This window comes from Luethyella okanaganae, from assembly GCF_042660285.1.
In the GTDB taxonomy this organism is placed as follows: domain Bacteria; phylum Actinomycetota; class Actinomycetes; order Actinomycetales; family Microbacteriaceae; genus Luethyella; species Luethyella okanaganae.
Genome location: NZ_JBHSTP010000002.1, coordinates 339,480 through 454,822, shown reverse-complemented (window position 1 = coordinate 454,822; position 115,343 = coordinate 339,480). Strand labels below are relative to the sequence as shown.

General features: G+C 67.2%; 99 protein-coding genes, 3 tRNA genes and 1 pseudogene (1 of these 103 only partly in view). 47 read left to right on the top strand and 56 right to left on the bottom strand.

The genetic code is table 11. The annotated features are described in order from the left end of the window. Positions 1–69: 69 nt before the first annotated feature. The 3 genes from ACFQB0_RS09780 to ACFQB0_RS09770 all read left to right on the top strand — a co-directional run bounded on the left by ACFQB0_RS09780 (position 70) and on the right by ACFQB0_RS09770 (position 2,342). Entirely contained in the window at positions 70–702 is a 633-nt protein-coding gene (locus tag ACFQB0_RS09780) for a polysaccharide deacetylase family protein (protein ID WP_386730752.1), read from the top strand. 55 nt (positions 703–757) lie between these two features. Then, the gene (locus ACFQB0_RS09775; RefSeq protein ID WP_386730749.1) at positions 758–1,171 is read left to right on the top strand and encodes an NUDIX hydrolase; all 414 of its coding nucleotides are present in this window, start codon (positions 758–760) and stop codon (positions 1,169–1,171) included. 97 nt (positions 1,172–1,268) lie between these two features. Next, the gene (locus ACFQB0_RS09770; protein WP_386730747.1) at positions 1,269–2,342 is read left to right on the top strand and encodes a hypothetical protein; all 1,074 of its coding nucleotides are present in this window, start codon (positions 1,269–1,271) and stop codon (positions 2,340–2,342) included. Between the two features lie 117 nt (positions 2,343–2,459). Here the strand turns inward: ACFQB0_RS09770 and ACFQB0_RS09765 are convergent, their stop codons facing one another. The 7 genes from ACFQB0_RS09765 to ACFQB0_RS09735 all read right to left on the bottom strand — a co-directional run bounded on the left by ACFQB0_RS09765 (position 2,460) and on the right by ACFQB0_RS09735 (position 9,908). Beyond that, positions 2,460–3,368 carry a serine hydrolase gene (locus ACFQB0_RS09765; protein ID WP_386730746.1) on the bottom strand — a complete coding sequence of 303 codons (909 nt, stop codon included), beginning with the start codon at positions 3,366–3,368 and terminating at the stop codon, positions 2,460–2,462. A 184-nt stretch (positions 3,369–3,552) separates the two neighbouring features. Then, positions 3,553–5,535: a M13 family metallopeptidase gene (locus tag ACFQB0_RS09760; protein ID WP_386730743.1), complete on the bottom strand. Its 1,983-nt coding sequence runs from the start codon at positions 5,533–5,535 to the stop codon at positions 3,553–3,555. A gap of 9 nt (positions 5,536–5,544) precedes the next feature. Next, positions 5,545–5,790: a hypothetical protein gene (locus tag ACFQB0_RS09755; protein WP_386730742.1), complete on the bottom strand. Its 246-nt coding sequence runs from the start codon at positions 5,788–5,790 to the stop codon at positions 5,545–5,547. After that, positions 5,763–5,966 carry a hypothetical protein gene (locus tag ACFQB0_RS09750; protein ID WP_386730739.1) on the bottom strand — a complete coding sequence of 68 codons (204 nt, stop codon included), beginning with the start codon at positions 5,964–5,966 and terminating at the stop codon, positions 5,763–5,765. Before ACFQB0_RS09750 ends, ACFQB0_RS09755 begins: the two co-directional genes overlap by 28 nt. A 60-nt stretch (positions 5,967–6,026) precedes the next feature. Continuing rightward, positions 6,027–7,679 carry an ABC transporter permease gene (locus ACFQB0_RS09745; RefSeq protein ID WP_386730736.1) on the bottom strand — a complete coding sequence of 551 codons (1,653 nt, stop codon included), beginning with the start codon at positions 7,677–7,679 and terminating at the stop codon, positions 6,027–6,029. After that, positions 7,676–8,638 carry an ABC transporter ATP-binding protein gene (locus tag ACFQB0_RS09740; protein WP_386730734.1) on the bottom strand — a complete coding sequence of 321 codons (963 nt, stop codon included), beginning with the start codon at positions 8,636–8,638 and terminating at the stop codon, positions 7,676–7,678. The genes ACFQB0_RS09745 and ACFQB0_RS09740 overlap by 4 nt, the downstream gene beginning before the upstream one ends. A gap of 133 nt (positions 8,639–8,771) precedes the next feature. Next, complete coding sequence (locus ACFQB0_RS09735; RefSeq protein WP_386730733.1) at positions 8,772–9,908, bottom strand: serine hydrolase domain-containing protein; 1,137 nt, start codon at positions 9,906–9,908, stop codon at positions 8,772–8,774. Between the two features lie 277 nt (positions 9,909–10,185). Here ACFQB0_RS09735 and ACFQB0_RS09730 point away from each other — a divergent pair, with 277 nt between their 5' ends. Next, positions 10,186–11,499 (top strand): MATE family efflux transporter, encoded by a 1,314-nt coding sequence (locus ACFQB0_RS09730; protein ID WP_386730731.1) that lies wholly within the window; start codon positions 10,186–10,188, stop codon positions 11,497–11,499. Between the two features lie 30 nt (positions 11,500–11,529). On the opposite strand, the gene ACFQB0_RS09725 is transcribed toward ACFQB0_RS09730, so the two are convergent. After that, entirely contained in the window at positions 11,530–12,585 is a 1,056-nt protein-coding gene (locus ACFQB0_RS09725) for a LacI family DNA-binding transcriptional regulator (protein ID WP_386730729.1), read from the bottom strand. Positions 12,586–12,764: 179 nt separating this feature from the next. Between ACFQB0_RS09725 and ACFQB0_RS09720 the strand changes: the two genes are divergently transcribed. The 4 genes from ACFQB0_RS09720 (at position 12,765) to ACFQB0_RS09705 (ending at position 16,094) form a co-directional block, all read left to right on the top strand. Continuing rightward, positions 12,765–14,090 (top strand): MFS transporter, encoded by a 1,326-nt coding sequence (locus ACFQB0_RS09720; protein WP_386730727.1) that lies wholly within the window; start codon positions 12,765–12,767, stop codon positions 14,088–14,090. A gap of 35 nt (positions 14,091–14,125) precedes the next feature. After that, entirely contained in the window at positions 14,126–14,821 is a 696-nt protein-coding gene (gene nucS / locus ACFQB0_RS09715; RefSeq protein WP_386730725.1) for an endonuclease NucS, read from the top strand. Between the two features lie 91 nt (positions 14,822–14,912). Beyond that, positions 14,913–15,590, top strand: a complete 678-nt coding sequence (locus ACFQB0_RS09710; RefSeq protein WP_386730724.1) for an HAD hydrolase-like protein — start codon at positions 14,913–14,915, stop codon at positions 15,588–15,590. A gap of 117 nt (positions 15,591–15,707) precedes the next feature. Further along, on the top strand, positions 15,708–16,094 hold the full coding sequence (locus ACFQB0_RS09705) for a DUF1304 domain-containing protein (protein ID WP_386730723.1): 387 nt from the start codon (positions 15,708–15,710) through the stop codon (positions 16,092–16,094). Positions 16,095–16,237: 143 nt separating this feature from the next. Here the strand turns inward: ACFQB0_RS09705 and ACFQB0_RS09700 are convergent, their stop codons facing one another. The 4 genes from ACFQB0_RS09700 to ACFQB0_RS09685 all read right to left on the bottom strand — a co-directional run bounded on the left by ACFQB0_RS09700 (position 16,238) and on the right by ACFQB0_RS09685 (position 19,902). Next, positions 16,238–16,624 carry a hypothetical protein gene (locus ACFQB0_RS09700; RefSeq protein WP_386730721.1) on the bottom strand — a complete coding sequence of 129 codons (387 nt, stop codon included), beginning with the start codon at positions 16,622–16,624 and terminating at the stop codon, positions 16,238–16,240. Positions 16,625–16,848: 224 nt separating this feature from the next. Further along, positions 16,849–17,844 (bottom strand): LacI family DNA-binding transcriptional regulator, encoded by a 996-nt coding sequence (locus ACFQB0_RS09695; RefSeq protein ID WP_386730719.1) that lies wholly within the window; start codon positions 17,842–17,844, stop codon positions 16,849–16,851. Between the two features lie 67 nt (positions 17,845–17,911). After that, positions 17,912–19,066, bottom strand: a complete 1,155-nt coding sequence (locus ACFQB0_RS09690) for a Gfo/Idh/MocA family protein (RefSeq protein WP_386730717.1) — start codon at positions 19,064–19,066, stop codon at positions 17,912–17,914. Then, positions 19,063–19,902, bottom strand: a complete 840-nt coding sequence (locus ACFQB0_RS09685; RefSeq protein ID WP_386730714.1) for a class I fructose-bisphosphate aldolase — start codon at positions 19,900–19,902, stop codon at positions 19,063–19,065. The genes ACFQB0_RS09690 and ACFQB0_RS09685 overlap by 4 nt, the downstream gene beginning before the upstream one ends. A gap of 190 nt (positions 19,903–20,092) precedes the next feature. On the opposite strand from ACFQB0_RS09685, the gene ACFQB0_RS09680 reads away from it, so the two are divergent. From ACFQB0_RS09680 to ACFQB0_RS09660, 5 genes are all read left to right on the top strand, one after another. After that, a complete protein-coding gene (locus ACFQB0_RS09680) occupies positions 20,093–21,157 on the top strand; it encodes an aldose 1-epimerase family protein (protein WP_386730713.1) in 1,065 nt (354 codons plus the stop codon). 214 nt (positions 21,158–21,371) lie between these two features. Next, positions 21,372–22,388: a hypothetical protein gene (locus ACFQB0_RS09675; RefSeq protein ID WP_386730710.1), complete on the top strand. Its 1,017-nt coding sequence runs from the start codon at positions 21,372–21,374 to the stop codon at positions 22,386–22,388. Continuing rightward, complete coding sequence (locus tag ACFQB0_RS09670) at positions 22,385–23,803, top strand: FGGY family carbohydrate kinase (RefSeq protein ID WP_386730707.1); 1,419 nt, start codon at positions 22,385–22,387, stop codon at positions 23,801–23,803. Before ACFQB0_RS09675 ends, ACFQB0_RS09670 begins: the two co-directional genes overlap by 4 nt. A 78-nt stretch (positions 23,804–23,881) precedes the next feature. Next, complete coding sequence (locus ACFQB0_RS09665; RefSeq protein WP_386730704.1) at positions 23,882–24,010, top strand: hypothetical protein; 129 nt, start codon at positions 23,882–23,884, stop codon at positions 24,008–24,010. Next, entirely contained in the window at positions 24,007–25,002 is a 996-nt protein-coding gene (locus ACFQB0_RS09660) for a 1-phosphofructokinase family hexose kinase (protein WP_386730703.1), read from the top strand. The genes ACFQB0_RS09665 and ACFQB0_RS09660 overlap by 4 nt, the downstream gene beginning before the upstream one ends. 87 nt (positions 25,003–25,089) lie before the next feature. Here the strand turns inward: ACFQB0_RS09660 and ACFQB0_RS09655 are convergent, their stop codons facing one another. Next, complete coding sequence (locus ACFQB0_RS09655) at positions 25,090–26,304, bottom strand: HAD-IA family hydrolase (protein ID WP_386730700.1); 1,215 nt, start codon at positions 26,302–26,304, stop codon at positions 25,090–25,092. Positions 26,305–26,388: 84 nt separating this feature from the next. Here ACFQB0_RS09655 and ACFQB0_RS09650 point away from each other — a divergent pair, with 84 nt between their 5' ends. The 3 genes from ACFQB0_RS09650 (at position 26,389) to ACFQB0_RS09640 (ending at position 29,917) form a co-directional block, all read left to right on the top strand. Next, positions 26,389–27,840 (top strand): FGGY family carbohydrate kinase, encoded by a 1,452-nt coding sequence (locus ACFQB0_RS09650; RefSeq protein WP_386730697.1) that lies wholly within the window; start codon positions 26,389–26,391, stop codon positions 27,838–27,840. 55 nt (positions 27,841–27,895) lie between these two features. Further along, positions 27,896–28,789, top strand: a complete 894-nt coding sequence (locus ACFQB0_RS09645; protein ID WP_386730694.1) for a hypothetical protein — start codon at positions 27,896–27,898, stop codon at positions 28,787–28,789. A 138-nt stretch (positions 28,790–28,927) separates the two neighbouring features. Continuing rightward, positions 28,928–29,917 (top strand): LacI family DNA-binding transcriptional regulator, encoded by a 990-nt coding sequence (locus ACFQB0_RS09640; protein ID WP_386730691.1) that lies wholly within the window; start codon positions 28,928–28,930, stop codon positions 29,915–29,917. 39 nt (positions 29,918–29,956) lie between these two features. Here ACFQB0_RS09640 and ACFQB0_RS09635 read toward each other — a convergent pair whose 3' ends face one another. The 5 genes from ACFQB0_RS09635 to ACFQB0_RS09615 all read right to left on the bottom strand — a co-directional run bounded on the left by ACFQB0_RS09635 (position 29,957) and on the right by ACFQB0_RS09615 (position 35,117). Continuing rightward, on the bottom strand, positions 29,957–31,432 hold the full coding sequence (locus tag ACFQB0_RS09635; protein ID WP_386730688.1) for a mannitol dehydrogenase family protein: 1,476 nt from the start codon (positions 31,430–31,432) through the stop codon (positions 29,957–29,959). An 80-nt stretch (positions 31,433–31,512) separates the two neighbouring features. Next, positions 31,513–32,505, bottom strand: coding sequence for an ABC transporter substrate-binding protein (locus ACFQB0_RS09630; protein ID WP_386730685.1), 993 nt, complete (start codon positions 32,503–32,505; stop codon positions 31,513–31,515). Between the two features lie 52 nt (positions 32,506–32,557). Then, entirely contained in the window at positions 32,558–33,640 is a 1,083-nt protein-coding gene (locus tag ACFQB0_RS09625; protein ID WP_386730683.1) for an ABC transporter permease, read from the bottom strand. Further along, a complete protein-coding gene (locus ACFQB0_RS09620) occupies positions 33,637–34,410 on the bottom strand; it encodes an ATP-binding cassette domain-containing protein (RefSeq protein WP_386730681.1) in 774 nt (257 codons plus the stop codon). The genes ACFQB0_RS09625 and ACFQB0_RS09620 overlap by 4 nt, the downstream gene beginning before the upstream one ends. Further along, the gene (locus ACFQB0_RS09615) at positions 34,407–35,117 is read right to left on the bottom strand and encodes a nucleoside/nucleotide kinase family protein (RefSeq protein ID WP_386730678.1); all 711 of its coding nucleotides are present in this window, start codon (positions 35,115–35,117) and stop codon (positions 34,407–34,409) included. The genes ACFQB0_RS09620 and ACFQB0_RS09615 overlap by 4 nt, the downstream gene beginning before the upstream one ends. A gap of 254 nt (positions 35,118–35,371) precedes the next feature. Between ACFQB0_RS09615 and ACFQB0_RS09610 the strand changes: the two genes are divergently transcribed. Next, a complete protein-coding gene (locus ACFQB0_RS09610) occupies positions 35,372–36,100 on the top strand; it encodes an SDR family oxidoreductase (RefSeq protein ID WP_386730676.1) in 729 nt (242 codons plus the stop codon). 305 nt (positions 36,101–36,405) lie between these two features. Here ACFQB0_RS09610 and ACFQB0_RS09605 read toward each other — a convergent pair whose 3' ends face one another. Next, the gene (locus tag ACFQB0_RS09605) at positions 36,406–39,075 is read right to left on the bottom strand and encodes an ATP-dependent DNA ligase (RefSeq protein ID WP_386730673.1); all 2,670 of its coding nucleotides are present in this window, start codon (positions 39,073–39,075) and stop codon (positions 36,406–36,408) included. 389 nt (positions 39,076–39,464) lie between these two features. On the opposite strand from ACFQB0_RS09605, the gene ACFQB0_RS09600 reads away from it, so the two are divergent. The 4 genes from ACFQB0_RS09600 to ACFQB0_RS09585 are packed head-to-tail and all read left to right on the top strand — an operon-like array spanning position 39,465 to position 43,464. Then, complete coding sequence (locus ACFQB0_RS09600; RefSeq protein WP_386730670.1) at positions 39,465–40,499, top strand: ABC transporter substrate-binding protein; 1,035 nt, start codon at positions 39,465–39,467, stop codon at positions 40,497–40,499. A gap of 42 nt (positions 40,500–40,541) precedes the next feature. Then, positions 40,542–41,399, top strand: coding sequence for an ABC transporter permease (locus tag ACFQB0_RS09595; protein WP_386730667.1), 858 nt, complete (start codon positions 40,542–40,544; stop codon positions 41,397–41,399). Then, positions 41,396–42,151, top strand: a complete 756-nt coding sequence (locus tag ACFQB0_RS09590; protein WP_386730664.1) for an ABC transporter ATP-binding protein — start codon at positions 41,396–41,398, stop codon at positions 42,149–42,151. Before ACFQB0_RS09595 ends, ACFQB0_RS09590 begins: the two co-directional genes overlap by 4 nt. Beyond that, positions 42,148–43,464: a hypothetical protein gene (locus ACFQB0_RS09585; RefSeq protein ID WP_386730661.1), complete on the top strand. Its 1,317-nt coding sequence runs from the start codon at positions 42,148–42,150 to the stop codon at positions 43,462–43,464. Before ACFQB0_RS09590 ends, ACFQB0_RS09585 begins: the two co-directional genes overlap by 4 nt. 72 nt (positions 43,465–43,536) lie before the next feature. On the opposite strand, the gene ACFQB0_RS09580 is transcribed toward ACFQB0_RS09585, so the two are convergent. From ACFQB0_RS09580 to ACFQB0_RS09560, 5 genes are read right to left on the bottom strand one after another with little or no spacing between them, the layout of a single operon-like run. Beyond that, positions 43,537–44,397: an IclR family transcriptional regulator gene (locus ACFQB0_RS09580; protein WP_386730658.1), complete on the bottom strand. Its 861-nt coding sequence runs from the start codon at positions 44,395–44,397 to the stop codon at positions 43,537–43,539. 40 nt (positions 44,398–44,437) lie between these two features. Next, the gene (locus ACFQB0_RS09575) at positions 44,438–45,661 is read right to left on the bottom strand and encodes an alpha-hydroxy acid oxidase (protein WP_386730656.1); all 1,224 of its coding nucleotides are present in this window, start codon (positions 45,659–45,661) and stop codon (positions 44,438–44,440) included. Between the two features lie 4 nt (positions 45,662–45,665). Further along, positions 45,666–46,991 (bottom strand): histidinol dehydrogenase, encoded by a 1,326-nt coding sequence (hisD, locus tag ACFQB0_RS09570; RefSeq protein ID WP_386730653.1) that lies wholly within the window; start codon positions 46,989–46,991, stop codon positions 45,666–45,668. Positions 46,992–47,014: 23 nt separating this feature from the next. Continuing rightward, a complete protein-coding gene (locus tag ACFQB0_RS09565; RefSeq protein ID WP_386730650.1) occupies positions 47,015–47,737 on the bottom strand; it encodes an SDR family NAD(P)-dependent oxidoreductase in 723 nt (240 codons plus the stop codon). After that, positions 47,734–48,705, bottom strand: a complete 972-nt coding sequence (locus ACFQB0_RS09560; RefSeq protein WP_386730647.1) for a zinc-dependent alcohol dehydrogenase — start codon at positions 48,703–48,705, stop codon at positions 47,734–47,736. Before ACFQB0_RS09560 ends, ACFQB0_RS09565 begins: the two co-directional genes overlap by 4 nt. A 227-nt stretch (positions 48,706–48,932) precedes the next feature. Here ACFQB0_RS09560 and hutH point away from each other — a divergent pair, with 227 nt between their 5' ends. Both hutH and ACFQB0_RS09550 read left to right on the top strand, forming a co-directional pair. After that, the gene (hutH, locus tag ACFQB0_RS09555; RefSeq protein WP_386730644.1) at positions 48,933–50,471 is read left to right on the top strand and encodes a histidine ammonia-lyase; all 1,539 of its coding nucleotides are present in this window, start codon (positions 48,933–48,935) and stop codon (positions 50,469–50,471) included. A gap of 9 nt (positions 50,472–50,480) precedes the next feature. Then, positions 50,481–51,569 (top strand): aminotransferase class I/II-fold pyridoxal phosphate-dependent enzyme, encoded by a 1,089-nt coding sequence (locus tag ACFQB0_RS09550; protein ID WP_386730642.1) that lies wholly within the window; start codon positions 50,481–50,483, stop codon positions 51,567–51,569. A 52-nt stretch (positions 51,570–51,621) separates the two neighbouring features. Here the strand turns inward: ACFQB0_RS09550 and ACFQB0_RS09545 are convergent. Then, positions 51,622–51,795 (bottom strand): annotated as a pseudogene (locus ACFQB0_RS09545) (HutD family protein); the annotation flags it as partial. Between the two features lie 125 nt (positions 51,796–51,920). On the opposite strand from ACFQB0_RS09545, the gene hutU reads away from it, so the two are divergent. The 5 genes from hutU to ku all read left to right on the top strand — a co-directional run bounded on the left by hutU (position 51,921) and on the right by ku (position 58,408). Beyond that, positions 51,921–53,585: a urocanate hydratase gene (gene hutU / locus ACFQB0_RS09540; RefSeq protein WP_386730638.1), complete on the top strand. Its 1,665-nt coding sequence runs from the start codon at positions 51,921–51,923 to the stop codon at positions 53,583–53,585. Position 53,586: 1 nt separating this feature from the next. Further along, complete coding sequence (locus ACFQB0_RS09535) at positions 53,587–54,813, top strand: allantoate amidohydrolase (RefSeq protein WP_386730636.1); 1,227 nt, start codon at positions 53,587–53,589, stop codon at positions 54,811–54,813. Continuing rightward, entirely contained in the window at positions 54,810–56,000 is a 1,191-nt protein-coding gene (locus tag ACFQB0_RS09530; protein ID WP_386730633.1) for a formimidoylglutamate deiminase, read from the top strand. Before ACFQB0_RS09535 ends, ACFQB0_RS09530 begins: the two co-directional genes overlap by 4 nt. Further along, positions 55,997–57,157: an imidazolonepropionase gene (gene hutI / locus ACFQB0_RS09525; RefSeq protein ID WP_386730631.1), complete on the top strand. Its 1,161-nt coding sequence runs from the start codon at positions 55,997–55,999 to the stop codon at positions 57,155–57,157. The genes ACFQB0_RS09530 and hutI overlap by 4 nt, the downstream gene beginning before the upstream one ends. Positions 57,158–57,586: 429 nt before the next feature. Further along, positions 57,587–58,408: a non-homologous end joining protein Ku gene (gene ku, locus ACFQB0_RS09520; protein WP_386730628.1), complete on the top strand. Its 822-nt coding sequence runs from the start codon at positions 57,587–57,589 to the stop codon at positions 58,406–58,408. Positions 58,409–58,796: 388 nt separating this feature from the next. On the opposite strand, the gene ACFQB0_RS09515 is transcribed toward ku, so the two are convergent. The 8 genes from ACFQB0_RS09515 to ACFQB0_RS09480 form a co-directional block, all read right to left on the bottom strand. After that, complete coding sequence (locus tag ACFQB0_RS09515; protein ID WP_386730625.1) at positions 58,797–59,405, bottom strand: DUF2510 domain-containing protein; 609 nt, start codon at positions 59,403–59,405, stop codon at positions 58,797–58,799. A gap of 115 nt (positions 59,406–59,520) precedes the next feature. Then, the gene (locus ACFQB0_RS09510) at positions 59,521–60,678 is read right to left on the bottom strand and encodes a hypothetical protein (RefSeq protein ID WP_386730622.1); all 1,158 of its coding nucleotides are present in this window, start codon (positions 60,676–60,678) and stop codon (positions 59,521–59,523) included. Between the two features lie 182 nt (positions 60,679–60,860). Next, positions 60,861–61,646, bottom strand: a complete 786-nt coding sequence (locus ACFQB0_RS09505) for a sulfite exporter TauE/SafE family protein (RefSeq protein WP_386730620.1) — start codon at positions 61,644–61,646, stop codon at positions 60,861–60,863. Between the two features lie 593 nt (positions 61,647–62,239). After that, positions 62,240–62,743: a hypothetical protein gene (locus ACFQB0_RS09500; protein ID WP_386730617.1), complete on the bottom strand. Its 504-nt coding sequence runs from the start codon at positions 62,741–62,743 to the stop codon at positions 62,240–62,242. Further along, on the bottom strand, positions 62,740–63,774 hold the full coding sequence (locus tag ACFQB0_RS09495) for a hypothetical protein (RefSeq protein WP_386730614.1): 1,035 nt from the start codon (positions 63,772–63,774) through the stop codon (positions 62,740–62,742). Before ACFQB0_RS09495 ends, ACFQB0_RS09500 begins: the two co-directional genes overlap by 4 nt. Continuing rightward, positions 63,774–64,277: an RNA polymerase sigma factor gene (locus ACFQB0_RS09490; protein WP_386730611.1), complete on the bottom strand. Its 504-nt coding sequence runs from the start codon at positions 64,275–64,277 to the stop codon at positions 63,774–63,776. Before ACFQB0_RS09490 ends, ACFQB0_RS09495 begins: the two co-directional genes overlap by 1 nt. 243 nt (positions 64,278–64,520) lie before the next feature. After that, positions 64,521–66,578, bottom strand: coding sequence for an ABC transporter ATP-binding protein (locus ACFQB0_RS09485; RefSeq protein ID WP_386730607.1), 2,058 nt, complete (start codon positions 66,576–66,578; stop codon positions 64,521–64,523). Further along, a complete protein-coding gene (locus ACFQB0_RS09480) occupies positions 66,578–68,314 on the bottom strand; it encodes an ABC transporter ATP-binding protein (RefSeq protein ID WP_386730604.1) in 1,737 nt (578 codons plus the stop codon). The genes ACFQB0_RS09485 and ACFQB0_RS09480 overlap by 1 nt, the downstream gene beginning before the upstream one ends. A 377-nt stretch (positions 68,315–68,691) precedes the next feature. On the opposite strand from ACFQB0_RS09480, the gene ACFQB0_RS09475 reads away from it, so the two are divergent. From ACFQB0_RS09475 to ACFQB0_RS09465, 3 genes are all read left to right on the top strand, one after another. After that, positions 68,692–69,510, top strand: a complete 819-nt coding sequence (locus ACFQB0_RS09475; protein WP_386730602.1) for a MerR family DNA-binding transcriptional regulator — start codon at positions 68,692–68,694, stop codon at positions 69,508–69,510. Between the two features lie 211 nt (positions 69,511–69,721). Further along, entirely contained in the window at positions 69,722–70,210 is a 489-nt protein-coding gene (locus ACFQB0_RS09470) for a hypothetical protein (RefSeq protein WP_386730600.1), read from the top strand. Between the two features lie 85 nt (positions 70,211–70,295). After that, positions 70,296–70,898: a DUF305 domain-containing protein gene (locus ACFQB0_RS09465; RefSeq protein WP_386730598.1), complete on the top strand. Its 603-nt coding sequence runs from the start codon at positions 70,296–70,298 to the stop codon at positions 70,896–70,898. Positions 70,899–71,318: 420 nt separating this feature from the next. Here ACFQB0_RS09465 and ACFQB0_RS09460 read toward each other — a convergent pair whose 3' ends face one another. Further along, entirely contained in the window at positions 71,319–72,461 is a 1,143-nt protein-coding gene (locus ACFQB0_RS09460) for a glycerate kinase (protein WP_386730595.1), read from the bottom strand. Between the two features lie 563 nt (positions 72,462–73,024). On the opposite strand from ACFQB0_RS09460, the gene ACFQB0_RS09455 reads away from it, so the two are divergent. From ACFQB0_RS09455 to ACFQB0_RS09445, 3 genes are all read left to right on the top strand, one after another. Beyond that, the gene (locus ACFQB0_RS09455) at positions 73,025–74,212 is read left to right on the top strand and encodes a sensor histidine kinase (RefSeq protein WP_386730593.1); all 1,188 of its coding nucleotides are present in this window, start codon (positions 73,025–73,027) and stop codon (positions 74,210–74,212) included. Positions 74,213–74,223: 11 nt separating this feature from the next. Next, positions 74,224–74,817 carry a response regulator transcription factor gene (locus ACFQB0_RS09450; RefSeq protein WP_386730590.1) on the top strand — a complete coding sequence of 198 codons (594 nt, stop codon included), beginning with the start codon at positions 74,224–74,226 and terminating at the stop codon, positions 74,815–74,817. Between the two features lie 537 nt (positions 74,818–75,354). Further along, on the top strand, positions 75,355–76,842 hold the full coding sequence (locus ACFQB0_RS09445; RefSeq protein WP_386730588.1) for an Ig-like domain-containing protein: 1,488 nt from the start codon (positions 75,355–75,357) through the stop codon (positions 76,840–76,842). 314 nt (positions 76,843–77,156) lie between these two features. Here the strand turns inward: ACFQB0_RS09445 and ACFQB0_RS09440 are convergent, their stop codons facing one another. Beyond that, positions 77,157–83,156, bottom strand: a complete 6,000-nt coding sequence (locus tag ACFQB0_RS09440) for a GH92 family glycosyl hydrolase (RefSeq protein ID WP_386730585.1) — start codon at positions 83,154–83,156, stop codon at positions 77,157–77,159. A gap of 209 nt (positions 83,157–83,365) precedes the next feature. Between ACFQB0_RS09440 and ACFQB0_RS09435 the strand changes: the two genes are divergently transcribed. Then, entirely contained in the window at positions 83,366–84,373 is a 1,008-nt protein-coding gene (locus tag ACFQB0_RS09435; RefSeq protein ID WP_386730583.1) for a LacI family DNA-binding transcriptional regulator, read from the top strand. A gap of 423 nt (positions 84,374–84,796) precedes the next feature. On the opposite strand, the gene ACFQB0_RS09430 is transcribed toward ACFQB0_RS09435, so the two are convergent. After that, positions 84,797–85,561 (bottom strand): DNA alkylation repair protein, encoded by a 765-nt coding sequence (locus ACFQB0_RS09430; RefSeq protein WP_386730581.1) that lies wholly within the window; start codon positions 85,559–85,561, stop codon positions 84,797–84,799. Next, entirely contained in the window at positions 85,554–86,033 is a 480-nt protein-coding gene (locus ACFQB0_RS09425) for a MarR family winged helix-turn-helix transcriptional regulator (RefSeq protein WP_386730578.1), read from the bottom strand. Before ACFQB0_RS09425 ends, ACFQB0_RS09430 begins: the two co-directional genes overlap by 8 nt. Positions 86,034–86,431: 398 nt before the next feature. On the opposite strand from ACFQB0_RS09425, the gene ACFQB0_RS09420 reads away from it, so the two are divergent. After that, entirely contained in the window at positions 86,432–86,890 is a 459-nt protein-coding gene (locus ACFQB0_RS09420; RefSeq protein ID WP_386730575.1) for a hypothetical protein, read from the top strand. A 280-nt stretch (positions 86,891–87,170) separates the two neighbouring features. Here ACFQB0_RS09420 and ACFQB0_RS09415 read toward each other — a convergent pair whose 3' ends face one another. Both ACFQB0_RS09415 and ACFQB0_RS09410 read right to left on the bottom strand, forming a co-directional pair. Then, positions 87,171–87,368, bottom strand: coding sequence for a hypothetical protein (locus ACFQB0_RS09415; protein WP_386730574.1), 198 nt, complete (start codon positions 87,366–87,368; stop codon positions 87,171–87,173). A 110-nt stretch (positions 87,369–87,478) separates the two neighbouring features. After that, positions 87,479–87,955 carry an HXXEE domain-containing protein gene (locus ACFQB0_RS09410; protein ID WP_386730572.1) on the bottom strand — a complete coding sequence of 159 codons (477 nt, stop codon included), beginning with the start codon at positions 87,953–87,955 and terminating at the stop codon, positions 87,479–87,481. 559 nt (positions 87,956–88,514) lie between these two features. Here ACFQB0_RS09410 and ACFQB0_RS09405 point away from each other — a divergent pair. Continuing rightward, complete coding sequence (locus tag ACFQB0_RS09405) at positions 88,515–88,955, top strand: hypothetical protein (RefSeq protein ID WP_386730569.1); 441 nt, start codon at positions 88,515–88,517, stop codon at positions 88,953–88,955. Between the two features lie 55 nt (positions 88,956–89,010). Then, entirely contained in the window at positions 89,011–89,421 is a 411-nt protein-coding gene (locus ACFQB0_RS09400) for a hypothetical protein (RefSeq protein ID WP_386730566.1), read from the top strand. 252 nt (positions 89,422–89,673) lie between these two features. On the opposite strand, the gene ACFQB0_RS09395 is transcribed toward ACFQB0_RS09400, so the two are convergent. Next, positions 89,674–89,757: transfer RNA gene (locus tag ACFQB0_RS09395), tRNA-Leu, on the bottom strand. A 205-nt stretch (positions 89,758–89,962) separates the two neighbouring features. Here ACFQB0_RS09395 and ACFQB0_RS09390 point away from each other — a divergent pair. The 7 genes from ACFQB0_RS09390 (at position 89,963) to pknB (ending at position 98,777) form a co-directional block, all read left to right on the top strand. Continuing rightward, positions 89,963–90,712: an FhaA domain-containing protein gene (locus ACFQB0_RS09390; RefSeq protein ID WP_386730563.1), complete on the top strand. Its 750-nt coding sequence runs from the start codon at positions 89,963–89,965 to the stop codon at positions 90,710–90,712. Beyond that, positions 90,709–91,242: an FHA domain-containing protein FhaB/FipA gene (locus ACFQB0_RS09385; RefSeq protein WP_386730560.1), complete on the top strand. Its 534-nt coding sequence runs from the start codon at positions 90,709–90,711 to the stop codon at positions 91,240–91,242. The genes ACFQB0_RS09390 and ACFQB0_RS09385 overlap by 4 nt, the downstream gene beginning before the upstream one ends. A gap of 4 nt (positions 91,243–91,246) precedes the next feature. After that, positions 91,247–92,476: a PP2C family protein-serine/threonine phosphatase gene (locus tag ACFQB0_RS09380; protein ID WP_386730557.1), complete on the top strand. Its 1,230-nt coding sequence runs from the start codon at positions 91,247–91,249 to the stop codon at positions 92,474–92,476. 13 nt (positions 92,477–92,489) lie between these two features. Then, the gene (locus ACFQB0_RS09375; protein ID WP_386731529.1) at positions 92,490–93,878 is read left to right on the top strand and encodes an FtsW/RodA/SpoVE family cell cycle protein; all 1,389 of its coding nucleotides are present in this window, start codon (positions 92,490–92,492) and stop codon (positions 93,876–93,878) included. Beyond that, positions 93,878–95,332 (top strand): peptidoglycan D,D-transpeptidase FtsI family protein, encoded by a 1,455-nt coding sequence (locus ACFQB0_RS09370; protein ID WP_386730555.1) that lies wholly within the window; start codon positions 93,878–93,880, stop codon positions 95,330–95,332. Before ACFQB0_RS09375 ends, ACFQB0_RS09370 begins: the two co-directional genes overlap by 1 nt. Next, entirely contained in the window at positions 95,329–97,014 is a 1,686-nt protein-coding gene (locus tag ACFQB0_RS09365; RefSeq protein WP_386730552.1) for a protein kinase domain-containing protein, read from the top strand. Before ACFQB0_RS09370 ends, ACFQB0_RS09365 begins: the two co-directional genes overlap by 4 nt. 65 nt (positions 97,015–97,079) lie before the next feature. Next, complete coding sequence (gene pknB, locus ACFQB0_RS09360; RefSeq protein WP_386730549.1) at positions 97,080–98,777, top strand: Stk1 family PASTA domain-containing Ser/Thr kinase; 1,698 nt, start codon at positions 97,080–97,082, stop codon at positions 98,775–98,777. Positions 98,778–99,037: 260 nt separating this feature from the next. Here the strand turns inward: pknB and ACFQB0_RS09355 are convergent, their stop codons facing one another. The 3 genes from ACFQB0_RS09355 to ACFQB0_RS09345 are packed head-to-tail and all read right to left on the bottom strand — an operon-like array spanning position 99,038 to position 100,699. Then, complete coding sequence (locus tag ACFQB0_RS09355) at positions 99,038–99,676, bottom strand: anthranilate synthase component II (protein WP_386730546.1); 639 nt, start codon at positions 99,674–99,676, stop codon at positions 99,038–99,040. After that, positions 99,673–99,831, bottom strand: a complete 159-nt coding sequence (locus ACFQB0_RS09350) for a hypothetical protein (RefSeq protein ID WP_386730544.1) — start codon at positions 99,829–99,831, stop codon at positions 99,673–99,675. The genes ACFQB0_RS09355 and ACFQB0_RS09350 overlap by 4 nt, the downstream gene beginning before the upstream one ends. Position 99,832: 1 nt before the next feature. Beyond that, a complete protein-coding gene (locus tag ACFQB0_RS09345) occupies positions 99,833–100,699 on the bottom strand; it encodes a class E sortase (protein ID WP_386730542.1) in 867 nt (288 codons plus the stop codon). Positions 100,700–100,833: 134 nt separating this feature from the next. On the opposite strand from ACFQB0_RS09345, the gene ACFQB0_RS09340 reads away from it, so the two are divergent. Further along, complete coding sequence (locus tag ACFQB0_RS09340; protein ID WP_386730540.1) at positions 100,834–101,076, top strand: cell division protein CrgA; 243 nt, start codon at positions 100,834–100,836, stop codon at positions 101,074–101,076. 399 nt (positions 101,077–101,475) lie between these two features. On the opposite strand, the gene ACFQB0_RS09335 is transcribed toward ACFQB0_RS09340, so the two are convergent. After that, positions 101,476–102,315 carry a rhomboid family intramembrane serine protease gene (locus ACFQB0_RS09335; protein WP_386730537.1) on the bottom strand — a complete coding sequence of 280 codons (840 nt, stop codon included), beginning with the start codon at positions 102,313–102,315 and terminating at the stop codon, positions 101,476–101,478. Between the two features lie 9 nt (positions 102,316–102,324). After that, positions 102,325–102,864, bottom strand: coding sequence for a peptidylprolyl isomerase (locus ACFQB0_RS09330; RefSeq protein ID WP_386730534.1), 540 nt, complete (start codon positions 102,862–102,864; stop codon positions 102,325–102,327). Positions 102,865–102,999: 135 nt separating this feature from the next. Between ACFQB0_RS09330 and ACFQB0_RS09325 the strand changes: the two genes are divergently transcribed. Then, entirely contained in the window at positions 103,000–103,518 is a 519-nt protein-coding gene (locus ACFQB0_RS09325) for a hypothetical protein (protein ID WP_386730532.1), read from the top strand. Positions 103,519–103,685: 167 nt separating this feature from the next. Here ACFQB0_RS09325 and ACFQB0_RS09320 read toward each other — a convergent pair whose 3' ends face one another. The 11 genes from ACFQB0_RS09320 to dnaA all read right to left on the bottom strand — a co-directional run. After that, positions 103,686–104,129 carry an NUDIX hydrolase gene (locus tag ACFQB0_RS09320; RefSeq protein WP_386730529.1) on the bottom strand — a complete coding sequence of 148 codons (444 nt, stop codon included), beginning with the start codon at positions 104,127–104,129 and terminating at the stop codon, positions 103,686–103,688. Between the two features lie 142 nt (positions 104,130–104,271). Beyond that, a tRNA-Ala gene (locus tag ACFQB0_RS09315) sits at positions 104,272–104,344 on the bottom strand. A gap of 79 nt (positions 104,345–104,423) precedes the next feature. Then, positions 104,424–104,497: transfer RNA gene (locus tag ACFQB0_RS09310), tRNA-Ile, on the bottom strand. 62 nt (positions 104,498–104,559) lie between these two features. After that, a complete protein-coding gene (locus ACFQB0_RS09305; RefSeq protein WP_386730526.1) occupies positions 104,560–104,964 on the bottom strand; it encodes a DUF3566 domain-containing protein in 405 nt (134 codons plus the stop codon). After that, positions 104,957–107,536, bottom strand: coding sequence for a DNA gyrase subunit A (gene gyrA / locus ACFQB0_RS09300; RefSeq protein WP_386730523.1), 2,580 nt, complete (start codon positions 107,534–107,536; stop codon positions 104,957–104,959). Before gyrA ends, ACFQB0_RS09305 begins: the two co-directional genes overlap by 8 nt. Before the next feature lie 119 nt (positions 107,537–107,655). Next, positions 107,656–109,635 carry a DNA topoisomerase (ATP-hydrolyzing) subunit B gene (gene gyrB / locus ACFQB0_RS09295; protein WP_386730521.1) on the bottom strand — a complete coding sequence of 660 codons (1,980 nt, stop codon included), beginning with the start codon at positions 109,633–109,635 and terminating at the stop codon, positions 107,656–107,658. A 121-nt stretch (positions 109,636–109,756) separates the two neighbouring features. Continuing rightward, the gene (locus ACFQB0_RS09290) at positions 109,757–110,116 is read right to left on the bottom strand and encodes a DUF721 domain-containing protein (protein WP_386730518.1); all 360 of its coding nucleotides are present in this window, start codon (positions 110,114–110,116) and stop codon (positions 109,757–109,759) included. A gap of 160 nt (positions 110,117–110,276) precedes the next feature. After that, positions 110,277–111,590, bottom strand: coding sequence for a DNA replication/repair protein RecF (gene recF, locus ACFQB0_RS09285; RefSeq protein WP_386730516.1), 1,314 nt, complete (start codon positions 111,588–111,590; stop codon positions 110,277–110,279). Then, on the bottom strand, positions 111,587–112,474 hold the full coding sequence (gene gnd / locus ACFQB0_RS09280; RefSeq protein WP_386730513.1) for a phosphogluconate dehydrogenase (NAD(+)-dependent, decarboxylating): 888 nt from the start codon (positions 112,472–112,474) through the stop codon (positions 111,587–111,589). The genes recF and gnd overlap by 4 nt, the downstream gene beginning before the upstream one ends. Positions 112,475–112,505: 31 nt before the next feature. Then, a complete protein-coding gene (gene dnaN / locus ACFQB0_RS09275) occupies positions 112,506–113,654 on the bottom strand; it encodes a DNA polymerase III subunit beta (RefSeq protein ID WP_386730511.1) in 1,149 nt (382 codons plus the stop codon). 495 nt (positions 113,655–114,149) lie between these two features. After that, positions 114,150–115,343 carry the 3' portion of a chromosomal replication initiator protein DnaA gene (dnaA, locus tag ACFQB0_RS09270; protein ID WP_386730508.1) on the bottom strand. The gene runs 225 nt beyond the window's last position, so 1,194 of the gene's 1,419 nt are visible here — the last part of the coding sequence; the start codon falls outside the window, past its right edge; it ends in the stop codon at positions 114,150–114,152.

The following is a 115,343-nucleotide window of genomic DNA, read 5'->3' as shown; positions in this document are numbered from 1 at the left end:
CCACGATCTGTTCCCACCTCTGCGGCGACCCCGCGCGCGATCCGACCACCCGCCCCGCGCCTCGACAGAGTGCCCGTTCCACCCGGAGCCCTCACCGGGCTCCCCGGTGAAGGCTCCCTGCTCGCTTGGACGGTCGACGACGGCACGAGCCCGGAGGTCTTAGCAGCCTACGCCCGGTTCGCACATGAGACGGGAACACGACTGACCTTCTTCGTCAACGGGATCTACGACGCATGGGACGGGAACGTCGAGGTGCTGCGTCCGCTCGTCGACTCCGGTCAGCTGCAACTCGGCAATCACACCTGGTCGCACGCCGACCTCACTTCGCTCTCGGACTCCGAGGTCGTGCACGAGCTGCAACGCAACCATGACTTCATCCAGAACCTCTGGGGTGTCGACGCCCGGCCGTTCTTCCGCCCGCCGTTCGGCTACCACGACGACAGGATCGACCACCTCGCCGCCGATATCGGCTATACGGTCCCGACCCTCTGGCACGGCTCGCTCTCCGACTCCGGCCTCATCACGGAACAGCAGATCGTCGACTTCGCCACCGAGTGGTTTCTCCCGCAACACATCGTGATCGGCCACCTCAACTTCGACCCTGTCACGAGGGTCTTCCCGCAGTTGATGCAGATCGTTCGCCAGCGAGGTCTGCAGACGGTCACTCTCAACGACGTGTTCACGAGCCAAGCCCACCCCTGAACCCCGGGAAGTCGCGCGGCAGGCGGCCGACTCCCGTGTGCGCTTGAATGGACGAGTGACTCCCACCGTCCTCCCCGACATTCCCGTCGCCGCCGTCGCCATCATCCGCGAGCGCCGCGTGCTCATGGTCACCGCTCGGGGGCGCGATGTCATCTTCATGCCGGGAGGCAAGATCGACTCCGGCGAGACGGCGAGGGAGGCCGCACTGCGGGAGGCCGGCGAGGAGATCGCCGTCGTCCTCCGGCCGGAGAGCATGCGCGAGCTCTTCACTGTCGCCGTCCAGGCGCACGGAGAGCCGGAAGGACGCCTGGTGCGCATGATCGTGTTCGCCGGGGAGACCGACGACGAGCCCGCGCCGTCTGCGGAGGTGAGCGAGCTGCACTGGGTGACATCGGCCGATGCCCGCCGATGCCCGCCCGCTGGCGCCGAGGTGCTGCGCCGGCTCGACGAGCTCGACCTCATCGACTGAGCGCCGCGCCGACACGGCGACGCTTGAGCTGCGCCGGCCTGTCTGCCGAGAGCGAAAGCACTTCGCATGCGGCATCCGCGCTCTCTAGCGTTGAGCCATGACCAAGAACGCGGCGATCATCGGCGGCACGGGGCAGATCGGCGTCGCGACCGCTCAGAGACTCGCCCGCGACGGCTGGCGAGTCGAACTGCTGCATCGCGGAGAGCGCACGATCGACCCGCGGGTCTTCGAGTTCGACGGCACGACGACCCGGGTCACGACCCACCGCATCGACCGTTCCGACACCGACGCGCTGCTCGAGGCGACACGCGGACGCGATCTCGTGCTCGACACGATCGCCTACTCCCCCGTCGACGCCGATCAACTGCGACTGCTCGGCGGAGAGGTGGGCTCGCTCGTCGTCATCTCCACGGCCTCGGTCTACCGCGGCAAGAACGGCGGCTACCTCGACAAGGCGACCGGCCCCGAGAACTTTCCCGACTACCCAGTCCCGCTGCGCGAGGACTCGCCCCTCGTCGACAACGACGAGCAGAGCTACTCACCGCTCAAGGCCGCGGTCGAGCGGCGCCTGCTCGACGATGCGGCACTGCCGGTGAGCATCCTGCGGCCTGGCGCGATCCACGGTGCGCACAGCCCGATGCTGCGGGAGTGGTTCTTCGTCAAGCGTGCGCTCGACGAGCGACCGGCCACCCTGCTCGCCTACGACGGCGAGAGTCGTTTCAGCACCTCGGCAACGGCCAACATCGCCGAGCTCGTCGCGCTGTGCGCCGAGAGCCCCGGACGACGCGTGCTCAACGCGGTCGACGACGAGAGTCTCACCGTCGCCGAGATGGGTCGTATCGTCTACGAGGTGCTCGGCCATGACGGCGAGGTGCGCGGCATCGCCGGGCCGCCGACGGATGCCGGAGTCGGGGCGAGCCCGTGGGCGCTCACGCACCCCATCGTCATGAGCATGGAGCGAGCTCGAACCGAGCTCGGCTACCGGCCCGTCGTGAGCTACACCGAGAGCGTCGAGGGCGACATCCGCTGGGCGCTGGATGCCGTCGCCGCGGCGGAGTCGGCCGGTCGCACGTGGCGCGAGGCCTTTCCGGCCCTCGTGGCGCGCTATGGCGCGAACGAGTGGTTCCCGTACGACGCAGAGGACGCCTATCTCGCACGCCTCGCGCACTAGCCGCCGGGTTGCTCCCGCCGTCCTCCTCCTCCGCCGCCACCCGCGCCCTAGCCGCACGCCAGTGCACCTCACTGCCCTCCCTGCCCTCCCCGCGACGCATTCGGGTCGAGAGTCGGGTCAGTGCACGTACTCCAGCAGGTCGAGGCCGACCTGGCGCATGCCGTCGAGCACGGCGAGCCGCGCGGAGAGCCGCGTGTCGGCGAAGTACGTCGAAACGGCGTAGGTCACTCCGGCACGCGGCCCGCGCAGAACTCCTACTTCGCTGCGCACGCCGCCGTCCGTGCCCGTCTTGTTGACAATCAGGACGCCGTGGTCTGCCTGACGATGAGCGAGCGGGTCGAGACCGAATGCGCTCGCGACCATCGACATGTCCGAGTTGAGCGAGAGCCAGCCGACCACCCGCTGCGACACCTCGGGTGAGACGATCTCGCCGCGCGCGAGCGATGCGAAGAGCCAGGTGAGCTCGTTGGCGGAACCGATGGACAGTTGGGGGGCATCGTCGGGTCCGCGATGATCGCGCACGAGGTCGAGCAGCGCGGTGCGCTTGAGCCCGAGCGATTCTGTGCGGGCACGTACGGCTTCGAGGCCGACGGCCCGGATGAGCACATTGGTGGCGAGGCTGTCGCTCGTCGCTCCGATGAGCGCCGCAAGATCCGCGACCGGGAGCGACGGCGCCTGCAGGTGCTGCCAGATGCCCGAGTCGCCGACGGCATCGCCGACGGCGCGATCGAGGATGGCGTAGCCGTCGAACTCCGGGTCGCCGAGACGTGCAGCGATCTCGACGAGCAGGAGCACTTTACCGATGCTCGCGGTGGGCATGACGACATGGTCGTCAACGGAGAACAGCACCCTTCCTGTCGCAAGATCGGTTGCGCGCGCCGACACCTGCACCCCATTGACGGCGAGGTGCCCGAGCGCCGCGAAGCCACGACCGAAGTTCTCGTTGGACTCTCCTCCGAGATGCTTGCCGCGCCGCTCGGCGGCATGCCGAGCGCGCCGCTCTGACTCCTGGGTAGGGACCGTCACCGGGCGTTCCTTATGCTCGAAAAAACAGTGCACCGCATCCCCATCGCGATGCACCTTCACCGCATTCGGCCTCGGGTTCTGCCGAACGAGATGAATGGGATGACCGCAGCATAGCCCGAGTTGCTGAGTGCGCGAAACGGGCCGGAACCGGAGCCGCTCGGGATGCGGCCCCGCCACCGCCCGCTCACCAGATGGTGACGCGCTCCGACGGCTCGAGCCAGAGCTCGTCGCTTTCCACGACCCCGAAGGCATGATAGAACTCGTCGATGTTGCGCACGATCTGATTGCAGCGGAACTCGTTCGGAGAGTGAGGATCGATTGCGAGCAGGCGGATGACCTCCTCGTCGCGAGCCTTGAGCTGCCAGGCCTGCGCCCAGGAGAGGAAGAATCGCTCCGAACCGCTCAGTCCGTCGATCACGGGCGGTTCGGCCCCGTCGAGCGAGATCAGATAAGCCCTCCAAGCGATCGCGAGCCCACCGAGATCGCCGATGTTCTCGCCGATCGTGAGCGCACCGTTGACGTTGTGCCCGGGGGCCTGGGCGGGCGCGAGCGCATCGTACTGAGCGATGAGCGAGCTCGTGCGTTCCTCGAACGCAGCCCGGTCCGACTCCGTCCACCAATCGGTGAGGCGCCCGTCGCCGTCGTACTTGGAGCCCTGATCGTCGAAGCCGTGGCCGATCTCGTGGCCGATGACGGCGCCGATCGCGCCGTAGTTGGCCGCGGCATCCCGCTCGGCCGTGAAGAAGGGAAACTGCAGGATAGCCGCCGGGAAGACGATTTCGTTGAACCCGGGGTTGTAGTAGGCGTTGATCGTCTGCGGGGTCATGAACCACTCATCGCGGTCGAGTGGCTTGCCGATCTTGCCGAGCTCGCGGTTGAACTCGAACTCGGCCGTTGCGCGCACGTTCGCCACGAGATCACCGGCGTCGATCGCGAGTGCCGAGTAGTCCCGCCACGTCACCGGATAGCCGATCTTGGGAGTGAAGCTGTCGAGCTTGTCGAGTGCGCGCTCGCGAGTCTCCGGCCCCATCCAGGCGAGACCGGCGATCGATTGCCGGTACGCCTCGACGAGATTGTCGACGAGCACGTCCATCGCCTCCTTCGCCGCGGCCGGGAAGTGCCGCTCGACGTAGATGCGGCCGACGGCCTCACCCATGGAGCCCTCGACGAGGGAGACTCCACGCTTCCAGCGGCCGCGCATCTGCGGGGTGCCCGTGAGTGTGCGACCGTAGAAGTCGAAGTTGGCTTCGACGAACTCGCTTGAGAGGTAGGCGGCGTTCGAACGGATGATCTGCCAGGCGAGCCAGTCCCTCCAGGCGTCGATGCGGTCGTCCGTGAGGAGGGTGCCGAGCCCGGCGAGGAACTCGGGCTGACGCACGACGAGTTCGGCGAAAGCCCTGTCTGGCGCACCGAGCGCGTCGAGCCAGAGATCAAGATCGGCTCCGGATGCCGGCTCCGAGGTCGCGACGAGGGTGACGACATCCGCCCAGCTGCGCAGATTGTAGGTCTTCTCGCTGTCGCGCGACGCGACGTTGTCCCAGTGGTGCGAAGCGATCACCGCCTCGAGGTCGAAGACGCGCGCCGCGCGCGCCGCCGGCTCTGAGAGGCCGGCAAGGGCGAACATGCGCTCCAGGTGTGCGAGATAGGCGGTGCGGACGTCGGCGAACTTCGCCTCGCGAAAGTAGCTCTCGTCTGGCAGACCGATGCCGCCCTGCTCGAAGAACACGAGGTAGCGCTCAGGGTCGCCAGGATCGTTGTCGACGAAAAGCTGCGCGAAACCGCTCACGCCCGCGCGTTCGAGATCACCGAGAGCACTCAGCAGGTCGGCCGCGGAATGCACCGTCTCGGCGAGCGCGAGCTGACCCGCGATCGGCGTCGCACCGAGCTGCTCGATGCGCTCCTCGTCGAGGAAGCTGGTATAGAGGTCGCCGACCTTGCGAGCCTCAGAACCCGGTTCGGCACTCTGCGACTCGACGATGATGTCGCGCACAGCCTCTTCAGCCTCCTCGTGCAGAAGGTAGAACGATCCGTAGCGGGCCTTGTCCGCCGGGATCTCGGTGCGCGCGATCCACTTGCTGTTGACATGCCGGAAGAGGTCGTCTTGTGGCCGGATGCTGTCATTGAGTTCGTCGATCGTGATGCCGGAGGCGAGCGAAGCGTCAGTCATCACCCCAGCCTATTCGTCGTGGGCGCCGGGACTCCTCCGTATTTCCTGGGTCGTCTCCCTCGCCGCGATCCGCCAGCCCAAAGCCACGACGCCGCTCTCGGCGAGCTGGGCCAGCGCGACATAGGCCGTGTCCTTGCCGACGGACGCCGCATACCACGGGCCATCCGGGAGTTCGTAGCGATCCCGCCGCGAACCCGGCTGCGCGATCCTGCGCACGATGCCCAGGTTCAGCGGGTGGCGGACCGCACCGGACACACCGCCGCCGCGCTCACGCCGAGCCGCTCGGCGATCTGCTGCGCCTCGAGCCCGCCGCGCTCGGTCGCCATGAGGCACAGGAGCGCCCGCGCGGGCATGCGGGGGAATCCGGCCGCGGTGAGCACGGCAGCAGTCTGCTCGACGAAGTTCTCGACGGCTTTCTCATCACGTGCCATAGCTCGATCCTCACAGTTCGCGCGAGACCGCGATCGGCTGGGCCTTCCGGCTTGTGCGTCTCATGCTCCGAGTGCCACGTCGCGGCGACGCACGAGCACCGTCGCGAGTCCGGCCGCGACGATCGCGACGGCGAGCATCACCCACGCAGGGGCCCAGTCGACGTCGGCGGCGGTGACGACGGGGGTGTGACTGAACGGCGAGGCATCCCTGGCCCAGCCCGGAAGCCCGAGGAAGCCGCCGAACTGGCCGATGAAGATCGCGGCGAGCAGGATCGCCCAGCCGAGCCCGATCGTGAACCTCGGCAGCAGCGCGAACGCCAGGGCTACCGCGGCAAGCAGCGCGGCGGCTGCGGGGAGCTGCGCGAGCCCGGCCTGCACGACCACGGCGGCCCGGTCCCAGGAGTCCTCCGAGCGCTGGAGACCGATGACGGCACCGAGGACGGCGACTCCCACCACCAGCACGATTGACACGACGCCGATCAGGACGTAGCCCAGAAACCAGCGCACGCGGGAGAGCGGCGCGGCCAGCAGGATCTCCGCAGCGCCACCGGCCTCGTCCTGCCTCGCACGCAGCACGGCCTGCACGGAGGCGACCGCGGCAAGCGCGCCGACGAGGCTGAACATAGCAACCGTGAAGAGATCGATGATCGATCCGTGGGCATTCGGCCCCGCCAGAGCGGAGAGAGTGTTGCCGACCGTGTTCTCGATCCCGGCGGCGCCCTCGGCACCCGCTTGGACGAACTGCACCATCGTCTCACCGAGACTGCCGATGAGGAGCCCGAACAGCCCACCTGCCACCATCCAGCCCGCGATCGGGTTGCGCAGCAGCCGGGCGGTGAGACCGATCGGACCGCTCAGGGTGCGGTGAGCGGTGAGCCGGCCAAGCCGTTCGGGGATGATGCTCGAGTCGATGTCGCGATGCGATTGCAGTAGCGCCGAGGCGCCGAACAGTGCGGCACCGAGCGCCAGTGAAGCCGCCACAGGCCACACGGTGGGATTCGAGAACGGTGCGACGAGCTGACCCCAGCCGATGGGTGAGAGCCAGCTCGGCCATCCTGCCGTCATGCTCAAGCCGTCGGCGTGCACCGTACCGCTGGCGTCACCCGCCGCCCTGAGGGCGTAGGCGAGCGCAACGAGCGCTGCGGCGAGGCCGTTGGCACCGCGCGAGGTGCGCATGATCTGCGCGCATAGCAGCCCGACTCCGAGGAAAACGATGCCGACGGCGGCGAGCGCCACGCCCGCAAGCCAGGAGTTCGCGGGGCCCGCACCGCCCAGCTGATAGCCCAGCGCCGAGATCGCCCCGACGACGAGGTTGAGGGTGACGCCCTCGATCGTCGTCGCGAGAAGCGGCACGATCCGCCCGGCCCGTGTCGCTCCGACGAGCTCGGCCCGGCCGCTCTCCTCCTCGGCACGTGAGTGCCGCACCGCGAGAAAGGTGCTCATGAGGCCGACCATCACGCCCAGGAACGCGAACAACAGGAAGTATTGGAACGCGTCGGCCTCGACGCCCTGCGGCGTGCCGCGGAGCATGAGAACGCTCGGCGTCTGTATGACGATGGCGACCACCCCCGCGCGCTCGTTCGGGGTGCCGTAGGTGCCCTCGACCGCGGCGTTGCCGATGAGGGCGAACACGGCGAACAGTGCGATCCAGGCGATCAGCTGGATCCTGTCCCGGCGAAAACGCAGCCACACGAGTAGAACGAGGATGTTCATCGCCGTGCCCGCTCCCTAGAGGAGGAGGCCGAAGAAGAAGAGGCCGAGTCGTCCGCGATGTCGTCGTGGTAGTGGCGCATGAAGAGCTCTTCGAGCGACGGGGGGTTGACGGTGAGGCCGCCGACCCGCAACTGCGCGAGCACCGAGAGGATGCTCGGCAGGTCGTCGCTGGCGGCAGTGAAGCGCACGCGCGCACCGTCGACGACGAGGTCGTGCGTGCCGGGGATCATCGTCAGCTGCTGCGGAGTCGCATCCGCGCTCGCGAACGCGATCTCGGTGCGGGTGAGGTGCCGGAGCTCTGCGAGCGTGCCGGTCTCGACGGTCTTGCCTGCGCGGATGATGCTCACCCGGTCGCACAGGTGCTCGACCTCGGAGAGGATGTGGCTCGAGAGCAGCACGGTCGTGCCGTCGGCGAGCGCTGCGGCGATCTCGCGGCGGAAGACCGCCTCCATGAGCGGATCGAGACCCGAGGTGGGCTCGTCGAGGATGTAGAGCTCGGCAGGCGTCGCGAGCGCTGCGATCAGGGCGACTTTCTGACGATTGCCCTTCGAATAGGTGCGTCCCTTCTTCGAGGGATCGAACTGGAAGGCCTCGACCAGGTGCGCCCGCCTGGCGGCGTATGCGCCTGTGTCGTGCGCTCCACCGCGCAGGCGGGTGAGCAGGTCGATCGCCTCACCGCCCGAGAGGTTCGGCCAGAGGCTCACGTCACCCGGCACATAGGCGATACGCCGATGCAGCTCGACCGCATCCGCCCAGGGGTCGCGGCCGAAGACGGATACCGTACCGCCTGACGACCGCATGAGCCCGAGCAGCACACGGATGGTGGTGGACTTGCCCGCGCCGTTCGGGCCGAGGAAGCCATGGACCTCGCCAGCGGCGACACTGAGGTCGAGGCCGTCGAGGGCGCGGACCCGCCCGAAGCGCTTGCGCAGTCCGCGAGTCTCGATGACGATGTTCATGAGCGCGAGACTACGCTCGTTTCACATTTGTGTGAAACCTCCTGACGAATTCCTCACGCGCCCTCTCCGCGTGCACACGAGCCCCCAGGAACCACCCAGAGCAGCGAGACTCCCAACACCCGATTCACCGACGTCAGCCGGCCGCGTCGACGGCAGCCGACAGCCGGCGGAACATCGCAGCGGGAACGTCGTGATCCGGCGGGGAGGCGTTCAGCATGATCGCGATGACCTGGCCGGTCCCTGGGTTGCGCATCACGAGCGCGGAGAACCCGAGCCCGTAGCCCGTGTGCCCCCACCATCCGTCGATCTCGCCGATGCCGAGGCCATAGGCGTCGTACACCGGACTGTTCGGGTCGTCACGCGGGTCGCTCGGGTTCGCCGTGCGCTCAGCCTGCACCGCGGGGGTCAACAGGGTGCCGGTGCCGAGTTCGGAGCCCCACGCCGCGAGGTCGGCGAGCGTGCCGGTGAGCCCACCGGCGGCACCGAACATCTCGAACATGCCCGGCGGTGCCGCCTCGATCTGCCCGTCGCCGACGAGGTAGCCCGCCGCCGCGGGCGTCGGCATCGTCCCGGCGCCCGGATAGACGACCGTCGAGAGTCCGAGCGGCTTCGTGACGTGCTCGGCGACGTAGCCTGCCCAGTCGTCCATCCCACTCACGGTGCGCAACATCTCGCCGAGCAGGATCGTGTTGGTGTTGGAATACTCGTAGCGCTCGCCCGGCGCGAAGTTCGGCGGCAGCTCGAAAGAGTAGGCGAGCAGTTCGGCACTGGTCAACGATCGCGTCGGATCGGCGCCGAAGGCCGCTTGGAACGCGGGAGCCGCGGAGTAGTTGACGAGGCCGGATCGCATGCCGGCGAGCTGCCGGATTGTGATCGTCTCGCCATTCGGAACCCCCGGGACATACTCCGAGATCGCGTCGTCGAGCGCGATACGCCCGGCGGCGACGTTCTCGAGCACCGCGCTCACGATGAACGACTTCGTGATCGACCGGTAGGCGAAGCGATCCTCCGGCGTGACCGGCGCGTTCGTGGTCGTATCGGCGACCCCCGTGAACGAGAGCCATGGCGCCGCTGCACCCGTGTCGACGCTCACCGCGGCGCCGGGGATCCCATTCGCCTCGAGCGCATCATCGACGATCCCCTGCAACTCGGCCGCAAGCGCGGTCGTGGCCGACGGGGCGGCTCCTCCCAACTCGGACGAGCCGCAGCCGGCGAGCGCGGCGGTGAGAGCGACGACGACGGATGCGGCGACAGTCCGTGTAAGTCTCATGCGCCCAGTCTGACACGTTAACGGAGGCTTCACTCCGATCGCCTCGAGAGAAATGCTGAGTCGCCGCCCGCCCGTGAACCGTCCCGCCTCTCGAGGCTCGAGGCTCGAGGCTCGAGGCTCGAGGGAGGGGATCCGCCGATCCCGACACGCCCGCGACCCCGTCGTCCCCTCGAAGGTCCGAGCGAACGTTCGAGAGAGTGAGGAACGACCGACAGAAGCCCCCGATGTCATCGACCGCTTCTAAACTCGGTGCATCACGTTCTTCAGCCGACGACCCGTGGATCACGAGATCCGGCGTCTCGCCGTGCCCGCGCTCGGGGCGCTGATCGCCGAACCCCTTTTCCTGCTCGCCGACTCGGCAATGATCGGCCACCTGGGCGAGATCCCGCTCGCCGGTCTCGGCATCGCGAGCGCTGTGCTGCAGACGATCATCGGCCTCATGGTCTTTCTCGCCTATAGCACGACCCCCGCCGTCGCACGCAGACTCGGCGCCGGCGACGAGCGGGATGCGGTCACGGCGGGGATCGACGGGCTCTGGCTCGCGCTCGGAATCGGCATCGCGCTCGCTGGCGCCGGCTGGCTCTCCGCCCCCGTGCTCGCGGGCGCCTTCGGGGCCGATGCGCACGTCACGACACAGGCATCGCTCTACCTCTCCCTCTCGATGCTCGGGCTACCGGCCATGTTGCTCGTCTTCGCGGCGACCGGTCTGCTGCGGGGGCTGCAGGACACCCGCACTCCGCTCCTCGTCGCCGGAATCGGCTTTGCCGCGAACATCCTGCTCAACCTCTTCTTCATCTACGGGCTCGGGCTCGGCATCGCCGGCTCGGCGATCGGCACCGTTGTGGCCCAGTGGGGCATGGTGGGCGTCTACCTCGCGGTCGTGGCGCGACACGCACGCCGCGTCGGCGCACAGCTGCGTCCGCACCGCGACGGCATGCTGGGCGGGGCGGCATCCGGTGGCTGGCTGTTGCTGCGCACCCTGAGTCTGCGTGCCGCGATGCTGCTCGCCGTCTACGTGGCGACGGGATTCGGCTCGGCCTCGCTCGCGGCTTTCCAGGTGGCCATGACCTTGTTCGCCACACTCGCCTTCGCGCTCGACGCGCTCGCCATCGCGGCGCAGGCGCTCGTCGGTCGCAGCCTCGGCGCCAGCGATGTGGCCATGGTGCGCTCGGTGCTCGTGCGATGCCTGCAGTGGGGCGTCGGCGGCGGCGCGGCGCTGGGACTGCTCACGATCATGCTGAGCCCGGTGCTCGGCACTCTGTTCACGAGTTCGGCGGAGGTCGCCGCGCTGCTGCCGCCGACCCTCGTCGTGCTGGGCGTCTCCGTGCCGCTGGGTGGATTCGTGTTCGTGCTCGACGGCGTGCTGATCGGCGCAGGCGACGCACGCTACCTCGCGGTGACCGGGCTCGCGAACCTCGCGGTCTTCGTTCCGCTCGCCACGGCGGTCGGCACCTGGGCGTCGCACGATGCGGCCGGGCTGGCCTGGCTCATGGCCTCGTTCGCGCTCGGCTACCTCGCGGCCCGCGCGACGACCCTGGGGTTGCGCGCCCGTGGACGGGCCTGGATGGTCACGGGAGCCCCCGCACGCTGAGGCGGCTGTCAGATTCGCCGCCGGCCTCACTCACCTGCGTGGCGGGGCGGTGGTGTTGCCGAGGTGGAACACGCTCATGAAGGTGACCGACTCCGGTCGCTCGCCATCGAGCATTCGCACGATCGCCTCGCCCGCTGCACGACCCTTCGCCGTCGCCGGCTGCACGAGGGTGGTCAGGTCGTAGGGAGCGAGGCCATCGACACGCACCCCGTCGAAGCCGAGGACGCTGAGGTCGGCGGGCACGGCGAGGCCGAGCTCCTCGGCGGCGCGGATGACCCCTGCCGCGAGCAGGTCGCTCTGGGCGATGATCGCGGTGGGGCGCCCGGCTAGATCCGCGAGCAGTTCGCGACCGGCGATGAGCCCCTCTTCGATGTAGCTCGCCGAGGCCACGACCCCGGTGGCGAGCGGGAACACGTCGCGCGTCCCTGCGATCCGGTCCGTCGTGGTCGCCGAGGTGCTCGCCGCCTCCCGTTCCGGGGTGAGCCGGCCGCGCATGCGCGTGGCATCCGTCGGAAGCGTCACGAGCGCGACATCCGTGTGACCGAGCGCTCGCAGGTGCTGCGCTCCGAGTCGAGTCGCGTCGCGATTGTCGAGGGAGATCTCGGTGACGCCCTCGCCCGGATCGCCCTCGATCGCCACCATCGGGATGCCGCGCTGCCGCAGCACGGCCACCGAGTCGCCGAGTCGCGGGCTGCAACCGATGAGCACGACGGCATCGAGGGGGGTGCTCGCGATGCTCACGGCACCGCCCCCGGTGTCGGTGAGCAGCAGAAGCCCGGCACCGAGCGGCCCGATGGCCTCGGCGAGACCGTCGAGCATGGCGATCTTGATCGGATCGCGGAACGCCTCGCGGACACGCTCCTCGACGACGACGCCCACGATGCCGGAGCGTCCACGACGCAGTGAGCGGGCGCGGGGGTCCGGACCGCCATAGTCGAGCTCGCGGGCGGCAGCGAGCACGCGTTCACGGGTCGTCTCAGAGACCGGTCCCGATCCGCTGAAGGCCAGAGAGGCCGTCGACGCCGAGACTCCCGCGCGCGCGGCGACGTCTGCGAGCGTGGGGCGCGTCGGGATGTCCGCGTCCATCGGGGTCCTTCCTCTCGGAGGGCGGATGCCCTCGGCGACCGCCGCGGGCTTGACCGCATCAGGCTTTCTCGATAGCTTAGTCGAATCGATTCGATCGAATCGATTCGATGGTTCTCGGCTTCGGCACGAGCACCCACCGTCCGCATTCGCCCCAGCACAGAGACCCGCAGGACCGGCACATGTCAGAGACGACCCCTTCCCCCGATGCAAGGGCGGAGCAGGCGACGGAGACCGAGAGCGACGCAGCGACGCCCGCCTCCGACTCGGCGCAGGCGCAGGCGCAGGCACCGGCACCGGCACCGGCACGACCGCGCCGCGAGCTTCTCGCCTGGCGCAACGCCGTTTTCGTCATCTTCTTGCTCAGCGGCCTGAGCATCGCCAGCTGGGTCGCCCGGGTGCCCACCGTACGCGACGATCTCGGGCTCGAGCTCGATGCCGTCGGCTACGTGATCTTCGGAATCTCGGCGGGCTCGATCATCGGCCTCGTCTGCTCGGCCCTGCTGCTCGCGCGCCTCGGCGCTCGGCACGGCATGGTGCTCTCGCTCAGTCTCGTCGCGGCCGGTCTGGTGCTCGTCGGCGTTGGCACGACGCTCGTCCCCTCTGCCCCCCTCGTCTTCTTCGGGCTGGCGGTCTTCGGCTTCGGCAACGGCTCTGTCGACGTCATGATGAACGTCGAGGGCGCGGCATCCGAGAAGGAGATCCGCAAGACCCTGATGCCGCTCATGCACGCCTTCTTCAGCTTCGGAACCGTCGTCGGCGCCGGGCTGGGTGCGCTGGCCTCCGCACTCGAGGTGCCGGTCTTCTGGCACCTCAGCATCATCGCCGCCCTCATCGTCGCCGTCGCCGTCGTGGCGGTGCGCTTCGTGCCGCTCCGCGAGGAGCTCGGCGACGACACCCATGGCGCCGAGTCGCACAAGCCGTGGCGAACCCGGCTGCGCGAGAACCTCGCCGTGTGGGGCGACGTCCGCCTGCTGCTCATCGGCGTCATCATGCTCGGGATGTCGTTCGCCGAGGGAAGCGCGAACGACTGGCTCGCCCTCGCCGTCGTCGACGGTCACGGCATGGACAACACGAGCGGCGCACTCATCTTCGGCGTCTTCGTGACCTCGATGGCGATCGGCCGCATCATCGGCGGCCCTGTCCTCGACCGCTTCGGCCGCGTACCCGTGCTCCGCGTCTGCGCGACGATCGGAGTGCTGGGGCTGCTGCTCTTCATCCTCGGCTCCGCTTCGTGGATGCTCGTGCTCGGAACCGTGCTCTGGGGCCTCGGATGCGCCCTCGGCTTTCCCGTCGGCATGTCGGCGGCGGCCGACGACCCTCGGCGTGCCGCCGCCAGGGTGAGTGCCGTCGCGGTCATCGGCTACTGCGCGTTTCTGGTCGGCCCACCACTGCTCGGCGTGCTCGGCCACGCCTTCGGCATCCTCAACGCCCTGCTCGTGCTGCTCGCGCTCATGGTGCTCGCGGGGCTCTGTGCCCCGGCCGCCCGCGAACGCCGCGCCGCCTGAGGCGCGTCCCCCGCGCGACACCATAAACTCATACGGTGCGTCTGGTCATTGCGAACTGCTCCGTCGACTATGCGGGGCGCCTGAGCGCCCACCTTCCGCTCGCCACCCGACTGCTCATGGTCAAGGCCGATGGCAGCCTGCTCGTGCACTCCGACGGCGGCAGCTACAAACCACTCAACTGGATGAGTCCGCCGTGCACGCTGAGCGCTGCTGCGCCCGACGTCGAACAGGCGGATGCCGGCGTCAGGGAGGTATGGACGGTCACCCATGCCAAGACGGCCGACAAGCTCGTCGTGAGCATCCACGAGATCGTCCACGACTCCGCACACGAGCTGGGCATCGATCCCGGACTGCAGAAGGACGGCGTCGAAGCCCACCTGCAGAAGCTCCTCGCCGAGCAGATCGGGTTGCTGGGCGACGGCCACACACTCGTGCGGCGGGAATACATGACCGCGATCGGCCCCGTCGACATCCTGGCTCGGGACGCCTCGGGGGGCGCAGTGGCCGTCGAGCTCAAGCGCCGCGGCGACATCGACGGCGTCGAGCAGCTCACCCGCTACCTCGAGCTCATGAACCGCGATCCGCACCTCGCACCCGTGCGGGGGGTGTTCGCTGCTCAGGAGATCAAGCCCCAGGCGAGGACGCTGGCAGAGGACCGCGGCATCCGCTGTCTCGTGCTCGACTACGATTCCATGCGCGGCCTCGACGACCACCATCATCGACTGTTCTGAACGCACCCGGCGGTGCCGTCGGCTGCGCCCGCGGCCCGCGCCGAAGCGAACGAACTACGCATCCCCCGACAAAGAACCTAGGATGGCTTCGGTGAGCAACCCGACCCTGACGACTGCAACGCACACCTGGTCCGCGATCCTGTTCGATCTGGACGGCACGATCACGGACTCCGCGCCCAGCATCACCGCGGCTCTCGCCAAGACCTTCGAAGCCCTCGGCTTGCCCGTTCCGAGCCAAGCCGAGCTCGTGAGCTACGTCGGGCCGCCGTTGCTCGAGGCCTTCAAGGTTCACGCCGGCATGAACGACGAACAGGCGTGGAAAGCCCTGACGGTCTATCGCGAGCACTATGACAACGGCGCCCTCGACACGGCCGTGTACCCGGGAGTCGCCGGCCTGCTTGAGCGCATCCACGACGCCGGCATCCCCCTCGCGCTCGCGACGAGCAAACCGGAGAGCATGGCGCTGCGTATTCTGGAGCACTTCGCTCTCACGCCGCTCTTCGACGTGATCTGCGGTGCGACCGAAGACGAGACACGCAGCGCGAAGTCCGACATCGTCGCGGAGGCGCTCCGCCGCCTCCAGGCTCTCGGCGTGGACACCTCGCAGTCCGTGATGGTGGGCGACCGCGGCTACGACGCGCTCGGAGCGGCCGCCAACGGCGTTCCGACCATCCTCGTGGAGTGGGGCTATGGTTCGCCCGCCGAAGCGGCCGAAGCCATCGCGACCGTCTACTCCTCCGATCAGCTCGCCAAGAAGCTGCTCGGCTGATCGGTGGCCGTCGGCGACGATCCGTTGTTCCTGTTCCGGTGACGACCCTATAGTGGACCGATCGGTTCACGCTCCTCTCGGAGCGGCGATGATCCTCACGACGTCAGGAGAACACCCATGCTCGTAACGAGCCTCGCCTTCGTCGGCCTCGCCGCCATCGTCCACGTCTACATCTTCGTCCTGGAGTCGCTGCGCTGGACCGCCTCCTCGACGCGCAAGACCTTCGGGACGACCGTCGAGCAGGCCGAGACGACCAAGTCCCTCGCCTTCAACCAGGGCTTCTACAACCTTTTCCTGGCGATCGTCGCGGCCGCGGGAATCATCGCCGTCGGCTGCAACCAGCTCGCCGTCGGCGCCGCCCTCGTCATCGCTGCCGCCGGCTCCATGGTGCTCGCCGGCCTCGTACTCGTGGTCTCGGACCACACGAAGCTCCGCGCGGCGCTCGTGCAGCTGACGGCTCCAGCCATCGGGCTGATCCTCCTGGCGTTCGCCCTCGCCGGCTGAGTGGATCGGCTTTTCCTCCGTCACTCCGCCGGAGCGTAGAGCGACGCATTCGCCGCCACCGCGATGCGACCAGCCACACGCGGCGGGCAGCCGCGTGGCAGGACCGGCTTGACGAAGTCTCGGCCAGACGCAGACAGCCGGTCTCAGTATCCGCTCGTCTTCGGGGTCACCGTCACGGTGAACATCACCGAGGCCTCACTCGACGAATTGGTGAGGAAGACCTCGGTGCTGCCTTTCTGAAGCGCGTGCAGGCCGGGGTTGAACTGGGCGCTACCGTCATCCCTGCCAGGAAGGAACTCGACGATCGACGGATCGGCGATCTTCGCATTCCAATCGGTGAAGGTCTTGTCATCGCCTGTGAGGTCGACGCTTCCGCCGACCGAGACCTCGACGGTCGTGCCGTCGATACTCATGAGATTGACGATCACGGGCGGCACCACCTGGTTGTTCGCACCGCACGCGCAGACACCGACAGCGACCGCGACCGCGACGACGACCGCTGTCAGCAGGCGACGGATGCCGTGAGTCATGAAGTTACCCCCTACGTCTTCCGGCATGCGCAGCGCAGTGCCGACGCGCTCACCGTAGCATCCGTGCCGTTGGGAGTGAAGACCCCATCCCGTCGGGAGTGAAGACCCCGTCCGGGAGCTCGGCGTCCATCCTGCTGAGTGTCCAGGACCCCCCGCTCGCGAGCTTCACCGTCTCGCCGACAGATCGAACGACGCACTCTGCGACTGCTCCGGTGTGAGCCTGGTCAGTCGCGTCCGCCGCGGCTGACCAGCCTCGTCGGCAGCAGCCGGGTCGACGTCGTGCCGGGCTGTCCCGCGATGCGATCGAACAGCGTCATGGCGGCCAGCGTGCCCAGCGCGGCGGCGTCGTAGTCGACGATCCGGATGCGGCGGGGCAGCACACGGGACAACTCGAAGTCGTCGAAGCCGGCGACCGCCACATCCGCACCATACGGCAGAATCGCCTCCAGGGCGCCGATGGTGGAGCGGTTGTTCGCGCAGAACACGGCGGTCGGAGCGCGCTCCGCGTCCAGCAGCCGTTCCATCGCCGCGCATGCGGCCTGCGGTGTGTGAAGCCCAGAGACGATGAGCGCGGGATCGGGGATGCGCCCGGCGGCGGCGAATGCCTCGAGCGCTCCGGCCTGCCGCTCCTCCATCGTGAAGATGTCGGTGGCATCCAGCAGCAGGGCGATCCGTTCGTGTCCGGCCGCGAGCAGTTCGGCAACCGCCGCGCGCGCGCCGCCCCGGTTGTCGATGAGCACCGAGTCCGCCGCGATTCCGTGACCGGGGCGATCGAGGAACACCACGGGGGTGCCGCTGTCGACCTCGTGTGCGAGATAGCTCTGGTCGGAGGCGGCCGGCACCAGGATGAGCCCGCCGACCCGGCGCTGGCACAGGTCGAGCGCCAGCGATCGCTCGGCCGCGGGGTCCTCTTCGCTGGATGCCATGATCACCTGCATCCCGCGGCCGACCGCCACCGTGGAGACCGCTGCAGCGACTGACATGTAGAACGTGTTCGTCAGGTCCGCCGAGACGAAGCCGATGGTGTCACGGCTGCCCGAGCGCAGGCTCGCGGCGATCGCGTTGCGATGGTAGCCGAGGCGGGCGATCGCGGCGCGCACGCGCTTTGTCATCGCGGGGTCGACGTTGGGCTCCGCATTGATGACGCGTGACACCGTCTTCAGGCTCACGCCCGCGTCGGCTGCGACATCGACCATCGTCGGCCGGCCGCTCTTGCGCATCCGAACTCCCTCCGCCTGCGGTCGCTCAATCAATCGGGAATGCCGCACGTCGCGCTCTGGCGCGAGGTCAGGAAGCCGGGGTGGTCAGCACGCCGTCTTCGTGAGAGGCGATCGCCGCCGCGAAGATGCGGTGGGTGAGCGCCGCCTCGTCGGGACGCACCGTGCCGAAGCGCTCGCCAAGCCGGCCCGCCCGCTCGGCGAGGAAGGCCGCCCACATCTGCAGGATCGCGTCGGAGAAACCGGATTCGAAGTTCGGACCGGTCACGGTCGGCCATACCGACTGACTGCCCGCATCCACCCGCTGCCAGCTCTGCTCGCGGCCGATGCCGGGAACGTCCACGATCGCGAACACCTCGACCGACTTCGGGTTCTTCGTGCTGAAGCGCACGCCGCCTGACATGCCGATCGCCTCGAACTCCCACGTGTTCTTCTCGCCCGGCGCAATGCGCTTGGTCTCGGTGGTGAGCACGAACGGCTCGCCGTCGTGGGTCGCCCAACTGTGGATGACCGCGTTGTCCCAGGTGTCGCACGGCAGCGGGGTGCCGTCAGGACCCGGGCGCTCGGTCACGATGTCCTGGAGGAGGCCGAGCAGACGCTCGGGAGTCCAACCGAGCCGCAGCGGCACGTGCCAGGTGTGCATTCCAAGGTCGTTGAGCACGCCAGCCTCGCCGCAGAACTGCTTCTGCCGCTTCCAGTTGAGCGGCTTGGTCACATCGAGGTCACCGGAGTGCAGGAAGGCGCACTTCGCTTCGACGACGCGGCCGAGCGCACCGGAGCGCACGTAGTCGATCGCCCACTGCGCACCCGGGAAGAACGGCATCTCGCTCGAGACGCGCACGAAAGCGCCCTCGGTCTGCGCAATGGCTGCGACGACCGCATCCGCAGCGTTCCGGTCGATGCCGAACGGCTTTTCCGCCAGCAACGCCTTGCCCGCACGGATCGTGTCGATGTAGAGCTGCTCATGCAGGTCGTGACGCACCGCGATATAGACGACGTCGATGTCTGGATCGGCGAGCAGTTCGGTGTAGTCGGTCGTGGTCAGTCGCACCGAGTCGATCCGGTCGAACCATTCCAGCGCTGCCGGGTTGATGTCGCACACCGCGACCAGCTGCGGATCGGCGGGGTGGTCGATGAGAGCGGGCCAGCGGCGGATCGCGGCCGCGATCTCTCGGCCCATGAGGCCGCCGCCGATGATGCCGACGTTGACGCGCTGCGCGGTCATCGGGTTCCTCCGATCAACGCGACGGCGTCGTCGACGCTCGCGCCCTCATGCACGACGGCCATGAGCGCTGCGATGATTCCGGCGGGGTTCGGATGCTGGATGACGTTGCGCCCGTACACGATGCCGCTGGCACCCTGGGCGAGGACGGCCTGCGTGCGCTCGAGGAGCGTGCGGTCGTCGACGCGTCCGCCGCCGCGCACGAGCACGGGGGTGTCGGCTGCAGCCTGGACGACGAGGTGGTAGTCGGCGATGTCGTCGGTGGGGTCGGCCTTGATGAGGTCGGCGCCCAGCTCGCGCGCCTGACGAACGAGCGTGACGATCTTGTTCGTGTCGCCGTCGACGCCGTACCCGCCGGAACCCGGCTTGGTCTGCATCACGAGCGGCTCGATCATGAGCGGCATGCCAAAGCGCTCGGCGTCACTGCGCAAGGCGAGGATCGAGCGGATGCACTGCTCGCGCACCTCTGGGTGGCCGGGCAGGTCGAGCAGGTTGACGCAGACCGCGACCGCGTCGAGGCGCACGGCGATCTCGATCGCGTCGGGCACATGGATGCTGTGCAGCGGCGATTCCAGCGGATCGTTGTAGACGTTCGCGATGTCGGTGCGTAGCACCAGGCCCGGCTTCTTCTTGCCAGGGACGGACTGCAGCAGCGGCGCCTGACCGAGGGTCAGCTGGATCGCGTCGGGACCGGCGTCCACGAGGGTCGAGACCGTCTGGGCCATGTCCTCGATTCCGGTGATGAACGAGTGCTCATGGAAGGCGCCGTGGTCGACGGCGACGTCCAGGGCGCGACCGGACTGGGCGTTGAAGAGGCGGTTGAGGCGATACTTCGACATGGAGTGCGTTCCGATAGCTCGTGATGACGGCGCAGCTCTGCACCCGCAGACAGTATGCGGATGTCGAGACAACGTTGTCAACTCCCGATCGAGGGATGCGTCGATGGCGGCGGGACGCGTCGCCGACGCTGCTACGGTGATGCTGCGTACGTGAGAAGAGAGCGTCCGCGACGAGAGGGGGACTGCGCTCATGACGGAGCTGCTTTACGGCCGGCCGATCGACGAGGCCATGGCGCGCATGGGCGCACCTGCGCAGGCCGTCGCGATCGAGTCGTCGGTCCGCACGGATGGGCCGGATGCCGGCGCTCGGCGCCTGCGCATCGTCAACGGCGAGCTCGAGATCGATGTGTTGCCCGACCGCGGTCTCGACCTCGGACAGGTGCGGATCGCGGGGATCCCGCTCGCGTGGATCTCACCGGTCGGCTTTCCCCGGCTGCACTCGGGTGACGTCGACGGGCGCGGCTGGCTCCGCGCGTTCGGTGGTGGGCTGCTGACAACCTGTGGCCTGCTGAACGTCGGGCCACCCGCGGTCGACGACGGCGAGCAGCATCCTATGCACGGTCGCTATTCCGGCATCTCGGCGCAGGTGACGCGCACCGAGGTGACTGCGGGCGAGATCGTCGTCGAGGGCATCGTCCATGAGGCGACCGTGCTCGGCTCCCACCTCGAGCTGCGGCGGCGCATCAGCACCCCGCTCGGCGCAAGGCGTCTGCGCGTGGCCGACACGATCGTCAACCGGGGGGCCTCGCCGGTCGAGCCCATGGTGCTCTACCACCTGAACTTCGGCTGGCCGCTCGTCGACGCCGGCACCCAGCTGCGCAGCCCCGCCGCCGCGGTGCGCCCTCGCGACGAGACCGCGGCAGGGGGCCTCGCATCCTGGGAGACCTTCTCCGAGGCCGCGATCCCCTATCCTGAACAGGTCTTCGCGCACGATCTGCCCCCGGCTGGGCTCGTCGAGGTCGCGATCGAGAGTCCGAGCGGACTGCGCGTGCGCGTCGGGTTCGACGCCGCCGTGCTGCGGGGGCTGTTCCAGTGGCGAGTGGCCGAGCCGGGCCACTACGTGCTCGGCGTGGAACCCGCGACCGTGCCGACCATCCATGGCCGTGCGAGTGCTCGCGGCGCCGGGCTGCTGCGCGCGCTCGCGCCGGGTGCGCGACTCGAGACGGGTGTCGATCTCGTGATCGACCTTCCCGCGCACGACGCCTCGCCCGAGGCCGGAAGCCCGGAGGCCGGGCGGTCGATCGCACAGGCTTGACAACGTTGTCTCAGAGGCCCAGGATGTCTCCATCGGCTCCACCGGGGGCCGAGTCTCCACGAGATGACACCGATGTCGAGGTAGCGATGACGCCAGGCGAGCGAACGACCGCAACGGTCGGTATCGATGGCGCGTCGCCCCGGGCCGCCGCGCGGGCCGGAGACCCCCGAACCGGACTCCAGCGATGAGGCCGGTCCTTCTCCCCCCTCACCCGGTGCAGCACTTCTACCTCGGAGGCGACCGTATCGCCGCGCTGCGCGGGATCGTGCCCGAAACCGATCGTCAGCCCGAGGAGTGGCTCGCCGCGACGGTGTCCCGGTTCGGCGACCCCGTCACCGGTCTCGCCGTCACGGCCGACGGTGCCTTCCTGCGCGACCTGGTCGCCGCCGACCCGAGAGCCTGGGTCGGGCCGGAGCAGGGGCTGGATGCCGCCGATGTCGGCATCCTCGTCAAGCTCCTCGACGCTCGCCAGCGACTCCCCGTCCACGTGCATCCCGGACGGGACTTCGCCGCGCACCACCTCGATCGCCTCTACGGCAAGACCGAGGCGTGGTACGTGCTGGACGCCGAACCCGGCTGCGCGGTCCACGTCGGCTGGAACCAGCGGATCGATCGCGACGAGCTGGACCGTCGGCGCGACACGCAGGACGGCGAGTGGATGCTCGACCACATGAACCGCATCGTGGTGCGCGAGGGCATGAGCGTGCTCGTTCCGGCTGGCACGGTCCATGCGATCGACGGCGGGATCTTCGTCGTCGAGGTGCAGGAGCCCACCGACTTCTCGATCCTGCTGGAGTGGTCGGTGACCACCTCGACCAGGGAGGAATCGCACCTCGACCTCGGCTTCGAGACGGTCATGCCCGCGGTCTCGACCGCGCAGACCACGGCGGAGGAGCTGGCCGGCCTGGTCGGCACGGCCGGCACGCGTGCGGCGGGGGCCCGGTTCCGGTCGCTGCTTCCCGCGGCCGCGGATCCCTACTTCCTGCTCTCCGACGCCGCCGCGGGCGGAGAGACGACCGAGGAACGAGCGGCCGGGTTCGCGGTCGTGCTCGTCACCGACGGCGAGGGTGCGCTCGCTTCGGACAGCGACCGGATCGAGGTGAGCCGCGGCGACGCGATCGCCGTCCCGCACGCGTTCGGGGCCTGGCGCGCCGTCGGAGACGCGAGCGTGATCGTCGGCGCCCCCGGGCGTGGCTGGCCGAGCACCCTCCACGCGGGAGGCGTGCGATGACCGAATACGTCGTGGGCATCGACGTCGGCAGCACGAGCATCAAGCTGCTCGCAGCGACGCCGGAAGGGAGGGAAGAACTCGTCGTCAGTCGCCGCTCGCCGTGGACGAACCTCGACCACGGGCGCGCCGAGATGCCCGCCGAGCGAGTGGTCGCAGTCGTGCGCGAGCTCGCGCACGAGGCGGATGGGATCCTGTCGCGCAGGGGCGCCTACCGCGTCGCCGCTCTCGGCGTTTCGGGCATGGCCGAGGCGGGTGTGGTGCTCGACGGAGCAGACCGGCCAGCGGCCCCCATCATGGCCTGGTTCGATCCCCGCGGCGGACAGCAGATCGTCCGCACGCCAAAGGCCTTCCGCGCGGAGTTCCTGGGCCGAACCGGATTGCCGATCGGGCCTCTCGCGACGATCTCCAAGCTGCTGTATCTGCAGGACACAGGCGTCGCGCTGAGCGACAAGACCTTCCTCAACGTTCCGGAGTACGTCGTGCGGACTCTGGGCGGTCCACGCGTGGCGGAATACTCGCTCGTGTCCCGCACAGGGCTGATCGACCAGGACGACAGCGAGCCGTGGGCGGCCGCCCTCGACGTGCTCGGCGTCGGCGCGGACATCCTCGCGGAGCGCGTCGGTGCGGGCGCCGCGCTCGAGGCGCTCACCGACGAGGGGATGCCGCAGGCCTTCCACGGCGCGATCCTCACGGTCGCCGGCCACGACCATCTCGTCTCGGCGGTCGCCTCCGGCGCGACCCACAGCGGTCAGCTCTACGATTCCATGGGAACCGCCGAGGCTCTCGTGCGCGTGCTGGACGCGACCCTGCCCTTCGACGCCCGCGAGCGGCTCGCGCTCGCCGGCATCAACACCGTGCGCCACGTTCTCCCGGGAAAATACGTGCTGCTGGCCGGCACGAAGTCCGGTCTGCTGATGAGGCGGGTGCTCCAGTTGCTCGGCATCGCCGACGCGCGGGGGCGCGCCGAGATCGACGCGCAGGTCATGGCGCTCCCGGCGGGCGGAGCTCTCGTGGACGGAGCACTGGCGGTGTCGGGCGCCCGCAACGACGACGGCGTGCTGAAGATCGTCGCAGACAGCGACGGCCTGACGCCGGCGGAACTGTTCGTCGCGGCCCTCCTGCACGGCAACGACATGTGCACCGAGCTCATGGAGGTCATGGATCGCGAAGTGGCGGCGCCGACCTCGACCCTTCTCACCGGCGGCTGGTCGAGCATGGCGAGCGTCGTTCGCGCGCGCGAGCTGATCCTGCCGGAGATCACCGTATCCACCCACGGCGAGGGAACCGCCTACGGCGCGGCGCTCTTCGCCGCCTTCGCTGCCGCGGTCGGTCGCGCGGGCACCTTCGAGGACTTCGCCGTGTCGTTCCTCGCCGGGCACGACCGCAACAGTGATTCCACGATGGAAGGGAGCTGACATGCCAACGCCTGTTCTGGAGGCAACCATGCGACCGACGAACGGCTCGTCGCGATCACGCTCGGCCTGCCTTCCGTGATGCACGACGGAGCACTCCTGGGCTGGGCCGAGAATATCGCCAGCGCCGCCGAGGTCACAGCCCACTCCCACGTCGCCGACGGTTGGCCGAGAGCCGAGCTCGGTGTCATCGTCGAGGGGGCGCTGTGAACAACTCGGCGCCCGTCGTCACCCTCACACCTGCCGGCGCGATCGACGCGACCTACCATGTTTCCCGTCTCGAGCTCGGCGGGTTCGTGCGGGCCGCCGACTACGAGCGCGAGGTGAGCGGCAAGGGCGTGAACGTATCGGCCGCCCTCGCCCATGCCGGCCGCGAGAGTGCCGCGGTGGTCGTGCTCGGTGACGACGACGTCGCGTTCGCGCGGCACTGCGCGCACGCTGCGCTTCTGCGCATCGTCACCGTGCCCGGCGCGACACGCGTGAACACATCGATCATCGACGCGGGGGGTGCAACGACCAAGGTCAACGCCCCGGCGCCGCCGCTGGCGCGAGACGCGTGGGAGCGGGCCGTGTCCGCGACCCTCGACGAGCTGGACCGGCGCCGTGCCGGGTGGCTCGTGATCTCGGGCACCATCCCACCGCTCGAGGATCAGTCCGTTCCCGCAGACCTCGGCGAGCTGCTGCGCGAAGTCGCGGCGCGTGGCATCCGGATCGCGATTGACACGAGCGGCGAGGCGCTCGCGCGGGCAGCCGCGAACCCACGGGCGATCGCTCTGCTGAAGCCGAACACCCACGAACTGGCGGATCTGGCCGGACGGGAGCTGCGCACGATCGGCGATGTCGCAGCGGCGTCCGGCGAACTCGTCGCCCGCGGCGTCGGAGCTGTGTACACGAGCATGGGTGCAGACGGCGTGCTCGTCGTGGCTCCGGGAGTCACCGTGCACGCGCAGGCGCGCGCCGTACGCGTCGCGAACACCGCCGGGGCGGGCGATGCCTCGCTCGCCGGCTACCTCGTGGGCTTCGGCCTCGCAGACACGCCGGACAGGTACGCGACAGCGGCAGCGGCAGCGGCGTCGTGGGGAGCGCACGCCGTGGCGCAGACCTCGACGATCCTCCCGCACCTCGACGCGCTGCCGCTCGCGACCATCGTGCTCGACCCGGATCCGTCGATCCCGCTGACCGAGCCGGCGGTGACGTCATGAGCGTGCCGGTCGGGCACGCCCCCGATGCGGTGGCGCCACGGATGCGCCGTACCTGCACGTCCTGGAGCTGCTGGAGCGCGCCACCCGCTAGCCGAGCGGTTGCAGGCGCAGTCCGCCGGGCGCGTCGATGATCCTCACCCGGTCGAGTCCGTCGACGATGAGGTCGCCGTCCAGCTCGTCGGCGGCGGCCGTGCCCATGACGGCGAGCACGGAACATCCCGCCGCGCGCGCCGCCGCGATGCCCGCCGCGGCATCCTCGACCACGAGGCACCGCGCCGGGTCGACGCCGAGCCTGCGTGCGGCGGTGAGGAACGGTTCGGGGTCGGGTTTTCCGTGGGTCACGTCATCCGCCGTGACCAGCACCTCGGGGCGCTCGAATCCCGCGGCGGCGAGCCGGGCGGTCGCGATCGGCACCGATCCAGACGTCACGATCGCGCGCCGGGCGGACGGGACCGTGTCGAAGAACGCGCGGGCGCCGCGCACGGGCCGTAGGCCCACCGCATCCATCACCTCGAGCTCCGTGATGTGCACAAGCCCTTCGTCGTGCAGATCCGCGGGCAGCAGCCGCGAGATCAACGTGCGCGCGGGCTGGCCATGGTTCTCATGGAGCGTCTGCATCGGGAGGTCGTAGCGCTCGGCGAAGCGCCACCACGACCGAATGACCGACGCGGTCGAGTCCACGAGCGTCCCGTCGAGGTCGAACAGCACAGCCTCGAAGTCCCGCTCGAAGAGCACGGAGTCCATGACGAGGGGATGCCGGAGGCCGAGTTCGGGCAGCAGGCGCCCCAGCTGCTGCTCGGTCGACAGTTCGGCGTCGACGAAGATAACAGGCACAGTCGGTGCGGGGAAGTCGCCCTCTGGACGGTGCGCGTCTCGGAGCTCGCCCCGCGCCGCGCGCCGCTGCGCGAGCAATCCCGCGCCGCCGGTCAGGTGGACCATACGCAGCTCTGCGGGCGCAACGGCAGCACGCAGCGTCCGCCATTCGTCGCCCCCGGCAAGCTCGGCGGTGAAGGGAGCCACGAGCACGACCGCACGCGCGGTCGCGACCGCGTCTGCGGCGACCGCGCGCAGCGCCGCGTACCGGCCGGCGCGGATCTCGGCGGCGTGCGGCGAGGACAGCCAGTGGCCGCCCGGTGTTTCCGGCGGCAGTGCGTCGAGGAGGGGATTGGTCACCGAGTCGAGGTCGACGAGGGGGGCGCCCAGTCGCATCGCGAGCGCACGGCCGAGCGTCGTCTTGCCGCTGCCGGCAACTCCGGAGATGGCGATGGCGAGCGGATCCGGCATTTGACACGAGGAGTGCATGCCTCCACGATAGACGTATCAAGTCACCGGTGTCATGCTTGATTTTCCGGGATACGAAGAGAGTGCCGAAACGAGAGGAGCTCCGTGGTGGTCGACACGGTACACACCTCGGCGCGTGAGGTGAGCGATGGCATCGCCTCCGCCGCCGCGAGCGACCTCCTGTTCGCCGGCATCGACCTCGGAAGCACCGGCATCAAGATGCTCGTGGTGGACGCAGCGGGAGTCGAGATCGCGGGCGTGGAAGTGCCGACGCCGTGGCGCGTCGGCGAGGGCAGGACGACGGAGATGGACGCGGGCACACTGCTGTCCGCGCTGCGCTCGCTTCTGTCGAAGACCGCGACCGAGCTTCCCGCCGAGGCGCGTCTCGCCGCGATCGGCATCGCCGGCATGGGCGAGACCGGAATGCTCATCGACACCGACGGGGCCGCCGTCACCCCGGGTTTCGCGTGGTTCGACCCGCGTGGTGCCGAGCAGATCGTCGCTTTTCCCGCGTCAGTGCGCGAAGAGTTCGCGGGCCGCACAGGGCTCCCTCTCGGGGCGCAGGTCACCGTGGCCAAACTCGCCTACCTGCGCGATCGGGGCCTCGAGCTTCGCGGGCTGCGGTGGCTGAACCTACCCGAGTTCGTCGCGGCGGCCCTCGGAGGTGACATAGCGCTGGAGTATTCCCTCGCCTCCCGCACCGGACTGATCGACCAGGACTCGGGGGTCGCGTGGACCCGGATGCTCGACGCTCTCGACCTGGGGCCGGAGTTCCTCCCGCCGCTGCGCAGTGGCGGCGCGTCCTGGGGGCGCGTGTCAGATGCGTTCGGCACGCCGTTCGCGGGCGCGGAGCTCACCGTCGCCGGGCACGACCACCTCGTCGCCGCGGAGGCGAGCGGCACGCTCGACGCCGACGGCTACCACGTGTCGATGGGAACCGCCGAGGTGCTGCTGCGGGTGCTCGATGCGCCCCTGGGGTTCGCGGCTCGCCAGCGGCTCGCGCACGCGCTCATCAACGAGGTCCGCCATATCGTGCCAGGAAAGCACGTCCTCGTCGCCGGGGTCAAGACGGGGCTGCTGCTGCGCCGTGCCCTGACTGCCGCCGGCATCAGCGACCGCGTCGGACGCGACGCGCTGGATGCGGACGTGATGGCATTGCCCTACGAAGGAGCGCTGCCGGCCGGCACCATCGAGGTGTCAGGCGCCCGCAACGACGACGGGGTCATGCGTCTTGTCCTGCACGCCGACGGGGCGACCCCCCAGGAGATCTTCGGCGCGATCCTCCGGCACAGCAACGACGAGATCGGCCTGCTCATCGAGGCGATGGATCGGGAGTTGCCTCCTGCGACGCACGCGACGCTCACGGGCGGTTGGACGAGCATGGCCTCCGTCCAGCGTGCCCGCGCCCGGGTGCTGCCGGAGCTGTCCGTCTCGTCACGAGAGCAAGACACCGCCTTCGGCGCCGCGCTGATCGCCGCCCGGCTCGTCGGCGCCTCGATCGCGGGAGACCACGGCGTTGGCACCCACCGCGAGGACGCCCGCATCCCGACCACATGACCGCTAGCGACCCTTCTTGCCCACCGAACTTTCACACTCACAGAGGAGAACAATCATGAACGCACTGAACACGCTCGAGCGCCGCGCGCTCCAGTCGATCTCGACGCCGAAGGGCAACATGCTCATCGTCGCCGCCGACCAGCGCAACGGCATGAAGGCCGTCATCAAGGATGCGCCGAACGGCTCGGACGCCATCACGCGGGAGGAGCTCGCCGAGGTCAAGGCGGACCTCGTCCGATACCTGGCGAACCACGCGCCGGCGATCCTGCTCGACCCCGAGGTCGCGCTGCCTGCGATCGTCGACGACGGTGTGCTGGCACGCGACACGGCCCTCGTGGTCGGTCTCGACGCGTCGGGTTTCGAGACCGTCGATGGATTGCGCTACACGCGCTACGTGTCGGGCGTGACCCCGCGCACGGTGCGCGAGCTCGGCGGCGACGTCGCGAAGATGCTGTTCTACACGCGTCCCGACAAGCAGGACGAGTCCTCGCGCGTCGCGCAGGAGATCCGCGACCTCGTCGCGAGCTGCGAGGCGGAGGGACTGCTGCTGATCGTCGAACTGCTCACGTATCAGCTCGAGGGAGAGAGCGACGAGGAGTACGCGGCGGCCTTCCCCGCCCTCGTCGCAGACGGTGCGGCGCTCGCCGTCGCATGCGGCTCGAAGATCCTCAAGCTCCAGTACCCCGGCTCCGCCGAGGCCAGCGCAGCCGTCACCGAGGCCGCCACAGGCGTGCCGTGGGCGGTGCTGTCGGCCGGTGTCGACCACGAGACCTTCATCGGGCAGGTGTCGACGGCGATCGCGAACGGCGCCGCAGGCGCGATGGCGGGGCGCTCCCTATGGAAGGACAGCCTGTCTGCCGATCCGGCGCTGCGCGAGGAGCTGCTGACGAGCCGCGCGCTGCCACGTCTGCGCGAGCTCGCCGACGCCGTGGACGGTCGCCGGGACTGAGCACTTCGAGGTGCCAAGGCCGGCGCACGGCATCGGCTCACGGCATCGGCATACGGCCTCGGCATACGGCATCGGCGCCGGGTACCCGGTATCGTGACTGGACCCCCTATCAACCCCCCGCCGCTGAGGAAGTGGACCATGACGACCATGCGCGATGTCGCCGCGCGCGCAGGCGTGAGCACGAAGACCGTCTCCCGTGTCTTCAACGACGACCCTCACGTGCTGCCAGAGACCCGTGCCGGGGTCGAGAAGGCCATGCGCGAACTCAACTACGTGCCGAACGTGCTCGCGACGACCTTCCGGGCCGGCCGGGCCTCGGTGATCGGCGTCGCCGTCCCCGACATCGTTGACCCCTTCTTCGCCGCGATCGCCCGCGCCATCGAGGACACCGCACGCGAACGCGGGATCTCGACACTGGTCACAAGCCTCGGCGAGGATCCAGACGGCGAGCGCCCGGCGCTCGAGTCGATGCTCGGTCGAAAGCTGTCCGGGCTCGTCGTGGCGCCGGTCGGAACCGATCACTCCTGGTTGCGGCGATGGCAAGAGCACACACCGATCGTGTTCGTCGACCGGGCGCCGTTCAACCTCGAGACGGACACCTTCACCGAGAACGACGAAGCGGGAGCGTACCTCGCGACGAGCCACCTGATGGGGAGGGGTCATCGTCGGATCGCCTACATCGGCGATGTCGTCCACCTCTCCACCGAGGCCAAGCGGCTCGAAGGATGGCGCCGGGCACTACGGGAGCATGGCATCGAACCAGACGAGGAGCTCGTCGCCGTGTACGTGTCGGACCGGGAGGCCGCCGCGGCCGCGATCGCCCGGCTGCTGGCGCTTCCCGACCCACCGACGGCGATCTTCTCCGCCAACGCCCGCTGCTCGATGGCGCTCGCCTACGTTCTGCGGGAGAACCCGATCCCGATGGTCGGTTTCGGCGATTTTCCGATGGCGGACACCCTGGCCCCCTCGGTCACGGTCATCGACCAGAGTCCGCGGCGCCTGGGGATGCTGGCAGCCGAGCGCGTGTTCGCGCGGCTGGAGCATCCCACGCAGCAACTCGAGGCGATCAGCGTTCTGGACGTGGCGCTCGTCGAACGGGAGTCCTGCCGCATCGATGCCCGCATGTGATCCGGGCCGGGGCCGGTCGGAGCGAGCCCCGCGACCGACTCAGCCGGTGACCAGCGCGCGGATCGCTTCGCGCACGCCGAGCCGGGCGAGCTGCCCGCGCGCCCGGATGAACTCCGTGCGCAGAACGTCATCGCGACCCAGTTCGCCGAAGACGGGCACGTAGTCGAGGAAGCTCCCCGGTGTCTCCCGCTCGGCGGCGACCGCAGATCGCAGATCCCGGATCCTGCGGTCGACGATGGGCGTCGCAATGCCGTCCTCCGCATATCCCTCGAGGAACACGCTCCATGCGGCCAGAACGAGCGCAGCGCGCGCGATACGCCCCCCGCCCTGGAGTTGCTCGCGAACGACCGGAAGGAGGAACTTCGGGATGCGGTCGGATCCATCCACGACCTGCCGAGCGAGAGTATCGAGGATCGCCTCGCTGCCGAAGCGGGCGATCAGTTGGTCGCAGTAGGCGGGCAGATCGATGCCCGGCACCGGACGCAGCGTCGGGATGGCCTCCTCGCGCATGTAGCCGAGCAAGAACGACACGAACAGAGGGTCCGTGCACACCTCGTGCACGTACCTCGCCCCGGAGAGGATGCCGAGGTAGCTCATCGCCTGATGGGACGCATTGAGCAGACGCAGCTTCATCAGCTCATACGGTTCCACATCCGCCACGATCTGCACGCCGACCCGCTCGAGAGGCGGACGCCCCGCGGTGAACGCGTCCTCCAGGATCCACTGCTCGTACGACTCGGAGCGCACCGGCCAACGATCTTCGACCCCGAACTCGGCGCTGATGCTCTCACGAGTCTCGTCGGTGGTGACCGGAGTGATGCGGTCGACCATGGAGTTCGGGAACGCGACGTGCTCGGCGATCCAGGCGGCGAGGTCGGGATCTGCGCGCCCGGCGAAGCCGAGAACGGCGGCGCGAGCGACGCGGCCATTGCCCTGGATGTTGTCGCATGACATGACGGTGAACGGTGCGTGGCCGGCGTCGCGGCGACGGCGGAGGGCCGCGACGAGAAATCCGAGCACGCTGCGAGGGCCGTCCTCGCCACCGACGAGGTCGGCGAGCGTGCGCTCATCCTGGGGATCGAAGGCGCCGGTCGCGTCGTCGACGCCGTACCCGCCTTCCGTGATGGTGAGCGAGACGATGCGTGTCTCGGGATCGGCGAGCTTAGCGAGCACGGCCGCCGGGTCGTCGGGGGCGTAGAGGTATTCCACGAGGGATCCGATGACACGAGCCGCGCTCGTGCCGTCTGGAGAGGTCGTGACGAGGGTGTAGAGCCCGTTCTGCGCACGCAGCACGTCGCGCATGGCGAGGTCGAACGGCATGACCCCGACGCCACAGATGCCCCACTCGGTGGAACCGGCGTTCAGAACCCGATCGACGTACATCGCCTCGTGGGCGCGATGGAATCCGCCCACGCCGAAGTGGACGATCCCGGCACGGACGCTGGCAGGATCGTAGCCGGGAACGGCGATCGCGCTGGCCAGTCGAGTGAGGGCATCCGATGTGAGCGTGACCATGTCGTCTCCTCTCGTCCTGAGATGGTTTTCGCGGGCGCCCCCCTTGTGGTGGGCGCCCGCGGTGGTGGGTCGGGTTGTGGCTACTTGCAGGTGGATTGGTAGATGGCTTTGGCGCCTTCTCCGTCGACGTTGTCCGCGGTGATGATGGTGAATCCGGTCTGGATCTTCTCCTCGGTTGGTTCGCCCTTGAGTGCGGCGAGAACCTGGGCGACGCCGTCTTTGCCGATTGTGGCCGGCTCCTGGGCGACGAGGGCTTGCACGATGCCGTCTTTGAGGGCCTTGACCTGGGCGGGGCCGGCGTCGAATCCGACGATGGTGACCTTGCCTTGTCGGCCGGCTTGTTGCACGCCGGTGGCCGAGCCTTCCGCAGCGAACAGGTTCGCGGCGAAGATCCCGACGATGTCGGGGTCTTTCTGTAGTGCGGCGGTCACGATCTCGGCTGCGGTGGAGGGTTCGTTGTGGCTGTACTGCACGCCTAGCGAAGTGAAGCTCGGGTTGTTCTTCACGGCTGCTTCGAAACCGGCCGCGCGTGCGTCAGTGGTCGACACGCCCGGGTCGGTGGACACGACCAGCACCTTCCCGCCTTCGGGGTGGGCTGCCTTGATCGCGTCGAACGCTGCGGCTCCGCCGCCCTCATTGTCGCTGGAGATCTGCGACACCGCCATCGAGGGGTTGTCCAGGGTGGTGTCCACCAGCACGACCTTGATGCCTGCGTCTGCCGCGGCCTGGATCGGGGCCTGCATCGCTGACACGTCGGTCGGTGCGATCAGCAGTGCGTCCGGTTTGGACGCGACGATCGCGTCCACGATCGGTTTCTGCAGTGTCGGATCGAATTTCGCCGGGCCCTGCACCGTGACCGTCGCGCCCGCGTCGGCCGCTGCCGCCTCGATACCGCACTGCATCGAGATGTAGAACTCATCCCCTGCCACGCCCTGCACGAACGCGATGCTGTATCCGCCGCTGCCGCCGCCGGTCGTGTTCCCGGAGCCGCTGCCGCCGGAGCACCCGGCGAGCATGAGCGTCGCAGTCGCGCCGAACGCCGCGAACCCGATGGCCTTCTTACTCCACTTCATGATGATCAACCGTTCTCTCTTGATTGGGATGGTGATGTGTGCCGGGCGGTGGTCAACCGCGTCGGCCTCCACTGACGAACTTGCGCCAGAGGCCTTGGGAGTTGCCGCGCATCGCCGCCGAGCGGCGCACCTGATCGACATACACGGCGGTGATCAGCACGGCACCGACGGCGACCTGCTGCCAGAAAGGCTGCACGCCCGTGATGACGAAACCGTTCTGCAGCACGGCCGGGATGAACAGGCCAACCACGGTGCCCACGATCGTGCCGACGCCACCAAACAGCGACGTGCCGCCGATGACGACCGCCGCGATCACGTTCAGGTTCGTCTGCGACTGCCCCGCGATCGCCGTCGTGCTGAACTGCGACAACGACAGGATGCCCGCCAAACCCGCCAGCGCCCCCGAGAGCGCGTAGATCTTGATGAGCTGCCCGTCCACCTTCACGCCAACGCGTCGCGTTGCGATCTCGCTCGAGCCGACGGCGAGCGTATACAGCCCGAAGCGGGTGAAGTGCAGCACGATCGCGCCGATGACGATCACGACGAGAGCGATGACCGAGATCGTGGGGATGGTGCCGAACACGTTGCCATAGCCGATCGAGGTGGTCAGCACCGACGGCACCTCACGGATATCGATACCGCCCGTGAGGATCTGTGCGAGGCCGAGAGCCATGCCCAACGACCCGAGCGTCACGATCAGGGGCGGGATCTTCGCCTTCGCGATCAGCACACCATTGACGACGCCCCAGGCAAGGCCCGAGACGATCGAGACGAGGATGCCGATCGTCGCGACACCCCACCCCTCGCCCCCGAGCGCGCGCATCGTTATCGCCGCGACGACTCCGGAGAACACCAGCACCGACCCGACCGACAGATCGATTCCCGCCGTGATGATGACATACGTCATACCGACCGCGAGGACACCCAGGATAGAAGCGTTCTGAATGATCAAACGAAAGTTCGACCACTGCGCGAACGTATCCGGAGCGATCGCGCTGAAGATCCCGACGATGACAAGCAATACCAGGAAAATCTGAAACGCCTGGGCACGCACCACACGACCCACGAAACTCGTTCGCGGCTCATCGATCGTCCCGATCGCGACGGTCTCGGTGACCGGTGACTTGACAATCACAGTCTTCCCTCCTTTGTGACAGCGCCAGTCATCAAACCCACAAGCTCCTCCATCGATGTGTCCGCCGTCCGGATATTCGCCACCCGGGTTCCCAATCGCAGCACCTGGATCCGATCCGACACCTCGATCACGTGCGGCATCGAGTGACTGATGAACACCACCGCGATCCCCTTGTCCCGCACCCGCCGAATCGTCTCGAGCACGTTCTTGGTCTGACGCACCCCCAACGCCGCCGTCGGCTCATCCAAGAACACCACCCGACTCGCCCAATGCACCGCCCGCGCGATCGCGATCGCCTGACGCTGTCCCCCCGACATCTCCCCCACCGGAGACGCCAACGACCGCACCGTCGCCCCCAACTCGTCGAACGCCCGCCGAGACTGCGCCTGCATCTCTCTCGTCCTCATGAACCCCAACGCGCCCGCCAGCCCACCTCGACGAATCTCCCGACCCAGATACATGTTCTGCACCGGATCCAAATGCGGCGCCAGCGCCAGATCCTGATACACCGTCTCGATCCCCAAGGCGCTCGCCGCAGACGGACTCGCCATGTCCACCACGGCACCATCGAACCGGACCACCCCGGAGTCCACCGCGAGATTCCCCGACAACGCCTTCACCAGGGTCGACTTTCCCGCACCGTTGTCTCCGATCAACGCCGTCACCTCACCCGGGAACACCTCGAAATCCGCGTCATTCAACGCGCGAACGTGCCCGAACTGCCGAGACAAACCCCGAGCCTCTAAAACGGGAACCTGGGCGGTGGTCATGAGAGAGCTCCTTCATCTGAGGTGAAACGGCCCGTCGGCTTCGACGGGCCGAGGATGGTCGTGACGCGAACGACCAGGGCCGCGCGATCCCTCGCGGTCTCGACGACGCGCGCGTTCGGTTCGTCGACGGTGCGCACCCACGTCACGGCCGCATCGGCCGTGTGCCCGTATGACCGACGGCGGGCGACGAGTCTCGTCTCGCGCAGCTCGGAAGCGACGTCGAGGTGCCAGCTCTCGTCGAGGTGGGCGGCGACACCCTCCCAGCCGTATCCGTCATGCAGCAGATAGTTGCCCTCGGTGATGACCAGGGGCACGGCCGCCGACACCGGGACGGCCGAGCCGATCGACTCCTCGAGTCCGCGGTCGAAGCGCGGCGCGTAGATCGTCCCAGAGGTCTGGGCCCGCAGCCGGGCCAGGAGCGCGACATAGCCATCGACGTCGAACGTGTCTGGAGCGCCTTTGCGGTCGCGACGCCCAAGGCGCTCGAGCTCGGCGTTGGCGAGATGGAAGCCGTCCATGCCCACCAGTACCGCCTGAGCGCCGAGAGCGCCGAGCAGTGCCTCGCACAGTGTCGACTTGCCCGCACCGGGAGTGCCCGTGATGCCCAGGATGCGGCGTCCCCCGGTGGTCGCCAGCTTCTGTACGCGTGCGACGAGCTGGGCTACGCTCTCGTCCACGGTCGGCGGCGTCACACGGGTCGAGGTCATCACGGCATCGGTGCCTTTCTCGTCGTCGGTTGCGGCGTCGCATCCAGCGCTGCATCGTCGAAGCAGATCGGCAGCTGCGGAACAATCGCCGATTGTGAGCAAGTTACGCTGTATATGTCACCGGTGTCAAGACGAATTTCGTCGGAGATGACACCGGTGACAAGATTGTGACCTACGTTTACCATTGTTGCGCGGCGCGTGCGGCAGCGCAACGAAACCACCCACTCCCTCGGAGTCGAACAGAGAGCGAACCCATGAACGATCTCCACGACCGTACGATTCTGGTCACCGGCGCCGGTGGCGGCATCGGCAGCGCCACCGTCCGTCATCTCGTGGCTGCGGGCGCCGACGTGCTGGCGGCCGGGCGCACCGCCGAAAGCGTGGAGGCGATCGTCGCAGAGACCGGCGCGCTGCCCGTGATCTTCGACCTCGAGTCTGAGAACAGCGTTCGCGAGGCCATCGAAGGACTCGACCTCTACGGCGTCGTCAACTGCGGCGGATGGGGTGGCGAGATCGCCACGCCGATGGACACCGACATCGCGGTGTTCGACAAGGTCATCAGTGTCAACGCCCGCGGGTCGCTGCTCGTGACGAAGTATGCGGCGCGTGAGATGATCCGCCTCGGCAATGGCGGCGCGATCGTGAACGTCTCGAGCCAGGCCAGCCTCGTCGCCCTGGCTGGTCACATCTCCTACGGGTCGTCGAAGGCGGCGCTCGACAACATCACGCGCGTCTCAGCGCTTGAGCTCGGCCCCTACGGGATCCGCGTCAACAGCGTCAACCCGACAGTCGTGATGACGCCGATGTCGGCGTGGTACTGGGGTCGCCCAGAGATCGAGGGCCCGTTCCTCGACGCGATGCCCCTGCACCGCTGGGCGACCGAGGACGACATCGCCGCGCCGATCGTGTTCCTGCTCGGCGACGGCGCCGCGATGATCTCCGGCGTCTCGCTGCCGATCGACGGCGGCTACACGAGTCGCTGAACCCTTCACTTCACGTCAGGAGTCGTGCGTTGCGGGCCAGACGATCATGCGCGGGCTCAGGCACGCATCGACGCGGCGCCTACGGTCACACCATCATCGGCTCTGCGACCAACGCCGGCTCTGCGCGTCAGTCTCGACTCGTTCCTGCGCATCGGAGATGCGGATGTGTCGGCGACCGCGCGGACAGGCCCGGCCGCGCGCGGCGATAGCCTCGATCCCTGCCACGCGCGGGTCACGGAACCAGTCGTTCCGGCAGGTGGAGCCGTCATGCTGAAACGATCGGGAACGCTCAACGCTCACCGCTTTCAAGACCCGATGATCTCGGGTTCGACCTCGTCCGGGTTCTTGTCGGGGCGCAGCCCCCGCCAGCTCGGCTGCCGAAGGATCCCCGACGTGGTCCACTCGGCGAACTCCACCTCGCCGACGAGCACGGGTCTCACCCAACGGGCATCGGCCGCCTCCAGCGCAGGCACGTCGGTGAACGGACTCGTCGCGCGGGCGATGCGGCCGAGTTCCGTGGCGAGCCGGGTGAGCTCTGCGTCGCTGAAGCCCGTACCGACGCGTCCGACGTAGCGCAGGCCGGACGCGTCGGGCAGGCCGAGCAGCAAGGAGGCGAAGGTGTCGGATCGGCGGCCTGCACCCGGACGCCATCCGCCGACGACGACCTCCTGAGTGGGGTGGTGCTTGAGCTTGATCCACGCGGAGCCACGTTTGCCCTGCTCGTAGCGCGAACCGCGGTCTTTCGCGACGACGCCCTCGAGGCCGAGCTCCCGACTGCTGCGGATAGCCGCGTCGATGCTGCCCTCGAAGGCCGGCGGCACCACGATGCGTCGCTCCGGGCCTTCGCGCACGAGCGAGGAGAGCACCGTTCGACGGTCGTCATAGGGTCGCTCGAGAAGAGGCTCGCCGTTCACGTCGAGCACGTCGAAGCAGAAGAGCTCGACGGGAACACGACGGGCCGCGGCCGCGATCTCGGCGGTGTTCGTGAGGTTCATCCGTCGCTGCAGGAGTTCGAAGCTGGGCCGTCCCGAGCGCTCGAGCGCGACGATCTCGCCGTCGAGCACGGCCGAGTCCGCCCGCACGAGCTCGTGGATACCGGCGAGCTCCGGGTAGCGGGCGGATACGTCGATGCCGTTGCGGGTGACGAGTCGCACGCGCTCTCCGTCGACCGAGACGATCGCACGAATGCCGTCCCATTTCATCTCGAACGACCATTCGGTGTCGATGTCGAGGTCATGCAGATCGCCGAGCTTCGCCATCATCGGCACGAATCGCTTCTGAGGCGTTGGCGTCGGTGCTCGCTGCTCCAGCGGGCGGAAGGATCGTCGAGCGGTCGGCTTCATCCGATGCAGCAGCCAGTTGCTCTTCTCACCATCGCCGCTCGTGCGAATGAGCGCCACGCGCACCGTTCCGCCGAGCCCGCCACCGCTCTCACCGAACAGCGTCACGATCACCTCGTCGTGCCGCCACTTCTCGAGTTCGTAGCGTCCGCGATCCCAGATGAACACCCGACCGGCACCATACTCCCCTGCCGGGATCGTGCCTTCGAAGGATCCGTACGCGAGCGGGTGGTCTTCGGTCTGCACGGCCAGATGGTTGCGGCCGGGATCGGTCGGAACGCCCTTGGGAACGGCCCAGCTCACGAGCACGCCGTCGCGTTCCAGCCGGAGGTCGTAGTGCAGGGCGCGCGCGTGGTGCTCCTGGATGACGAAGCTCGAGCCGGAGCTGACGGACGCCACCGGCGCGGTCGAGGGAGCCGGCGGCGCCGGGCCCGTCAGCGTCGAGCCCGTCGAGGTCGGCCCCGCACCGGCATCCGGCGTGCTCGCTTCGCGGAGCTCGGCAGGAACCACGGCGTCCACGGGCTCTGGCGTCCTTCCAGGATCCCGCTTGGCGTGGTAGCTGCGCAGAGGATCATGCGCGGGAGGCGTCGGATCACTCTGGGTCGGAGCGGCCGGGGTCGGAGCGGCCGGGGTCGGAGCGGCCGGGGTCGGAGCAGCCGGGGTCGAGCCGCGTGCTCGGAGCGCACCGGAGAGGGCGGGGGAGCCGGTCGGATCGGCATCCGGTATGGCGGCATCCGCACCCCCCACGAGTATCACCGCGAGCGGATCTGCACGGCTCTTCACGCGCTCGAGCACCTCGTTGAACTCGAGGTTGCGCAGCTTCGGCGACATCAGCTCCGCCCAGGTGCGCGGAGCCGCGACCGTCGGGCGCGGGCGCCCGCGCAGCGAATATGGGGTGATCGTGGTCTTCGAGGCGCTGTTCTGACTCCAATCGACGAGCACCTTGCCGCCCCGGAGACTCCTCTTCATGTCGCTCACGATGAGCTCCGGGTGATCGGCTTCGAGCGCCCGGGCGAGCTCATGTGCGACGGCCGAGACCTGATCGGAGCTCTGCCGCCCATCGAGTGCGGCATAGAGATGGATGCCCTTGCTCCCACTCGTGACCGGCATCGGGTCGAGACCCATGTCGACGAGGATGCGGCGCGCGAGCCGTGCCGCTTCCGCGCACTCCCGCAAGCCGGTGCCTTGGCCTGGATCGAAGTCGAGCACGAGCCGGTCCGGTGGGAGCTGCCTGCCCGACCGGCTGAACCGCCACTGCGGCACATGGATCTCGAGGGCCGCGATCTGGCCGAGCCACATCAGGGTGGCCAGGTCGTTCACGAGCGGGTAGGCGCTGACGTGATCGGTGTGCTGGATGTCGCGGCGGGGCACCCACGTTGGCGCCGAGTCGTCCAGACCCTTCTGGAAGAACGCCGCCCCTGGCTCGGTCGCCGTTCCGACACCGTGCACCCAACGTTTGCGCGTCGCAGGCCGGAACGCCGCATGTGGGATGAGCACAGAGGCGATGCCGCTGTAGTAGGCGAGCACCTCGCCCTTGGTCATGCCCGTCTCAGGGTAGAGCACCTTGTCGAGGTTGGAGAGCCGAAGCCGGTGCCCGTCGATGGCTACGGTCTGCGTTCCTGCCGCGTGGGCCATGACCCCATCCTTCTCCGATCGCACCTCCGCGGCTAGGCGACTGCTGAACAAGGCGTCTCCCTCAACGCCACTACCGGCGGGCGGTCAGGGCGCGCGGGCAGGCCAGATCCACCGTGAATCTGACAGAACCGTTGCGTGAGCGCGCTGCTCTGTCACTCGGCCAAGCCTTCCGCATGGTCGACCACGATGCCGGTGTCAGTGAGAGACGCCGGCCGAGGCCGCGTGGAGCGCCTCACGGGCGAAACGGGTGAAGCTTCCAGCCTTGCGCGAACTTGTCCATCGCGGCAGACATCCCCTCGAGCGGGCACAATCTGATATCCCACACAAATCGCCTGTCCAGCTGCCTCCGGCGAAATCAAACCGAAACACAGCGCTCCTACCTTGATCACATGATCACGACGCTATCCACCCACAGCACCGGGATGCCACGCCGTGCGCGCCGTCTCGCGGTCGCCGCCACCGCCGCGGCCGCACTCCTGCTCACCGGCTGCGCAGGCTCCGACTCCGGCTCCGCCGCCTCCGGCAAAGACGGCGGGCTCGTTCCCGTCTCGATGGGCATCAGCCCCTGGATCGGTTACGGCCAGTGGTACGTCGCCAAAGAGCAGGGCATCCTCGACGAGCACGGCCTCAATGTCGACATGGTGCAGCTGAACACAGACGCCGACAAGATCAGCGCGTTCGCGTCGGGCCAGGTCAACGCGACGAACCTCGCCACCCATACCGCGATGATGCTGCAGGAGGCGGGCGTCGATCTGAAGATCGTGCTCATCCAGGACTACTCCGAAGCTGCCGACGCGATGATCGCCGGACCGAGCGTCACCTCGATCGACGAGCTCGCGGGTAAGAAAATCGCCTACGAGCAGGGCGCGACAAGCGACCTGCTGCTGCACGCCGCGCTGAACGAGGCCGGTCTCACGATGGACGACATCACCCCCGTGCCGATGGCCGCTTCCGACGCCGCCGCTGCCCTGATCTCGGGACAGGTCGACGTCGCCGTCACGTACGAGCCGTACATAACCACGGCGGTGGGCGACGACCCGTCGCTGAAGTCGATCTACGACGGCTCCGACGCACCCGGGCTCATCAGTGACGCCCTGGTCGTGTCCGACGAGCTCATCAACGAGAGCCCCGAGACTGTCCAGGCCCTCGTGGACTCGTGGGGCGAGGCCGTCGACTTCTACAACTCCGACGTCGACGCTGGCCGCACCATCATGGCCGAGGCCGCCAGCGAAGACCCCGAGGCGCTCGCCAGCGCGTTCGACGGTGTGCTCTACTTCGGCAAGGCCGAGAACGCCAAGGCGTTCTCGGGAGAGTACGTCGACACGGTGCTGCCGCTTGCCGAGCGCGTGGCCACCCAGGCCGGACTCCTGACAGCGCCGGTCGATCTCAAATCCCTCTATGACAGCCAGTTCGCGACGAACTGACGCAGCACCACCGCTCCGGCGCACCGGTGAGAGAAGGTTTCCATGACGATCCACACCACCGCCGCGGACGGCCCCCTCGTCGCGACCGCTCCAGCGCCGCCGCGTCGACGACGTCGCCGCTACCGTATCGGCCAGACCATCTCGCGCTCAAGATACATCTCGATCGCGGTCATCGCCTTCGCGGGGCTCCTGGGCGCCTGGGCGCTCCTAAGCGCTCTCGGCGTCACCAATGAGCGCTTTCTGCCCTCGCCGTGGCAGGTCGCGCTCACCGGCTGGGAGCAGATCACTAACGGAGAACTCGCCGCCGACCTCGGCGCCTCGACCTATCGCATCCTCGTTGGCTTCGTGCTCGCGACGATCATGGCGGTGCCGCTCGGCGCACTCGTGGGCATCAGCATCCGCGTTGAGGCTGCCCTGCAGCCGCTTGTCGACTTCGTGCGCTACATGCCCGTCGTCGCCTTCGTCCCGCTGACGATCCTGTGGATCGGCGTGGGCGAGGAGCAGAAGTTCCTCATCATCTGGTTGGGTACCTTCTTCCAGCAGGTGCTCATGGTAGCCGACGCGGTGCGCTCGGTCCCGCGCTCCTTGATTGACGTGGGCGAGACGCTCGGACTGTCCAACGGCCGCATCCTCTCGCGCATCGTGCTGCGCGCCGCCGCACCGCGTATCTGGGACGCGTTGCGCATCACACTGGGCTGGGCGTGGACCTGGATCGTGCTGGCCGAGCTGGTCGCGGCGACCACGGGCCTCGGCTATCGCATTGTCATCGCCCAACGGTTCCTGCAGACCGATCTGATCTTCGCCTACCTGATCGTCCTCGGCTTCCTCGGTCTGATCACCGACGTGCTGATGCGTCTCGCCGGGCGTGCACTGTTCCGCTACGAAAGGATCGGCCGATGAACGGTCTTGTCCACGTCGACGCCTTGAGTAAGTCCTTCGGGGACGTGCAGGCGCTCGGTCCGATCGACCTCGATCTGCGCGGCAACGAGTTCGTCTCGGTCGTCGGCGCGTCGGGCTGCGGAAAGTCGACGCTGCTGAGCATCATCGCGGGACTCACCGACGCCACCGCCGGAGAGGTGCTCATCGCCGGCGACCCGGTCGACGGCCCCGGCCGTGATCGAGGCGTCGTCTTCCAGGGCTTCACGCTCTTCCCCTGGCTCACGGCTCTGGGCAACGTCGAGTTCGCGCTCCAAGGCGAAAAATCGTCCAAGCGTGAGCGCACAGCGCAGGCACGCGAGCACCTCGCACTCGTCGGCCTCGACGGCTTCGACGATCACTACCCGTCGCAGCTGTCGGGCGGCATGCAGCAGCGCGTCGCGATCGCGCGATCGCTGAGCTACCGCCCCCGCATCCTGCTGATGGATGAGCCGTTCGGCGCGCTTGACGCGCTGACCCGCCGTGACATGCAGGCCCTGCTGACGCACGTGTGGGAGCAGCACAAACTCACGGTGCTCATGATCACCCACGACATCGAGGAGGCGATCTTCACGTCCGACCGCGTCGTGGTGATGACGCCGCGCCCGGGACGGATACGCGCCGATCTGGCCGTGCCGCTCGAACGCCCGCGAGTGTCTGGCATGACCGAGGCACCCGAATTCCGCGAGCTATTCGCGCAGATCCTCGAGCTCGTGCACGAGAAGGCGGCAGCATGACTGCCGCACCGCTCGCCCGCATCGCACGGGACCAGTATTTGGCCGGTGACGAGGCTGCGGCGAGCCGCAGCCTCGTCGAGCTGATCAGCGACATCTCCGATCGCGAGGTGTCGGGCCTCGCGATCAACCGCGACGTCTACAGCCTCAACTCCCTCAACGGCACCGTCGCCCTCGGTGACGAGAGGTTCTTTTTCAAGTTCCACGCCGAGGAGGGCGAGGACGACACGATCCAGGAGTACTACAACGCCGAGCTGCTGCAGTCGGCTGGCTACCCTGTGGACGTGCCGGCGCTCGCCAACGGCGAGCCCGGACGGCAGATCCTGCTATACCGCCTGCGCCGCGACCCGCGGTTCTCCGACCTGTGCCGGGGGCTCGAGTACGACCGCGAGCCAGCCGACTCGCCGGCCGTCGTCGATGCGATCGCGGCTCAGCGCGACCTGGACGACCTGTCGATGTCACGCATGCGTGAGACGCTGCATGCGGCCTCGGAGGCGGAGCTCGCAGCCGAGCCGGTGAACCGCCTCTTTCGCGACCGGCTGTTCGATCCGGCAACCGATCCAGCCGGTACGATCGTCGCCGGCCGCGTCGCCCGATTCTACGAGGGCAAGGACCACCGCCTCGGCGGGTCCGACGGGGAGGTGACCCTCGACTGGGCGCGGTTCCGCGACGCGAGCTGGGTGATCAACGGGGTGGAGTACGAGCGCACTGTCGGCGAGCTGTTCGGCGATGCGCTCAACGCTCTCGTGCCCAACCGCTACGGCCCGGCGGCCGTGATCGCACACGGCGATGCGCACAACGCCAACGTGTGGTTCGAACGCGACGACGCCGGGCACGCGCACCTCACCCAGTTCGACCCGGCGTTCGCCGGTCGCCACGTCCCGGCCCTGCTCGCCGAGGTGAAGACCACGTTCCACAACGTCTTCGCCCACCCGTTCTGGCTCTACGAGCCCGCCGTCGCGACCGAGCGCTACTCCGCCTCGGCGACCTACGCCGACGGACGCTTGCACATCGTGCACGACCACGACCTGGGCGCGCCGCGCGAGGCATTCCTGACGTCGAAGGCCGACCTGGTGTGGCGGCCGCTGCTGAGCGACCTGCACGAGCGGGGCTGGCTGCCGGCCGACTGGCGGCACCTCGTGCGCTTGGCACTGTTCTGCAGCCCGACCCTCGTGCACGAACTGCGCGCCGGCGGCCCGACCGGGCACACCCCGATCAGCGCAGCGATCGGCTGGAGCGTCGCGATCGCGGCCAGCAGCGAACCGGCCTCTGGGGATGACGTATTCACCCGGCTCTTCAACGCCGTGCAGCCCTGAGACCGAGACATTCCGATATGGCCCGCTGCTCACCGGGCGGCGGGCCATCGTGGACCCCAGCCATCGTGGACCTCAGCCGTTGACGCGCCGCGGGACGAGAGCTGACGGATCCCCACGGATGCGGCGGGTGAGCTGGGCTGCGGCCTCGCGCGCCGCCTCGCCGACTCGTGCGTGTGCCTCGCCCTCGGGCAGCTGATGGCTCGGGAACGAGACCGAGAAGCTGGCGACGGGCATGCCGTTGTGATCGACCGCGGCCGCCGCGATGCACGTCACACCGTCGGTCGTGTGCCCGTCCTCGACGCTCCATCCGCGCTCGCGGTCGCGGGCGAGGAGCGCTTTCAGCTCGCGCAGCGTCTTCGGTCCACGCTCGGTACGCTGCACGAAGACACTTCGAGAGGCGTAGATGGCCGTTATCTGACTCGCCGAGTGCATGGCCAGCATCGCCCGCCCGGTCGCGGTCAGGTGCGCCGGCAGGCGAACGCCGATCTCGGTGACGAGCCCGGTCGCACGCGCAGGTTGCTCCTTGAGCAGATACAGGGTTTCGTGCCCGTAGAGGATGCCGACATGCGAGGTGAGGTTCAGAGACATCATCAGCCGGCTCAGCAGTGGGCGGGCCAGCAGTTCGAGGGGCTGGTGCCGGAGGTAGGCCGATCCGAGCTCGAACACCCCGACGGCGAGGGTATAGCCCTGCGCGTCGGGGATGTGTACCACGAGGCCCTCGTCGGTGAGCACCTGCAGAATCTGATACGTCGAGCTGCGCGGCAGGCCGAGGCCGCGTGAGATCGCGACGGCACCTACGGGTCCGGGCTTGCCTGCGAGGAAGCGGAGCACCGCGATGCCGTGGCGCAGCGCCGGCATCCGCGGCCCGATGTTCTGGTCTCGGGCATCGGCGACGGGGGTGGCCCCTGAGGCGGTTTCGTTGTCAGTGCTCATCTCGACCTCCAGCGGATCGGTTGCTCACCCGGTGAGGCGGTCAGTTCCCACCCAGCGTACGACGCTGCGCGATGAGTTGGGGCCCGCGTTCTTTCAGCGATCTGATCGACGTGGTGCCGACGAGCGCCATCGTGCGCGCGAGCTCGGCCTTTAGGATCGCCAGCACGCGCTCGACACCCTCCTGGCCGCCGGCGGCGAGGGCCCACAGGTATGGGCGGCCGATGAACGCGGCGTCCGCCCCCAGCGCGATCGCGAACGCGATATCGCCGCCGCTGCGCACCCCCGAGTCGACGAGCACAAGCGCGTCGGGTCCGATCGCCTCGCGGACGGGGGCGACGAGGTCAATCGGTGCGACAGCGCGGTCAAGCTGGCGACCGCCGTGGTTCGACAGGTGCACGCCGTCGACGCCGAGGTCGCGCACCCGCGCCGCATCCTGCGGACCAAGTGGGCCCTTCAGAAGCAGTGTTCGCGGCCACAGCGCGCGGATGCGGGCGATCTCGGCGTCATCGAGCGCGGCGTCAAACCCCGACGTGATGTCGGCGATCGATCCGCCCGGGAGGGATCCGGCGGTGTCGCTGGCCTTCACCTGGGCGAAGTCGATCGACTCGCCCGCCAGCATGCCCATCCAGTACCGCGGCTTGACAGCGATGCCGAGGATCGTGCGCGGCGTCATGCGCGGCGGGATGACGAGACCGTTGCGGCGGTCGCGGACGCGGTTGCCTGCGACCGCGGTGTCGATGGCGATCTCGAGCACCGGGGAACCGGCGTCGAGGGCGCGGCGGATGAGGTCGTCGGTGAGAGCGCGGTCGCGCATCACGTACAGCTGAGACCACGGTGCCCGGGTCGCGACCGTGACGTCTTCGATCGTCGTGGTGGCGACGGTCGAGAGCACGTAGGGCGCGGCTGCTGCTGCTGCGGCGGCTGAGACGGCGATCTCACCGGCGGGGTGGATCATGCGGGTGTAGCCGGTAGGGGCGAGCCCCACCGGCATCGACCAGTCTTCGCCGGCGAGCGAGGTCGAGGTGTCGATGGAGTCGGCCGGCACGAGCGCGGCTGGAAGCCACCGCAGCTCCTGGAAGGCGCGCTTGTTGGCGGCGACCGAGATCTCGTCGTCGGCACCGCCGTCGATGTAGTCGGAGATGCTGCGCGGCAGAGCGCGACACGCAGCCCGGTGCACGTCGGCGATGGTGTATAGGTGCGCATGCCGCCCGGCCGGGCGGCCGCGGGTGAGCCCGACGAAGTCGAGGGCCTCGGTGATCCTCATCGATTCAGAGACGGATCGAGACCGAGTTGCCGTGCGCGGGAAAGCCCTCGTGCGCGGTGTAGGCGAGCACAGTCGGCGCGAGTGCGCGTAGGCCCTCCTGGGTCGACTTCGCCACGGCGCGTTTCTTGCGGAACGTGTGCGCGGTGATGCCGCTCGAGACCTTCGCATAGCCACTCGTGGGGAGGGCCGCGGGGCAGCCGAGGGCGAAGTTGGCCATCGATACCGTCGTGTGCTGGCCGACGAGGATCTCGGCGGCATCGTGGATGAGGTCGAGGGCGTAGTCCTCGTTGCTGGCGACGAGCTGCATGTGCTCGGGCGCGTAGGCGTTGGCAACTTCAGCACCCTCCTCGATGGAGTCCACGAGCACGGCGCCGCCATTGTGCAGGGCGATCCGCGCATACTCGTCGCGCGGTGAGGGCAGGGCTGCCAGCTGCTCGGTGATCTCGATCTGCACGGCGGCGAGGAGCTCGGCCGAGGTGGTCACGAGGACGCTGGAAGAGTCGGGGCCGTGCTCAGCCTCGTTCAGCAGGTCGGCTGCGAGCAGGCGCGGGTCGGCGGAGTCGTCGGCGAGGATGAGGCTCTCGCTGGGCCCGAGCAGCATGTTGCTGACGACACCGAAGCGCTGCACCTCGATCTGCGCGACCGCCACTGGAGGGCTGCCAGGTCCCACAATCTTGCGGACGGCAGGAACCGTCTCGGTGCCGAACGCGAGCGCGCCGATACCAGCGGGACCGTTGGCTCGGAAGACGTCGGTGATCCCCAGCTCATCGGCGACGACGAGGATTGCCGGGTCGACCTTGCCGCCGCTGCCGGGGACGGGCGGGGTGACGACGGCGATCTTCTGAACGCCCGCGACGACGGCCGGCGTGCCCAGCTGCACCATGACCGAGGGGAACGAACCCTTGCCGGCAGGGATGAAGAGTCCGGCGCTCTCGATGGGGCTGGTGCGCTCGCCCACGACGACACCGGGGGCGGTCTCAAACTGCCAGTCGGCGTCCTCTGCGACCAAACGCTCGTTGTAGCGGCGCACGAATGCGATCGACTCGCGGATCGCAGCGAGCATCTCGTCGCCGATCTCGGCGCGAGCCTGGTCGAATTCGTCGCGGTTGACGCGGATCCCCGAGGCATCCACCTCAACCTTGTCGAACTTCGCCAGCGCCCGCAGCATCGCCGCGTCGCCGTTGCCGCGCACGTCTTCGAGGATCTCGAGCACCGACGCGCGCAGCTCTGGGTCGAAAATGCGGCCGATGCCGCGCGTGTTCAGGTCGGCGCGGTCTTCGGCCGACATGTCGGCCCAGCGTCCGCGTTCCCGGATGGGCGAAGTGGTCATGGTGTGCTCTTCTCTTTTGGGTGTCAGATGTTCCGGCCGCCGTCGATCGTGATCGTGGCGCCGGTGAGGAAGGAGGCCTGGGGGCCGAGCAGGAACTCCACGAGAGCGCTGATCTCTTCCGGTCGACCGAATCGGGCGGCCGGGATCAGCGCGAGCAGTTCCCGCGAGGTCACAGGGTCGGTGAGCCATTCGTTGGTCATCTTCGACGGGAAGTAGCCGGGGCACAGGCCGATGATCGAGAGGCCTTCGGCGCTCCACTCCAGGGCGAGTGTCTTGGCCAGTGCCAGTGCGGCGGACTTGCTCGCGTTGTAGTCGGCGAAGTGCGCCTCGGGACGCATCGCGTTGACCGAAGCGTTGATGACGATGGCGCCGGGGCGCTCGAGCGTGCGATACGCGGCCTGGGCGACGATGAGCGCGCCCACCGTGTTGACTTCGAGCACGCGGCGGAAGAACGCCGGGTCGAGGTCTTGCGCGGGCTTGCCCTCGCCGTCGATCCCGGCGTTGGCGAACACGCCGTCAAGGCCGCCGAACGCGGTCGTGGCCTGCGCGAACGCCGCGTCGACCGCCGCGACATCGGCCACGTCGGCGATGGCGCCGAGCCGCGCAATGCCGGCTGCCAGCGCGGCGTCGACTGAAGCCGCGCTGGTTCCGGTGACCAGTACGTCGTGGCCCGCGGCGGTGAGGTGCGAGGCGACCGCGCCGCCGATTCCGCTGGTTCCGCCGGTGATGAGGTAGCGACGGCTCATGCGAAGGTCACCACGATCTTGCCGAGCGTAGGTGCCGGGGCGGTCAGGCGCGGAGGAAGGTCGGAGAGCGGGATGCGGTCGCTCACGACATCCCCGAACAGTTCCGGATCAGCGGCGAGTGCGTCGATGGCCCGGGGGATGCTGTCGTCGTCGAAGCCGACCGACGTCGCGATGCTGACGCTCTTCTCGACGAGCGCCTGCGCCGAGATGCCGATCGGATGGGCGCCGATGGCGACGACGAGCACGGTTCCACCGCGACGCACCGCCGCGAAGGCGGCCGCGACCGAGCCGCGGTAGCCGGCAGCGTCGATCACGACATCGATCCGCCCGAACGGTTCGACAGCGGCTCGGGCGCCGCGCTCGATCGCGGCCGCGAGGCGACCAGGGTGCGGTTCGGCCACGAAGACCTCGACGCCGCGACCCTGCAACACGCGGTGGGCGAGGGCGCCGATCGGCCCATAGCCCTGCACTAGCACGGTGCGAGTGCCCTCGGGCACGTGGCGCAGGGTCGTCTGCACCACGGCGAGGGGCTCGGCGAGCACGGCGATGTCGATCGGTAGGGCGTCGTCGGCGATCGGGTAGACGTCGGCGGCGGGGACGACGAGTTCTTCAGCGAAGCCGCCGGGACGCGATTCGCCGAGCCACGTGAGGTGCCCGCAAAGCCTCGTCGAATGCGCGCAGTCCTCGCACGCACGGCACGGGATTCGCGAGTCGACGACGACGCGGGCGCCCACCGCGATATCCTCATCGCTGCTCTCGACGACGACGCCGGCGACCTCGTGGCCGGTGGTCGCTGGCCAGTACTCGATCCAGGCGCCCGTCTGCGCGGCGTGCACGTCCGAACCGCACACGCCCGCGGCGCCCGTGCGCACGCGCACCTCGCCGGACCCGAGCGTGGGCACCGGTATCGCCCCGACGTCGACGGTCAGGTCGCGATGCACACGGAGTGCCTCGATGGTGCGTGCCATGACTCCATCAAAGACCCCCGTGCAAGAATTCCACCATCAAAATCGGCGCTGGTATCCCATATTTCAGACAATGGCCGCAGTTCTGACCGGTCAGACAAAAGCGTCTCGGGACCCGCTCGCCTCGGGGCGAGGCTAGAGCACGATGGAACCCGTAGCTCCGCCGAGAACGCTCGGTCGTACCCAGGAGTCCTCGTCGCAGGACGCACCCCAATGAAAGGTTGTCGGATATGCGCTCACAGGTCGTGGAAGTCGGCACCGGCGCTTTGACGCCGGCCGACGTCGTCGCCGTCGCGCGTCGCGACGCGCGGGTCGTCCTCACCGAGGAGTCGATCGCCGCCATGTCTGCCTCGCGAGTCCTCGTCGAGGCCCTCGCCGAAGACACCCGCCCCCATTACGGCGTGTCGACCGGCTTCGGCGCGCTGGCCTCCACATCGATCCCCGCCGACTTGCGCGCGCAGCTGCAGGCCTCGCTTGTGCGCAGCCACGCCGCCTCCAGCGGACCCGAGGTCGAGCGCGAGGTGGTGCGCGCCCTCGTGCTGCTGCGCCTGTCCACGCTGGCCACCGGCCGCACCGGCGTGCGCCCCGAGGTCGCACAAACGTACGCCGAGGTGCTCAACGCCGGCATCACCCCCGTCGTCGGCGAGTACGGCAGCCTTGGCTGCTCGGGCGACCTTGCCCCACTCGCGCACTGCGCGCTCGCGGTCATGGGTGAGGGCACGGTGCGGGACGCCGAGGGCCGACTCGTTTCGGGCGGCGAAGCCCTGGCCGCCTCCGGCATCACGCCCGTGATCCTCCGCGAGAAGGAGGGACTGGCCCTCATCAACGGCACGGACGGGATGCTGGGGCAACTCGTCCTCGCGATCGACGACCTCAGCGCCCTCATTCCAATGGCCGATATTGCGGCGGCGCTGAGCATCGAGGGCCTGCGCGGCACCGACACGGTCTTCGCCGCCGATCTGCAGGCACTGCGCCCGCACCCGGGGCAGGCCGCGAGCGCCGCCGTGATTCGCACCGTGCTCGCCGATAGCGGCATCGTCGCGGGGGCACGCGCCACCGGATTCGTCCGGGTGCAGGACGCCTATTCGCTGCGCTGCGCCCCGCAGGTGCACGGCGCGGTGCGCGACACCGTGGCGCACGCGGCCCTCGTCGCCGGTCGCGAGCTCGCCAGCGCCGTCGACAATCCGGTCGTGACACTCGACGGTCGCGTCGAGTCCAACGGTAACTTCCATGGCGCACCGGTCGGGTACGCCCTCGACTTCCTCGCGATCGCCGTGGCCGACCTGGCCTCGATCTCGGAGCGCCGCACCGACCGCATGCTCGACCCCGCGCGCAGCCACGGTCTTCCGGCGTTCCTCGCCGACGACCCGGGGGTCGATTCCGGTCACATGATTGCGCAGTACACCCAGGCCAGCATCGTGAGCGAGCTCAAGCGCCTAGCCACTCCCGCATCGGTGGACTCGATCCCAACCTCGGCGATGCAGGAGGATCACGTGTCGATGGGGTGGTCGGCCGCCCGCAAGCTACGTCGCGCGATCGACGGCGCGCAGCGCGTCGTAGCGATCGAGATCCTCACCGCCGCCCGCGCCATCGACATGCGCGCCGAGCCGTCGAGCCCGGTCAGCGCCGCCATCATCGCGGCGCTACGTGAGGTGGTGCCGGGGCCCGGCACCGATCGCTACCTTGCCCCCGAGATCGCCGCCGCGGTCGAGTTCGTACAGTCCAGACGCGCCCTCGATGCCGCCTGCTCGGTTGCCGACCTGGCGTAAGGAGAGCACATGAGCTGGTCGTCCCCCTCACCCAACGCCGTGCCTGTGCGCCCCGCACTGGACGCCGTGCCGGTGTATTCGTCGGCGCTCGCGAGCTCGACGCCGGTCACGGTGCGCGCGTCATCTAACGAGGCACCCGACGGTGTGTCGGCGGCCGTGCGCGATGCGGTGAGCGCACGCCTGGAGCGCCCCAACCGCTACCCGGTGCTGGGCGGCCGCGACCTCATCGCCGCGGTCGCGCAATGGCTCGGAGCTGACCCTGCCGAGATCGCCGTCGCCGATGGATCGTTGTCGCTGCTGAACTATCTGCTGCTCGCCCATTGCGCCCCCGGCGCCGGTGTGGTCCTACCGTGGCGAAGCTACGAGGCATACCCGATCTGCGTGCTCACCGCTGGCGGTGTGCCGGTGCGCGTACCCAACCGCACCGACGGCGCGCACGACCTCGACGCGCTGGCCTCGGCGATCGGCGAGGGAACGTCGGCGGTCTTGCTGTGCTCGCCGAACAACCCCACCGGCGTCGCCCTCACGCACGACGAGATCGCCGCGTTCCTCAGGCACGTGCCCGGGCATGTGCTCGTGGTGCTCGACGAGGCGTACCGCGACTTCGACGACCGTGCCGACCGGCCGCGCAGCCGCGAGCTGCTTTCCGCGCACCCCAACCTTGTGCTGCTGCGCACCTTCTCCAAGGCTTACGGCCTGGCGGGCATGCGCGTCGGCTACGCCGTCGGCCACCCCGGCATCATCACGGCCGTGCGCAAGATCTTACCGCCCTTCCCGGTGGGCGCCTTGTCGGTCGTCGCCGCGATCGCCGCCCTCGGCGACGACGCGCACCGCGAGGGCATCGTTGGCGGCGTGCGAACCCAGCGCGACGAGGTTGTGCGGATGCTCGCCGACCACCGCATCCCCGCCTTCGCCACCGCGTCGAACTTCATCTGGCTTCCGCTCGGCGAGCGCAGCGGCGTTCTCGAGGCGATCTGTGCTGAGTTTGGCATGTCGACGCGCGTGTTCGATGGCGAGGGCATCCGTATCTCGCTCGGTGAGCCGGGTCTCGTCGAGGCGCTGAAAGCGGCTCTGGAACGCTTTGCCTCGGAGAGCTGAGCGAGCTCAGGCGAATGCGGTGACGCCTCGACGTCACAGCCATGAGGGCGCTGGCCACTCCGGGAAGCGGCGAGAATGCCGACGCCTCCGAGATCGTCGCGTTCGACAGGCGCCACGAGAATGGTCCTGAGACGGGCTCACACGCGAGCTCGACCGTCTCGCCCCGCCCGTTACCCCAGCGCGACACCGGAAGCTGCTCAATGCGGACCGTGCGCGGAGTCGCCATGAATCCAATCAAACCGATCGCGCCGTGGGGGCACAGCGGCGGGATCGGCGAAGGCGTCCCAGATTTCGGACAGAGGATACGGTGGATGTCCCCTGCGGAGGGGTCCGGGGCCGGATGATGGTCGCATGACACTTCCCGGCGCCCATCCCGTCCGTGCCGCCCGCGGCAGCGAGCTCACCGCCAAGAGCTGGCAGACCGAGGCCGCGATGCGGATGCTCATGAACAACCTCGACCCCGAAGTGGCCGAGCGTCCCGACGACCTCGTCGTCTACGGCGGTACCGGCCGGGCAGCGCGCAGCTGGGAGGCGTACGAGGCGATCGTGCGCACCCTCACCGACCTCGAGTCGGACGAGACGCTGCTCGTGCAGTCGGGCAAGCCGGTCGGGGTGTTCCGCACCCACGAATGGGCGCCGCGCGTGCTGATCGCCAACTCCAATCTCGTCGGTGACTGGGCAACATGGCCCGAGTTCCGCAGGCTCGAGGCCGAGGGTCTCACGATGTACGGCCAGATGACCGCCGGGTCGTGGATCTATATCGGCACTCAGGGCATCCTGCAGGGCACGTACGAGTGCTTCGCGGCGATCGCGAACAAGCGCTTCGACGGGTCCTTGGCCGGCACGATCACCCTGACCGGCGGATGCGGCGGCATGGGCGGCGCGCAGCCGCTCGCGGTCACCCTCAACGACGGCGTCACGATCGTCGTCGACGTCGACCGCGCGCGGCTGCAACGCCGCATCGACCACGGATACCTGGACGTGCTCGCCTCCGACATCGACGACGCGACAGCGCGGGCGAACCGAGCCAAGGCCGACCGCATCGCCCTATCGATCGGGCTCGTCGGCAACGCCGCATCCGTTTTTCCCGCCCTGCTCGAGCGCGACGACATCGCTATTGACATCGTTACCGACCAGACCAGCGCCCACGACCCGCTCTCTTACCTGCCGCTCGAGTACACCGTCGAGGAATGGGCTGCGGCGGCGGCCGCCAACCCTGCGGACTTCACCGAGAAGTCGCAGCATGCCATGGCTGCCCAGGTCGAGGCGATGGTCGGCTTCATCGCCAAGGGTGCCGAGGTCTTTGACTACGGCAATTCGATCCGGCAGGGTGCGCTCCTGGGCGGATTCACTGACGCGTTTGCCTTCCCCGGCTTCGTTCCCGCCTACATCCGCCCGCTGTTCGAGGAGGGCCTCGGCCCCTTCCGGTGGGTCGCGCTCTCGGGCGACCCCGCCGACATAGCCGCCACCGACCGCGCGATCCTCGAGCTGTTCCCCGAGAACGAGTCGCTGCGCCGCTGGATCACCAAGGCCTCCGACAAGGTGCATTTCGAGGGTCTTCCCGCCCGCATCTGTTGGCTCGGATACAAGGAGCGCCACCTCGCGGGGCTGAAGTTCAACGAACTTGTCGCCGAGGGCAAGGTCTCTGCGCCGATCGTCATCGGGCGCGACCATCTCGACTCCGGTTCGGTGGCCAGTCCCTACCGCGAGACCGAGGCGATGAAGGACGGCTCAGACGCGATCGCCGACTGGCCGCTGCTGAACGCCCTGCTGAACACTGCGTCAGGTGCGACCTGGGTGTCGCTGCACCACGGCGGCGGCGTCGGGATCGGCCGCTCGGTCCATTCGGGCCAGGTCACCGTCGCCGACGGCACCGCGCTGGCGGCCGAGAAGATCGAGCGTGTGCTCACCAACGACCCAGGCACGGGCGTCATGCGTCACGTCGACGCCGGCTACGAGCGCGCGAAGGATGTCGCGCGCGAGCGGGGTCTGCGAGTGCCGATGCTGGAGGGCTGAGATGAGCGTCGACGCCGTGGAGCTCCTACAGCAGATCGAGGACATCGGTCGCGATTTCGAGCGCGGTGGCTGGAGCCGGCACGTCTTCGACCCTGCCGAGCGCGAACTGGTCGCCTGGTTCCGCGCACAGGCCAAGGTGCTGGGCCTGCGGGTCGAGACCGACCGCAACGGCAACGAGTGGGCGTGGTGGGGCGAGCGCGGCCCCGGTGCGATCGCCGTCGGCAGCCACCTCGACTCGGTGCCCGGCGGCGGCGCGTACGACGGCCCACTGGGCGTCGTCTCGGCGCTGGCCGCGGTCTCGCGGCTGCAGGCCGAGGGTTTCGAGCCCGCCGTTCCGATCGTGGTCGCCGTCTTCGCCGAGGAGGAGGGGTCGCGCTTCGGCGTCGCCTGCCTCGGCTCGAAGCTGATGTCGGGGTCGATCTCGCCGGAGCGCGCAGCGGCCCTGGTCGATCGCGACGGGCGGTCCTTCGCCGACGTGGCATCCAAGCACGGTCTGGATGCTGGGGGCCTTGGTCGTGACGACGAGCTGCTCGCTGACCTCTCACTCTTCGTCGAGTTGCACGTCGAGCAGGGCCGCGGGCTCATCGACTTGGGATCGCCCGTGGCGGTGGCCTCCAGCATCCTGGCCCACGGCAGGTACCGGCTCGTCTTCTCGGGTGAGGGCAACCACGCCGGCACCACGCGTATGGCGGATCGCAACGACCCGGTCGTCGCGTTCGGCGAGACGGTGGTCGCCGCGGCGAGGATCGCTGGCAAGTACGACGACTCCGACCACGCCGCGCGGGCGACCGTCGGGCGGATGGTGCCGGTGCCCGGCGGATCGAACGTCATCGCGAGCCGCGTCGACGCGTGGCTGGACGTGCGCGCCGACGACGATGCCGCGGCTCACTCGCTGCGCGATCGGATCGTCGCCGCCGCGTACGAGGCGACCGTCGGTCGTGGCTGCACACTGGAGGTGGTAGAGGAGTCGTACGGACCGCTCGTGGTGTTTGACGATGCGCTGCAGCGGCGCCTTCTCGATGTGCTCGGCGACGTGCCCGTGCTCGCCACCGGCGCGGGGCACGATGCCGGTGTGCTCGGCGAGGTGCTGCCCACCGCGATGCTGTTCGTTCGCAATCCCACGGGCGTTTCGCACGCACCGAGCGAGGGTGCCTCCGACGACGACTGCCGTGCGGGCACCGATGCGCTCACCGCCGTGCTGCGCGAACTCGCCGGAGTGCCGGCATGACGACGATAACCACTCCCGCGTCGGCCAACGCGCACTCACACGCCTTCCACCGGATGCTGCGGGGGCGCACCCACGGTGCGGGCGGATCGTTCTGGACCTGGCGGGATCTGATGTACCGCGTGGCCGCCGCGCTCGACCCCGACCTCTACCGCGAACTCGCCGAAGCCGTCTTCGCCGAGATGCTGGTGTCGGGTTACACCGCCGTCGGCGAGTTCCACTACGTCCACCACCGCCCCGACGGTTCGCCGTACGAAGACCCCAACGCGATGGGCCGCGCACTCGCCGAGGCCGCCGAGAGCGTCGGGATCCGTCTTACCCTGCTCGACACCTGCTATCTCGCGAGCGCACCCGGCGTCGCACTGCTCCCCGAGCAGGCGCGCTTCGGCGACGGCACGGTGACCGCGTGGCAGGAGCGGTGGCAGGCGCTTGCGCCCTTGGCCTCCGGTCTCGTGACCATCGGCGCCGCGATCCACTCGGTGCGTGCGGTGTCGCCCCACGACATAGCCGCGGTGGCCGAAGCGCTCCCCGAAGGCGTGCCCCTGCATATCCACCTGTCGGAGCAGCCCGCCGAGAACGAGCAGTCGCTCGCCGCGTTTGGACGCACCCCTACCGGCGTGCTCGCAACTGCCGGCGCGCTCTCGCCGCGGCTTTCGGTCGTGCACGCCACGCACCTCACGTCCGACGACATCGCGCTGCTTGGAGCGGCGGAGGTGACGGTGGTGATGTGCCCGACCACCGAGGCCGATCTCGGCGACGGCATCGGCCCTGCTCGCGAGCTCGTCGATGCCGGCGCGACGATCGCCATCGGCTCCGACCAGCACGTCGTGATCGACCCCTACCTCGAGGTGCGCGGTCTGGAGGCGGGCGAGCGGATGCGTTCGCTCGCCCGCGGGCGGTTCTCGCCTGCCGAGCTCGACGCGGCCCGCTCGTCAGGCGGCTTCCGCTCGGTCGGCGTCGTCGAGCACGAAGGCGACACCGTCGTGCTCGACGTCGCGTCGGTGCGCACGGCCGGGGCGGCGCCCGACCAGCTCGCTTCCGCGGCGACCGCTTCGGACGTCATCGAAGTCTCGGTCGGCGGCCGGGTGGTCGCCCGGCGCGGGGTCCTTGCCGACGGCCGAGACCCCGCGGCCATGTTGTCCACCGCGATTGCGCAGCTGTCGAGCCGTTTGGAAGGAGCAACTCGATGACGCTGCTGGTGACCGGGATCAGTGAGCTGCGCACCCAGGACGACGCCACCGGGATTCTCACCGACGCCGCCCTCGTCATCGATGGCGAGCGCGTCGCCTGGATTGGCTCGGCCAGCGACGTACCAGCCGCCGATCAGTGCCTCGATGTGGGCGGCCGCGCCGTGCTCCCCGGGTGGGTCGACTCCCACACGCACCTCGTGTTCGCCGGTGACCGCTCTGCCGAGTTCGCCGCCCGTATGGCTGGCGAGGCTTATGCGGCGGGCGGTATACAGGCCACTGTGGACGCCACGCGGGTCGTGTCCGACGCCGAGCTGACCGCCCACGCCGAGGGGTTGCGCGCCGAGGCAGCGCGCGGTGGCACCACGACGATCGAGGCGAAGACGGGCTACGGACTCGACCTCGCCTCAGAGACGCGGCTCGCGCGCATCGGCGCGGACGTCGCCGACGTGGTCACCTTCCTCGGCGCGCACCTGATTCCGACGGGCGTCGACCGCCGCGACTACCTCGACCTCGTCATCGGACCCATGCTCGACGCGGTGCGGCCGTACTCGTCGTTCATCGACGTGTTTTGCGAGAGCGGCGCCTTCACCGTCGACGAGTCGCGTGAGGTACTCGAGGCAGGTCGCGCTGCCGGTCTCGGACTCAAGATACACGGCAACCAGCTCGGGCATTCCGGCGGTGTCGCCCTCGCCGTGGAGCTCGGCGCGACGAGCGTCGATCACGTCAACCACCTGACCGCCGCCGACATCGACGCCCTCGCGGCATCGGACGTCGTGGCCACCGTGCTTCCCGGCGCAGACCTCTCCACGCGCGAGTGGTTGGCGCCCGCCCGGGAGCTCGCCGACGCCGGAGTGCGCCTGGCACTGGCGACCAACACCAATCCCGGCACCTCGTTCACGACCTCAATGCCGTTCTGCGTCGCGACGGCCGTGCTGCAACACCGCCTGTCGCTCGACGAGGCTCTCGCCGCCGCGACCACGGGCGGCGCCGCCGCACTCGGACTCGACGGCGACGCCGACGCGGTCGGCTGCATCGCCGTCGGGGGGCTTGCTAGCCTCCAGCTGCTTGACGCACCGTCGGCCGCGCACATCCCGTACCGGCCCGGCGTGCCGCTGACTCGGGCGGTCTGGCGGCGCGGACGGCGTGTCGACGTCTGACGGCCCGAGGGGAGTGCTGAACAATCCGGTGGTTCAAGGCGCGGCTGCGTGCTGATTTGGAGCGCGGGTTAAGACTTGATGCATCCAGGGTCGTGACGATGGTCAGCGTCGGTCGTTGGATGTTCAGTCGTGGGCGGGTCGTCTGCTGCCGCCGGGATCGGTGTTCGCGTTCCTCGCCCGACGTCGGCATGAGCTGGCCGACGCCACCCGAGAGGTCAATCACCGTCAACGGGTCCATAGGGGAGGCGTGCCCGAGGCCGGGGCCGCATCCCCGCGTTGTGGGTGTGGCTGTTTCCGTCGAGCGGAACCGGCGCGCCGGACACTCCCGACGGAATCCCGACGGAAACAGACCCACCCGCGTCCGGCGGGCAGAGGCTCGCGCCCGCCACGAGCTAGCCGCGGCATGCCGTTCGGGTGTCTACTGAATACATGAGAGCCATCTGGAAAGGGGCACTCACATTCGGTCTCGTGAATGTGCCCGTCAAGCTGTACAGCGCCACCGAGGACCACGACGTCGCCCTGCATCAGGTGCACGACAAGGACGGCGGTCGCATCCACTACGAACGCCGTTGCGAAGTGTGCGGCAAGGTCATCAAGTACCAGGACATCGACAAGGCCTTCGACGACGGCGAGCACACGGTCGTGCTGACCGACGACGACATGGCGGCGCTCCCTGCCGAACGCAGCCGTGAGATCGAGATCGTCGAGTTCGTTCCGAACGAGCAGCTCGATCCGCTGATGTTCGACCGCAGTTACTACCTCGAACCGGACTCGTCATCGCCCAAGGCCTACGTGCTGCTGCGGCGCACGCTCGACTCGAGCGACCGCACGGCGATCGCGCGGTTCGCGCTCCGGCAGAAGACGCGCCTGGCCGCGCTGCGCGTTCGCGGCGAGGTGCTCGTGCTGCAGTCGCTGCTGTGGAGCGACGAGGTGCGCACCGCGGAGTTCCCCGCACTCGACGAGACCGTGCGGATCTCGGGGAAGGAACTCGAATTGTCCGCGAGTCTCGTCGAGTCGTTCTCCGACGACTTCGACCCGAAGGAGTACGTCGACGACTATCAGGCGCAGTTGCGCATCCTGATCCAGGAGAAGCTCGAGAAAGGCGACGCGCTCGATACCGCAGCGACCTTCGGTGAAGAACCGGAGGCCGAGAGCGCGGGCGGTGAGGTGATCGATCTCATGGAGGCGCTCCGGCAAAGCGTCGCCAAGGTGCGCGGCGAGTCCCAGCCGCCGAAGCGCAAGGCACGTTAACCCACCGCATCCGCCGCACCGCACCCGCACCCGCACCCCACCCGCACCCGCACCCCGCACCCCGCACCCCGCACCCCGCACCCCGCACCATCCCAGCCCGAGTGTTCCCTTTTCCGACGAGTCGGCCCCGGATATCGGGGATTCTCGTCGGAAAAGGGAACACTCGGGCCTGCATGCGCGACGAGCCGGGCCGATGCTGGGCGTACACGGTTTCGGCTGCCGAGCTGCGCGCGGACTCACCCGGCTGAGCGCGCATCCATTCCTCCCGAGCTCGTGTGACAGGCCGGGGCACGGGGAGCCAGCCGCTCGACGACCGCACGCTTGTCCGCAGGAGGGGCGGAGCCCCGGGGCGAGCGGAACCGCGCAAGGCGGAGCAGACGCGTCAGGACTAGTAGGTGGCCACGTAACCCGCGATCGTGCCGAAGAAGCCGACCAAGACCAGAGTCATCCAGGTGAACACTGCCACGACGGTCGCGGCGAGCAACGCAATCGACACCCAGATGGGAGCGGAGCCGCGCCCCGCCTGCCGCTTGACGACGACGCTGCGACCGATGACATAGGCCACGCTGTAGAGGAACGCCCACGCCCAGTGGAAAGGGCGCAGGTAACCGTCGTTGCGCAGGATACGCCAGTCCAGGAACGCGAACAGGACGGTGAGGCCGTAGGCGAGCCATCCCACGACCATCGTGAGCAGGTAGGCGGGGTCGAAGATCATGAGCAGGCTGACGGTCGGGCTGTACATCGACGCCTCCAGGTACCCCGACAGATCCCAGAAGAAGATCGGGATGATGGCAAGTGGGGGAACGAAGACGGCCAGCCAGATGAAGACGTTGTAGACGGGCGTGCCCGGCCGAACGACTGGCGTGGCCTCGATCGGGTATGCGGGAGGGTGGATGTCGTTCGTCCACTGGTGCCCGTTCCACCAGCGCTGCCCCGGCGCACCGCTCGGATCCGGATACCACCCCGGCTGGGCCACACCGCTCGCATCGAATGTCATGATCGTCTCCTCTTGTTGTACTCGTATGGAAGTTTGTACTCGCATGGGGGTCCCCCTGAAGCCTGCGCGCCCTCCGTCCCAGCCACCGACCACGCGCCGAGCAACACCCGGCCGGTCACCGGCACTGTCCCGCCGTCGCGATCTGAGCGTCTGTCGGGCGGCCGTAGGCCTGGATTCCCGATCCGGGAACGTCGAAACCGAGGCTGATCGACCACGCGGTCGCCCAGATCTCATGATCCCCGGCGAACTCCGGCCCGGCGAACAGAGCCCTGCAGCTATCGCGCACCACCTGTGTGTGGCCGACCTCGTGCGCGACGAGGGCACGCGCGTTGTCGCCGTCGTTCCAACCACTGGCGACCGTGTCGTTCAGGTTGATGATGCCCCAGCCGCCGTCGGTGGGCCAGAACTCGGCGGTTCCCGAGAGCCATCCCGCGCCGAGGCCGTTCACCTCCGGCTGCCAATCGAAGTCGAGCGTCACACCGCCCGCGATGGATCGGGCGTACGCCTCGATCTCAGCCCGTACAGGGTATGAGAGGTCGAGTTTCTCCGCCTCCTCCTCGATGTGCGACATCCGGACCGCTTCGATCGCGGCGACGATGGCGAGCAGACCGTCGGCCGTGCGCCCCGAACCCGCCTCGCTCTGGGTCACCGCGCTCTTGAGCCCGATCCTGCTCCGGTAACTCGCGGAACCGTTGAGTGCGAGCTGCTCATCCGCTGCGACCGCGACGTTCTCGAACAGCGTCTCGTTCGCCCTCGCGAGCCTGCTCTCGGCCCGGCGCAGCTCTTCTGTCTCGGCACCCGCCTCCACGACGAGGTCGGAATTCGCGGCGGCGAGGCCACGCATCCGCATCGCGTCGAACCCGAGCTCCCACGGTGCTCCATCGGCTGCGCTCGGCGGGTCGAGAGTCGAGCCGGGAGGCTCCGCAGTGGGCCTGAGCGCGCTCGTCATCGTCGCGAGTTCCGCCGTCGCCTGGCGCAGGGTCGTGGCGTCCACCTCGAGGGCGTACTCGGCGGGCGCACTGTCGAGCACCCCCTGCGCTTGAACGACGGCGTCTTCGGCCGCAGAGAGGGCGCTCCGCTGTTCCGTCGTCGCTTCGGCGATATCGGCCTCGGATGCCAGCACCGCCGCATACCCGCGCGCGTACGACGACTTGGTCAGCGCGCGCCAGCCCGAGAGCCCGCATGCAGCGGAACCGAGTCCGACGACGAGAAAGAGCAGCCCGATCAGGAGGGGCAGCCCCCACCTCCGCGGACCAGCCGTCTCGCCGTCCATCCGGCCGCCCCCTTGTTGCCTCGTCACTGTTCTCCGACATCGGTGATCGACGCCCCTCTTCCGACCAAGCCGCACGACCAAGCCGCACGACCAAGCCGCACGACACGCTGCGATGCGTGAGCCTATCGTGCCATGTCACGGGATCGGAACGCACGCGACGCACGCTCGAGAGGCCGCGATGACTACCTTTTCTTGCGCAATCGCTCTCCGATCATCCGTGCGGCGACGAGTGCCAGAAACCCCGCGAACAGCGTGTTGCCGAGCTGTGGTGGAACGGCGGCAGCCGAAAGGGCGCCGAGGCCGGTCGTGGTGCAGGCGGCGAGCCCGACCGCGACGGCGGCTGGCAGATCGAGGTTGCGACGACGGATGTTGCCGACAGTGCCCGAGATCGCCGTCGGCACGATCATGGCGAGCGAGGTGCCCTTGGCGACGAGGTCGCTCGTGCCGAACAGCACGATCAACACGGGCACGACGACGATGCCGCCACCGACGCCGAGAAGACCCGAGAGGATTCCGGTCGCCAATCCGAGCACGATGGTCCCGGCCACGACGATCGCGTTGAGCTCGATTGTCGCATCGCGCGACGGGATCACAAGGAACAGCGACGCGATCACGAGTGCGAGGAAGCCGATGAACGACCAGGCGAGTTGCTCGCGCGGAATCCGGTTGAGCAGGTGACTGCCGAGCTGGGCTCCGACGACCGAGCCGATCACGAGCAGCGCCGCAAGGATCCAGTCGACGGAGTCGCTCAGCACGTAGGCGATCACGCCGACGAGAGCGGAGGGGGCGATGGCCGCTAGCGATGTGCCGGATGCGACACGCACGTCGAAGCCGAGCAGCAGCACGAGCGCAGGAACGATGATCACCCCTCCGCCGACGCCGAAGAGCCCCGACAGATAGCCGGCGACGAGACCGACGAGCACGAGCCACAGCCAGACGCTCACGCGGCGGTTTCCCCAGACAGGCATGGGTTCCATTCTGGTGGATGGCGAGGAGCTCGTCGGTCGCTCGCGCGAGCACGCTGCGGAGCACTCCCATGCCCTTCTTGTAGCGCAGCACGACGATCTGGTCCTTGTTGATCGTCGGTATCCTGCGCCCGACGATGGTCAGCAGGCTGATCGCGACGATTCGCGTACATCGCGTTCGTCACTGACGTGTTCTCGCGACGCATCGTCGGCTGGAACATATCCGGCTCGCTGCGCACCGAGGCTTCCCCGCTGCCCGCGCTGGAGATGGCCGCCTGGCTCAGCGGAGACGCCACCGGGCTGATCCAGGCAGAGGATGCAAACCGGACTGACTGGGTGGTCGAGAGTGAGATCCCGCACGCCCATCGCGGTTATCCACAGGGCTCCTCGATGAGCGAACCGTCCGACCAATCACCAAGACTTCACCGAGAGGTGAGGCTGCGGAACACCACGGCACCACGACCACGACACCACGGCACCGAACGATGCCCCTCGTCACGGAGTCTTCGAACATCGCCACCGCTACATGCGGGTCAATTCCTACCCCGGATCCTACCCCGGACGCGTGGGTCGCTTCGCCCGGACGCTGCCGCTCCTCAGGCGCAACTGAGCGTCGTCACGACCGAGGTGACGACGGGCTTGCCGGTGTTGGGCGCGAGCGAGAAGACCCCCGAGCCTCCGTTCAGGGCCGTGACCGTGCCCGTGCTGCGCGCGTTGGCGACCGAACGGACAGTTCCGAGAGCACTGACGCCGCCGCCGCCCGGACAACTCGTGAACGACAGGCGCGAGCCAGTGTACGAGAAGCCGGCGAAGGCGCAATAGCTTCCCGTCGCGCACTCCCCGATCGAGGAGGGCGAGGAGGGCGAGAAGGCCGAGAAGGGCGAGAAGGATCCTTCCAGGACGATCGTCAACTCGACCGCGCCACCGTCCCACTCGACGGTGTCGTACGCGGTCTGGACCCCTCCGGGGTAGTCGGCGAGAACCTGATCAACCTTCTCTTGCATCGGATCCGTCTCGGCATATGCGGCCGTCGCGCCACCGAGCACGAGGACGGCGGTGAGTGCAGCCACAGACATGGCGGCGAGGTGACGAGGTTTCATGGTCTTCTCCAGGCTAGGTATTCGGTAACACTCGGTGAAGGAACGTCGTAGCTGTTCAGCCCCCCGAGATAAATGCGTTCCGCGGCGATGATGCGGCCCGATGATGGAGCGAAGATCAACAGCTGTCGGAAGTGCTCATCGAAGTCGGCCTGCAATGCAACGCCTTCCCGCCCGAGCCGATCGGTGACCGAACCGTAGACGCTGATCCCCGACTGTTCGGAGACCACCTCGATGAGCGCCGCCTCCTGAGCGGGCAAAAGCTGCCGGTTCTGCATCAGGTCGCTGGCCGCACGCATGTAGGCTGCGGCATTGCTCCCGTCGTCGAGGCCGGGCATCCATGCTTGAAGATAGTCCTTCATCGCCGCCGCCACAACGGGCGGCTCGTCTGGATATGCGACCGGGAAGGCGCCAGGACCGAAGCTCTCGTCCTGGATGACGGTTCCAGCGGGCTCGCCCACGTTGCTGCCGACACGACGCTGTCCCGTCGTCGTATCCCACTCCTGACCCACGACGACGGTCAGCGTTCCCGACAGCTCGGCGGGCGACCAGCTCACAGATATCTCGCGCGGTTGGACGCTGGTGGTCGCTCCTCCCGGGGCGTTGTCGATCGCGAGCGACCAGGACTCCCAGCCGATCTCCTGGTTGCCCGAGGGCGGGGCCTCGTCGCTGCCGAACAATTGCATTCTGAACTTCTCCAACAGCTGGGCGGCATCGCCGCCGATGGGTTCCGAGCTGAGCGGGTCGAGGGTCGCAGCGTGGGCCACCGAGCCCCGACCGCCGAACGGCAGAACGACGAGAATCACTACGGCGATCGCCGCGGCGAAGGCGACGGTCGAGCCCAGCAGAGTGAAAGCACGTCGGCGGCTGGGCCTGGGGTGGGCGATCGGGATGGTCTCGGCCGGGATGGTCTCGACCGACGGCGCCGACCCTGTCAGCTCCTGCAACTCGGCGAACGCACGGGGGGTCAACGGGCTGTCCCGTCGCACGGTCGAGGGGTTCGCGGCCCGGATGCGGCGTTCGAGATCGTCCATCAGCTCACCTCGATCGCGAACGATGCGGCACTCTCGAGATGCCTCTTCAGGGATGCCCGCGCCCGACTCAACCGCACCCATACGGTGGCGACGCTGCAATCGAGAATGGCAGCGATCTCCTTTCCGTTCAGATCCTCCCAGTAGGCCATATGCAGAATCTCCCGATCGGAGTCGCCGAGCGCCCGGAGGGCACGTTGCATGTCGAGCTTTTCGTCGGCATCCGCCGAACCCGACGAATCAGCGTTGACACTCGCCCTGTCGATGAGCGCAACAGAACGAGCCGTTCGTCGGTACTCGTTGCCGACGACGTTCCTGGCCGTTTGGTAGAGCCAGGGAAGGGTGAGCGCGGCACCATCGCAGTGGTGTTTCCAAGCGATTCGGAACACCTCTGATGTAAGGTCTTCGGCTTCAGCGACATCCCCCAGACGCCGCTGCATAATCGTGTGTATGAGCGAGTAGTTCTCGGTATAGAAATCCGTGAACTCCCCATGCTCCTTCACCACGTCAAGCCCCCGCGTGAAGCGAACGGCACTACGCTTTCGCGCAGAACACCGTCAACGATCACTTCCTCGTTCCTCTCATCAGGCGAACTCAGGTGCCGCGCTCATTACATATATTTCCGGCAGGGGGCAAAACCAAACACGGTTGCGAAGAATTCTTTCTCACGATCACGTCGCAAGGACGACCAGGTGGCTCCGATCCCCTCACCACGCGTGGCATCGAACGACGAATCCGCGCGGACGCCATTAGGTGCACGGCACGTCGTCGAGGTCGGGCCGCGCAGCCAGCTCGGCGTCGAGATCCTCAGCGACCTCCTCTTCGCCCCGGAACTGGGTCATGTGGAGCGTGTAGTACGCGCCGCGCCGCTCGAGGAGGTCGTCGTGCGTGCCCTGCTCGACGATGGCTCCGTTCTCCATCACGAGGATGGTGTCGGCATCGCGGATCGTCGACAGGCGATGAGCGATCACGAAGGAGGTGCGGTCGGCGCGCAACGCGGACATCGCGTGCTGCACGAGCAGCTCCGTGCGCGTGTCGACCGAGGAGGTGGCTTCATCGAGGATCAACAGTGAGGGATTCGCGATGAAGGCGCGGGCGATCGTGATGAGCTGGCGCTCACCGGCCGACACGCTGCCGCCATCCGCGTCGAGCACCGTCTCGTAGCCGTCGGGCAGCTGACGCACGAAGCGGTCGACCATCGTGGCCCTCGCCGCGTCGACCACCTCGTCGTCCGTGGCATCCAGACGGCCGTAGCGGATGTTCTCGCGGATCGTTCCCTCGAACAACCATGCATCCTGCAGCACCATGCCAACGCGCGAACGCAGCTCGGCGCGCGTCAGCTCGGTGACGTCGATGCCGTCGAGCAGGATGCGACCACTGGTGAGCCCGTAGAACCGCATGACCAGGTTGACCAGGGTGGTCTTGCCCGCCCCGGTCGGCCCGACGATCGCGACCGTCTGGCCGGGATCCACCGTGAAAGAGAGATCCTTGATGAGCGGAGCGTCATCCGAGTAGCTGAACGATACGTGGTCGAACTCGACATGACCGTCGGTGCGCTCGGGCAATTCGGCGCGCGCGTCGTCGGACTGCTCCTCGTCGGCGTCGAGGAGCTCGAAGGTACGCTCGGAGGAGGCGACGCCCGACTGGATCATGTTGGCGATGCCGGCGATCTCGCTGATCGGCTGGGAGAACTCGCGAGAGTATTGGATGAATGCCGTCGCGTCGCCGAGCGTCATCTGACCCGAGGCGACCCGAACCCCTCCGACGACGGCGATGAGCACATAGGAGAGGTATGACACGAAGGTCATGGACGGCATGATCATGCCGGAGACGAACTGCGCGCCGAACGATGCCTTATAGAGCCTTTCGTTGCGCTCGTCGAACTCGGCGAGCATCTCTTCGTCTCGGCCGAACACGCGCACGAGTTCGAGACCGGAGTAGGACTCCTCGACGTGCCCGTTGAGCGAGCCCGTATTCTTCCACTGGGCAGCGAACAGCTTCTGCGAGCGTGCGCCGATCACACCGGCGATGACCGCCGAGAGCGGCAGCGCGATGAGGGCGATGAGGGCGAGCTGCCACGAGACGATGAACATCATCGCCGCGATGCCGATCACCGTGAGCGCCGACTGCACGAGCTGCGAGAACGCCTGCTGGAGCGCGGCCTGGATGTTGTCGACATCGTTCGTGACCCGCGACATCAGGTCGCCCCGCTGACGGGTGTCGAAGTAGCTCAACGGAAGCCGGTTGAGCTTGTGCTCGATGTCTTCGCGCAGGCGGTAGACGACGCGCATCACGAGCGCGTTGAGCAGAAAGCCCTGCGCCCACATGAGCACGGATGCCACGATGTACAGTCCGAGCACAATGAGGATGAGCCGCCCGAGCTCGACGAAGTCGATACCCTGGCCAGGAACGACATTCGCTCTCTCGAGCAGGTCGGCGAACTGGTCGTTGCCGCTCGCGCGGGTCTGCTCGACGATCTGGTCGAGGGGGACTCCCGCCGGCAGTTGGGATCCGATGACACCGTTGAAGATCACGTCCATCGCAAGACCGAGGATCTTCGGCGCGATGACGGTGAGCACGACCGAGACCGCGACGAGCGCGACGACGACCGCGAAGCGGGCGCGTTCCGGCCTGAGGAGCCCCATGAGACGCTTGGCCGACGGCCAGAAGTTCTCGGCCTTCTTCGTGGCGGCGCCTCCACCGAACATGCCGGCGTCGGCCTCTGTCGGCGTGTACTCCTCGGCGAGCTCCGCCTCGAGACGGTCGACGACCGGCGTCTCCTGACTCTTCCTGCTCGACCGTGCCATCAGGCGACTCCCTCCACGCTCAGCTGGGATTCGACGATCTCCCGGTAAGTCTCGTTGTCTTCGAGCAACTCGTCGTGCGTGCCCCTTCCGACGATGACACCGTCGTCCAGGACGATGATCTGATCCGCCTCCCGGATCGTCGACACACGCTGCGCGACGATGATGACGGTGGCGTCGCCGGTGGCGTCGCCGAGGGACGCACGGAGCCGGGCATCCGTTGCGACATCCAGAGCCGAGAAGGAGTCGTCGAACAGGTAGACCCTGGGGGCGGCGACGAGCGCGCGGGCGATGCACAGCCGCTGGCGCTGGCCTCCGGAGACGTTGGTGCCTCCCTGGGCTATCCGCTCGTCGATTCCGTCGGGTTTCGCGCGCACGAAGTCCTCGGCCTGCGCAACCCGCAACGCGCGCCAGAGCTCCGCGTCATCTGCGGCGGGGCGTCCGAAGCGGAGGTTCGAGCCGACGGTGCCCGAGAAGAGGTACGGCTTCTGCGGCACAAGCCCGACCACCTGCGCCAATTGCGCACGGGAGAGGCGCGACACCGGCGTGCCACCGACCGTGACGCTACCGTGCTGCGGGTCGTACAGGCGCGGGATGAGGTTGAGAAGGGTCGTCTTGCCTGCACCGGTGGATCCGACGATCGCCGTTGTCTTGCCCTGCTCAGCGACGAAACTCACCCCGTTGAGCACGGGGCGCTCGGCACCCGGATAGCCGAAGGTGACGTCCCGGAACTCGACTCCGCCCGCCGTCGGCAGCGGCTCCTTCACGTCGCGGGCGAGGGCGAGACCCGGCTCGGTGCCCAGCACCTGGTCGATGCGCTCGGCCGAGACCACGGCACGCGGGATCATCATGACCATGAAGACGCCCATCATGACGGCGACGAGGATCTGCAGCAGGTACTGGAGGAACGCGGTGAGCGAGCCGATCTGCATCTCGCCGGCGTCGACCCGTTGACCGCCGAACCAGAGCACGGCCGCCGTGGCGAGGTGCAGCACCATCATGATCACCGGGAACATGAGCACGAAGAGGTTTCCCACGCGCACCGAGACACGGGTGAGGGACTCGTTGGCCGCGCGGTAGCGCTCGGTCTCAAACGGCTCGCGCACGAAGGCACGGATGACGCGGATGCCGACGATCTGTTCGCGCAGCACTCCGTTGACGGTGTCGATGCGTTCCTGCATCTCGCGGAACAGCGGGAGCAGCTGCACGACGAGAAAGCCGACGATCACGAAGAGCACGGGCACCGCGACCCAGACGAGCCAGGAGAGGCCGATGTCTTCGCGAAGGGCCATGATGATGCCACCGACGCACATGATCGGTGTCGACACCATGAAGTTGAGCGTCATGAGCACGAGCATCTGCACCTGCTGCACATCGTTCGTGTTGCGCGTGATGAGGGTGGCGGTGCCAAAGCGGCCCACCTCGAGGGCGCTGAGCGAGTCGACCTTGCGGTACACCTCGCGACGCAGATCGCGACCGACGGACATCGCCGTCTTGGCGCCGAAATAGATGCCGGCTACTGCGGTGATCACCTGCACGAGGCACACCATGAGCATCGTCATGCCGGTCGACAAGATGAAGCCGGTATCGCCGGTCGAGACACCCTTGTCGATGATCTGCGCGTTCAGGCTCGGCAGGTACAGAGCGGCGATCGTCGAGATCAGCTGCAGAACGAAAACGGCGACGATCCAACCCGCGTAGGGTTTGGCATGGCGAAGCGAGAGGCGGAGGAGGGCCACGGCTACGTCCTCAGAGTCGTGAGCGGATAAGCGGAAAGCATTCGACCGTACCTTACGCCAGGCGGCGGACATTCGCACAGAGGGATTATGACAAGTCAACTCGACGAGCCAACTCGACGACCTTTCGCTCGTTCGCACGATCGTCCGCCGCCGCCAAACGCCGCCTATACGCGCCAGTTCGAACGCTCCGCGCCACCCAAGACGGCGCACAACACGCAAAGTGGCGCAGTAGCGATGGGATGCTACGGGGCAGGGGCAAGGGGGCAGGACAGATCGACCTCTCAGCCTGGCGAGCAGTTGCTCTCGTTGTAGTTCCCCACGAGGTTGTGAACGGTGAAGCTTGACCCTCCGGTAGGGGGAGCCGCAATGCTGGACTCATGCTACAAATCGGTGAGTTCGCAAGTCTGACGGGGCTGAGCGTGAAGGCGCTTCGCCATTATGACGAGAAGGTTGTGCTGGTCCCGGCTGAGGTCGACGATCTGTCGGGGTATCGAAGGTATGGAGAGGGTCAGGTCCGAGCTGGTGTCGTTGCCCGGGCGCTTCGTGACGCTGGAGTTCCTCTTCCGGTGGTTGCGGCGGTGGTTGCCGCCGGCGGGGCTAGTGGCGCTCTGGCGGCGCACCGTCGGCGGGTTCTCGAGGACCGCACGAGCGAAGACCAGGCGTTCGCGGCTGCGGAGGAAGTGCTTCGCGCGTTGGCAGTTCCGGTTTCGGTAGTCGAGCGGGAGATGGCCGCGCAACCATTCGTCGGACAGGCGTTTTCCGTGAGCATGGACGATGCTGAGTCGCTGTCCGACGAGGACGCCAATGCAGTGTTCGGAGAACTATTCAAGCAATTGCAGGCATCCGATCTCGGCCCGAGCGGGCAGTTCTGGACCACTCTTCGAGCAGACGAGCGGGGCATCGTCGAGGTTGTCTGCTGCTGGCCTACGCCCATCAAGGTTGATGACGAGTGGGGCGGCCCGCAGGCATTTGCCGGGATTCTCCCGGCCCGCATCGAGTTGGTCGCGACCTGGCGGCCAACTGGGGGCGAGACACTCCCGGACGGTGCTACACACCCGGCCGTCGTCGCTCTCTTCGACGCAATTGCCCATCGACAGATCGAACTGCACGGCCTACTAGAGGTGCGCCAGACCGTGCTTGGCCAGAGCGAAGAAGACCACGCCGTCGAGGTCTCCGTCACGGTGAAGACACGATGACGACGAAGGCGACGGCCGCTCGACTCATCGGTGGCGTATCACCGGTGGCGTAATTCTCGTCGGAACCTTCTAGTCGAGGCCGTTCCGATATGAGAAGACCACACCCGGAGAGCTGACCCGCGTTCACAACATCACAGGGAACTACGTCTAGTACGCTCGGGGGGTATCCGCGCCTGACGAAGGGCGGCTCATGGAGAAGGCGGGAGGTGGCATGCGACTCAACGCGATTCGCCGCGTCGCCCTCCCGGGCATGCGTGCCTTCCGCGCGAGCTTCGTCAGCGTGCTGATCATGTCCGCGGTCATCGTCGGATTGCTGGCCATGCATGCTTCCGGCGCGGAACACGTGGCGAACACCGTGGCAACGGTGGTCGGGCAGAGCGCGCACACCGCGCATCGTGCCGCGGCGGCCGAATCGACGGCCGGTCACGTCGCCGTCGTCTCCACGACGATCGCGGCGAGCACGGCCTCCGCGATCTCCGAGTGGAGCGATGAGTGCCTTCATGGCGCACTCGGCTGCATGGTCATGGCGATGACATGCGCGATGTTCGTTGTGCTCGCCATCGCCACGCTCCTCGCCGGACGGCCGGCGCCACGCAAGCGACTCCTCGACGCAGGCACACGTGTCGCCGTCATCGTGCAGGATGTCTCCTCGCGCTTCCATCGACCCGATCTCACTGTTCTTTCGATCAGCCGTACGTAGGCGGAACCGTTCCGCGTCATCCGCAGCAAGGCCTCGCCTGGCTCGCGACGCCGAGTTCCCTGACCACTACGACGAAAGAACGACGATGATCAACGCACGAAAGACACTGACCGCTGCTGTCGCGCTCGCGACCGCCCTGACCCTCGGCGGATGCGCCGGCGGGATGACAGGCATGAACATGGGCGGCGACAACACCCGAGACGGCTCGAGCCCCGGCGCAAACGATGGGGCGGTGTTCGAGAATGCAGACGTCATGTTCGCGCAGATGATGATCCCGCACCACGAACAAGCCGTCGAGATGAGCGACGTCCTCCTCGCGAAGGGTGGCGTGGATGCGCGGATCCGCGATCTCGCAAACCAGATCAAGAACGCACAGCAACCGGAGATCGACCAGCTGAAGCAGTGGCTCTCTGACTGGGGACAGGACGAGAGCGCGATGCCGGGCATGAACCATGGCGGCAGCACGATGTCGGACGACGACATGACGGCCCTCGACGACGCGACGGAAGCCGAGGCAGGCAGGCTCTTCCTCGAGCAGATGATCGTCCACCATCATGGCGCCGTCGCCATGGCGCAGGACGAGGTCGACAACGGTGCCAACGCCGACGCGAAGGCCATGGCCGAGAACATCATCGCGACCCAGACCGACGAGATCGCGCTCATGCAGGAGCTCCTCGCGAGCGTCTGACCCCGTCGGGCGCGCTGGGCTCTGTTCCTCGCATCCTCGCAGCAGGAACCCATTCGACTACAGCGCCTTCGCGCCGAGGTGTCCGAGTCAGGGGTGCCGGAACTCTCGCACCCCTGACTCGGACGCCTCCACGGAGGGAGCAGCCGGTCGCGGATCCCGCCGAGAGCCGATCGCCCCTTCCGCGCGATAGAGTCCCTCTCTGCGGATCAAGGATCTTCGCTGCCTCTTGCTACTTTCTACGACCCATCGTTTCTACCCCCCTCGCCCCCTCCTCCGTCGGATGACATCGCATGGGTGACGTCGAGCCGACGCCGACAACTCGGCAGGCGAGCAGCGCCCCTCCTCGGGCGCGACAGGGCAGGGCGCGACGGGGCAGGGCGCGACAGGGCAGGCCGGCGAGAGGAGTGTCGGAAGGAGGCCCTAGCCCCGCGCGAGAACACGGCCGGCTTCACGCAGCCACCGCGCCGGCGCGGCCATGGCCGGCGCGGTCCCGCCAGCGAGTTCGGCGAGGGAGGCGGCGGCACGGAACGCGCTGGCATCCGCTTCGATCACTCCCGCCACGAGCAGCACGGGGATATCGGCAGCGCGGGCCAGGTCGAGCACATAGCCCGGAACCTTGCCGCCCGCCGACTGCCGGTCGTAGCGCCCTTCCCCGGTGACGACCAGATCGGCACAGGCGATGGCGCGCTCGAGTCCGATCGCCTCGCCGACCCCAGGCGAGCCGGGCGAGAGCTGCGCACCCCAGGCGAGCAGTCCGAAGCCGACGCCACCGGCGGCACCAGAACCGGCGGTCGCCGGGTCGGCTCCGGTGGCCCCCGCGAGCACGGTGGCGAAACGTTCGAGGGCCTGCTCGGCCACGTCATGCTCGGCGACGGCGAGGCCCTTCTGGAACCCGAACACGCTCACCGCTCCACGTTCGCCGAGCAGCGGACTGGTGACATCGCTCAGAACGAGGGCGCCGAGAGGAGGCGGGGGCAGGATGCGGTCGAGCCGTACAGACGCCACCTCGGCCAGACCGCGCAACCCGTCGCCGATCGGCTCACCATGCCCGTCGAAGAACTCGGCTCCGAGCTCGCGCAGCACGCCGGCCCCGCCATCGGTCGAGGAGCTGCCGCCGATGCCGAGCACGAGGCGATCGACCCCGCCATCCAGCGCGGCGACGACCGCCTGGCCGAATCCGCGGGTGTGGGCGGTCCAGGGTCTGAGCGGGTCGAGCAGGGTGATGCCACTGGCCGAGGCGAGCTCCACGACGCCCGTGCGCCGGCCGTCCGGATCCCGGAGCAGCAACCAGCTCGCCCGGACCGGGGCGTCGTCGGGCCCGATCACCTCGACCGCCACGCGGGTCGCGTCCGGGCGGGCGACCGCGAAGGCATCGACGGTTCCCTCCCCGCCGTCGGCCATCGGCATCTCGACGACCTCGTCACCCGGACGCTCGAGCCACCACCCGGAGGCGATGGCTGCGGCGGCTTCGACGGCGGTGGCGGTTCCCTTGAACGAGTCGGGTGCTATGACGACGCGCAGGCGCCGCCCGAAGCCCGACACGGACCGGCGACCCGCGCTCATGCGGTCCGCATTCCGGCGTGGACGGGGAGGAACGCCGGGGAGACGTACAGCGCGGAAAAGAAAAACCGGGCGAGAAACCCTGCGGCTCCGTCGGCGTCTCTGGACGCGATCACGTCGAGCAGTCGCAGAGTCGCCTCCTCGGTCATACCGCGATGACCATTGTCCTACCGTTCTGCCGCTGACCGCGATCTGCCACGCCGGGGGCATCTCGACCCCCAGCGCAAGAACGACGACGACCGGGTTGCTCGCCTCCGCCAACGCCCGACGCCCGGCGGTCGAGATCGAGCCGATCCACTTCCGTCGAACTGACCGACAAGGAGGCCAGGCGGCGGACGATCCACGTGATGCGAGCAGCTTCGGAAGATGGGCGCCGGTTTCGCGACCCGATACCCGATCGACGAGGAAGTCACGCACATCGAGCGTGCGACGCATGGCAACCCCACAATTCGCCGGCATGGGTATCCTTTGGGGTCAGATCGGTATTCGTCATCTGCCAACGACAACCGATCACTCTCGCTCCGAGTACCCGCAAGGAGTGCTGGCAGATATGGCGGTGGACAAGCATGAGACTGGGTATACCCCACTGGTGGCACCGGGTGACGCACGCCCTGTCGTTTTCCGAGCTGCGGCTCTCCGGGGACGCGCACCTCGCCGCCGTCGAGTGGGATCGCCCGGCGCGAGTGCTCCTGCGAACCGGACTGAGCATCGCGTATATGGCCGTCTTGTTCCAGCTCGGAGTCATGCTGCCCGCGGGCCGCATCGAAGCGGACTCGGTGTTAGCCGGCTGGCTCCTGCTCTCCGCAGGAGTGATCACTCTTCCGCTCTTCATCGTCGCAATGGGCAAAGACGTCACCTGGCGAGCCTGGAGCCTGGCCGCCGCCTTCGTCATATGCCTGCCGTATCTCATCCTCGATCCCGCTCAGAAGCTCCCTGGTATGGAGATCATGGCCTATTGTGGCGGACTCGTTCTTCCCCTCCACCTGGCGCTCCGGGTCTTCGCGGTTTCGATTCCGCTCGCTGGGGTCGTGGTGTGGGCCAACTCCTCGTTTGCCGGGGGGCTTCTGCAATTCTCCAGCCTCGCTCTCGTCGCGCTGCTGTCGACGACGCTTGGATGGGTCGTGAGCGAAAGCTCGCAGTTACGTCTGGCGAGAGCCTTGTTGATCCCGTCCGCCCTCGAAGCCGAACGCCTTCGTGTCGCCCGCGACCTTCACGACACCCTGGGGAACACCTTGATCGCCGCGGTCGCGAAGGGGTCTCTGGCCGAGATCATGCTGGATCGCTCGATCGAGGTCTCGCGAGCGGAGCTGAAAGAGACGCAATTGCTTCTGCGGAATGCCCTGAAGGAGACACGGGCGGTTGCTATGGGGTACCGGGAGGCAGATCTCGACACGGAACTCGAGACGGCGGAGAACTTGCTCACCGGCATCGGGATGAAGCTGGAGAGGATAGGCGACACGTCGGCGCTCCCCGCGCATGCGCGTGGACCGAGCGCCTATCTGATCCGTGAAGCGGTGACCAACATCGTCAAGCATTCGAGAGCGCGCGTCGTCTCCGTGACCTGTGAGGCAGGTGAGGTCAGCGTCGTGGACGACGGGGAGGAACCCGTCCAGATGGAACCCGCCGGAGTCGGCCTCATCGGTCTCGCCGAGCGGATCGGAATGGCCGGCGGAATGCTGACGTTCGGGCCGACTGGTGAACGCGGATTCATGGTTCGCGCGTTCTGGCCGGCCCGTGACGGGGGTGACCTGTGATACGGATCCTGGTGGCGGATGACCAGGCCCTGATCAGAGTCGCCATCTCGGCCATCCTGGAAACGGAGGACTCCTTCGAGGTCGTGGCCCAGGCCGAAAGCGGTCAGGACGCAATCGACCTGTCCGTTTCGCTGAGACCCGATGTCCTACTCCTGGACATACAGATGCCTCGGCGTGACGGGTTCGACGTCGCACGGGAGGTCACGAGTCGTGTCCCGACCAGCCGAGTGCTGCTGCTCACATCGTTTGCCCACCCCAGATATCTGCGCCGAGCTATGACGATCGGCGTGTCCGGTTTCATGCTCAAAGACTCATCACCTGCCGAGCTCTTCTCCGCCATCCGCCGCATCCACGCCGGCTTTCGAGTGATCGACCCCGTTCTCGCCGCCGAGACCCTGAGCATGGGGGAGTCGCCGCTCAACGAGCGTGAGACGCAGGTGCTCTCAGCCGTACGTGTCGGCGCTTCGACGGAATCCGTAGCCCGTGCCCTGCACCTGTCGGACGGCACCGTGCGCAACGCGGTGTCCGGCGCACTGGCCAAGCTCGGCGTCACCAATCGCGCGGATGCCGCCCGCATCGCCGAGGAACGGGGCTGGCTCGGGTAGAGCCCAGAACTTCCGCGCCGAAGACGTGACAAATGTCACCTGCTCTCGTGACAAAAATCCGTGACACCCGGTGAACGGGCGAGAAAACTGGCCTTCTACACATCGCACCCGAGCGCTGTGTAAGGGTGCATGCCCCGGAACGGGCCGTATCCGAAAACCCGAGGATCACACCATGTCAGCTGTTCATGCACACAGGTGAGGCAGCCCGTCGAATGCGCGAACCGTCGCCTTCGAGGCCACGACGACGTCACGGATCCAGCCGATCAGCGAGGTTCACTCATCGCGAAAGGCATGCCTTGACATAGATCTCAGCCCGAAACCCGGAGATTCGAGGCGAGCTAACCGCTCAAGGAGGCTGCTTCGCCCGCACCGCCCGGAGGAGAGATCTCGTCCGAGTCCATTGCACGAGCGGACGGTTGCAGGCGGAATCGCCTCGCAACGAACAAAGCCGCACCCCGGCCAGCCAGCCACGAAACAAGGAGGATAGCCGTGTCTGTTCTGACACATTTGCCGAAGCCGGAAAGCTCCCGAGGGAACGTGATAAATCGGTTGATCGCACTGTTGACGGGAAGCGTCGCCGCGGTGCTGCTGGCGTTGGCTCCGCTCCACAGTGCGACGGCCGCAGAGTTCGACGCGATCGTGCCCGGATCGATTGCGATCATCAACGATGGGGACGACCCTAACGCCCCCATCCATCGTTACCAGAACGCCAAGATCAGTGCTGACTGGGACACGACCGGGAGGGGCACCCAGGCCGGCGATACGTTCTCGCTCGGACTGCCCGCCGAGTTCGCTGTCGCGTCCGGCCAGTTCGAGTTGCTGCTCGCAGACCAGGTGAACTCGGCCGGAACGTGCGTCGTCATCCTGGCGACCGGCGGAGCTACGGCGCGCGTCGTGTGCACATTCAACGACTATGTCTCCACCCACGACAACGTCAAGGGTTCCTTGTGGGTCTCCATTCGAGCTACCGAGCAGACGACCTCGTCAGAGATCGAGATCGTCGTCTCAGGCAACCCCGTTGTCGTTCCCCTCCCCGGTGGCGCACCCGTCGGCCCGCAGGACTTCGGGCCTGTCCCCTCTCAGATCGTGAAGCACGGCTGGTGGACCGAAGCTAGTCGCACCGCCGTCCATTGGGTGATCCTGGTTCCCGGACAAGCCGCAGGCAATGGGCCGATCGTCTTCAGAGACACCTTCAGCTGGGGTCAGACCTTCGATCCCGACAGCATGATCCTCCAATCGCTTGACAACACCCAGACGGAGTGGGAAGCGCAATCGTGGGTGAGCGTGCCTACGAACCAGTGGCAGCTCACGTCGTCGACAGCGCAGGACTTCGTCGTCACCTTCGCCGGACCCGCGCAGGCGAACAAGATCTACCGGCTGGTATACGACACGACCATCGACAACCCGTCCGGGTTGGTCGTCGGCGACGTGTTCGACAACAGTGTCGCGGTGAACCAGACCACGGCACAGGTCTCCGTGTTCTACGAGGCGACAGGAGGCGGCACTGCCGGTGGTGACGGCCGTGGAGGGTTCGTCGTCGCGAAGCGGGCGCTCGTCGGCGACGGCGCGTCGCTCGTTGCTCCAGCAACGACATACACGGTGCTCGCCACCTATCTCGGCGAGCAGGGATCCGAGAAGAGCGTGCAGATCACCCTCACCGCAGGCGGCTCGCCGGTGGGCATCTCGGCACTCCCGGCCGGCACGAAGGTCACTTTGTCCGAACAGACGCCATCGGCCATTGCCGGTGTCAATTGGAAGCCTGCGCAATTCAAGGCAAACGTGAACCCGAATGTGAGGATCAGCCCGGACAAGTCCTCGGTCGAGCTCACCATCATCGGAGAAGCGACGCTGAATCTCACCCTCACGAATACCGCAGAAGCGGCGGGTGGCGCCGCTCCGCCGGTGAAGCCTGTTCTGGCGGCCACCGGCGTGGAACTCATCCCGCTGGGAGCGAGCACCCTGCTCCTGCTCCTCGGAGGAGGGCTGGCTCTCGCGATCGCGCGGCGCCGACGCGCCGACGTCTGAGCCACACGCCGACAATGGGCGGATGCTGCGACCGGTCACTCGCCGTTGCACCCGCCTTCCCGACTGTCCGACAGCATCCTGCAAATGCGCCATTCCGGGGGACGATTCGGTGCCTTCAATTCCACGACCGGCGTCGGCGTGCCGTCAACGACCGTGCCTAATCACCCCATCACGATGGCCTGCATGTGAACGCTACGACAAAGGCCCGACTTCTCGGGGTCCCCGAGCTCCCCCTGGAACGGCTGATCCGGTCCGGAGCGATCCGTCCGCGGGGGTGCGGGACGGGCCCGTCGCCCGCCCCGCACCCTCGCCGATCAGTGCTGCGGACGCCACCGACGCACGATGAGCACCCCGCCCGCGGCAAGCAGTGCGGCCCCGAGCACACCGAGCGCCACAGGAACGAGTCCGCCGGTTCCCGGCAGCACCCCACCAGAGCCGGCTCCGGATGCGATCACCCGCAGCGACGCGCTCGCGCTCAGCCCCGACGCCGACCCCTGTGCGACGATCGTGTGCTTCCCCGGCTGGACATCGGTCGGCACGGTCACGGTGAGGCGGAACCCACCGGCCTCGTCGGCCACCGCGGTCGCCAGCTGCACGGGATCGGAGTGCAGGGTGGTCACGACGCTCTCCCCCGCCGCGAAGCCGCGGCCGGTCAGATCCACGCTCTCGCCCTGCGCGGCCGAGTTCTTCGCGACCACCAGCTCGGGGTCGAGCACCGGCACGCTGCGGGAGACGACTGTGAGCGGCTCTGAGATCGAGCCCATGAACAGCGCGGGATCGTCCGGCGTGAACCGCGCGATGTAGACGTGCGAGCCCGCGGTCTCGATGCGCACCTCGGCCGTCGCCGTCCCGGCGGACGCGCTCGCCGATCCGACCGCCGCGTCGCCTTCGAGGAACTCCACCTTCCCGGCGGCGGCCGTCGGCGAGACAGCGGCGACAAGTGGGAACGACTCCCCCGCCACCGGGTCGTCGCCGCCAGCGCGGAGCACGACCGCGGTCTGCCGCGGACCGGTCGTGGCCGTGCGCACGTGCACGACGGCCCGCGCCTCGACCTTCGAGACGTCGCCCAAGGCCACGACCGGATAGTCCCCGTCGAGCGCGTCGGCCGAGACCGTGAATGAGGTGCGGAGCGCCCCCTGGTCGTCGGCGCGGACGGTCACCGGGTCGCCGAGGCCGAAACGGATCGCGACGCTTTCCCGCGGCGCGAAGCCGGATCCTGTTGCCTCGACCACGTCGCCGGCGTGCGCCTCCTCGGGCGCGACCGCGACGCTCGGGGTGTACACCACCGGGGGTTCGGTCACGGCGATGGAGACCGTCGCCTCCGCTGAGCGCCGGCCGTCGTCCGCCGTCACCATCGCCGTGTACGAGCCGGCGGCGGCGTAGACGTGCTCTGCGGACACCGCGCCGTCGGCGACGGCGACCGCTGAGACGGTGGATCCGTCGCCCCAGTTCACGACCGCGCTGCTCTCGCCCACTCCGCCGACGACGGTGGCGAGCACGGCGCGGAACGGGGTCCCGGCGACCTGGTCGGCCACGGGGGCCGGCTCGATCGTCAAGGGTGCGATGCCGCTGCGGTCGCCGTCGGAGGCGATCGCGAACACGTGCACGCGACCGCCTCGGAGCGTTCCGGACTCCTTCGGCATGGTCAGCGACTCCACCGTCTTCGGGGTGCCGTCGGCGGCGGCGTCAAGCACGATCGGCGCCGTCGCGTAGATGGCCGTGTTCTTCGGGCCCCCGCCCTCGGCTCCGGTCCCGGAGAGGCGGCCCTCTGAGACGGCGACCACGCTGTTCCCGAAGCGCGGGCTGCCCGCCGACCCGACCCAGTCGCCGAACGAGATGCTCACCTGCTGCTGGGAGCCGTCGGTGAAGTGCAGGATGGCGGTCGGCTGACGCTCCTTCTCGGTCGCCGTGCCGACGAAGGCCAGCTGCGTCGCCCCGGCGCCGAGGTTCACGCGCACGGTCTGGCCCTCGCCGGTCAGGTTGTCCGGCGCTCCGGGCGTGACCGCGGGGAGGTCGTAAGTCAGTGCCGTTCCGGGGACCGGCAGGGTCTGGCCCTGCACGAACCCGTGCGCGGCGAGCTTCGCGCGGTCGTACCCGTAGCCCAGGCCGTCGCAGCTGGCGGCGGTCGTTCCCAGGTCGCCGATGCACACGACGTTTAGCGCTCCGGCGAACGTGTCGTCGCGGTAGACCGCGACCGAGGCTGACGCCGAGGCGGTCCGGCCGGAGGTGTCGCGAACGCTGATCGTCGCCGTGTAGGAACCCGGAGCGGCGAAGTCATGCGGAGCGCTGACGCGCCAGCCGCCGAGTTCGTCGCGCGTCAGCGCGGCGGGGACCGGCGCGGTGCCGTCCCCGTAGTCGACCGTCGCATCGTAGCCGGCGGCATCCTTCTCGGCGCCGACGATCATCGCAAGGACTCCCGTGAACGGGGCGCCGATGGCCACGCGCTGCGGCGCCACGGCGGTGACGGAGAGACCGTCCAACGCGCTCGCCGACGCGAACAGCTCCACCTCGGCGATCGCCAGCGGCGCCCCGGCGGAGGTCAGCGAGAGCTTGAAGCTCGTGTAGCTGCCGAGGCTCGTCGTGCTGAACGGCCGGGTCCGGACCCCTCCGTCGAAGGTCGCGCCCTCCCGGTGGTCGAGCTGCGTCCAGTTCGTGCCGTCGGTCGATCCGGACAGCGTCCAGCTCGCCGGCGCACTCGCAGCGTCGACCGAGGTCAGGGTGTACTGGCCCACGGTGACGGGACCCGACGCCGAGGTCCACACGAGGTCCGTGCTCGTACCCGGGAAGGTCGTCTGCGAGTTCATCGTGTCGTCCACGAGGGTCCCGACCGGCGTGCCGTCGAGGGACGACAGCTTTCCGCGCCCGGGCTTGGTCGCGTCCAGGAGCGGGCGCGGCGCCTCGAGCAGGGCCCTGAGATCCTTCGCGCCCCAGGAGGTCGGGCGGCTGCTCATCGTGAACGACAGGGTTCCCCCTGCGCGCAAGAGGTCGCCGTCGAAGGTCGTATCGGTGATCTCCGTGCCGTTGATCCGGACACCGGCGACGTAGTCCTTGCCGCTGGAGGCGCCGGGTGCCTCGATGACGAGGTCCTTGCCGCCGATCGACAGCGTTGCGCTGTCGAACAGGGGCGTCCCGATCGTATAGTCGCCCGATCCCACCTTCAGCGGGTAAAAGCCCAGTGCGGAGAAGACGTACCAGGCGGAGAACTCGCCGTTGTCCTCGTCGCCCGGGTAGCCTTGGCCAATGTCAGACCCGACGAACATGCGCTTCTGGATCGAGCGGATCAGCTCCTGGGCCCCGACGGGGTCGCCGGCCTCGGCGAGCACGTACGGGATGTGGTGGGCGACCTGGTTCGACATGCCCAGCATCCCGAGTCGCACGTCGCGCGCCTCCCGCGCCTCGTGGATCCCCGAGCGGTCCGCCTTCTCGCGCTCGGCCAGGAACGCGTGGAGGTTGTCCACCAGGCCCTGGCGCCCGCCGTACAGCGAAGCGAGGCCGTCGACGTCGTAGGGCGCGTGGTAGCCGAAGGTCCAGGCGCTGGCCTCGGTGAACGCGCCGCCCCATGCCTTCTTGTCGAAGTTGGCGCCGGCCGTCCAGCTGCCGTCGGCGTTGCGGGCTGTGAAGGTGCGGGCGTCGGGGTTGAACATCTCGACGTAGTGCTGCGCGCGCGCGCCGAAGTACACCGCTTCCGTGCGCAGCCGGTCGACGCGCTCGGCGGGCGTCTTCGGATCCTCGGCGAGCGCCGCGGCCATCTTCGAGATGCCGAAGTCATTGATGTAGCCCTCCAGGCCCCACGAGGCGCTCTCGTGCGTGTCGGCCGTAGTGAATCCGAGGAAGGTCGACTGCGCGATCCCCTTGCGTCCGACGTCGTTCGACGGCGGCAACACGGTCGCGTTCTTCACCGCGGCGTCGTAAGCCTCGAGGGAGGTGCGGGTGTCAAGGGCGCTGGCCAGGTACGCCTCGGCGAAGGCGACGTCCGAGCTGGTCCCGGTCATGAGATCGGCGTAGCCGGGCGACGACCAGCGCGCGATCCAACCGCCGTCGCGGTACTGCTGCACGAAGCCGTCGGCGAGATCCTCGGTGACCTTCGGGTACAACAGCGCGTAGAGCGGCCAGGCAGTGCGATAGGTATCCCAGAAGCCGTTGTTGACGTAGACCCGGCCGTCGACGACCTTCGCGTTCGTCTTCGTGTCGGTCGCCGCCCCACTCGTCGGCGAGACCGGGCTCGCGTACGCGTCGTGCGGCTCCTGTGCGGTGCCGGTGTTCTCGAACTGGGAGTTCGGGTAGAGGTTCAGCCGGTACAGACTGGAGTACAGCGTGACGAGCTGGTCGTCGGTGGCGCCCTTGACGTCGTGGACGACGTCGAGGCGGTCGTTCCATGCGGCCGTCGCGGCGCGGCGCGCGTCGTCGAAGGAGACGCCGTCGAGCTCGAGCCCATGGTTCGCCCTCGCCTGATCCTGCGAGATGAACGACGACGCGATGCGCAGCTCGACATCACGGTCGCCCGAGGTGTCGAAGGCCGCGTAGCGGGCGGATCCGTTCCGGTCGCCCCTGTTGGTCGCCCCGGAGGCGGTCGGCTGCCGGTCAAACGTGCCGTAGACGAACATGCGCGTGCGTCCTGGCCAGCCTGATCCGCCGTCGACCCAGCCGGTCACCGTGCTCCCATCGACGGTGAGCTTCGACGAGCTCACCACCTGGTCGACGAGGACGGAGCCCGCGTCGCCGACGAAGGTGAAGCGGTACACCGCGCCATGATCGGTCGGGGTGACGGCGGTGGAGATGCCGTTGTCGAAAGCGACCCGGTAGATGTCGGGGCGGGCGAGCTCATTGTCGTGGCGGAAGGCCAGCGCGCGGTCGCCGAGCGAGGAGGTCGGGATGGAGCCGACCGCCGGCATGACGGCGAGCTGGTTGCGGTCGCCCATCCAGATGCTCGGCTCGTGCGAGAACCCGATCCCGTTGAGGGTCGGCCGGTTCTGCGTGTTGTTCGCGCGCTGGTAGTTGTACAGCGTGCCGCCATTGTCGGCGTTGGTCATCGGGGTGAGGAAGTTGAACCCGTTGGGCATCGCTGCGGCTGGCAGGTTGTTGCCGCGGGAGAAGCCACCGCTCGAGTTCGTGCCGCGCCTGGTGTCGACGTAAGAGACGAGCCCGTCGGCGTCGTCACGCACCGGCGCCTTACCGATGGCGACGTCATCGAGCCATCCGTTCACCGTCGTCGCCCTGGTGGGCGTCTCGACCCCGCTCAGGCCGTCGACCGGGTGGTCGTAGGTGAAGAGGATCGACGTGACGGTACGGCCGGCGAAGCGTCCGAGGTCCACGGAGACCTTGTTCCACTGGTTGGGCCAGAGGCCGTTGGCCATGCCCTGCTCCTTCGCGGAGGCGCCGAAGCCGTAGACGTCCGTCGCGCCGCTCGCGGACAGGGTGCTGCCGTCGTCGAAGTGGAGGTCCACGGCGACGAAGGTCGCGGCGTAGGTCTGCTCCGCGTCGAGCACGGGGAAGACGAGGTACGACAGGCGACTGTCGGAGGCGACGGCGACATCGAGGCCCGTGTAGAGCGCCGTGGTCGACGAGACGGCGCCGTCGGCGAGGTGGTGCCCGGTGTACTGGAGGGCGCGGGTCCCGGTAAAGCCGACCCCAGTCTTGGCGGTGTCGGAGCTGGTCGGACCCGCGCCGACGCGCAGGAGCATATAGGAGGTCGAAGGGACGGTCGCACCAGAGACGATCGGCTCCCAGCCGGCGAGCTGGACGATGTTCTTGCTCGGATTCTTCGTCGCGGTGATCTCGAGGCGGTAGTGCGCGTAGGCGGGGGCGGGCGCGGCCAGCTCGAACGTCCGGGTCTGGCTCCGGCTGTCGAAGCCCTCACCCTGGCGCTGGTCGAGGACCGTCCACGAGGAGCCGTCGTCGGATCCGAGCACCCGGAAGTCCCGGGGATCGCGGTCGGGCTCGTCGTTGCCGGAGGTCAGGGTGTAGCGCACCATCGGCTGCGGCGCGGAGAGGTCGTACTGCACCCAGCCGGTGTTCTTGAACGCCAGCCACTTGGTGCCAGCGTCGCCGTCGGCGAGATTGGCCGCGACCTCGCCGGGCGCGTTCTCGGCGGAGGCCTGCACGCGCGAAACCGCGCCGAGCATGCTGCCGGCCTCCCCCGTTCCGGTGTTCACCGGGGCCGCGTCGCCGGACTCAAACGACGTGAAGAACGTCGTCCCGCCCGGCGCCGCCGATGCAGGCAGGGGCGTCAGGATGGCCATCATCAGGGCGGCGACGGCTCCCGCCGCTCCCCAGGCGCTAACCCGTCCTTCACTTCTCCGCACTCGATCGGCCATCCCGACCTCCTTGTCTCACTGCACTGTGACACCGATCATGCGAGGATCGGATTAATGACAACGCTGTCAATTGAGCAGGACACTACCACAGTCTCGGACTCCGGGGAATGGCGGGAACGGCGTCGAGGCAAGAGGACCGGAGGATCGTCGTGTGGAGAACCCGGTCGCATAATGTATATGCGCCGGAGAGCGGCGCGGGAGGAGGAGGCATGGAGGCGGATGCCGACGGCGCTCGCTCGCGCACCACGCTGGCCCACGTCGCGGCGCGCGCCGGCGTGAGCCTCAAGACGGCATCGCGGGCCCTCGGCGGCGAGTCGCACGTGAAGCAGGAGACCCTCGCTCGGGTGCTCGAGGCAGCGCGGGCGCTGGACTATCAGCGCAACGCCGCCGCCAGCCTGCTGGCGAGCCGTCGCCTCGCCGACTCGATCGGGCTCGTCACCGGCGACTTCACGAACCCCTTCTACTCCGCGCTCGCCCAGGCGATCGAGGACGAGATCCGCACCGAGGGCATGCACCTCTCGGTCGCCAACGCCCGGGAGTCGGCGGTTCAGGAACGCCGGGTCGCGCACGACCTCGCCGACCGGCAGACGAAGGCGCTCCTCGTCGTCTCCTCCATGCAGGACCACTCCGACTACGCGGCGCTGCAGGCGCGGGGCATCCCCGTGGTGTTCGTCGACCGTCCCGCCTCGGGCATCGAGGCCGACTCCGTCGTGTTCGACGACCGCGAGAGCGGGCGCCTCGCGGCCCGCCACCTCAGCGCAGGCGGCCACCGGCGGATCGCCTTCATCGGCGACTACTCCTGGCTGCCCACCCATCGGGAGCGCGTGGCCGGGTTGGGAGACGTGCTGGATGCGACCGGGGACACCTGGCGCCGGCTGCTGCGCACCGACGCCCACGACGTCGAGGCCGCGCGGACGCACGCCGCCGAGCTGCTCGCGCTCCCGGATCCGCCCACCGCGATCGTGGCGGGCAACAATCGGATCCTCCTCGGGGTGCTGGAGGCGCGCAGGAACGCGGGCGCCGTGCCGCCGGCGGTGCTCGGCTTCGACGCCCCGGAGTGGGCCGAGGTGCTCGGGATCAGCGTGATCGCCGGCGACGTCGAGGCCATGGGGCGGCGCGCCGCCCGGCTCGCGCTGATGCGGCTGTCGGATCGCTCCCGATCGATCGAGAACGCGGTGCTCCCGGTCCGGCTGACGGCGCGCGCCTCGACGCGCTGAGCCCGTCCCGGCCGAGGGGCCTCGGGGCGCTGACCAAGACGCCACAGCAGAACCTGACTCAGCTAAGCCGATGCGAACTGGTGGGCATGAGCAGCGCATGATGAAGAGGACGCAGAGGCGGAACTTCGCGCTTGAGCCGGTCTTTCACTGTTCTCCTGCCTTCTCGGTCCGCGTTCTCAGCGGAGTCATCACATGCTCCCGTCTCAGCCCTGATCGGGCGGGCCGTAGGAGAGCCGGTCGAAGATCAACACGCTCTCTGCGATCTTCCCGCCCTTGACGGTGAAGAACTCGGCGGCTGGGGTCGCGGCGGTCTAGGGGTAGTAGAACAGCGCCACACGATCCCCGTCGACGAACTCAGCAATCTCGCCGATGCCGGTGATCTGTACTTATGACCATGCGCATCTCTGGCGAAATGTCGGAGCCCTATTTGAGCGATCGGAGCGCGCGGCTTGTTGTGCGTGCCGTCTCTGGCGTGGAGCTTTCGGCGCGCCACCGAGCGCACAGGCTCACGGCCCACTCGGGATCGGTCTTGGCCGCGTCGTTGATCCAGTTCGCCACTGAGTCTTGGACGTAGCGTGAGGGGTCGGAGCGGAGCGGTTCGAGAATCGGCTCGCCAAGACGCGGGTTCGCTTTGAGAGCCGCGATATGTCCAGCCCAGACGCCGCGAGGCCGGAGCGCTTCGCTGGCGAAACGGCGAAGATTCGCGGAATCTCCCCCTGTCCAGGGAACGAGCAGTTTGATCGACTCGGTGAGGTTCTTCACGAGGCGCGGGCGAACCGCCATCCAGACCCACTCGCGCACTGTGAAGCAAGAGTCGTCCGCCAGCGGTTTGCAGGCCCCAAGAAGTTCGGGTGCGTCGTATGTCGGATCGGAGGCTGTCGTGAAGCACCACCAGCCGCGCACCGTGTCGGACGGATGCGAAGCCAAAGCCGCGAGGTCGTCAGCGGAGAGGTGCAGTCGTAGGGCTGCGCCGATCGCAGCCATGCGCTTCAAAACGCCGAGCCCTTGCGCTTCGTCTGCCGCCTGCACTAACGCCGCAGGTGCATCCGGCACGACCACCGAGAGCAGAACACGATGGTCGATCGCCAAAGCCTCGCTCAGTGTCCTCGCCTCCGCGCGGCCCGAGTTGAGGTCGGCCAGATGTGCCGCCCCGACCTCGCTGACCTTGCGGGCTCCCGTGCTACTCATTCCGACTTCCTCCACCCAGGCTGTGCTGGATTGCAGCGAACACATCGAGCGCATCGTCTGCCGCCTCCGTGCTGATCCCCGTCGAGAGCTCTTGCAACCAAGCGCCATAGATCGGCACGAGACGATCGAGGACTTCCTGGCCCGGCACAGTGACCTCAATCGTCATCGAACGGCGATCGGCAGGATGCGCGGATCGGCGGATCAGTCCTTGCCGCTCCAGCCCGTCGACCAGGCCAGTGATCGCAGCGCGAGTAATCCCAAGCTGTTCAGCCAGGAACGCAGGGGTCGCCCCTCTCGACTTCGCCGCAGCAAGCAGCACGCTCAATCGGCCCTCGGAGAGGTCGAACTTCGACAGTTCGGTAGCGCAGGCCCGATCGATCAGCGAGGCAGTGTGCAGCAGCGCCATCACGACCCGTGCACCTTTGCTCTGCTGCCGCGCATGCTCCAGCAACAGCTCGTGCTTCTGATCCATCAACGATTTCATCAACACCTAGATTATCAACTGGTTTACTAAATCACCATCAACCAACGAAGGCATCCAAGTCACAAGCAGCCCTGGTCTTCCGAACGAACGTATGTCACCGTTGTATACACGGTAGTTTCTGTACTAGAAACATTCGAGGGTAAGCCTCTTCGCTACTCGCGCTGGCCGTCTCATTAGGCAGCACGAGCACGAAGCCGAGACAGTCGAAGCCAAGATCGGGGCAGATGTCAGTATCCCACGGGCCTGGATCACATCCCCGGGCTCGTCGATCCCACTCGCGCACTGTGAAGCAAGAATCGTCCGCTCTATTGCTGTCAGGCGGCCGATAGCATCATTAGATGTCGTCGACGCGTTCTCGATTGAGCCCTGCGAAAGTAACGATGCTTATGGCCGTCGGGGTCGGCATGCTCGTGATCGCTGTCTGGATTGTGACGCTCCTCCTTCCGAACCCACAGCCGCTGACGGTCGAAGCGGCGACTGCGAAGGTCACGGGTTACCTCGATCGGATCGAGAGCACCCTCCCGGTAGGCAGCGTGCTTGAGCGTTCGGAGGAGATCACCCAAGACTCGTGCCCTATTGAAGAACGTGGCGGCCAAGCGAAGGTTCGGCGAGTTGTCTACGTCGACCCCGTGCTCGATCGAGTGAGCTGGGCGGCGACCCTCAGCGGAGAGTTCCCCGAGGCAGACGGCTGGGTGGTGCGAGTCAGGACGCTGGATTCCCGTGAGAATCTCGATATTCGTATTGTGGGGCGAGACCTGATCATAATGAATCTCACAGCGAGCGACGCCAGCGGGCAGGCCCGAATCACGATGGGCGCCACGAGTGAATGCAGCCAACCCGGCTGACCGGCGTATGAGACATCGACCCACCCATCCTCGAACTCAGCACCTAAACAACAAATCGAAGGACACCACAGGCGATCCAGGATCGTCGCGCCCGCGCACTTAGGCTGGACCTCGTGACCATGCACCGAGGGCGCGGGCTGGACAGGGAATATGAGCAGGCCCCGTGCCGATAGAAGGCTAGAAGGCGAGGCCTCGTTGCGGGCTGAAGACGCCGAAAAGCCCAAGATCCCGCGCCTCGTCTGGCGGATCGCCGAACTCTTCGCACCCCATCGGGCCGCGCTCACAGCTCATGACCAGCCGGTGGGATCGCCGCTTGAAGTGGGCGACCGCGAAATACGACAGCCTGCACCGGGTCACGATCAAGGAGCTGCGTCATACCCACGCGACCCTGCCGCTCGAACTTGGCGAGCGTGCAGGAGCGTTTGGGCCACTCAACGATCACCACGATGAACATCTGCTCCCACGTCACACCAACCATGCAGCGTTCCGCAATCGACCGCTTCGCCACCCACCTCGGCTCGTAATCGGAACCGCGCGCGGGCGCGTTCAAGAACCATCCCGCGCGCTGTCAGCGGAGACCATTACGGTCTACCTTCTGCGGATGAGTACGCGTGCGAGGAGCTGGCAAGCGAGTGCGGCGGGAACGAGCAGCGCAGCTCCGGCGACGTAGTCTTTCGCGCGGAGCGGCTCTCCGGAGTCGCGAATCTCTCGGAGAGCGGATTCCGCACCTGGCAACATGACGGGGAGGGCGGTTGCGACGCCCGCGGTGTACCGGCGTTGCAACAGGGAGGCCAAGAGATGCGTACCAACGTGCGCGTGGAGTCCAGCGACCATTGCTCGATAGAACCGTGAGCGGACGTTCGACGTCTTCCCGCGGCGACAAGCGAGCGCGACGATGGTTCCCATCAGCCCGACGGCGAGCCACGACTGACGCTGATCGAGGCGGAGAGCTTCGATGCCGGTCGTGTCTGCCAGAGAATCGCACGTGCTCGGAAAGGCCATCGCTTCTTCGACATCGTGAATTGCCCAGGCAACGAAGAGATGAGCGGGGCCACGAGCATTCATGCCACCACGCTATCAACGGCACTACGATTGAGCGCGTCTAACCACTCGACTCGTGATGTTGGTGCTGTCGCGAGCGGAGTAGCTTGCTCACCCTCATGGCCCTACGTCGTCCAGGCATAGAGAAGCAGCAGCTCCGAATGCCACCGTGACCCGGGCTTAGCACTTTTCTCTAGCACTTTCAACGAAAATAACCCCCAACCCGGTGATAAAAAACCCCAGGTCAGGGTTCATTATCATTACTGTGGGTTGTTTGCGGAACTCGTTCATACCTGTATGTAAGCGGGAGCTTCAGACTCCGAAAAACCGCAATCCTCCGCTAAGGTCCGAAAAATCCTCTCGCCTCGGTGACCTCATGGCCGCGGTGACAAGAAGTTCGACAAGACCACTGAAATCCAGACCCTGGCACTTAGCCGTCAGCACCGCCGGAGAAATTCATAGCGAGCACGAAGACGCGTCGCTGGAAAAATTTGGTGATGTGGGAATCGCGCCTCGTAGGCGGCCTTCGAACAACCCCGCTAGGTTTGAGCACAATCGATGGTGGGGAAAGGAGCAAGACGCGATGAGCAAAGTAACCAGGACCGGCAAAGTTTGGATGACGGCCGTGGCTTTGTGCGGCATAACGCTGTCGATCGCGGGATGCGCTCAGCAGGACCCCACATCTCAGATTCAGTCATTCCTCGCGACGGAAAGCGGTCCGGAGGACGTTCTCCCTTCCATACTGGAGACCAGCGGAATGGACACGAAATCCAGCAGGGAGGTCGGGACCCTTGGCGCGCTACGCTACTTCGTCACTGCCTACAGCGTGAACGGAGCTTGCCTCGTCATCGTGGATTCCAAGTCTGCTGCTTCCTCATCTGCGTGCGGGTCCGACTTGAGTGGGCTAAGGACGAGCAGCTCCGAAGTTGGCGGAGCCAGAATCGTGACGGACAGCGATGAAGTTCCCCCTGGATGGACCAGGCTCGCTGATTTCCTCATAGTGAACCCGGACGCTACTTCCTGAGTCGAGTCGCCATCCGCTCGCTGTTCACTTCGACAGCCATGTACAGTACGCCACATTGTTCGCCACAGGTCCGCTCGCGCTAGCTTGGGTGTCGTTCCCACCCGAAGCCGGCGTCAAGTACCGCCAGGAGCTCCCCCACGGCACCGACGAATGGCACGAGCTCTACTCGACCGGTCGCAACACTGTCGAAGGCTTCAATGCCTTCGTCAAAGACACCGCCTACCATGCTCTCGCCGACCCCGGCCAGCGACGTCTGCGCGGCTACGCTGCGCAATACCTCCTCACCACAGTGCTCACCGCGGCGGCAAACATCCGCAAAATCACCAACTACCTCGCCGACCACCACCGCGTCGCCGCTGGCGAACACGTGCCGCCGAAACGACGCCGGCCCGCGAAGCGGAAAACCAGCATGAAGGAGTGGGAACCTTCCGGCGAAGAACTCGCAGTGGGCGGGCCCCCTACATAGGAGCGGTAGCGCCTGGCTCCCTCCCGCTTTAGTTACACGCATCAGCTCAGTCGCAAGAGGACAACTCGTCGCGCCAAGAAACATGCTTGTGAGTGGCTGGGTGCCTGACAAAGTCGTCTGGCCTGACGCTGAGCGGCATCATGAAGGCTAGAACAGCAAGGAAAACGAAAAGGCCCCCGATTTCTCGGGGGCCTTTCTTATTCGCTTGGAGTTTCGCAAACTGATTTACTCAGTTTCACAAACGACCCACTGTGCGCGAGGGGGGACTTGAACCCCCACGCCCTTTCGAGCACTGGCACCTGAAGCCAGCGCGTCTGCCAATTCCGCCACTCGCGCGAGCTTAGCGATGCTAGCACTTTCGCCACGGTTGCACCATTTCGCCGGCCTTCTCATGGGGCGCAAGTCGCGCACCGAAGCACCCGGAAGATGCGGCGAGCGCCAAGCCGTGTCATCCTAGCGAGCGATACTCTTCGCGTCGCCGGGTTGTTCCCAGCGTGTCCGACTACCATTTGATAGTCGTCAGAACCGGATCGGGAGACCTGTGGGCCTACTGGACAACTTCGAGAAAGGTCTCGAGCGCGCCGTCAACGGTGCCTTTGCGAAGACCTTTCGCTCGGGGCTGCAGCCGGTCGAGATCACTTCGGCACTTCGCCGAGAGCTCGACACCAAGGCTGCGGTCGTCTCGCGCGACCGCGTTCTCGTGCCGAACACGTTCACGGTGCGCATGAACTCAGCCGACTGCAAACGCATGGCCGCCCTCGGGCCGACCCTCATCGACGAGCTCACCCAACTAGTGCAGCAGCATGCCGCTTCGCAACGCTTCCAGTTCGCCGGTGGCATCGTCATCCGCTTCGCAGAAGACCCCGGCCTCAGCGAGGGCATGGTGCAGGTCGACTCGTCGAACGTCAAGGGCGAGATCGCCTGGACGCCGTTGCTCGACATCAACGGCAAGCGCCATCCGCTGCTCAAGGCCCGCACCGTGATCGGCCGCGGCAGCGACGCGGACATCACCGTCGACGACACGGGAACCTCCCGCCGGCACGTCGAGATCCTCTGGGACGGAAGCCGGGCCAAGGTGCGCGATCTCGGTTCGACGAACGGCTCTCAGCTCAACGGCGCCGCGGTCAAGGAAGCGATCCTCGAACCGGACTCGGTCATCACGATCGGTCGCACCCGCATCGTCTTCCGGGTGCTCGCACAGGCGGCATCCATCGATCAGTTCGCCGACCGCCGCATCGACGACGCCACCCAACGTCACGACATGGGCGGATTCTGGGGGCCTGCCTCGTGAGCGAACTCACCCTGCTCGTACTGCGCCTCGGCTTTCTGCTGCTGCTCTGGCTGTTCATCTTCGCCATCGTCTACTCGCTGCGCTCCGACCTGTTCGGGCAGCGAGTGCGCAAGCTGCAGCCAGCGGATGTCACAGCCGGTTCGGTCGGCGGTGGGGCGGCCCGGAGCAGCGGCGGGAGCGACTCCGCAACGGCGGCCACTCCTCTCGCCGCGTTCGGCCGAGAGATCGCAGGGGTCGGCACTGCGAGCAAGCTGGTGATCACCTCCGGCGTCAAGGCTGGCGCCGAGTTCCCGCTCGGCCGCGACGAGATCACGATCGGCCGCTCGAGCGACTCGACCATCATCATCCGCGACGACTACACCTCGACCCACCACGCACGACTCATGTTGTGGAACGATCAGTGGATGATCCAGGACCTGGACTCGACCAACGGCACCTTCCTCGACGGCGCCCGGGTCGCCGTTCCGACTCCCGTCCCGCTGAACACGCCGATCAAAATCGGCGCCACCAGCTTCGAGCTGCGACGGTAGGCGCATGGCGACGGTCACAGACAGTGCGGCGATCTCTCACGTCGGACGGATCCGAAACAATAACCAGGACTCCGGGCTCGCCGGCCACAACCTCTTCATCGTCGCCGATGGCATGGGAGGCCACGCCGGAGGCGACGTGGCCTCCGCCATCGCGGTCCAACGCATCGCAGAAGCCGACAAACCCTACGTCTCGGCGCCTGACGCCGAATTCGCATTGCAGGCCGCGCTCGTCGCGGCCAACTCTCTGTTGGCGGAGACGGTCTTCGAACACTCCGAACTCACCGGCATGGGAACGACCGTCAGCGCGATCTCCGTGCTCGACGGTCAGGTCGCGCTCGCGCACATCGGCGATTCCCGCATCTACCTCTACCGCGACGCCGAGCTCACCCAGGTCACCACAGATCACACCTTCGTACAGCGCCTCGTCGACAGCGGTCGCATCACCGAAGAGGAGGCGGCCGTGCACCCTCGCCGATCGGTACTCATGCGGGTGCTCGGCGATGTCGACTCCGCGCCGGAGATCGACACCTCGATCCTCACCACTGTTCCTGGCGACCGCTGGCTGATCTGCTCAGACGGCCTCAGCGGCATCGTCTCCTTCGACCAGATACGCAACGAGCTCGCCACCGGCGGAGCGCAGGAGGTAGCGGAGCGACTCGTCAAAGACAGCCTCGACGGCGGGGCACCCGACAACGTGACCGTCGTAATCGTCGACATCGGCGAGTCGCCGGCCTCCGTCAAGCCGCCGGTCATCGTCGGCTCCGCCGCTGCTCCGCTCGCCTTCGGCGCTGAGGAGGTCGTCAGGAGCCGTGCCCTCCGGTTGCCGCCCTTCCGGCTGCATCCTGTTCGCGAGACCCACTTCGAGCCGGACTCGCAGGACTACCTCGACGAGCTCATCGAAGAGGATCAGCGCCGCGCGCGCCGACGCAAGATCATATGGCTCGCCTCGATCCTCACACTGGTGATCGTCGTCGTGCTCGGGTTCTTCCTCGCCTACCAGTGGACGCAGACGCGGTTCTACATCGGCGTCGACAACGGCTCCGTCGCCATCTACCAGGGCGTGCAGCAGGACCTCGGCCCGATCTCGCTGCACAGCCTCCACAAGGACACCGACATCCCGGTCACCGACCTCACGCTCTACGACCAGCAGACGGTGAGGAGCACAATCAGCGCCGGATCGCTCGAAGAGGCTCTGCAGATCGTCGACAGGCTGGAGCTCAACCGTGTCCGGTAACCGAGCGGGAGCGATCGTCGAGGCGTCGCCGCGCAAGTCCGGCCCGCCGACCGGAGGCGTCCGGCGCATCCACATCCCGCAGAAGCTGCGCAACCTCGAACTCGCCCTGCTGATCATCGCATGCGTCATCAATGCGAGCGCCGTCGTGCTCGTGCAACTCGGCGCCATCGGCCATATCGACACGACACTGGTCATGCTCGGAGTGGGCCTGTCCGTGCTCGTCTTCGGCTTGCACATCGCGATGCGCTTCGTCGCACGGGACGCCGACCCGTTCATCCTGCCGGTCGCGACCCTGCTCAACGGCCTCGGCATCGCCATGATCTACCGTATCGACATCGCCCTCGGCGACTCCGGCTGGGAGAGCGCCGCCGTGAGGCAGATCGCCTGGAGCGCCATTGCGATCGTCGCGGCGATCGTCGTGATTCTCGTCATCCGCAACCACCGCGTGCTGTTCCGCTACACCTACCTCTCCGGTCTCGTCGCCGTGGTCCTGCTGCTGCTGCCGTTGCTGCCCGGCATCGGCCGCGAGGTCAGTGGCGCCCGCGTCTGGATCGGCGTCGGCGGGTTCATGACGTTCCAGCCCGGCGAGATCGCGAAGATCGCCCTCGCCATCTTCTTCGCCGGCTATCTCGTGCGCAACCGCGACAGTCTGTCGATGGTCGGAACGAAGGTGCTCGGGATGCGGTTCCCGCGCGTGCGCGACCTCGGCCCGATCCTCGTGGTCTGGGCGCTGTCGATGTCGGTCATCGTGTTCCAGCGCGACCTCGGCACCGCCCTGCTCTACTTCGGCATATTCCTCGTCATGCTCTACGTCGCTACCGGCCGAGTCAGCTGGGTCGTGCTGGGCCTCGCGCTGTTCCTCGGCGGTGCCCTCGCCGCGAGCCAGGTGCTCAGCTACGTGAACGGACGCATCACCAACTGGCTGGACGCATTCAACCCTGCCGTCTACGACGCCGGCGGCGGCAGCTTCCAGCTCGTGCAGGGACTGTTCGGCCTCGCGCACGGCGGTCTCATCGGAACGGGTCTCGGCCAAGGCCGCCCCGATATCACCCCGGTTCCCCAGAGCGACTACATCATCGCCAGCCTCGGCGAAGAGCTCGGCCTCGCCGGCGTGTTCGCGATCCTCTCGCTGTACATCCTCTTCGTCGCCCGCGGCTTCCGAATCGGCTTCGCCGGACAGGACGACTTCGGCAAGCTGCTCGGCGTCGGCCTCTCCTTCGTCGTCGCCCTACAGTGCTTCATCGTGATCGGAGGCGTTACCCGCGTCATCCCGCTCACCGGCCTCACCACGCCGTTCCTCGCCGCCGGCGGGTCATCGCTCGTGGCCAACTGGATCATCGTCGCGCTCCTGCTACGACTCTCCGACACGGTGCGCAACCAGCCGAGACTGGTGGTGACCTGATGAATCGCGAACTCAAGCGCGTGAGCATCGTCGTGATGCTCATGTTCGTGACCCTGCTCTGCTCGACGACCGTCATCCAGGTGTTCCAGGCCGACAATCTGAGCACGGATGCCCACAACACCCGGACCCTCTACGACAGCTACTCGGTCGAGCGCGGCCCCATCCTCATGGCGGGCACTCCGATCGCGCAATCCATGCCAGTCGGCGACGACTACAGGTTCCAGCGTCAGTACGCCAACGGGCCTCTCTACGCACCGATCACCGGCTACTTCCCGGTCAATGGCGAGCCGACCGGGATCGAAGGATCGCTCAACGACTACCTGAGCGGCACCTCGAGCTCGCAGTTCCTCGGCTCGCTGGAACGTCTGTTCACCGGGCAGGAGCCCAAGGGCGCATCCGTCGAGGTCTCGATCGACCCGGTGGCCCAGCAGGCGGCGTGGGACGCCCTCGGCGACTACACCGGAGCCGTCATCGTGACCGAACCCAAGACCGGGCGAATCCGCGCGATGGTGTCGAAGCCCGGCTTCGACCCGAACGCCCTCGCCGTGCACGACACCCAACTGGTCAACGACACCTACGATGGCCTGCTCGCCGACCCGGGCAACCCGCTCATCGACCGCGCGATCGGCGGCAACCTCAACCCGCCGGGATCGGTCTTCAAGCTCGTCGTCGTCGCCGCCGCTCTCGAATCCGGGCGCTACACGCCCGACAGCGAGTTCCCCAACCCGGGCACCTTCCAGCTACCCGGAACCAACACCGTCATCCGGAACACGGAGGGGGGCAGCTGCGGGGGAGGCGAGACGGTGACCATCGCCACGGCCCTGCGACTCTCGTGCAACATCCCGATGGCCCAACTCGGCCTCGCTCTGGGCAGTGACGCCATACGCGCACAGGCCGAGAAGTTCGGCTTCAACGTGACGCACAAGATCCCGATGAGCTCGGAGACGAGCGTCTACCCGCGTGTACTCGACAATGCCCAGACCGCGCTGTCGGCCTTCGGCCAGTACGAGGTGCGTGCGACACCTCTACAGATGGCCATGGTCTCCGCCGGGATCGCCAACGGTGGAATGGTGCTCGCGCCCACACTCGTCGAGGGAATCACCGCGCCGGATCTCATGCCGCTGCAGACCTTCGAGCCGAAGGACTTCCGGCAGGCGATCACCCCCGAGACCGCGGCGACGATGACCGCGATGATGGTCAATGGAGTCGATAACGGCGCGGCGAGTAATGCAAGAATAGATGGGGTCAAAGTGGCTGGTAAGACAGGAACCGCGGAGAACGGCGGAAACGATCCGTACACGCTCTGGTTCACCGGTTTCGCCCCCGCCGACAACCCGGAATACGCGATCACCGTCCTCGTCGAGGACGGCGGGGGCATGGGCCAGACAGGGTACGGCAACCTGATCGCCGCACCCGTAGCAAAACAGGTACTAGAGGCGGTGCTGAATAAATGAGACCCACAGCAGGGCTCACCTTCGGGGGGCGTTACGAGCTCCAGTCCCGGATTGCCATCGGCGGGATGGGTGAGGTGTGGCAGGCTACCGACCTCATCATCGGCCGTCAGGTGGCGATCAAGATCCTCAAGGACGAATACCTCGGCGACCCGGGGTTCCTCGAGCGTTTCCGCGCGGAGGCCCGTCATGCTGCGCTCGTCAATCACGAAGGCATCGCGAACGTCTTCGACTACGGCGAAGAGGAGGGCAGCGCTTACCTCGTGATGGAGCTCGTGCCCGGCGAAGCGCTCTCCACGATCCTCGAGCGCGAGCACGTGCTGTCGACCGACAAGGTGCTCGACATCGTCGCGCAGACGGGGGCTGCACTCCACGCCGCTCACGCGGCCGGGCTCGTGCACCGAGACATCAAGCCGGGCAACCTGCTCATCACTCCGGACGGCCGCGTCAAGATCACCGACTTCGGCATCGCCCGCATCGCCGACCAGGTGCCGCTGACCGCGACCGGTCAGGTCATGGGCACCGTGCAGTACCTCTCGCCCGAGCAGGCCTCCGGTCACCCGGCGTCGCCGACGACCGACATCTACTCACTCGGGATCGTCGCCTACGAGTCCCTCGCCGGCCGTCGCCCGTTCACGGGCGAGTCACAGGTCGCGATCGCGATGGCACAGATCAACGAGGCTCCGCCGGAACTCCCCATCACGGTCTCCGAGCCCGTGCGCAACCTCGTGTTCGCCTCCATAGCGAAGAACCCCGCCGATCGTCCCGCCTCGGCCGCCCACCTCGCCCGTGCAGCGACAGCGCTCCGCCGCGGAGACGTCCAGGCGGCTGCGGCATCCGTGCCGGCCGTTCTCGGCGGTGCCATGCCGACGACCGGCGCGACGATGCTCATGCCGTCAGCTGGCGCCACGCAAGCGACGACGGTGCTGCCTGCCGCCGGCACCACGACCCGCGCCGAGGCCGTCGAGGCCGACAAGCAGAAGAAGAAGCGCAATCCGTGGACCTGGCCGCTCATCGCACTCATCGCGATCCTCGTCATCGTGCTCATCGGAACGCTCATCGCGGTGTTCGCGAATCAGGGCGACGAGAAGCCGCCCGTGACAATCTCCACGAGCGCGGCGCCCAGCCCGACCCCGACCCCGAAGGCGACGACCTCCACCCCCACTCCGACCGTCAACACGGTTCCCGTGAGCGAGGCGGACTTCGTCGGCCTCAGTAGCGCGGATGCACGCGCCAAGGTCGAGGGACTCGGCCTCGTTGCGAACGTCGTGATCGGCAACGCGGCGACGACGCCGGGCGAGGTCGACAAGGTGTACACCGTCAACCCGACGGGCAACGTTCAGAAAGGCACGACGATCACTCTCACGGTCCACGGCAACGTGGTGATGCCGAACGCTCCGGCCAATGCCCCGACACTGAGCGGAAGCGGGGCGCCGGTTCTGCCCCACAGCGACGTCACCGTCAAGTGGGAGTCGCAGAGCTGCCCCAGCGGTCAGACGCTGAGCGGCTACAACGTCGCCGTCACGGGCGATGCGGTGATCAAGGTCCAGGATCAGACCCCGGGGGGAACGCGCACCGCGGTCATCACCGCGGGCACGAAGGACTTCGAGGTAACCTTCCAGTATTTCTGCGGGCAGCTCGACTCTCCGTTCTCCCCCGCCCTCACGGTGAAGGTCGGACCGTAGGGAAAATGTCACCCGAACACGGGTAAGATTTGCGGGATTGCGTCTGAACGAGAGGGAGCACCGCCGTGACTGAGGAAGGCCGTTTGATCGCGGGGCGCTATCGCGTCGGCGAACTGATCGGTCGCGGCGGCATGTCCGATGTCCATATCGGAACCGACTCCCGGCTCGGACGCACGGTCGCGATCAAGCTGCTCAAGCCGTCGCTTGCCGCCGACCCCGCCTTCCGCACACGCTTTCGGCAGGAGGCGCAGGCCGCAGCGCGCATGGCGCACCCCACGATCGTGCGCGTGTTCGACGCCGGCGAAGAGACCGTCACCGAGTCCAACGGCACCGAGACGCAGTTGCCGTTCATCGTCATGGAATACGTCGACGGCCGGCTGCTCAAAGATGTCATCCGCGGCGGTGCCCTCGAGCCGAAGGAGGCCGTTCGCATCCTGGACGGCGTGCTGACGGCGCTCGAGTACTCGCATCGCGCCGGGGTCGTCCACCGCGACATCAAGCCGGGCAACATCATGATCACCAAGGCCGGCCAGGTCAAGGTCATGGACTTCGGCATCGCCCGTGCCATCTCGGACTCCTCGACGACCGTCGCTCAGACGACCGCCATTCTCGGCACCGCGTCGTACTTCTCGCCAGAGCAGGCCAAGGGCGAGGCGGTGGACGCACGCACCGACCTCTATTCGACGGGCGTCGTGCTGTTCGAGATGCTCACCGGGCGGCCACCATTCCGTGGAGACACCCCCGTCGCGGTCGCTTACCAGCACGTCAGCGAGACCGCGGTCAAACCGAGTGCGGTCAACCCGAAGGTCTCCCCAGCGCTCGACGTCGTCGTCGCCCATGCCTTGGCCAAAGGCCGCTTCGAGCGATACCAGACCGCAGCCGAGTTTCGCGAAGACCTGGACACGGCGGCAGCCGGACGTGTGCCCATCCACCGCCCTGTCGACGAAACGAATGCCGGACTCTTCGGCGTGCCTCAGACGGCACTGTCGGGCTCGGAGATGGCACTCAAGCAGCTGGCCGAAGACGACGGCATGGTGCGCACCCAGCGACGCCCGCCGGCGATCTGGATCTGGGCGGGCATCGTGAGCGTCATCGCCATCATCGTCGCCGTCATGTTCTGGGTCTTCAACCTCACTCCCAGCAACGAGCTGCCCTCGACCTCCCGCGAGGTTCCTTCAGTCGTCGGATGGACCTTCGACGACGCGCGGAACGCGCTCGCCGAAGTCGACCTCTCCACCACCGAGCTCTCCGAGGCCAGCGCATCCGTTCTGGAAGGCCAGGTCGTCAAGACCGACCCGTCCGCCGGAACCATTGTGTCACCGGGTACGTTCATCAAGGTCTATGTGTCATCGGGCAAGACGCGGGTCGATGTTCCGGATGTCACGAACCAGCTGGTGGCCGATGCCGAGGCAGCGCTCACCGCGGCCGGCTTCTCGATCGGTCAGAGGACGAAGGAGAACTCGCCGACCGTCGGCGCCGACATCGTTCTGCGCACCGACCCCGTTGGCAGGACGTCCGGACATGTCGGCGACCCCGTCAACCTCGTCGTGTCGAGCGGCCTCGTGACGCTCATCGACCTCACGGGCCAGACGCTGAGCGCCGCGACCGACCTGCTCGCCGCGCCGAACCTCCAGCTCACGGCGGTGCCAAAGCCGGATCCCTCGTGCAAGGCGCGGCCCAACTCGCCGATCATCAATCAGTCGCTCGCTCCGGGCGATGTGCCGCAGAGATCCGAGGTTGGGCTCAGCTACTGCTCGGGCTGACGGCTCCGCGCTCGCAAGCCACCGGCTCTCGTTCCCGCAGCCATTCCGGCTCCGCCGCCGGATTCCGCCCTGTTCCTGCCGTCCCCGGCCTGCCCCCCGCCCCACCTTGCGCGCCATCTTTGTGTTCCACGCCGTTCTTGGTGGCGCGGATCACAAAGATGGCGCGCAAGGACGCTCGGCCGGCGACGGCGGGCCGGCGGTGGCGGGCCAGGGACGGCACGAAGAGCGGTGACGCGCGGCGAGGCCGACGGAGGCGGAACTCAGCTCAGCTTGAGCAGCGGGTGGAGTCCGACGGCGGTGTCGCCGGCGCCGAGAAGTCCCGCGTGCTCGAGCCAGTTGCCGAGCATCCGGTAACCGCCCTCGGTGAGCACCGATTCGGGGTGGAACTGCACGCCGAACAATGGCGCCGACTCGTGCCGAAGGCCCATGATGACGCCACCCTGGGTTCGGGAGGTGACGACGAGCTCATCGGGCACGGTTCCATCGACGACCGCGAGCGAGTGATAGCGCGTCGCCGTGAAGGGTTGCGGGACGCCCGCATAGAAGTCGCTGTCGTCGTGAATGACGAGCGACGTCTTGCCGTGCATGAGCTCCTCGGCGTTCGTCACGGTGGCGCCGAACGCCTCGGCGATCGCCTGGTGACCGAGGCACACGCCCAGCAGTGGCTGGCCGCTTGCGAATGCCGCCTTCACGATGGCGATCGAGACCCCGGCTTCGGCGGGCTTTCCGGGCCCGGGCGAGACGAGGATAGCGTCGAACTCGGCTGCCCTTGCGGCCGCATCCGCCACCGAGAAGGCGTCGTTGCGCAACACCTCGGTCTCGGCTCCGAGTTCCCGCAGATAGCCGTTGAGGGTGTAGACGAAGCTGTCGTAGTTGTCGATGACGAGAACGCGGGTCACGTGCCTACCGTCACTTCCTGATTGTTGATGATCAAGTCTACCCAGGGGAACACCCAGGTGACGAGAGAGAAGAGCACTGACGCGATGAGCAGCAGCACGAGCAGGATCCGCAACCATACCGGACCGGGCAGGGTGCGCCAGAGCGCAGCGTACATGTCAGCCTCCCTTGGCCTGCGCGGCAACCTGCTGCGCGATCTCTGCCGGCGGACCCGCGGACAACGGCTGCCAGCTCTCGAACACACCGTAGGCGATGATGCGCTCGGCGGTCGAGTAGAACGGGTTGCACGTCGTCAGAGTGATGAGACGATCGGTCGGCGCCACATTCGGTCGGCCGGGAACGGGCGCGAGCACCTCGACGGCCGTCGGCTGCACATACTCGAGGTCGCGGAAACGGTAGGTGTAGTAGCCGTCTGGCGTCTGCACATAGATCGCGTCGCCGAGTTGCAGCTCGTTGATGAGGTGCATCCCGCCGCCGTAGGCACTGCGATGCGCGGCCAGAGCGAAGTTGCCGACCTCTCCGGGCATCTGGGTGCTCGGATAGCGACCGACGCCGAGGCGAGTGCTGTTGAGCACATTGAGTCCGACGCCCTCGGCGATGTTGCGCTGATAGTCGGGACCGTAGCGAGGGACATAAAGCACGCCGAAGATCTCGGCGTCGCCTGGAACCCGCCCGATCACCGGGGGACCGTAGTCGATGGGCGCAGCCGGATCAGGGCTCGGATCGGCTGTGGCCCGCGCCTGCTCTATCCAGGTCTGACTCTGCGTCGCCGCCGCGTCAGCCTGCTGACCAGCCATGATCCAGTCGTTCCACCAGAGCTTCCAACCGAGGAAGAGGAGGACGAGCACGCCGCCCGTGATGAGCAGCTCGCCGAGCACGCCGACGAGGCTCACGCGACGGCGGGCTCTGGGCGGCCTCCGCGCGGAACGCCGCCCTCCGCCGTGCCGCACGGATGCGGCATCCGGACGGCCGGTGCCCTCGGGATCGCGGCGCGCCGGGATCGGGCCCTCGGTCGTGCCAGTCATGCGCCAATTCTATCTGTGAGCCGGCTGCGGCCCGCTGTGAGTACACCGTGCGGACGCCCCGAGTCCGGATCATGTCGGCAGTCACATGCGCTCCGAGACAGGAGCGCCCAGCCGGGCAGGATAGAATCTCACGCATGGCACGCACGAAATCCAGCAAGCCCACACGCGCAGACGCCCCCCGCTCCAGCGAGGACGCCCCGAACCCCGTTTGGTTCAAGCCTGTCATGTTCGGCTTCATGCTGCTCGGGCTGGTGTGGATCATCGTCTTCTATGTAAGCCAGGGTCGTTTCCCGGTGCCGGCTCTCGGCTCGTGGAATATCCTCGTCGGTTTCGGCATCGCCTTCATCGGCTTCCTCATGACCACCCGCTGGCGCTGACGACGCCACACGCCACGACCGCCGCCATCCTCCGATGACGGCGGTTCTTGCGTCCTGCCCTGGTCCTCACAAGTGCCGACAATTACACCACTGTAACTATCCCCACTGTTAATAAGCCTGTGGATAACTTTTGGAGACGCTCATTTCGAGTGGAGCTTCGCTGCGCTCGGCCGGCGAAAGGCAGCGCGAACGACCGACCGCCCTGGTGAGCGAGAACGAGCGGTCAGGGTCGGCCCCCGACGCCAGATCCATCGGCGTGCCCGGCTGCTCCGACGCGAAACCGAGGCGCCGCGGGCTCATGGCTCAGGCGAGACCGGGCCTCCAGCCGCTCCGGGCACACGTCACGTGATCGCGCCCCAGCGCGATGCCTTGGCGAAAGCCGCGCTCGACAACGCTCGCTCAGAGCACGAAGTAGCGCAGACTCAGCAGCACGAGCACGAGCGTGAGTGCGCAGAGCAGCACGATCTGCAGCGGCTTCTGACTGTGCTTGCGAGTCTCCACGAAGATCAACCCGACGAGCGCCCCGCCCACAAGGCCGCCGAGATGGGCCTGCCACGCGATGTTGAGATTCGGGATGAAACCGATGACGAGGTTGATGCCGAGCAGGACCAGCAGCTGCGTCATGTCGCCGCCGAGACGGCGTTGGATCACCATGAACGCACCCATGAGCCCGAAGATCGCACCTGAGGCTCCGACGACCGTGATGCTCGGATCGCCCAGCAGCAGCACGCCGACCGAGCCCGCGAGCCCGCTGATCAGGTAGAGGACGAGGAACCGGATCTTGCCGAGAAGCCCCTCGAGCAACTGCCCGAAGATCCACAGCGTATACATGTTGAGCAGAACATGGAAGATGAAGCCAGTCGAATGCACGAGCACGACCGTGAACATCCGCCACGGCTCGAACCTTGCCGGCATCGAGAACGCGCCGGCATAGTAGAGCAGCTGGGTGATCCCGAGACCCGGGATCAGTTGCAGCACGAAAACGAAGAGTGTCACCGCAATGATGCCGTAGGTCACGGTGGGAACGCCCTGCGCAGTGAACCGGGTGAGCGCGGCCGGCTTCGTGCGCGGTGCCGTCGCACGCTGCTCGCGCATGCACTCCGGGCAGATCACCCCGACGGGGGCCTGGGTCTGGCATTCGGGGCAGATGGTGCGACCGCAGCGCTGACACAGCACGAAGCTCTGCCGATTCGGATGCCGGTAGCAGTAGTTGCTCGCGGAATCCGATGGCGAGCTCACCGGGGTGGCCTAGGCCTGCTCGATGGTGATGCTCTCGATCACGATGTCGTCGAGAGGACGGTCGCGCCCGTCGGTCGGAACCGCGGCGAGCTTCTCGACGACGGCCTGCGACTCCGCGTCCTCGACAGCTCCGAAGATGGTGTGCTTGCCCTGCAGCCAGGTGGTCGGGGCGACCGTGATGAAGAACTGCGACCCATTGGTGCCCTTGCCGAACTGGACTCCCGCGTTCGCCATGGCCAGCATGTAGGGAGCCGTGAAATCGAGCTCCGGGTTGATCTCGTCGTCGAACTGATAGCCGGGCCCGCCGACACCCTGACCGAGCGGATCGCCGCCCTGGATCATGAAGCCGGGGATGATGCGGTGAAAGACGACACCGTTGTAGAGGGGTTCCGTGCTCTTCTCACCGGTCGCGGGATGCGTCCACTCCTGCTCGCCGGTCGCGAGGCCGACGAAGTTCCTGACCGTCTTTGGCGCGTGGTTTCCGAACAGATTGACTTTGATCGGCCCATAGGTCGTGTTGAGTGTTGCGACAGCGGTGTGCTTGGACATGATGACAATTCTTACACAGGCGATCTCACGCATCCGGCGTGTTCGCCGGGAACGAACTCGGAACTCCCACCTCGCACCCAGCCGATTCGATGGCAAGATGGTGTGTGTTCGCCAGAGACATGATGGAGGGTCATAATGAGCCTGTCACGCAAACGTCGCAAGGAACTCAACCGACTGCGCAGCAATGCCGAGGAACTGTGGGGGCACCAGCAGGCTGTACTCGATCGCGCCAACGATGTCGCCCGCGAGGCCGGCCGGCAGGTCGGATACCTCACCCGTGAGGAGGTCGCCCCACGCGTGCGCGAGGGCTACCAGCACTATATGCGTCCCGGCGTCGACGCCACCCGCGACTTGGCGCGCGGTGCCGGTGCAACCATCGAGCGCACCGTCATTCCCGCCGTCGGCAACGCCCTCGGCGCGGTGCTCTCTGTCGGGGATGTTGCGAAGGATGCCCGAGTGCGCGCGGCGCTCAACCGGATCGCCCCGCGAGCCGTCGCGGTCGAGAAGAAGAAAGGCCCAGGCTTCGGAACCTACGTCGCTATCGCGGCGGGGGTGATCGCGGCCGCCGGGGTGGCCTACGCGGTCTGGCAGACCTTCCGCGCCGACGACGAGCTCTGGGTCGCCGACGACGAACCGACCTCCCCGGACGAGTAGCCTTCCGTCTCCATTCTCGCCCCCCGCCCCTGAGTGCGGACCCCTGTGTTCGGGGTGCCGCAGGAGCGACCGGTGATCGTCGTCATGACGGTGATCGGCGCCGAGGTCTGGTCGCTCGTTCCTGGATCCCGTGAGTTGCGGAGTCGCGGCTACTGAGCACCCCGGATTCAGCGGGACGGGATGCCGTCAGCCGGTTCCGCCCTGTCGAGGGCGAGTCCGACCCGCACGAGATCGACGGTCTTCAGCTCCGCGACATCCGCAAGGTCCACCCATCGTGCCTCGTCGCTGCTGCCGCCCACCTCGTGAGTGAGCTCGCCCGAGACGACGCTCGCACGATACACAACGCGCAGCGCGTGGAGCGGGCGGGTGTCTCCTGCAAGACGACGGCGCGCTGTGACGACATGTGAGTCGATGCCGAGCAGCCGATCGATGGATGCCAGATAGCCGGTCTCCTCGAAGATCTCGCGGACCGCCGTCTCGGCCGGGTGTTCGCCGTCCTCAATGCCGCCGCCGGGCAGAGTCCAGCCGTTGCGGCCGTTCTCGTTCCAGTGTGAGAGCAGGATCTGACCTTCGCGAATGATGACCCCGTAGGCAGCAACTCTGATGTCCATGCAGATACCTTACTTCGCGTGGGTCCTGCTCGACTGCCGAGCTGGACCGTCGCCGGGTGTGCCCGTTTCCGACGAGTGTGCCCGGTACGCCGGGCACACTCGTCGGAAACGGGCACACCCGCGAACGGGGGAAGAAAAACTGTGGAGCCTAGGAGATTCGAACTCCTGACATCCTGCTTGCAAAGCAGGCGCTCTACCAACTGAGCTAAGGCCCCATGGAAGGAACGACCACAGGAATCCTGCGAGTCCTCGCCGAGGAGGACGGGCCCGAGAAACCCCGAGTGACCACTTCCGTGGGGCTACCAGGACTTGAACCTGGGACCTCTTCGTTATCAGCGAAGCGCTCTAACCGCCTGAGCTATAGCCCCGAATGGGCAGATAGAAGACTACCTGACCCGACTGGATTCTTGAAATCGAGCCGATGCCGCGCTCAGTGGTTGGTGAAGCCGACGAGCAGCCCGCCGGTCACCTTCACGCTCAGGTTGTAGAGCACAGCGATGATCGCTCCGAGGGCGGTGACGACGACCGTGTTGAGCAGTGCGACGACGACGGCGAAGCCCATGACCTGCCCCATCGAGAGGATGCTCTTGAGATCGCTGGTGCCGCCGGCGATATCCTTGAACAGGTCGTTCGCCTTGTCAAAGATACCCGTGGAGTTAAGCACGCTGTAGATGAGGAACGTTCCGACGATCGTGACGACCGCCAAGCAGACCGCCACCAGGAACGACAGCTTCACCGCCGACCAGAAGTCGATGTAGACCAGCTTGAGACGGACTTGCTTTGTGGAGGTGCGTCGTGTGGACTTCTTGGCCAGCTTCTCGGCGACACTACTCATTGACGATTTCTTCCTTCCCCGGTTCGCCCTCCGGCTGTCCCGGCTCTTCGTCCTGGGCCTCCAGATTGCGTTCGGTGTTCTTCGCTATTGCAATGATCCTGTCTTCATCGGCGAACTTCGCGAAGACCACGCCCATCGTGTCCCGACCCTTGGCCGGAACTTCAGCGACGTCAGAGCGTACCACCTTGCCGCTGGCAAGGACCACAAGGACTTCGTCCTGCTCGTCGACGATGAGCGCGCCGACGAGATCGCCGCGGTCTTCGCTGAGCTTGGCCACCTTGATGCCCAGCCCGCCACGGTTCTGTAGACGGTACTGCAGGGCGGCAGTGCGCTTGGCATAGCCTCCCTCGGTGACCACGAAGACATAGCCCTCATCCGAGACGACGGATGCGTCGAGTAGATGGTCCGCTCCACGGAAGTGCATGCCTATCACGCCGGAGGTGCTTCTGCCCATCGGGCGCAGCGCCTCGTCCGTTGCTGTGAATCTGATGGACATTCCCTTGCGCGACACGAGGAGCACGTCGTCCTCCTCGTTGACAAGCATCGCCGAGACCAGTTCGTCGCCATCGCGGAGCTTGATCGCGATGATGCCACGGGAGCGGTTGGTGTTGTACTCCGAGAGCGCCGTCTTCTTCACGAGGCCGTCGCGAGTCGCGAGGGTCAGGTAGGTGGCGACCTCGTAGTCGCGGATGTCGAGAATCTGCGTGATCTCCTCATCCGGCTGCATCTCGAGCAGGTTCGCGACGTGCTGGCCCTTCGCGTCGCGCCCGGCCTCCTGGATCTCGTAAGCCTTGGCCCGGTAGACCCTGCCGGTGTTCGTGAAGAACAGCAGCCAGTGATGCGTCGTCGTGACGAAGAAGTGCTCGACCACGTCGTCCGCACGCAATTGTGCGCCCTTGACCCCCATACCTCCACGGTGCTGGCTGCGGTAGTTGTCGCTGCGCGTGCGTTTGATGTAGCCGCCGCGCGTGACGGTGACGACCATCTCCTCTTCGGGGATCAGATCCTCAACGCTCATATCGCCATCGAAGCCGAACATGATCTCGGTCCGGCGGTCGTCGCCGAACTTGTCGATGATCTCGGCGAGTTCCTCGCGGATGATGGTGCGCTGACGCTCTTGGCTGGCGAGGATCGCGTTGTACTCGGCGATCTCGAGCTCGAGCTCGTTGAGGCGATCGATGATCTTCTGACGTTCGAGCGCGGCGAGACGGCGCAGCTGCATGGCGAGGATCGCGTCGGCCTGCAGCTGGTCGATGTCGAGGAGCTCGATGAGCCCCTCGCGCGCCTCATCGACGGTCGGCGAACGGCGGATGAGGGCGATGACCGCATCGAGCGCATCGAGCGCCTTGACATAGCCGCGCTGGATGTGGGCGTCTGCCTCGGCCTTCGTGAGACGGTACTGTGTGCGACGCACGATGACCTCGACCTGGTGCACGACCCAGGCGTGGATGAATCCGTCGATCGACAAGGTTCGGGGAATGCCGTCGACGATCGCGAGCATGTTCGCGCCGAAGTTCTCTTGCAGCTGGGTGTGCTTGTAGAGGTTGTTGAGCACGACCTTCGCCACCGCGTCACGCTTGAGCACGATCACGAGACGCTGGCCCGTTCGGCCCGAGGTCTCGTCTCGGATGTCGGCGATACCGGCGACCTTGCCGTCCTTGACGAGGTCGGCGATCTTGATCGCGAGGTTGTCGGGGTTCACCTGGTACGGCAGCTCGGTGACGACGAGACAGGTGCGGCCCTGGATCTCCTCGACGTTGACGACGGCGCGCATCGTGATGGAGCCGCGGCCCGTGCGGTAGGCATCCTGGATGCCCTTGACACCGAGGATCTGCGCTCCGGTCGGGAAGTCCGGCCCCTTGATCCGCTGCAGAAGTGCCTCCTGCAGTTCCTCGCGACTGGCCTCCGGGTTCTCGAGGTACCACTGGGCGCCAGAGGCGACCTCACGCAGATTGTGCGGCGGGATATTGGTCGCCATCCCGACCGCGATGCCGACGGAGCCGTTGACGAGCAGATTCGGGAACCGCGACGGCAACACCGCAGGCTCCTGGGTGCGGCCGTCGTAGTTGTCCTGGAAGTCGACCGTGTCCTCGTCGATGTCGCGCACCATCTCGAGTGCGAGCGGAGCCATCTTCGTCTCGGTGTATCGAGGGGCCGCCGCCCCGTCATTGCCGGGGGATCCGAAGTTGCCCTGTCCGAGCGCGAGCGGGTAGCGCAGGCTCCACGGCTGCACGAGTCGCACGAGCGCGTCATAGATGGAGGAGTCGCCGTGCGGGTGGAATTGCCCCATGACGTCGCCGACGACACGTGAGCACTTCGAGAATGCCTTGTCGGGGCGATAACCGCCGTCGAACATCGCGTAGATCACACGACGGTGCACGGGTTTGAGACCGTCGCGAACATCGGGCAGGGCGCGGCCGACGATGACACTCATGGCGTAGTCGAGGTAGGAGCGCTGCATCTCGAGCTGCAGGTCGACCTGGTCGATCTTGCCGTGCGCCTTGAAGTCCGCGGCGGCCTGGCGCTCGTCCGCCGTCAGATTCTCGCTTGTGGTGTTCTCTTCGTCTGCCATCTGTCTTCTCGTTCGTCAATTTGTGTGATCGGGGTCCCGTTCGCCGCCCGGGCTTGCCGAAACCGGGCATGGTTCGCGTGATTTCGGCAAGCCCGATCAACGGGATCTGCTCAGTCGGGTTAGATGTCGAGGAAGCGCACGTCCTTCGCGTTCTTCTGGATGAAGCTGCGGCGGCTCTCGACGTCTTCGCCCATGAGGGTGGAGAAGATCTCGTCCGCAGCCGCGGCGTCGTCGAGGGTCACCTGGAGAAGGGTGCGCGTCTCGGGATTCATCGTGGTCTCCCAGAGTTCCTGGTAGTCCATCTCTCCGAGACCCTTGTAGCGCTGGATGCCGTTCTCCCTCGGGATCCGCTTGCCTGCGGCTGCGCCATCCGCGAGCAGGGCGTCGCGTTCGCGGTCGGAGTACACATACTGATGGGCCGAGTTCGACCACTTGAGCCGGTACAGCGGAGGCTGCGCGAGGTAGACATAGCCGAACTCGATGAGTGGGCGCATGTAACGGAACAGCAGCGTGAGCAGCAACGTCGTGATGTGTTGGCCGTCGACGTCGGCATCAGCCATCAGGACGATCTTGTGATACCGAGCCTTCCCGGTGTTGAAGTCCTCGCCGATACCGGCGCCGAACGCCGTGATCATGGCCTGCACCTCGTTGTTGGCGAGGGCACGATCGAGTCGCGCCTTCTCGACGTTGAGGATCTTGCCACGCAACGGCAGGATCGCCTGAGTCTCAGGATTGCGCCCCTGAACGGCGGAACCGCCGGCCGAGTCACCCTCCACGATGAAGATCTCAGAGATCGACGGGTCCTTGGACTGGCAGTCCTTGAGCTTGCCAGGCATGCCGCCAGACTCGAGCAGACCTTTGCGACGAGCGCCCTCGCGCGCTTTGCGGGCGGCGATGCGAGCGGTCGCAGCCTGCAGGGCCTTGCGGATGATGTCGCGGGCCTGGTTCGGGTTGCGATCGAACCAGTCGGCGAGCTGGCTGCCCGCGACTCGTTGCACGAAGGCCTTCGCCTCTGTGTTGCCGAGCTTGGTCTTGGTCTGGCCCTCGAACTGCGGCTCTGCGAGCTTGACCGAGATCACAGCGGTGAGGCCCTCGCGCACATCGTCGCCGGAGAGGTTGTCGTCTTTCTCCTTGAGGATGCCCTTCTCGCGCGCATACTTGTTGACCAGAGTCGTCAGGGCGGCGCGGAACCCCTCCTCGTGAGTTCCTCCCTCGTGCGTGTTGATCGTGTTCGCATAGGTGTGCACGCTCTCGTTGTAGAGATTGGTCCACTGCATGGCCACCTCGAGTGCGATCTTGCGCTCGGTGTCCTCGGACTCGAAGGAAATGATCTCGTCGTGCACGAGCTCGGCCCTCTTGCTGCGGTTGAGGTATTCGACGTAGTCGACGAGACCCTGTTCGTAGAGATAGGAGTCGCGCGGTTGCGTGCCGTCGTCGGTGAGCTCGCTCTCCCGCTCATCGGTGAGCGTGATACGCAGGCCCTTGTTGAGGAAGGTCATCTGCTGGAAGCGGGTGCGGAGCGTCTCGTAGTCGAAGTCGATGGTCTCGAACGTCTCGACGCTCGGCCAGAACGTGATCGTGGTGCCGGTCTCGTCCGAGGGCTCGTCCTTGGAGAGCGGGGCGTCAGGAACCCCGTTCTGGTAGCCCTGCCGCCAGACGTGGCCCTGCCTGCGAACCTCCACCTTCAGCCGGGAGGAGAGCGCATTGACGACGGACGAGCCGACGCCATGCAATCCACCAGACACCGCATACCCGCCGCCGCCGAACTTGCCGCCGGCGTGGAGCACGGTCAGCACGACCTCGACGGTCGAGCGCCCCTGCGCCTTGTTGACGTCGACGGGGATGCCACGGCCATTGTCGATGACGCGCACGGCGCCATCTGGCAGGATCGTGACATCGATGTTGTCGCAGTAGCCGGCGAGTGCCTCGTCGACCGAGTTGTCGACGATCTCGTAGACGAGGTGGTGGAGTCCGCGGGGACCGGTGGAGCCGATGTACATCCCCGGTCGTTTGCGCACAGCCTCAAGGCCCTCGAGAACCTGGATCGCGTCTGCGCCGTATTCGGGCGACTGCTCGGTCTTCTTCGGTTCCGCTGTCATATGAAATTAGGCTCCTGACCGTCGTTTGTGCGACTTCTCATCCTACCAAAGAGGGGTCAGCTGAACGGCACTTTCGGCTCTCTCACGGCCTGAACATGCGCGGTCGACCGAATTTGTCTCATCACCCGTAGGTATCGCGCGGACCACGCCCTGGAATTGATCTGGGACCCTTTTTCCAGGATGGGGCGTTCGGCCCTTCGAAACGAATCGACTGGATGCCGGCCTCGCGGTACTTCGCCGTGATCCGCGTCATGATCTCCACACGCATCAAACGGAGCTGAGTCGCCCAAGCCGTCGACTCGCACCGCACGGTGAGACGTCCATCCTCGATCGCCACCGGCGTCGAGTGCTTGGCGGTCTCCTCCCCCGCGATCTCTGACCAGGAGGTGAGGAGTTCCGATTGGGCGAGCGGTGAGTTCCAGCCGAGCTGAGCGGTGAGGGTGTCGATCGCGTCGCCGAGTCCCCTAGGGTCGCGTCCCACACCGTAAGGCTGACTTTCGCCACCGTCGTCGCGCACCTTCCTGCGACGAGGATGCCGAGCCGATGCGTCACCGAACACGCGTCGAACACGCAGATAGAAGCTGCTCGACTCGGAATCGGGATCGTCGCCCCTTCGGGACGTCGACGGAACCGGAGGCCGCTCAGACATCGACGATCACCCCAGCCTGAACCTGCACGGTGTTCTGGGCGAGAGCCTCTGGGACGTCTTCGAGCACAGCCGCAGTGATGAGCACTTGCTCGAACCCCGTCACCGCCTCGGCGAGACGGCGGCGCCTGGTCTGGTCCAACTCGGCGAAGACGTCGTCGAGAATGAGAACGGGGTCGCCGCTCGACGAGTCGCGCCGCAACAGCTCGGCCGACGCGAGCTTGAGAGCGAGGGCGAATGACCAGGACTCGCCATGGCTCGCATAGCCCTTCGCAGGCAGACCGTTGAGCATGAACACGAGGTCGTCGCGATGGGGCCCGACGAGGGTGATGCCCCGGTCGAGCTCTTTCCGACGCAGGCCGGCGATGGCGGAGCGGAAACTCGCGGCGATGCCGTCCGACGCAGCCCCTGCGGCGTGCGAGCCCTGTCCACGACCCGCTGAGCCCTCACCCTCCGCCATAGAACCGCCCGGCTGAGTGTCACCTATCGGATCCGTGGCATGCGCTTCTCCGGGCGAGCCTGCGCCTCCGCCAATTTCGACGTGCTGGACCGGTGGCGTTTGACCGACAGGCTCGAGCGATGCGGCAGCAGTGCCTTCCTCGGGGTCGGCGCCGAGAACGCTCAGTTGAGGCACGAGCTCGGGGTGATGGTCGCCGCCTGCGACCGCACGGTAGGCGACGCGCAGCGGCTCGGCCAGGGCGGCGGTCAGTCGCGCACGCGCGACGACGATCTCGGAACCCAGGGAGACAAGTCGCTCGTCCCAGATGTCGAGCGTCGTGAGCCGGCTCTCGCGCAGGCCGCTCGCCCTCGCCGACTTGAGCAAGGTGTTGCGCTGCTTGAGCACGCGCTCGTAGTCGGCGATCACTCCGGCGATCCGCGGTGCCCGTTGCACGAGCAACTGATCCAGAAAGCGCCGACGGCCGGCGGGGTCGCCGCGCACAAGCGCGAGGTCCTCCGGCGCGAACAGAATGGAATGGCAGTAGCGCGGAAGCTCGCGCGTCTTGATGACCGAGTGATTGACCTGGGCTCTGTTCGCCCCGCTCCGGTTGATCTGCACCTCGGTCAGGATGTCCCGCCCGTTGTATTCGAGTCGAGCGCGGATGATCGCGGCATCCCGGCCGGCCCGTATCAGAGCGTGGTCCGTGGACACCCGATGGGATCCCAGTGTGCTGAGAAAGCCAACCGCCTCGACGAGGTTGGTCTTGCCCTGGCCGTTGCGGCCGACGATGAGAGTCGCTCCGGCGGGAAAGGTCACCTCCGCTTCCGCATAGTTGCGGAAGTCGGTCAGCGAGAGGTGCTGGACTCTCACTCCGCCTTCTTGACGGCGTGACCGCCGAACTGGTTACGGAGTGCCGCGACGGCCTTCATCGCGGGGGAATCCTCTTGCCTTGACACGAAGCGGGCGAAGATCGACGCGCTGATCGTCGGCACGGGCACGGCGTTCGCGATGGCTTCCTCGACGGTCCACCGCCCCTCGCCGGAGTCGTCGACGTAGCCCTCGATGTCACTGAGGTCGGCATCCTCGTCGAGGGCGCGCACCAGGAGTTCGAGCAGCCAGGAGCGCACGACCGTTCCGCGCTGCCAGGCCTTGAACGTTCCTGGAACGTCCTTGATGAGGTCGTCTCTGGCCTCGAGCAGTTCGTAGCCCTCGGCATAGGCCTGCATGAGCGCGTACTCGATTCCGTTGTGCACCATCTTGGCGTAGTGGCCGGCGCCCACCTCCCCCACGTGCACGAAGCCCTCGTCACGCGGACCATCAGGTCGCAGCGCATCGAACACGGGCATGACCCGTTCGACCTGGGTGCTGCTGCCGCCCACCATCAGCCCGTAGCCGTTGTCCCTACCCCACACTCCACCAGAGACGCCGGCATCGACGTAGTCGATCCCCTTGGTAGCGAGCAGCTCGGCGTGCGTGAAGTCGTCGGTGAACCGGGAGTTGCCGCCGTCGATCACGAGGTCGCCGCTTTCGAGCAGATCGTGCAGTTCTGCTATGACGCCGGCTGTGACTGCTCCGGCTGGCACCATGACCCAGACGGTCCTGGGGGCGGGCAGAGCGGTCACGAGGTCTGCAAGGCTGGCGACATCCGTCACGGCGGGGTTGCGGTCGAAGCCGGTGACCGCGATGCCCTTCTGCCGCAGCCGGGCGCGCATGTTGTCGCCCATTCTGCCGAGACCGACCAGGCCGATGTGCATAAGAATCCTTCGTGTGTCCGGCGGGGCGTGCTCAGCGCAGCAGCAGGTTGGGCTGAAGCAGGTACTTGTAGCTGTCTGCCCCCGGCTGCTCCTTCGAGCTCTGACTCGTGACGAGCACGGGTCCCGGCTTGTTCGGATTCTCGGTCTTGGTGAAGGAGATACGCACGAACTCGGAGTGCACGGCACCGAGACCATCGAGCAGAAACTGCGGTTTGAGCGATACGACCGTCTCTGTTCCGGTGAGCACGGCGTCGATGGTCTCGGACGCCTGCGCCTGCTCCGAACCGATAGCCTCGAGGGTCAATCCGTCGACCGAGAAGGTGTAACGGAGGGCAGCCTCACGTTCCAGCACGAGGGCCACGCGGCGCGTCGCCTCGATGAGCTCCGCGGTGTTCATGACCGCGTAGTTGTCGACGGTCTCGGGGAACAAACGACGCACAGGGGGAAAGTTGCCCTTGATGAGCAGTGAGGTCACCGTCTTCTTGTCGGCCGTGAAGGCGATGAGCTCGCGATCGTCCTTGTTCGTGATCGCGACAGAGATGGTCCCACTGTGTCCGAAGGTCTTGCCGACCTCCTGCAGTGTGCGCGCCGGCACGAGGGCGGTGATGGGATCCGTCGAGACGTTGCTGCCGTTGTCCCAATCGATCTCGCGGACGGCGACACGGTAGCGGTCGGTCGCGACGAGGCCGAGGCTGTTCTCGGTGACCTCGAGCTGGACGCCCGTGATGACGGGGGTGACATCGTCGCGAGACGCGGCGACGGCGACCTGTGCGACAGCGGCCGAGAACTCCTCAGCGGGTACGAGCCCGGACTCCGAGTTGATCTGCGGGATGCTCGGGTACTCTTCGACGGGCATCGACAGCAGTGTGAAGCTGGCGGATCCGCAACTGACGGAGATGCGGGAGTTCTCGGTGCTGAACCGCACCGGAGCGTTTGGAAGCCTACTGGCGATCTCGGCCAGGAGCCGTCCTGAGACGAGGACCGTTCCGGTCTCCTCGACGTCTGCTGCGATCTCGGTCTGCGCCGAGACCTCGTAGTCGAACGATGAGAGCACCAGGCCGGTCTCGGTCGCCTTGATCAGCACACCACTCAGGATCGGCAGGGTCGTGCGCTGCGGGAGGAGCTTGACGGCGAACGAAACCGCCTCGCTGAAGACATCCCGGTTGGCCTGAAACTTCACGAAGTCGCTCCTGTCGGTAGACGTAGAGGGTGGCATCCATGCTAGCCCCTGATTTTGCGTTGCGTTTTGCTGTGTTCCGAGCGATGAGATGAGCCCGGACCTCTCTCAGGGTTGTCGCGCGGAAAGAAGAGAAACATTAATGGTTAACGGTCTTAACCGATGTGGAAACTGTGGATAACTTTCATTCTCCGAGTCAGATGCTGGAAACTACACGCGTGTGAGTTGTTGGGTCCATGTGGGCTTTGGCAGTCGGTAGGCCCATCCACAGCCGCATGAAACAGGCTGACATTCACAGGTGACCCGAAATCCTCAACAGTGCCGCACCGGTTGCTCATTAACTTTCCACAGGTTATCCACAATGTGTGAGTAGTGGAATATCTCACTGAGGACACGTGGAACGTATGCCGGGAAGGGGCTGAGAAGAAAGGGACGCACCCGTGGCCAGTGAGCACGGGCGACGCCGACATCTCGACGGACTCTTCGACAGGGACTGGACTACTTGTAGCGGTGGTTCTGCTTGATGCGGTTGGTCAGCTCGGTGACCTGGTTGTAGATCGAGCGACGTTCCTTCATGAGCTCGCTGATCTTCTTGTTCGCGTACATCACCGTCGTGTGGTCCCGATTGCCGAACAGCTGGCCGATCTTGGGCAGCGAGAGATTGGTCAGCTCGCGGCAGAGGTACATCGCGATCTGCCGGGCCGTGGCGACGGCTTGCGAGCGGGACGAGCCGTAGAGGTCGTCGACGGTGAGCTTGAAGTACTCGGCCGTGTTCGTGATGATGTCGACGGGCGCGATGACATTGTCCTCGTCGAGAGTGATGAGATCCTTCAGCACGGTCTGGACGAGACTCATGTCGACCGGCGTGCGGTTGAGGCTCGCGAAGGCGGTGACGCGGATGAGCGTGCCTTCGAGCTCACGGATGTTGGACGACACCTTCGACGCCATGAACTCGAGGATGTCGTCGGGAACCTGAAGCTTCTCGCTCTGCGCCTTCTTGCGCAGGATTGCGATTCGGGTTTCGAGATCCGGCGCTTGGACATCGGTGATGAGACCCCACTCGAAGCGGGAGCGCATGCGGTCCTCGAAACCGGTCAGGTGCTTCGGCGGCAGGTCGCTCGTGATGACCACCTGCTTGTTGTGGTCGTGCAGGGTGTTGAAGGTGTGAAAGAACGCCTCCTGTGTCTCGGCCTTGCCCTGCAAGAACTGGATGTCGTCGATCAACAGGATGTCGATGTTGCGATAGCGCGATTGGAACACCGAACCGCGGTTGTTCGCGATCGAGTTGATGAAGTCGTTCGTGAACTCCTCGGAACTCACGTAGCGCACCCGGATGCCAGGGTAGAGGCTCATCGCGTAGTGACCGATGGCATGCAGCAGGTGAGTCTTCCCTAGTCCCGACTCGCCGTAGACGAACAGGGGGTTGTAGGCCTTGGCCGGCGCCTCGGCCACCGCGACCGCCGCGGCGTGCGCGAATCGGTTGGACTGCCCGATGACGAAGTTGTCGAAGCTGTACTTCGGGTTGAGGCGGGTGTCGTTCGGTCGCTCTGGGGAGCTGTGCTCGAAGACGGACTGTGGGGCGGCGGGTGTCTCGACGACGTCGTGTTGATCGTCGATGGCCGCGTACCGGGGTGTTTCCTGCTGCTCGAGCTCAGGATTGACGACGACGTAGAAGTTCGTGATCGCGGGCGT

Bases quoted from the DNA above. Each gene is read 5' to 3' on its own strand.
- ACFQB0_RS09770 (WP_386730747.1), top strand. From the start codon at position 1,269: ATGACCAAGAACGCGGCGATCATCGGCGGCACGGGGCAGATCGGCGTC.
- ACFQB0_RS09760 (WP_386730743.1), bottom strand. From the start codon at position 5,535: ATGACTGACGCTTCGCTCGCCTCCGGCATCACGATCGACGAACTCAAT.
- ACFQB0_RS09750 (WP_386730739.1), bottom strand. From the start codon at position 5,966: ATGGCACGTGATGAGAAAGCCGTCGAGAACTTCGTCGAGCAGACTGCT.
- ACFQB0_RS09745 (WP_386730736.1), bottom strand. From the start codon at position 7,679: ATGAACATCCTCGTTCTACTCGTGTGGCTGCGTTTTCGCCGGGACAGG.
- ACFQB0_RS09740 (WP_386730734.1), bottom strand. From the start codon at position 8,638: ATGAACATCGTCATCGAGACTCGCGGACTGCGCAAGCGCTTCGGGCGG.
- ACFQB0_RS09735 (WP_386730733.1), bottom strand. From the start codon at position 9,908: ATGAGACTTACACGGACTGTCGCCGCATCCGTCGTCGTCGCTCTCACC.
- ACFQB0_RS09725 (WP_386730729.1), bottom strand. From the start codon at position 12,585: ATGGACGCGGACATCCCGACGCGCCCCACGCTCGCAGACGTCGCCGCG.
- ACFQB0_RS09720 (WP_386730727.1), top strand. From the start codon at position 12,765: ATGTCAGAGACGACCCCTTCCCCCGATGCAAGGGCGGAGCAGGCGACG.
- ACFQB0_RS09705 (WP_386730723.1), top strand. From the start codon at position 15,708: ATGCTCGTAACGAGCCTCGCCTTCGTCGGCCTCGCCGCCATCGTCCAC.
- ACFQB0_RS09700 (WP_386730721.1), bottom strand. From the start codon at position 16,624: ATGACTCACGGCATCCGTCGCCTGCTGACAGCGGTCGTCGTCGCGGTC.
- ACFQB0_RS09695 (WP_386730719.1), bottom strand. From the start codon at position 17,844: ATGCGCAAGAGCGGCCGGCCGACGATGGTCGATGTCGCAGCCGACGCG.
- ACFQB0_RS09690 (WP_386730717.1), bottom strand. From the start codon at position 19,066: ATGACCGCGCAGCGCGTCAACGTCGGCATCATCGGCGGCGGCCTCATG.
- ACFQB0_RS09685 (WP_386730714.1), bottom strand. From the start codon at position 19,902: ATGTCGAAGTATCGCCTCAACCGCCTCTTCAACGCCCAGTCCGGTCGC.
- ACFQB0_RS09680 (WP_386730713.1), top strand. From the start codon at position 20,093: ATGACGGAGCTGCTTTACGGCCGGCCGATCGACGAGGCCATGGCGCGC.
- ACFQB0_RS09670 (WP_386730707.1), top strand. From the start codon at position 22,385: ATGACCGAATACGTCGTGGGCATCGACGTCGGCAGCACGAGCATCAAG.
- ACFQB0_RS09665 (WP_386730704.1), top strand. From the start codon at position 23,882: ATGCACGACGGAGCACTCCTGGGCTGGGCCGAGAATATCGCCAGCGCC.
- ACFQB0_RS09655 (WP_386730700.1), bottom strand. From the start codon at position 26,304: ATGCACTCCTCGTGTCAAATGCCGGATCCGCTCGCCATCGCCATCTCC.
- ACFQB0_RS09645 (WP_386730694.1), top strand. From the start codon at position 27,896: ATGAACGCACTGAACACGCTCGAGCGCCGCGCGCTCCAGTCGATCTCG.
- ACFQB0_RS09640 (WP_386730691.1), top strand. From the start codon at position 28,928: ATGACGACCATGCGCGATGTCGCCGCGCGCGCAGGCGTGAGCACGAAG.
- ACFQB0_RS09635 (WP_386730688.1), bottom strand. From the start codon at position 31,432: ATGGTCACGCTCACATCGGATGCCCTCACTCGACTGGCCAGCGCGATC.
- ACFQB0_RS09630 (WP_386730685.1), bottom strand. From the start codon at position 32,505: ATGAAGTGGAGTAAGAAGGCCATCGGGTTCGCGGCGTTCGGCGCGACT.
- ACFQB0_RS09620 (WP_386730681.1), bottom strand. From the start codon at position 34,410: ATGACCACCGCCCAGGTTCCCGTTTTAGAGGCTCGGGGTTTGTCTCGG.
- ACFQB0_RS09615 (WP_386730678.1), bottom strand. From the start codon at position 35,117: ATGACCTCGACCCGTGTGACGCCGCCGACCGTGGACGAGAGCGTAGCC.
- ACFQB0_RS09610 (WP_386730676.1), top strand. From the start codon at position 35,372: ATGAACGATCTCCACGACCGTACGATTCTGGTCACCGGCGCCGGTGGC.
- ACFQB0_RS09605 (WP_386730673.1), bottom strand. From the start codon at position 39,075: ATGGCCCACGCGGCAGGAACGCAGACCGTAGCCATCGACGGGCACCGG.
- ACFQB0_RS09600 (WP_386730670.1), top strand. From the start codon at position 39,465: ATGATCACGACGCTATCCACCCACAGCACCGGGATGCCACGCCGTGCG.
- ACFQB0_RS09595 (WP_386730667.1), top strand. From the start codon at position 40,542: ATGACGATCCACACCACCGCCGCGGACGGCCCCCTCGTCGCGACCGCT.
- ACFQB0_RS09590 (WP_386730664.1), top strand. From the start codon at position 41,396: ATGAACGGTCTTGTCCACGTCGACGCCTTGAGTAAGTCCTTCGGGGAC.
- ACFQB0_RS09585 (WP_386730661.1), top strand. From the start codon at position 42,148: ATGACTGCCGCACCGCTCGCCCGCATCGCACGGGACCAGTATTTGGCC.
- ACFQB0_RS09580 (WP_386730658.1), bottom strand. From the start codon at position 44,397: ATGAGCACTGACAACGAAACCGCCTCAGGGGCCACCCCCGTCGCCGAT.
- ACFQB0_RS09575 (WP_386730656.1), bottom strand. From the start codon at position 45,661: ATGAGGATCACCGAGGCCCTCGACTTCGTCGGGCTCACCCGCGGCCGC.
- hisD (WP_386730653.1), bottom strand. From the start codon at position 46,991: ATGACCACTTCGCCCATCCGGGAACGCGGACGCTGGGCCGACATGTCG.
- ACFQB0_RS09565 (WP_386730650.1), bottom strand. From the start codon at position 47,737: ATGAGCCGTCGCTACCTCATCACCGGCGGAACCAGCGGAATCGGCGGC.
- ACFQB0_RS09560 (WP_386730647.1), bottom strand. From the start codon at position 48,705: ATGGCACGCACCATCGAGGCACTCCGTGTGCATCGCGACCTGACCGTC.
- hutH (WP_386730644.1), top strand. From the start codon at position 48,933: ATGCGCTCACAGGTCGTGGAAGTCGGCACCGGCGCTTTGACGCCGGCC.
- ACFQB0_RS09550 (WP_386730642.1), top strand. From the start codon at position 50,481: ATGAGCTGGTCGTCCCCCTCACCCAACGCCGTGCCTGTGCGCCCCGCA.
- hutU (WP_386730638.1), top strand. From the start codon at position 51,921: ATGACACTTCCCGGCGCCCATCCCGTCCGTGCCGCCCGCGGCAGCGAG.
- ACFQB0_RS09535 (WP_386730636.1), top strand. From the start codon at position 53,587: ATGAGCGTCGACGCCGTGGAGCTCCTACAGCAGATCGAGGACATCGGT.
- ACFQB0_RS09530 (WP_386730633.1), top strand. From the start codon at position 54,810: ATGACGACGATAACCACTCCCGCGTCGGCCAACGCGCACTCACACGCC.
- hutI (WP_386730631.1), top strand. From the start codon at position 55,997: ATGACGCTGCTGGTGACCGGGATCAGTGAGCTGCGCACCCAGGACGAC.
- ku (WP_386730628.1), top strand. From the start codon at position 57,587: ATGAGAGCCATCTGGAAAGGGGCACTCACATTCGGTCTCGTGAATGTG.
- ACFQB0_RS09515 (WP_386730625.1), bottom strand. From the start codon at position 59,405: ATGACATTCGATGCGAGCGGTGTGGCCCAGCCGGGGTGGTATCCGGAT.
- ACFQB0_RS09510 (WP_386730622.1), bottom strand. From the start codon at position 60,678: ATGGACGGCGAGACGGCTGGTCCGCGGAGGTGGGGGCTGCCCCTCCTG.
- ACFQB0_RS09505 (WP_386730620.1), bottom strand. From the start codon at position 61,646: ATGCCTGTCTGGGGAAACCGCCGCGTGAGCGTCTGGCTGTGGCTCGTG.
- ACFQB0_RS09500 (WP_386730617.1), bottom strand. From the start codon at position 62,743: ATGAAACCTCGTCACCTCGCCGCCATGTCTGTGGCTGCACTCACCGCC.
- ACFQB0_RS09495 (WP_386730614.1), bottom strand. From the start codon at position 63,774: ATGGACGATCTCGAACGCCGCATCCGGGCCGCGAACCCCTCGACCGTG.
- ACFQB0_RS09485 (WP_386730607.1), bottom strand. From the start codon at position 66,578: ATGGCACGGTCGAGCAGGAAGAGTCAGGAGACGCCGGTCGTCGACCGT.
- ACFQB0_RS09475 (WP_386730602.1), top strand. From the start codon at position 68,692: ATGCTACAAATCGGTGAGTTCGCAAGTCTGACGGGGCTGAGCGTGAAG.
- ACFQB0_RS09470 (WP_386730600.1), top strand. From the start codon at position 69,722: ATGCGACTCAACGCGATTCGCCGCGTCGCCCTCCCGGGCATGCGTGCC.
- ACFQB0_RS09465 (WP_386730598.1), top strand. From the start codon at position 70,296: ATGATCAACGCACGAAAGACACTGACCGCTGCTGTCGCGCTCGCGACC.
- ACFQB0_RS09460 (WP_386730595.1), bottom strand. From the start codon at position 72,461: ATGAGCGCGGGTCGCCGGTCCGTGTCGGGCTTCGGGCGGCGCCTGCGC.
- ACFQB0_RS09455 (WP_386730593.1), top strand. From the start codon at position 73,025: ATGAGACTGGGTATACCCCACTGGTGGCACCGGGTGACGCACGCCCTG.
- ACFQB0_RS09440 (WP_386730585.1), bottom strand. From the start codon at position 83,156: ATGGCCGATCGAGTGCGGAGAAGTGAAGGACGGGTTAGCGCCTGGGGA.
- ACFQB0_RS09435 (WP_386730583.1), top strand. From the start codon at position 83,366: ATGGAGGCGGATGCCGACGGCGCTCGCTCGCGCACCACGCTGGCCCAC.
- ACFQB0_RS09430 (WP_386730581.1), bottom strand. From the start codon at position 85,561: ATGAGTAGCACGGGAGCCCGCAAGGTCAGCGAGGTCGGGGCGGCACAT.
- ACFQB0_RS09425 (WP_386730578.1), bottom strand. From the start codon at position 86,033: ATGGATCAGAAGCACGAGCTGTTGCTGGAGCATGCGCGGCAGCAGAGC.
- ACFQB0_RS09420 (WP_386730575.1), top strand. From the start codon at position 86,432: ATGGCCGTCGGGGTCGGCATGCTCGTGATCGCTGTCTGGATTGTGACG.
- ACFQB0_RS09415 (WP_386730574.1), bottom strand. From the start codon at position 87,368: ATGGTTGGTGTGACGTGGGAGCAGATGTTCATCGTGGTGATCGTTGAG.
- ACFQB0_RS09410 (WP_386730572.1), bottom strand. From the start codon at position 87,955: ATGAATGCTCGTGGCCCCGCTCATCTCTTCGTTGCCTGGGCAATTCAC.
- ACFQB0_RS09405 (WP_386730569.1), top strand. From the start codon at position 88,515: ATGAGCAAAGTAACCAGGACCGGCAAAGTTTGGATGACGGCCGTGGCT.
- ACFQB0_RS09380 (WP_386730557.1), top strand. From the start codon at position 91,247: ATGGCGACGGTCACAGACAGTGCGGCGATCTCTCACGTCGGACGGATC.
- ACFQB0_RS09370 (WP_386730555.1), top strand. From the start codon at position 93,878: ATGAATCGCGAACTCAAGCGCGTGAGCATCGTCGTGATGCTCATGTTC.
- ACFQB0_RS09365 (WP_386730552.1), top strand. From the start codon at position 95,329: ATGAGACCCACAGCAGGGCTCACCTTCGGGGGGCGTTACGAGCTCCAG.
- ACFQB0_RS09350 (WP_386730544.1), bottom strand. From the start codon at position 99,831: ATGTACGCTGCGCTCTGGCGCACCCTGCCCGGTCCGGTATGGTTGCGG.
- ACFQB0_RS09345 (WP_386730542.1), bottom strand. From the start codon at position 100,699: ATGACTGGCACGACCGAGGGCCCGATCCCGGCGCGCCGCGATCCCGAG.
- ACFQB0_RS09340 (WP_386730540.1), top strand. From the start codon at position 100,834: ATGGCACGCACGAAATCCAGCAAGCCCACACGCGCAGACGCCCCCCGC.
- ACFQB0_RS09330 (WP_386730534.1), bottom strand. From the start codon at position 102,864: ATGTCCAAGCACACCGCTGTCGCAACACTCAACACGACCTATGGGCCG.
- ACFQB0_RS09325 (WP_386730532.1), top strand. From the start codon at position 103,000: ATGAGCCTGTCACGCAAACGTCGCAAGGAACTCAACCGACTGCGCAGC.
- ACFQB0_RS09320 (WP_386730529.1), bottom strand. From the start codon at position 104,129: ATGGACATCAGAGTTGCTGCCTACGGGGTCATCATTCGCGAAGGTCAG.
- ACFQB0_RS09305 (WP_386730526.1), bottom strand. From the start codon at position 104,964: ATGAGTAGTGTCGCCGAGAAGCTGGCCAAGAAGTCCACACGACGCACC.
- gyrA (WP_386730523.1), bottom strand. From the start codon at position 107,536: ATGGCAGACGAAGAGAACACCACAAGCGAGAATCTGACGGCGGACGAG.
- gyrB (WP_386730521.1), bottom strand. From the start codon at position 109,635: ATGACAGCGGAACCGAAGAAGACCGAGCAGTCGCCCGAATACGGCGCA.
- gnd (WP_386730513.1), bottom strand. From the start codon at position 112,474: ATGCACATCGGCCTGGTCGGTCTCGGCAGAATGGGCGACAACATGCGC.